This window comes from Polaribacter gangjinensis, from assembly GCF_038024125.1.
Classification (GTDB): Bacteria; Bacteroidota; Bacteroidia; order Flavobacteriales; family Flavobacteriaceae; genus Polaribacter; species Polaribacter gangjinensis.
Genome location: NZ_CP150662.1, coordinates 248,186 through 363,528, shown reverse-complemented (window position 1 = coordinate 363,528; position 115,343 = coordinate 248,186). Strand labels below are relative to the sequence as shown.

The window sequence follows — 115,343 nt, the reverse complement described above, 5'->3', positions numbered from 1 at the left end:
AAAAAAAACAAAAAACTATTCGTATTGTGCCATTTCATCATCATAAAACTGAGAAGCTTGCTCAATTAACGATGGCAATTCGTTGGCAATATCTTCTTCATTTTCTTCTGATAAATCTTCAAACCACTCAATTTCATCATCTTTTAAGTTGATTACGAAACGTGGAAATTCTGTGTGCAACACAAAAATATCTTCTGGAAATTGGCTGTTGTCTGCCAATAAAAATTTAGGTAAGTTCATTTTTCTTTGCGATAAGTTTTAAAGTTAAGGAATTAAATCTGATAAATAATAAAATAGACGCTGTTGTCAATCCTGCTAATAATCCAAGCCAAATGCCAAAACTACCTAAAACAGCCTCTTTTCCTAAAAAATATGAAATTGGAAAACCAACAATCCAATAAGAAATAAATGTTATTAAAGTAGGAATTTTTACATCTTGTAAACCGCGTAAAGCCCCTAAAATCATCACTTGCGCACTGTCTGAAATTTGAAAAATAGCAGCTACCAAGAGTAATTTTGAGGCTATGCTTACTACCTCTAGATTGTCTTGAAAATTTACTGCATCTTTAAAATCAACATATACTTTAGGCAAACTTTGATGAAATATAAAGAAGAAGATTGCAAAAATACTTGCCATAATCAATCCTAAAAATAAAATAGAAAATGTAATTCTTCGCAACTCAACAAAATTTTGCAAACCTTTTTGATTGCCTACACGAATCATGGCAGCTACACTAAATCCAATGGCAACCATAAATGTCATTGATGCTAAATTGAGGGCAATTTGATTGGCTGCTTGCGGATTTTTACCCAACAATCCACTCAACCAAACAGCTGTGGTAAAAATAGCTACTTCAAAAAACATTTGCATCGCTGTTAAAGAACCCAAATTGATGATTTTTTGAAACATGGCACTTTCCACAACAAATATTTTAATGTTTTTCAAATACTTTCTTGAACGATTGTTTTTGCGTAAAATGAACCACAAATACGCTACCATTACAATTCTAGAAATTAATGTACCATAAGCAGCACCAACAATACCCATCTCAGGAAATCCTAATTTTCCAAAAATGAGTACATAATTAAAAAATATGTTTACAATATTTGCCCATAAAGTGGCATACATTGGATATTTTGTCAAAGACAATCCGTCACTAAATTGTTTGATTCCCTGAAAAATAATCAAAGGTATCAATGAAAAAGCCACCAAATCTAAATAAGGAAGTGTCAATGCCACTACTTCTTCAGGTTGTTGCATGTAGTGTAAAATTGGTTTTGAAAAAAACAATACTAAAAAAAGTAAAATTCCTAAAACAGTACACAGAATCAATCCGTGTTTGTAAGATGATTTTACCAAAGTTGTGTTTTCAGCAGCATCTGCTTCAGCCACTAAAGGTGTAATTGCCGTTGAAAAACCAATTCCAATTGACATCGCAACAAACATAAAACTATTGCCCAAAGAAACAGCTGCCAATTCTGCAGTACCTAATTGACCAACCATTATGTTGTCTATAAAACCAACAAAAGTATGACCCAACATCCCTAAAATTACAGGAGCAGCTAAATACCAATTTTTCTTGAATTCGGATGTATATTGCGAAATGTTCACGGTACAAATTTTGAGCTTGCGAAGATACGTAATCTTCATAAATTAAAAAGATGCAGAAGTTATCAACCTTTTCACAAAAATATAGATAAATTTAAGTATTTTTGGAGCTTTAAAAATTTAAAATAGCAATGGCATCAATTACATTAAAAGGAAACCCAATAGAAACCATAGGTAATTTACCAAAAGTAGGCAGTAAAGCTCCAAATTTTTCACTAGTAGCTCCAGATTTATCTCACAAGACTTTAGCTGATTATTCAGGCAAAAAAGTAATTTTAAACATATTTCCAAGTATAGATACAAGTACTTGCGCAACCTCAGTTAGAACCTTTAATAAAAAAGCAGCTGCTTTAGAAAACACTATCGTTATTTGTGTATCCAAAGATTTACCTTTTGCTCAAACTCGTTTTTGTGGAGCTGAAGGCATTGAAAACGTTCAGGTTTTATCAGATTTTGCCACAGGAAGTTTTGGTAAAGATTATGGATTAGAAATTACTACTGGACCTCTTGCACATTTGCATTCAAGAGCCGTAGTTTTAATTGATGAGCAAGGAAATGTAAGTTACACTGAACAAGTTTCGGATATTGTTGATGAGCCAAATTATGAGGCCGCTCTTAAAGCTATTTAAAGAATGATAGATCCTAATGATAGTTTTTTAGTTGGAAGGCTTAAAAGTATAAAGTATGCTTTAAGAGGTACTTGGATTTTAATTACTACAGAAGATAGTGTAAAAGTTCAATTGTCTTTTGGAGTTTTAGTTACCATTTTAGGTTTTTACTTCGGGATTTCATCCACAGAATGGATGATGCAAACCTTGGTGATTGGAATGGTTTTAGTTGCTGAATCCGCCAATACTGCTATTGAAAAAATAGCTGACTTTGTAAATCCTGAATACCATAAGCAAATAGAAGTTATTAAAGACGTTGCTGCTGGCGCACCAAGTTTTGCTGCTTTTGCAGCAATTGTTATTTGTGGAATTATTTACGTTCCTAGAGTTATCGCTTTATTTTAAGGAACTAGTTATCTTATTTATTAGATTAACTTTCAATGGCTAAAGAAAAAACGAATACACAAAAAACAGTAGCAAATACTGAAAAAAAATCAGTATTTGCATTTTTAAAATCAAGGCAAACAACTACCATGCTTGCTATTTTTTTTATCTTATTTGCTGTTTTTTTAATTTCTTCATTTATTTCTTTCTTTTTTAATTGGCAAGAAGACCAAAGTACTTTACAACAATTTTTCAATAGAGAAGTTATTGCCAAAAACCTGTTAGGAAAGGTTGGCGCAAACCTGAGCCATTTTTTTATTTACAAAGGTTTTGGAATTGCTGCGTTTATCATCACCTATAAATTATTGTACACAGGATATGCAATTCTGTTAAAAAAACCATTTTCTAAAGTGATTATTTCTTGGAATTGGGGATTGATTTCCATGATTTGGATTTCAGTTACTTTGGGTTTTTTACCAGATGATTTTGCCATTTTATCTGGAGTTGTAGGAGTTGAAATCAATGAATATTTACAAACGTTTATTGGAAAAACAGGTTTAATTATCGCCCTTATTTTCTTATTTATCAGCTATTTAATTGTACGATATAAAGTTACATTTGATGATTATATAGAAAATTTAAAAATAAAACGCGAAGAGCGCAGACTTCAAAAAGAGGCTGCACTTGAAAAGCAAGCTTTTGAAGCGTCTTTGCAAGAGCCAATCAAAGAAGAAGCTCCTGTTTCCAATACCATTATTTTTGATAACAAAGAGAAATCCACTTTTGAAAGACCTTTAGAAAATCTAAAACCAACTATTTCTAGTTTTTCAGATTTCTCAAAAAAGCATGTTGCTGATATTCCTGTAACTTTAGATGAAGATGAAACTGAAGATGATGTAAACATTGAACCTTCCTTAATTTCCAATGATGTTGCAATTGATATAGAAAAAGTTGAAGAAGAAGAACATGAAGTTGAAAATTTATCAGACAAACTTTTAAAAGACTTTGGTGAATTTGATCCAACATTAGAATTGTCAAACTTTCGTTTTCCAACCTTCAATTTACTCAGACAATACAACGAAAGTATTTCAATTGATCCTGATGAATTGGAAGCCAACAAGAATAACATTGTTGAAACGCTTAAAAATTACGGAATTGGAATTTCCGAAATTAAAGCAACAGTTGGGCCAACCATTACCCTATATGAAATTGTACCTGATGCAGGAATCCGAATTTCAAAAATTAAAAATTTAGAAGATGATATTGCCCTTTCATTAGCTGCTTTAGGCATTCGTATCATTGCGCCAATTCCAGGAAAAGGAACTATTGGTATTGAAGTTCCTAATAAAAGACCAACAGTAGTTTCTATGCATTCTGCGATTTCATCCAAAAAATTCCAAGAATCTCAGATGGAATTGCCAATTGCCTTAGGAAAAACAATTTCTAATGAAACTTTTGTAGTTGATTTGGCAAAAATGCCTCACTTGTTGATGGCAGGTGCTACTGGACAAGGAAAATCAGTTGGATTGAATGCTGTATTGACATCGCTTTTGTATAAAAAACATCCTGCAGAAGTAAAATTTGTTTTGGTTGATCCTAAAAAAGTAGAACTTACTTTATTCAATAAAATTGAGCGTCATTATTTGGCAAAATTACCAGACACTGAAGAAGCAATTATTACGGATACTCACAAGGTTATCAATACGTTAAATTCATTGTGTATTGAGATGGACAATCGTTATGATTTGTTGAAAGCTGCCATGGTGCGCAACATCAAAGAATACAATGAAAAGTTTAAAAAACGTAAATTGAATCCGAATGAAGGTCATCAATTTTTACCTTATATAGTATTGGTAATTGATGAGTTTGCTGATTTGATCATGACTGCAGGAAAAGAGGTTGAAACGCCCATTGCACGTTTGGCTCAATTAGCTAGAGCTATCGGAATTCATTTAATTGTTGCTACGCAAAGACCCTCTGTAAACGTAATTACAGGGATCATCAAAGCCAACTTTCCATCGAGAATTGCGTTTAGAGTTACCTCTAAAATTGATTCAAGAACCATTTTAGATGCACCAGGTGCTGATCAGTTAATTGGACGTGGAGACATGTTGTATTCTGCTGGAAATGAATTGATTCGAATTCAGTGTGCTTTTGTTGACACACCCGAAGTTGAAAAGATAACAGATTATATTGGGTCACAAAAAGCGTATGCGCAAGCCTATCAACTGCCAGAATTTATTGGTGAAGAAGGTGGCACAACTCTTGATAATAATATCGAAGACAGAGATAAATTATTTAGAGAAGCAGCAGAAATTATCATTACTGCTCAACAAGGCTCAGCCTCACTTTTACAAAGAAAATTAAAATTAGGATACAATAGAGCTGGAAGATTAATAGATCAATTAGAAGCTGCTGGTATTGTGGGTCCTTTTGAAGGTAGCAAAGCCAGACAAGTATTGATCTCTGACTTTACAAGCTTAGAACAATTATTAGAAAATGAAAGAAATGAATAGTATGATTAAAATGGGGATGCTTTGCGTCTTTTTATTGACAGGTAATGTTGTATTTTCTCAAAATTCAAAAGAAGCAAAAGCATTGTTAGATGAGGTTTCAACGAAAATGTCAGCCTACAAAAACATGTTTATCGATTTTAGCCAAACGTTGGTAAATGAAGATGCAGGTATAAAATATGGTGATGAACCACCAATTAGAGGAGAAATTGTAATATCTGGAGAAAAATATCAATTAGAATACTTGGGAAACACTTTTTTATATGATGGTAAAAAACTACATGTAATCAATCACGATGAAAAAGAAATCGCCATCACCAAAGGAGATTTAGATGCTGATGACGGATTCATTTATCCCTCAAAATTATTTACATTTTACAAAGAAGGTTACCAATTTAAAATGGGTAAATTGCAAAATATCAATGGAAGAAACATTCAATTTGTTAGTCTTTTTCCAATTGATAGCTCATCAGAAATTGTAAAAGTTGAATTGGGTATTGACGCGAAAACGAAGCATATTTACAATCTTATCCAAACAGGTTCAAATGGATCTAAAACAACCTTTACCATCACTAAATTTAAAAGTAATGAAGTATTGAGCGATTCATTTTTTACCTTTGACAAACAAAAATACTTAGCTAAAAAATATACTATTGATTAGTTGTTTTCAATTAACAGTTAATTAATAGCATTCTACCAAGAAAGAAACTATTTTTGTGCTCGATGAAAATTTTAGACAGATACATCCTTAAAAGTTTCTTAGTTCCTTTTATAGCGACATTTCTCATCGTGCTTTTTGTTTTGGTTATGCAATTGCTGTGGCAAGCTTTTGAAAACATTGCAGGTAAAGGCGTTAGTATTGGCTTTATCCTAAAGTTTTTATACTACACAACTTTAATGATTATTCCTCAAGCTTTGCCAATTGGAGTGCTTCTCTCTTCGATCATGGCAATGGGGAATTTGGGAGAAAACTATGAATTTGCTGCTGCAAAATCGGCTGGAGTTTCATTACAACGTTTGGTAAGACCTATAGCAATTTTGGCTATTTTATTAAGCATTGCCAATTTCTTTTTTTTGAACAACGTATTTCCGTATGCAAAGTTAAAACAAGCAAATTTATACCTTAACATCAAAATGAAAAAACCTGCCATGTCTTTAATTCCTGGTAGTTTTAATGCAGATATTCCTGGATATCAAATAAAATTCGATGAAAAATATGGAGCAGAAGAAAATTTGTTAAAAAACGTTTTGATTTATGACTTAAGAGGTGGCAGAGGAAATCAAAAAGTAATTACAGCCGAAAAAGGAAAAGTGCTTTCTAAAGAAGGTAGCAGATACATAACGTTGGTTTTAAACAATGGAAACTTTTACGAAGAGCATGTAAAATCTGCAAGAACTCCTGCCAAAAGAAGTAAAATGGCTGCTTCAAGCGCCACTTTTAAAGAGTATGAATTTAATATTGATGTGGGTGATATTTTAGATGATGGAAAGTTAGATTCTATCAACAACACTGGAAGTCCTATGATGTTTCGTTTAGAAGAATTGAAAGATACCGTTCCTAAATTAAAATATACCTATGATGAAGATATGCAACTAAGAGCGAATAATATTTTTGCCTCTACAGATGCTAAAGAATTGATACAAATCCCTGATTCTCTTCAAAATAACAAATTAGCGAAACAAACTTTAGACAATTTTGAATTGACCGAAAAAATTGTGATTTTGAATGCCGCTGTTGCCAAAACAAATAGATTGTTGAGTACAATTACCAACAATACAGAGATTTTAAAATTCAAAAGAAAAGTTTTAAATCTATACGAAACTGAATATTATAACAGAGTCGCTTTGTCTTTATCTTGTGTGATTTTGTTTTTTATAGGTGCTCCTTTAGGGTCAATTGTACGAAAAGGAGGTTTTGGAATGCCTATGATTCTAGCCATAGCTGTTTATGTAACCTATCACTTTTCAAATACTTTCGGAAAAGGATTGGCAGAAAACAGTTCGATTACCGCATTTTTAGGATCGTGGATTTCTGCAATCATCATGATTCCGATTGCAATTTTACTTACAAACAGAGCTACCAAAGACAAAGGTATTTTTAATATTGACACTTTTTTACAACCCATTACAGGATTTTTTAAAAAATATATCCCTTCAAAAAAGCAATAATGACACCAAAATATAGCACAAAAACGAGCCAATTACACAGCATTGAAGAAGCAATCAATGACATCAGAGATGGAAAAGTAATTATTGTGGTTGATGATGAAAATCGTGAAAATGAAGGAGACTTTTTAGCCGCTGCAGAAAAAGTAACTCCAGAAATGATCAACTTTATGGCGACTTATGGTAGAGGATTGATTTGTGCTCCTTTAACTGAAAATCGTTGCAAAGAATTGGAATTGGGCATGATGGTAAGCAACAATACAGATCCAATGGAAACTGCATTTACCATTTCTGTTGATTTGCGTGGAAAAGGAGTTACTACCGGAATTTCTGCATCTGACAGAGCGTTGACAATTAAAGCGTTGATAGATAAAGATACCAAACCTTTTGATTTGGCAAGACCTGGACATATTTTTCCATTACGAGCCAAAGAAGGTGGGGTTTTAAGAAGAACCGGTCATACAGAAGCTGCAATTGATTTTGCACGTTTGGCAGGCTTGCAACCAGCAGGAGTTATCGTAGAAATCATGAATGAAGATGGTACAATGGCACGATTACCACAGTTGCTTGAAGTGGCTAAAAAGTTCGACATCAAAATTGTTTCAATTGAAGATTTGGTTGCTTACAGAATGGAACATGATTCTTTGATAGAAAAGAAAGAAGATTTTGAATTTAAAACTCGTTTTGGCACTTTTCGTTTGAGAGCTTACGAACAAACCACTAACCAACAAGTTCATTTGGCACTGACCAAAGGTTCTTGGAAATCTGATGAAGCTGTTTTGACGAGAATCAATTCAACCCTAGTAAATAATGATATTTTAGGGACACTTACCAATGATGCTGATAAAAAACTAGACAAAATGTTTCAGGTTATCAATGATGCTGAAAAAGGCGCTATTTTATTTATCAATCAACAAAACCAATCATCAAACTTATTAAAAAGATTGGGAATCGTTAAAGAAAATCAAGCGAAAGGCGAACTAAAAGCACCTGCAATTGCTATGGATCAAAGAGATTTTGGAATTGGTGCACAAATATTACACGATTTAAACATCAGCAAACTAAAATTAATTTCCAATTCTCCACAAACCAAAAGAGTGGGTATGATTGGCTATGGTCTAGAAATTGTTGAGTATGTAGGATTTGAATAATTTTTTTAAAAACCTACCTCTCTCCTACTTTAAAACATATAAAACAGAAACGCCTGTTACAAGATTGTAACAGACGTTTCACCCAACCAAAACTAATCAAACAATGATTATTTTTTATATGTTAAAATTGATAAACTACAGATAGTTTTGCAAAAAATGGTGTTCCTGGTGTAAAATGAATTTCTTCTACTGAGTTGACTTCGTTTTGTAATCTTGATTCTGTAGCAAACTGTGTTTCGTTCCAAGCTACATTGAAAAGATTTTCTATGGCAAAGCCAAAAGTGGTATTTTTTACATGGTAATTAATGTTGATATCACTTACAAAATAGCCTTTTGCTACAATGCTATTGTCTTCATTTGCTGGTCTATCACCCAAATAACGGTAATTGAAACTTCCTGAAAAATTTCCCATTTTTGTCATAGAAAGTCCACCAGCCAACGTAAAATTAGGTGCTAACGGAATAAAGTCTTCTCCTGAAATGGCTTCTAAACTTCTAGCTCTAGTTACAGTTGCATCTGAAGTGAAAAATAAATTGTCTGTCAATTGATAACGCAAACCTAAATCCAATCCAAAACGTTCTGATTTTCCTGAGGGTTCTACAATTCCTGCATCACCAACATATACAAATTCTTCTTCTGAAAATAAATACCAAGCTGCAGTATTGATGACCAAATTTTTTGTTGGTTTCCATATATTTCCGAAATCTAAACCATAAGCTCTTGGTAAAATTTTATCCGCATCTTGTTGTAAAACGACTCTCGCATCATTGGAGTGAAAACCAATTCCTGATTTTAAAAACCACTGAATATTATCATTTGGTGTATAAAAAAAGTTCAATTTTGGATTTACGATTGATTTTGTATTTGACAAGGTTTCGTAATTCGAACTCAATGCATCATTGTATAAAAACTTAAAATAATCAAAACGCAAAGCGGGTGCAATTTTAAATTTTCCTAACTCAAAAGTGGCATTGTAAAATACATAGGCGTTGGTTTGTTGAATATCTCCTAACTGAACGTTTTGCAAGATTTCCGTTCTGTTTTTAGTACTTGCCAATTGATTTGCGTTGCTATTATCAAATCGAAAACCAATTCCTTTATTGATGGTAGTTTCTGTTTTTCCATTGTCTAAAATATCGGTAAACTGCACGTTCATTCCGAAAATGTCACGCTCTTCAAATTGTTTGATTTGATCACCATCCACAGGATTTTCTAGAAAAAATGTAAAGTTGGAAAACAATTCGAAATTGTAATTGCTATAAAAAGCATTTGCTTTCATAAACGAATTGTCAGTCAACGTTTTTTGCAATTGTACATTGATATTTGAACGAGAAGTTGTACCTCCTTCAGTATCATCAATCGCTCCAAATCGCGAAATCATGCCATTATCAACAGCTCTTTGCGGAATTTGTCCTGATGCATCCCATCTGCTTGTAAAATGCGAAGTGGTAAAAGTCAACTTGTCTGAACCATTCAAATAGGTATTGTATTTGGCAAATAAGTTCAATCTATTGAAATTTTGTGGCGACTCAAAAGGGCCATCTGTTTCTATATATTCCACTGCAACATAAGCATCATCTTTGCTGTTGTGATTCAGTAAATTGAACATTCCTAAGGTTCTAAAAGAGTTGAAATCTCCATATCCAAGTGAAACTGTATTTGTTGGAAGGCTATTTTTAGTATCAAAACTTACATATCCAGCAGTATTAAAATCACCTTGATTGGCATAATAAGGTCCTTTACCAAAATCGATTTTTTGAATCGTTTCTGGGATGATAAAATGCAAATCACTATATCCTTGACCATGAGCGTGTGAAACCATATTGATAGGCATTCCGTCTACAGAGAGCGTGATATCTGTTCCATGATCAATATCAAAACCACGCAAAAAAATCTGTTCTGCTTTTCCACCTCCTGCGTGTTGACCGATGAATAATCCAGGAACTTTACGTAAAATTTCTTGAGAATTATTTACAGGATTCAATTGCAAATCAACTCGAGCAATGGTTTTTAAAGCATCTTTTTCTTTTCCGATAATAAATTCATCCAACTGAAAAATATTGGTTTCTAATTTGATGTTGATCCCTTCTTGCAATTGAGTTGCAGTAATAGTAATGACAGCTTTTTTAAAGCCTAAAATGCCAATTTCTAATTGATTTCCAGTAACTGTTTTGTCTAAAATAAAATTTCCATTGCTGTCAGTATGCGTATGTGAATTCGTGTTTGAATTGAAAACATACGCATTTTCAATAGGTTGATTCATCACATCTAAAACACGTCCTTTGAGTTGTTGCGCAATTGCCGAAAATGTGCTTATAAATAAGGCAAAAATTAAAATTCTTTTTTTCATTTTGTTTGATTATAGTTTGGTTAATATTTTAGCAGTATTTGGGCCTAATTCAAAGCTACTTTCTTTTAAATCAGCTACTAATAAATCAGCTTCTTTATTTTTGTTGTTTGCTTTTAAAATTTGTACTGCATGAAATAATAATTCTGGTTCAAAAGTATGGGGAATAACCTGTTTTTCTGTGATACTTAACGCTTTTTTAACATCACCATTTTTAAAATAAGCCCATGCCAGTAAGTCATAAGATTGTGCTGTTGGACGCTCTAATACTTCTTTTTTTGCAATTTCTATAGCTTCTTTTACCTTAGTTTTATCATCTGCTAATAATACAACATTGTATTTTGCATACATGGCACCGTATTTTTCATTATTTACTGCTGTAAAATACTGTTTGATTTGTTGTTCTTTTTCTGCAAAATTCCCCGAATATTCTGCGATTTCCGCTTTTAGTAAATGAAGATCAGGTGCCATGGTTTCTTGTTCTATAGCTGCTAAAATATCCAAGGATTTTGCCGGATTTTTTTCATGTGAAAAAATAATCCAAGCGATTCCTTTTTTTGCATAACTATTGGTTGGATTTATTGCTAAGGCTTTTAAATACGACTGATATGAATCTTGCAATCTACCAGCATGACCATAATAATCGCCCAAATTAGTGTATGTCCATTCTAACAAGTCAGATTTGTTAGAGTTTTCAATCTTTTTCAAGGCTTTTTCTAAATAATTGATGGCACTGTCTAAGTTTCCAATGGCATCACTAAATTTTGAAATTCGGATTAAATATTCGAAACTATTAAAGTCTTTTACGTTGGATAAATATTCTTCTGCTTTTTTGATGTTTCCCAATTCTAAATACACATCAATCAGTTGAAATTCTGTCAATTGACGATTTTCACCATTTTGTTCTGCTTTCAATAATAAGCTTAACGCCTCTTTGAAACGGTGTTGTGAAACATAATTTCTTGCCAAACTGCGCAAATAACCAGCATTGTCATAATTGGTTTTTTCGTTTGCTTGTAAAAGATTATTTTCAGCTTCTTTTAAATACTCAATATTTCCTGTGATGGAAAACAACTGAGTGTTTGCAGCTGCAATTTTTTGTAAATAAGGATATTGATTGGGAGTTGTTGAAAGTTTTGCTGACCAAAATTCTAATTCTTCTTGGGCATTTTTTAGCGAAACATTTTCAGTAACTTTTAAATAATTAGCATAGTCTTTTGGATTGGTAATTTGCTGTTTTGTTTGTTTTGAACAGCTCACTATTATCAAAAATAGTACTATGATATATGAGATTGTTTTCATGAGTTGGGTTGGTTTTGGGTTATTGTTTTTAAAATAACTGGCGTACATGTAGGGGTCTATACGCCAGTTTATAAGGGGTTTTGTACTTTTAGGGGGAACTAGGGGTTTTAAAATTTAGGGGTGAAAATTATTTTTTACCAAGGACTAGCCAAATAAGGGAAAGATGTTAAAAATGGTTTGTCATTTGCATCAACATTATCATTTGACAAAGTTGGGTTTTCAGAAAAATCTTCTCCTCCAAAAATCAACAATAATTCAACAGTAATTACGTCATCTGCCAAAGCTCTTCCTGTTAATACATTTGTTCCGTCAAAAAATGTTGTTGTTCCATCTAAAGAAACGTTTAATACATCTGTAGCTAACAATCCTGTAAAAGATGCTGCATCCAATCCTAAGGCATTTTTGTCACCTGCATTTGCAAAAGCCGGACTCAATCCCATTAAATTTGTTTGAAACATAGATTGGAATGCAGCTCCTTGTTGAGAAGGCACAGTTGTGTTAAAAGTATTTTTACTTGCTGATGACACAAAAACCGTATTGACTGCTGGTCTTCCCATTTGATCTTTTTGCACATAAACTCCTGCAAATTGATTGTCCATTTCAGACATATTATCGTCATTATTGTTGCAACTGATTACGAAAAATGCAAAAGTTGCGATTGCTATGTATTTTAAAATTGGTAATTTCATGATTTTGTTTTTTAAAGTTTTGATTTAATTATTGTTTTGTTTTTGCTTCAACCCAAGTATTGATACTTCCTGAGCCTCCAATACTACTTTTTGGAACTTCCACTACGATTGATAACACATTAGATCCTGCAAATGTATCTGCTCCTGGATTGTTGAAACCTGTTGCATTGCCTGCCAATATTGCTCCATATTGAGCAAAATCCATAAAGAAAGGATCATCTCTAGGTCCTGCAAAAAATTTCATTCCATTTTGGTTTGCAATAATAGCATTTGAACCATAAGGAGTAATTGCTACTTCTGATTTTGTTGCCATTACATTTACAAAACTGTTTAATCCTGGTGAAGCTGGTGCTGAAGGTCCAAAGAAATACATTTTACCATCTCTTGGAATTGCCTGAATTACCAAATCTTCGATTTTATCATCATTGGTATCAATGTTGAATTCAATCATTACATTTTCATCAAATGATGCACTTGCTGTTGCTGTAGGACTTAACAATCCTTGAATGTTAGCAACAAATACTAAATTGTTGGTGTCTTCACCTTGAAAAGCGTAGAAATCTGTAATGTCTGCGCTTGTTCCTTGTGTTGCAGGAGCATCAATGTGATCTGCTGCAATTGCTACTAAACCAATAATCGCCGTGAAAATGGTTACTGCTAAAATTTTTGTTTTTTTCATTGTGTGAGTTTTTAATGTTTGTTTTAATTTGTTTCTCACACATACTTACGAGAGAATTAAAGTTACGGTTTTAAAAAAGTTGATTTTTTTTATTTTTTTTTTTACAAACCCTTATAAATAAAGAGAAAATCAATAGAAAAAAATTCAGTCTCACAAAATATTTGTAGTATTGCAATACCAATTTGAATGCATTTTGAAAGAAACTGAGCCAAAAAAAGACTGGAAAACGAGACTTCATGGAATAATTTATGAAGCAGAAACCAAAGAAGGAAAACTTTTTGATGTTATCCTACTCATCTTTATTCTTGCAAGTGTATTATTGGTGATGTTAGAAAGTGTAAAATCTATCAATGAAAAATATTATACCATTTTAAATATCTCAGAATGGATTATTACCATTTTATTTACCATCGAATATATTTTGCGTGTCATTTCTATTAAAAAACCACTCTCCTATATATTCAGCTTTTATGGAATTATTGATTTGCTTTCTACAATTCCAAAATACCTGTCTTTTATCATTGTAGGCTCACATAATTTGATTGCATTGAGAGCTTTGCGTTTATTACGAGTCTTTAGGATTTTAAAATTAACACGTTATGTTGGTGCATCAAACAGACTGATTATTGCACTAAAAGCAAGCAAAACAAAAATTGCTGTATTTTTATTTTTTGTCATTATACTTTGTACCATTTTAGGAACTATCATGTATATCATTGAAGGTCAAGAAAATGGCTTTACCAATATTCCAAAAAGTATTTATTGGGCAATTGTAACGTTAACTACTGTTGGTTTTGGTGATATTACTCCACAAACTCCTTTTGGACAATTCATAGCAAGTATTATTATGATTTTAGGATATGCCATCATTGCAATTCCAACTGGAATTGTAAGTTCAGAAATGACAAAAAACAATCAAGAAATTGAAAATAATACCGAAGTTTGTCCAAATTGTGCCATTGAACATCACAAAGAAAACGCTAAACATTGCTATAATTGCGGCAGTAAATTACATTCATGAATTCTCAACAAACAAAAACACTTATCACTATTGTTGGCCCAACAGCCATTGGTAAAACTGCCTTGAGTATTGAATTGGCAAATCATTTCAATTGTGATATTATCTCTTGTGATTCGCGCCAATTTTACAAAGAAATGACCATTGGCACAGCAGTTCCTGAACCTGAAGAGTTGACTGCTGCAACACATCATTTCATCCAAAATATATCCATTTTTGAGGATTACAATGTAGGTCAATTTGAAAGAGATAGTTTAAAAACGTTGGAGTTCCTTTTTTCAAAAAATCCGATTCAAATAATGGTTGGTGGCAGTGGATTGTATGTGAATGCTGTGTTAAATGGTTTGGATGATTTTCCAGAGGTTGATGCGTCAATTCGTGAAAAACTCAAACAAGAGCTCCAAGAAAAAGGCATTGCCTATTTGCAATCACAACTCAAAACGCTTGATATAGAAAGCTTTGAAACCATTGCAATAGACAATCCTCACAGAATTATGAGAGCTTTAGAAATTTGTTTGGGCACTCAAAAACCATATTCTTCATTTAAAAACAAACAAAAACAAGCAAGAGATTTCAATACAATTCTGATTGGTTTAACTGCAGAAAGAAGTGAAATTTACAGCAGAATAAATCAACGAGTTGATCATATGATGCAAAAAGGATTGCTAGAAGAAGCTAAAAAATTATATCCTTACAAAAATCTAAACGCACTACAAACAGTTGGTTACAGAGAGTTGTTTGATTATTTTGATGGAAAAATTACCTTAGATTTTGCCATTGAAGAAATAAAAAAAAATACGCGCAGATTTGCGAAACGACAATTAACGTGGTTTCGAAAAGATGACCGAATTTTGTGGTTTGATTATAAAACGAATTCCCAGCTAATTATAAAGGCAATTTCTGAAAGATTGGCTACTTTTTAACGAAGAACGCTTTTGTAGTTCACTCACTTTTATATCTTTGCGAATCAAAATAACAATCATGAAATCAAAATTAGTTTTATTAGGAGCTCTTTTAATGGCAAGTGTCGCTTTTGCTCAAACCAAATTAGGTACTATTGATAATGAATATATCATTAATTTAATGCCTGAAGCCAAAATTGTGGTAAAAATGGCACAAGAATATGGTCAAAAATTAGACTCGTCTTTTTCTATAAAAATGCAAGAATATCAAGCAAAAGTGGATGATTACAAAAAAAATGAAAAAGAATATGGCGAATTGATGAAAAAAACATTGATTACAGAAATCCAAACCATGGAGCAAGACATTCAAAAATACCAAGAAAATGGCTCAAAATTGATGCAATTAAAACAAAACGAATTGATGCGTCCTTTGTATAAAAAACTGAATGATGCCATAGATTTGGTTGCTAAAGAAAATGGATATACTCAAATCTTAACAGTGCAAGGAAATCAATTTGCCTATATGGATGAAAAATTTGACATTACTAAATTAGTAATGAAAAAATTGGGCTTAAAAGAACCTGAAGTAAAAGAATAATATCTTCTAATAAAAAAAAACCTCACGATTTGTGAGGTTTTTTTTTATTAGAATTTTTCTTTTTCCTTTAACAATTCCGGAAATTTCTTTTTAAAACGATTCAATCTCGGTATGGAAACTGCTTTCACATAAGGTTGATTCGGATTGCGTTTTTCAAAATCTTGATGGTATTCTTCAGCTTTGTAAAACTTGTTAAATTTTTGAACCTCGGTAGCTACTTTTCCATTATAAACCTCTTTATTCAAGGTTGCAATCATATTATTGATAATCGCTTTTTCTTGTTCATTGGTATAAAATGCAATAGAACGATATTGGCTCCCATAATCAGGATGTTGCCCATTTACAGTGGTTGGATCATGAGATCCATAATACACTTTTACCAAGGTTTCAAACGATACCAATTTCGGATTGTAGTACACAGCCACTGTTTCTGCATGACCTGTATCTCCTCTTCCTGTTGATTCGTAGGTAGGATTTTTAGTATGACCCCCTGCATATCCAGAAACTGCCTCCTCTACTCCTTTTACACTCTCGAAAATGGCTTCTACACACCAAAAACAACCACTTGCAAAATAAGCAACTTTAGTTTCTTGTGATGGTTTGTACATTTCTTTTGACCGATTTTGCTCGTTTTTAGCAACTCCTAAACAAGACATTAATAGGAATACTGTCGTTGTAAATAAAATTTTCATTATGTGTTATTTTTATTTTAGATAATATAATCTCTGGAACTTTGAAACTTTGCAGCTCTGCAACTCTAGCTAAGTCGTATCAAAATTAAACTATTTACAATTTGTTTACAACTTTCATAATTTGTTAAGAATCCATCTTGTAAAACACAGCTTAGATATGTATTTTTGTTGACCAATTAAAAAATATGGAGCCTTTTATTGTTTCTGCGCGCAAATATCGCCCTCAAAATTTTGAGGATGTTGTTGGGCAACAAGCAATTACGAATACGCTAGAAAACGCTATTAAAAGCAATCACTTAGCACAAGCCCTACTTTTTACAGGACCAAGAGGAGTTGGAAAAACTTCTTGTGCTCGAATTTTAGCTAAAAAAATCAACCTGCAAGGAACATCAATTTCTGAAGACGAGGATTTTGCTTTCAATATTTTTGAATTGGATGCTGCATCCAACAACTCTGTTGATGACATTCGCAGTTTAACCGATCAAGTTCGCATTCCGCCACAAACAGGAAAATACAAAGTATATATTATTGATGAGGTGCACATGCTCTCACAATCGGCTTTCAATGCTTTTTTAAAAACCTTAGAAGAGCCACCTGCACACGCCATTTTTATTTTAGCAACTACCGAAAAACATAAAATCATTCCTACGATTTTATCTCGTTGTCAAATTTTTGATTTTAAAAGAATTAGTGTTTTAGATGCCAAAAACTACTTGAAAACCATTTGTGAAAACGAAGGAATTACTGCTGATGATGATGCGTTACACATAATTGCTCAAAAAGCAGATGGCGCTATGCGTGATGCTTTGTCTATTTTTGATAGAGTTGTCAGTTTTTCAGGAAAAAATTTAACACGTGAAGCAGTTGCTGAAAACTTAAATGTACTGGATTACGATACGTATTTCTCAATGACAGATTTGTTGTTAGCAAACAACATTCCTGAAGTGTTGAATGCTTTTAATATTATTTTATCAAAAGGATTTGAAGGACATCATTTTATCAATGGTTTGGCAAGTCATTTTAGAGATTTATTAGTTGCTAAAGATAAAATTACCATTGATTTGTTGGAAGTTGGTGATACTGCCAAACAAAAATATTTGGCACAAGCCACCAAAGCAAGCATTTCATTTTTGATGGAAGCTATCGACAAAGCCAATAATTGCGATTTGAATTACAAAACGAGTAAAAATCAACGATTGCTGGTGGAATTGACCTTAATGCAAATTGCCTCTATCACTTTTGATGGAGAAAAAAAAAAACCAGCTAACTTCATAATTCCAGCTACTTTTTTTCAAGCATTGATGCCTGCTAAAAAAGAAGTTGTTAGAGAAACTCCCAAAAAGCCACTTGAAAGTCCTGTAATTGTTGAAAAAACAATCACAGAAACTGTTGTTGAAACTAAAAAACCCCTTTTAGAAAAGTTTCAAAAAAGAGAATCTTCGCTATCTTTAAAAAGTGTATTTCAACCCAAAGAAGTTGAAAAATCAGTAGTTGAAGAAAATTATGATGACTATCCTAAAACAGTTTTTACACTAAAACAATTAGAATTGTATTGGAAAGAATATGCAATGCTTTTAGAGAAAAAGGGCGAACAAAGCATGGCTGCTATTCTAAACTTAGGAAAGCCAACTTTGGGGGAAAATTTTCAAATTTCATGCACTGTTTCCAATTCGTTGATGCAAGATCAATTTTTAAAAGGAAGACCTAATTTATTGCACTTTTTGAGAGAAAAACTCAATAATTACGGCATTGATATTACTGTAATTTTAGATGAAACGATTTCAAAAAAGTTTGCTTACACACCTCAAGAAAAGTTCAATAAAATGAAAGAAAAAAATCCTTTGATTGAGAAATTGCGCGAAACTTTTGAATTGGATTTATAAGATTTAAACGATTTTTTTACCTAGGTATGACAAAATCAATTCTTTTTTAGGCATTTGATCTCTCTCATATTCCGTAATTAAATACAATCCTGTTCCTTTTTCAATAAACAACGGAATAGATTTTTCTTCATTATATAACATATTCAATACCTCTTTGTATTGTTTTTCATCAGCAATTTTTACTTGATGAATTACTGGATTTTCTCTGTAAGCTTCACTTAAATTGATATAATCGTCTTTTGGTGTAAAAAAATGGAGTTTTTCTTCGGCAGAAGCTTCATTAATTTCAGTTGATGAGGCAATTTTAAAGGAACCATGTTCACCAAAAATTTCAGAAAAGTTTTCTAAAGCTTGTTTGTTTACAGTATCATTTGCAGTTAATGCAATTAAATATCCCACATCATTCAACTCGATATTATCTGTCAATTCATCATCATAAATATTTACATTCAATGCTTCTAAATTGTCTTCCAAAGCTTGCTCAATAAATTGTTTGTTAGCGTCAATAATAACAATTCTTTTTCCTTTATCTCGCAAATAACTTGCTATCAATCTTGCAGGATTTGAAGCGCCAACAATTAAAATTCCATCTGATTTTTTTAGAAAAACGCCCACAATTCTCGCAAAAAAACGAGCAGTTGTTGCATTTAAAAGTACGGTTCCAAGAACAATCATAAAAACCAAAGGTGTAATGTATTCTGCACCTTCTACACCTTGTTTCAACAATTTACTTCCGAATAAAGAGGCAATTCCTGCTGCCACAATTCCTCTTGGTCCTACCCAACTTATAAAGATTTTTTCATTGAATTTTAACTTTGAATTGATGGTACTTGCAAAAACAGCCAAAGGACGAATTACAAAAACAACAATTGCAAATAAAGCCAATGTTTTCCATGAATATAAAAGCATTAACTCTTCAATATTCATATTTGCCGCTAGTAAAATGAATAAAATTGATATCAATAAAACACTCAAAGATTCTTTGAAATAGAGCAATTCTTTGATGTTTTTCAATTTGCCATTTCCTAAAACCATTCCCATTACAACCACAGCCAATAAACCAGATTCGTGTGCAAAAAGTTCTGATTCTACAAACACTAAAAGTACTGTTGACAACGAGGCAACATTCAATAAATAATGAGGAATCATTTTTTTATTGATTACATACGCCAACGCATGTGCAAACGTAAAACCAAAAGTTGTTCCGAATAACAAAATTTTTCCAAACTCAATAAATGCTGTCTTCGTAAAACCACTTTCACCACCCACAGTGATAAATTCAAAAACTAAAACCGCTACTAAAGCTCCAATTGGATCTATCAAAATTCCCTCCCATTTTAAAACAGTTGAAATATCTTTTTTTAACGGAATATTTCTTAAAATTGGTGTAATTACTGTAGGACCTGTAACAATAATCAATCCTGAAAATAAAAATGAAAGTTCCCAACTTAAGTTAAAAATTTTATGCGCTACAATTCCAGCACCAAAAAAAGTAATTGCAGCGCCTAAAGTGATTAATTTACTGATGACAGGTCCAACGTTTTTAATTTCATCTCTTTTCAATGTCAAACCTCCTTCAAATAAAATAATACTGATGGCTAATGACACAAAATTGTATAAATAATCTCCAGGAAATAAACCTTTTTCACCATTCCAAATGGGCTCAATCCATTTAGAACCATCCTCAGTAATATACGCTGCAGCTATGGGTCCAACTAATAATCCAATTAAAATTAATGGAAGAATTGCTGGGATTTTAAATTTCCATGCAACCCATTGCGCCAATATTCCTAAAATGATGATTCCTGCTAATTCTAACATATATCTGTAAAACGGTAAAAATAAGAATGTTTGTGACTGATAAAAATTAAAAGATGATATTTTTTTCAAAAATTCAATGAAAATCAATCAAAATTTTTAGAATCAACCTAAATTTGCAGCATTTATGTAAAAATACTCATTATGTTAGGTTTGCAATTCGAAACTACCACTTCTTGGGCAGATATTGCCAAAGATAATTTAGAACAAATACTTACAGATCATGCTTTTTTAGAACAAAAAGCAGCATCCAATGCCGTTTCTATCATCATTAATTATTCCGAAGAAACTGAACTTGTGAAAGAAATGAGCAATATTGCTATTGAAGAAATGCAACATTTTAAAATGGTGCATTTATTAATGGTGAAAAGAGGCATGGTTTTGGGCAGAGAACAAAAGAATGATTATGCTGTACAGTTGCAAAAATTTTTTCCAAAAACAAAAGATAGAACAGATGCTTTGATTCAGCGTTTATTGGTTGCTGCATTGATTGAAGCTCGCAGTTGCGAACGTTTCAAAGTTTTTTCTGAAAACATGGAAGATGATGAATTGAAAAAGTTTTATAAAAACCTAATGATTTCAGAAGCAAATCATTACACTACTTTTTTACAATTTGCACGCGAATACCAAGATCGCGAAATTGTTGATAAAAAATGGCATGCTTTACTAAAGTATGAAGCTGAAATGATGAAAGTTAGAGGAACAACTGCTAAAATTCACGGTTAATTTTGTATCTTTGCTAATAAAGATTTGTTTTGATAACAATTATTAACATATCGCTCATTTTTTTAATTACAATCATTTGGAATCATTTTATATTGATACGATTTGTAAATATGTTTATTCATTCAAACATAAATGAAGAAAATGAACTTATGTCAATGAGTTTTTTACAAGAAAATAAAAAAGAAATCTTAAAATTTACCCATTACTTCTACTACATTTTAGCAATTATTGTTTCAATTTTGATTTCTTTAGCTTGATATAAATGTTTTCAAAGGAAGAAGCAGCACTTTTACGAAAGGAATTTTGGACAAGTTTTGGAAAATCTTTTCCCAGAAAATGGTTGTTATACAATACAAAAATTAAAGGAGTTGCCCTCAAATTTGTAGCTGATAAAAAACAAGCTATGATTTGTTTGGATTTAGAACATACTGATGAATTGATGAATCTGCTGTATTATGATCAATTGCTCTCTTTAAAAACATTGCTAGAAACTGAACTACCTGAAGTAATTTATGATCATGCTTACGAATTGGAAAACGGCAAAATCATCCATCGAATTTATGTGCCGTTTGAAGAAAAATTCAACATTCATAACAAAAATACCTGGAGAGCTTGTTATGAATTCTTTGTAGAAAAAATGGCTATTCTTGAAGCTTTCTTTTACGAATACGAAGAGGTTATTAAAAATGTATAGTTTTTTATTCTTAAAATCCATTTTAAAATCTAGTAATCCAATAACCTAACAATCTAAAAAATCTTTCCTTATTTTTGCAACATGATTCAAAATGACACCATTATTGCTTTGGCAACACCATCAGGAATTGGTGCAATAGCTGTAATTCGACTTTCGGGAGAAAAAGCAATTGATATTGCAGACCAATTTTTTACTTCCGTTCGAAAAAACAAATCACTTAAAAATCAAAAGTCACATAGCATTCACTTAGGATATATTACTGATAAAGAACATGTTATAGACGAAGTTTTGGTGTCCATTTTTAAGAATCCAAATTCATATACTGGTGAAAATGTAGTGGAAATTTCATGTCATGGTTCCACTTTTATACAGCAAGAAATTATTCAATTATTTCTAAAAAATGGGTGCAGATTGGCTGATGCTGGTGAATTTACCTTACGTGCATTTTTAAACGGTAAAATGGATTTGTCGCAAGCAGAAGCTGTTGCCGATGTTATTGCCTCTAATTCTGCTGCAAGTCATCAAATGGCGATGCAACAAATGCGTGGTGGAATCACCAATGAGTTGAAAGATTTACGTACCAAATTGCTCGATTTTGCAGCATTGATTGAACTAGAACTCGATTTTTCTGGAGAAGATGTAGAATTTGCAGATCGCACAAAATTCAAAGAATTGGTTGCTAAAATTACGCTGGTTTTAAAGCGTTTGATTGATTCATTTTCAGTAGGAAATGCCTTAAAAAACGGCATTCCTGTGGCCATTATTGGTGAACCCAATGTTGGAAAATCGACCTTATTAAATACCCTTTTGAATGAGGAAAAAGCCATAGTTTCTGAAATTGCAGGAACTACAAGGGATGCTATAGAAGATGAAATCATCATTGATGGTGTGGCTTTTCGATTTATTGACACCGCAGGAATTCGTGAAACTACCGATTTTGTTGAAAGTATTGGAATTAAAAAAGCCTACGAAAAAGCGGAGAATGCGCAACTGATTATATCTCTTATAAACTCTGAAAAGTTTAAGGTTCAAGATTCAAAATTTAAAGTTGAAATTGAGGCTATCAAAAATCGTTTTCAACATAAAAAAGTGTTGTTTATTGCCAATAAAATAGACACCCTAACTAATGAAGAAATTGCTTTACTACAATCAGAAATTGAAGGTGTGATGTTAATTTCTGCAAAAAACAACACAGGAATTGAAGCTTTGAAAAAAGAATTGACCTCCTTAGTAAATTTGGGTGCGTTGAGTAATAACGAAACTATTGTAACGAATTCTCGCCATTTTGAAGCCTTAAACAATGCGTTACAAGCCATCATTTCTGTTCAAATCGGAATAGATATGGAAATTTCTACTGATTTATTTTCGATTGATATTCGTGAATGTTTGCGTCATTTAGGCACTATTACAGGAGAATATGACGTTGATAAAGATATTTTAGGTCATATTTTCTCGAATTTTTGTATTGGCAAATAATCGAACGAATTCTATGTATTTACTAGTTTCCTATTCCTCTTTCTTGAAAATAGCCCCAATATTTTTCTTTATTTTCTGAATTTTTTCAATCCCAATATTGAGGGAAGCTGTATTGATATCTTCATAATGATCACTTCCGACATTTTGGTAAAATTGTTGTGGGTAAACAAGCAATACACTGTTGTCTGAAAAATGTTTTTCGAGTTTTGTTGGCAGATTCTCTAAACTAGGTAGGTATGAAGTAGCACCTTTTCGTGCAGAAACCAACACAAAAAAATCATTTTCTTTGATGTTTCTTGACAATATCAAAAAATCATCCCAATCATCAAAATGAATAAACGTTATTGCCGCTGATAATTTCGATTTTTTAAAAACTTTTTGAACCGAAATTTTGGTTTCATCAACACAATACAATACGATTGGAATACTTAATTCTTGGGCTAATTTTGCCATTTTTGTAAGCCAATGCTCAAAACCATTTTCAAATTCTGTTAAAGGTGGTGCTGCAATGATAATTCTTTTGTGCAATACCAATGGCTTTTCTAAATGACAAATAAATGTTGTTTTATCGGTATTATTTAAAATAGTATCCACCTTTTCACCAATAATTTTATCAATAAATCCTGCACTTTTAGGCCATCCTAACACAATAATATTCGCCATAATTTCTCTAGAAATTCTCGCAATTCCACTTGCAGGATTGTGATCAATCGTAGTAATTACAGATACTCTCGTTTCAGAAGCTGAACCCTGTTTTACGAATTCTTCGAGCTTGTTTCTAGCTTTAATAATATTTACCTCTGCTTCATCATTATTGCTAACAACTGAAAGAATTGATACTGGATTTGGGGATTTTTTATTCTTTATAAAAATTGAAAACTCTACTAATTTTTCAATACTATCCACATTAGCAATGGGCAATAAAATATGTTCGTTGTTATAATAATTGGTTTTCAACAATTCTGTTTGATCGTCATCAGATTCAATAATGACTTTTTTAGCTGCTTTTTCTGTGGCAAAAGTAGCTACAATACAGGTAATTAAAATCAAAACTATGGTTCCGTTTAAAATATTTTCATCCAATATTTCGGCTTTGTAACCCACTAAAATAACGGCTAAAGTAGCTGCTGCGTGTGCACTACTCAACCCAAAAATCAATTGTCTTTGTGCACTTGAATATTTAAAAACCAATTGTGAAAAAAAAGCGGCAAACCATTTTCCAAACAATGCCACTAATGAGAGTGTGCCTGCTACAATCAAGGCAGTTGGGCCACTAAGAATGACCCTAATATCTACCAACATTCCAACACTAATCAGAAAAAAAGGAATGAACAAAGAATTCCCAATAAATTCAATTCGATTCATCAATGCTGAAGAATGCGGAATCAGTTTATTCAATGCTAAACCTGCCACAAACGCACCAATGATAGGTTCTACTCCTGCAACCTCAGCCAAAAACGCGGCTAAAAAAACGATTGATAAAACAAAAATATAATGAGAATGCTTTTCACTTTCTAGTTTTTGAAAAAACCATTTTGCAATTCTTGGGATGATCAAAAACATAATTGCTGAAAAAATAGATAATGAAATGATCAATCGAATCCAAAAATCAGCAGAAATATTTCCTTGACTATTTCCTACAATTACTGCTAAAATAATCAATACAGCTGTATCTGTTAAAATGGTTCCTCCTACTGTAATGGCAACTGCTTCATTTTTCGAAATTCCTAATTTACTCACAATTGGATAGGCAACAAGTGTGTGAGTAGCAAACATACTTGCTGTCAATAAACTTGCGTTAAAATCTAACTTTAAAAAGTAATAACACACTGGAAATCCAATAGATAATGGAAAAAAGAAGGTGAAAAATCCGAATAATAAACTTTTGTTTTTATTGGATTTAAACTGATTCATGTCTAACTCCAAACCCGCAATAAACATGATGTACAACAATCCAATGGTTGAAAATAACTCAATTGCTGCGTTTTTTTCAAGGATATTCAATCCAAAAGGACCTATTACCACTCCCGAAATAATCAAGCCAATAATTCCAGGAATATTCAGCTTTCTTAATAAAATTGGCGATAATAAAATGATAAAAAGTATCAATGAAAAAACTAGCACCGGATTTTTCAATGGCAAATCAAATTCGTGCATTAAATGTTGAAAGAAATCTGTCATTATTGTATCCTTTAAGGGCTAAATATGCGTATAAATGTACATTATTTTTTGATTTAGAAAAATATTTAAATTGATAAGCGTAGTATATTTTTTGATAATATAGCAACTTTTGGTAAAGCTTAAAAAATCATTTTTTAATACAAGGCTTTAGTAGCAAGTTTGTTTACGAATTATAAAATAGATATTCAATTCTCAGTAATTTCTTTCAATTTCTGTAATGCTTTTGGCCATGTTTCTGAAATATAGTCAACGTAATTTTCGTCTGCATCAACTTTAACTTTTAGAGAGGTAACTCCATCAATTTCTTCGAAAAAGTAATTTTCTAAACCTCCACTCCAACTTTCAACTTGTACTCCTGATGTAATTTCAGTTTCACCATCAAGTATACCATTGTGCCTTATTGAAACAACTGTAAAAGGAATGTTTTCAGCTATTTCTGATACCATTCCACCACGTTTTCCATTTTCATCTGTTCCTACAAAGCAAATTTTATCTCCTTTATTCCAAGAGCCCTCATATGTTGACGTAGGATTGAATTCCGCAGTCCAATTTTCATAAGTAGTTTTATGGACTAAACCCAACATGGTTTCATACACTTTTTTTGAAGAGGCGTTTATTTGTACTTTGAATTCTAATTTTTTCATGGGCTTACTATTTTTCTAAATGATTAAAATTTACATTCAGTGCTACTTTGGAAATTCGTTTTGAAAGTTTTTTGAGATTTGAATTGAAAGGTTGAAAGTGCGGATTGGAAATCCACGAAATCAGGGTTTGCGTTTTCAAATATTAATATTAGAAGATTAATTCATTTTCATATTCAATTTTTGGTTCTTCAAAAAGAAATAATTCAAGTTCTTTTTTGTCGTTAAAGCCACCAATTTTTTGTCTGTAAATAGCTGCTGTCTTTGGATTTTCAATTTCAAGTTTTCTGTTTTTGCTAATTGTCAAAAATTCTTCTTCTTGGTCAATTCCTAAAAATCGCCTGTTTGCTAAATTTGCTGCAATTCCTGTTGTTGAGCTACCTGTAAATGGATCTAAAATCCAAGCGTTTGGTTTAGTAGAAGCTAAAATCAAACGAGTTAGAACTGACAATGGTTTTTGAGTTGGATGTTTTGTACAGCTTTTTTCCCAAGGCGCAATTGCTGGTAATTTCCAAACATCTTTCATTTGCTTATCTCCATTGAGTTGTTTCATTAACTCATAATTATAATAATGAGGTACTTTAACTTTTTTTCTTGCCCATATTATTATCTCAGAAGAGTGTGTAAAATATCTACAAGAAAGATTGGGAGGAGGATTTGTTTTTTCCCAAGTAATCACATTCAAAATTTTAAAATCAAGTTCTTGTAAAATCTGACCAATGCTAAAAATATTATGATAAGTGCCACTAATCCAAATGGTAGCATCATCTTTCATTTTATCTCTAGTAAGAGATAACCATTTACGATTAAAATTATTAACAAAATCAAAACCTTCCGATTTATCCCACTTTCCTTTGTTTACACTTACTATTTTTCCGTTTTGAATAGAAATCCCATTGTTGGATAAAAAATATGGTGGGTCAGCAAAAACCATATCGAACTTGTGTTCAAATTGAGGTAAAAGAGCCATAGTATCTCCTTTTAAGAGATAGAAGTTTTTATCGTCAGATTTGAAGTAAGGTTTAAGCATCAACTTTCTTTTCTAAATGCTTTAAAACAAGATCAAGAGCTTCTTTATTTCCTTGAGCTCCTTGAAATTTTCTTAACTCCTCATTTTTATCATCTACAATTGAAATTAATTCAACCGTTTTTAACTTGATTACTTCTTCAAGTTTTTCTTTTTCAGATTCTTCATAATCTATAATTTCTGCTAGATAATTAAAGGTTAATTCAATTCCTCTGTTAGAAAAAAAATAATCTTTTTGTTTAGAAGATTTATTTATTTCAACAAGTGATGTTTGAATAAAACTTGCAGGTGTTTTTGTGTCATTTTGGTTGGCTTCAATTTGGAAAAGACCTCCACTATAATCGATAAACTTGTTTTTAATCATTGAATTTACTATCGAAAGAAGTGTAATCTTCTCTTTTTTTGTATCTCCAACAATCCCTCTATAAATATTTCCTTTTAATGGATTTTTCTTTTCTAATTCTTTAACAACTCTCACAGCTGTTTTTATCAGACTGTTTTTCGATGTATTTTCCCAGTTTAGTTTTGAGATTAATTCATATTCTAAATTTGTATCAACACTTTTAGCATTGTTATTAATATCCAAAAACATTTTTATTTCATCACTAATTGACATATTATCAATTAAAACTATTGGCAGACTAAATTTTGTTTGGGTGATATTATCTAATAGAGAAAAAGATAATATTCTATGTTGCCCATCAACAATGCGACAAGATGAATAATGATTTGGTATTGAAATTTTCACTTGCTTAGGACATTGACTCTTTGTGTATGGTTCTGGGTTCAATTTTATAGTACTATTTAAAAGAACTGAATTTGGAAATCCTTCGATTTTACCCTCTTCTAGATTTGTTTTAATTTCTTTAACTCTTTTAATATCTACCATTCTCTGGTAACCTTCATCTTGATCTCTTCTTCTAGAAACATAGGAATATTTTAAAATTTTATCAGGTCTATCCGCAAAGATGTAAGCAGGGGTGTTTCCAATATAAATTTGCGTGGCATCAATCTCAATCCTTTGTTGAGGAGGGAAAACATCAATTAAATTGTATAGGTCGTTTTTTGTCCATTTACCAATGTTTTCAGATAAATGCAAAAAGTATTCAAAGTCATCCTTGTGTAAAATTGAGGTATTAGATTTTAATAAATATTCTATTGATGAAAGATCTGTTTCGTCTCTGTTTTGAACTTTATTAATGTATAAAATATGAATTGGATAAAATGCCAGGTTTGGGAGTGTTTCAAAAATTTTAGCTTCATTATTTTGATTTGACCATTTGGTAAAAAACTTTGTTATTTTATCATTTGATTTTTTTTGCTGTTTGCTTTCATCATAGATTAGAATAACTTCGTTTTCTTCATCAAGAAAAATACCATCAATTTCGCCAGTTACATTATTCTTGCTATCATAGATTTTAAATCCTAAATCAACACATTTAAGCCCAAGTCTATCAAAAAAAAGAGCTGTTTCTTTTTCACTCTCAGTTGTGCATTTGTTTATTAATTCATCTTTTATCATAACTTATCCTAATATTGTATATAGCAAACCTTCTTTCAACATCTCCAAATTCAACAAGTAATCAGCCTTGTCAAAATACTCTCTTAAAGGTTTTAATGTTGATTTCCAACCTGCACCATCAGTAATCCAAATAAATTCAATACCTTGTTTATTCCAATAACGGTTCATTTCTATGTACTCAGTTGCGGTCGATTTTAATTTTGATCCTCCGCCTCCATAAAAATTACATTCAATAAAAAATAGTTTACCGTTTTTATTAATGGCAAAATCAATTTGTCTTGAAGATTTATCAACTACTACTTCAATATTCCATTGTTCCTTTATTTTCTTAGATGTAGCTTGGGGCATATATTGAATTCCTAAGTTTTGACAAGTATCAGAAACAAATTCTTCAACTAAACTTTCCATTAGCGACCCACCTCTGTTTTTTCTACCATTGCTATCTAAACCAACTTCAACACCTGTTGCGTAATCAACCAAGCTTTTTACTTTCTTGTCTTTTAATATTGCTCCAATGCCCGAATTAACTACAAAATTTGCCAATTCTTTACATTCATTATCGGTCAGTTTGCCTTTATTGAATGAATAGTTTTTGTAAATGAAATTTTTGGTGTCAATCAAAATATCAATTGACTTTTCTCTAACAGCTATGAGAGTGGGAAAGGCTTTAATTACTTGAGGGTATTGTTTTATAAGATTGTATGCTTCTGTTTCAACATCCTCTTTACCAATCAGGAAGTTTAAAAGATTTAATTCCTTTTCAATTGGATCAATATTTCCGAATACTTTAGTCCAATTAATGAAGTAATCCCATTTAGTGATTTTCTCTTTAAAGCTCTGCATTATTTTATCAAATAGCAAATCTTCGTTTTTCAATTTAAGCAGGTTGCAAAGCTTGTTCATTGGCATAATTTGTAATTAATAGTTCATTTAACTCTCCTCTTTTCTCAGGATTTGCATTTATACTTCTTTTAGCCTTAACTCTTGCAATAGAGAAATCTGAATAAATATCATCAAAAAAATTATCATTGGTATTTTTTCCTTTTACATCAGAATTACTAAGCATCCATTTGTGTCCTAACTTTTCTAGCTTCGAGCAAAAATTTCTCAATCTTATTTGCTCCTCATCATTAAATTCATCTTTAGCGTAAGAATTGAAACTTGAAGTATTGCTCAATGGTTTGTATGGAGGATCAAAGTAGAAAAATGAATTTGAAGTCGCCTCATTTAAAGTCTTTTCGTAATCTCCACAAAGAATTTCAACTTTCTGTAAAGCGTTGCTTACAGCTATAATATTCTTATCATCACAAATGGTTGGTTTCTTATAACTGCCCATTGGCACGTTATAACCATTGTTTTTATTAACACGATACAAGCCGTTAAAACAAGTACGATTTAGAAAAATAAACAAGGCGGCTTGCCCGCTTTGTTCTTCTTTTCTTGTATTGTACAGATCTCTTTTTTTATAATAATATTCTTTCTTTTCTTCGGGTTTGGTATCTAAAGAATGGAATTCGTTTTGTAATTGTTGAAGAATTGAAATCAACTCTTTTGGTTTTGAAGCAATTACTTTGTATGTGTTTATCAAGTCTGAATTGATATCATTAATAACTGCTTTTTCCAATTTTGGAAAATTATTTAGCATCCAAAATAAAACTGCACCACTTCCAACAAATGGTTCAATGTATGTGAATTTGTTTCTCGAAATGCCTTTTGGCAAAGCCTTTTCTATGTCGTTAATGAGCTGGGTTTTACCTCCTGCCCACTTCAAAAACGGTTTTGCTAATTTGTCTGTCATTATGCTTTTTTTATTAAAATATTAAGTAAACAAAGTTACGGTTTGATATACCAAACTTTATGTAATTTTTTTATAAAAAAAAGCAGTTATATCGTCCAACAAAATACAAATAAAACCAACACTAAAAAATACCCTATCAAAAATATCCTATTTCTCTTTTAGCACAGGAACCCCATTTTTTAACAAGCGTTTTATTTTTTTGGTGGGTTGGTAATTGATATGAAACTTTTTAATGCTTTGTGGCGATTTTAGTTGGCTTGGGTCTGTGGCTGACTCGCATTGAAAGCTCATTTTAAAAGTCCCAATAGCGTCTAACTCCACGATTTTGCCTTGTTGTAAATAAAATTGCATTTTTTTTCCCAACGAAAGCAACACCGCTTTTATGTCTGCCTCTGTCAAACTCGATTCTCCACTAATCACTTCCGCTAATTCGTCAGCATCTATTTTGCCTGTGTGCACGGCTTGCATAATGTAAATGTCACTCTTTTCGCGAATGTTGTTAGCTCGTTTGGTAATGCGGTATTGTAATGCCATAATGATGTGTTTAAATAATAAATACTTGTTTCTTTGCCATTGCCTACTTGCGCAGTTGCAATTGCGCACGTGCCCAACTGCCATTGCGCACGTAGAGAGCTACACAAATATAGTACTAATTTTATAGTATTTAAAGTACTATTTATTACTATAGATAGTACTACATATAACTAGATATTCTACTATATTATATAATAAAATAATGAAATATTAAGTAAATATATCTACAATACATAGCTAAAACATACTACAATAAATTGCAGTTGTGTACTAAGGCAATTGCAACAACTCACTAGGGCAATTGCAAGTGTGTACGTAGTCAATTGCATCTAAGCACTATTTCCCTGAAAAAGGTAAAAGAAGCATAAAAATACACATATAAAGACATCAATCAACCAAAGGATTTACGAAATGGTACGATTTTATGGTAAAATAAAAAAACCTCCACTGAAAAAATCAATGAAGGTTTTACAAAGAAAAAGTTGGTTAATTAATCCAAATCCAAACGAATTCCCATAGAAATATTGCGTGTGTTGGTATCTTGAAACAACGGATTCAAATCGTATTTCACATACAAACTGGTTGATTTATAGCCTATGTACGAACTGATTCCGTAGTTGACTGTATTCATGTTGAAGTTGTTTTTTTGCAACTCAGTGATGGCAACTCCGTTATTGTCTTGGTATTCCAAATACTGTCTTGTGCCCAATTTAAAGCCTACAAAACCTCCCAAACCAATTCTAAAAGATTCGTTTCTTCTGTCTAAAACTTTGCCTTCTTTGTTGGTTTTGTTTTTAGACAAATCCCACTCTACATGCATTGGAAAGTTCATTTGTACATGACGCAATCTGCTCTCTGACAATTGATTTGGATATGTTACAATGTTTGTGATATCGCCATTTTTTTCATGAACTTGATTGTCTTCTAAGCGCAAATTGTTCCATAAAAAAGAAACTCCGTATTTGAAATACAATTGCGATGGCTCTTTTGAAAAGCGTGTTTTCCAGGTCCAACCCAATTCATAAAAACGCGAACGCCATAATTCGTATTCTGAATCGTTCAATGAATTGAATTGATTATTTTCAAGTACATTGTTGATTCCCATAGCAAACACAAATTGAGTAGATGTTCTTCTGCTGCTTGGGTTTTTATAGCGCCATTTTTTTTCTTTCCTACTTATTTTATCATCATCATTATCAGAAACATTGAAACGAAAAGTTGTATTTCCAATAGTAAACGTATTGTAATCTTCGTTTTCACCAAAAAAATCATCAGCACTTGCAATTTTTCCATTGGTTTTGTCTTGCACCAACAATTGCAATAAACGCTCTTGCTCACTTACCAATAGTTCAATTTTTTTGGCATGATAATCAGCCGCTTCTTTTTTAAGGATGGATGCATTTTCATCCGTAATTTCGCCATTTTCCAATTGTTTGTCAATGGCAACGACTTTGGTTTTTAAAGAATCTTTTTGTTGTTTGGTAATCATTTCGATTCTTTTCGAGATTTTCGCCACTTCTTTTTCGAAGGTTTTTTCTTGAGATTGGGCAATAGTTGTGTATAACAACACTAGTGTTAGTAGTATTCTTTTCATGGTTTTGGTTTTTTTAAAGGTTTGTTTTTAGTGAATGTAATTATGAATTTTAGTCATTTCTGGTGGCAATTGCACTGGCAATATCTACCACTCTTTTTTTGAGAAATTGCATAAAATTATTTTTAAAATCGTCTTCATCAATAGTTCGTTCAACTTCTGCTAAAATGGTTTCAGGATTGAGTTTGATGTTCGATTGTTTGAGTTCTTTTTTGATGATGCGCATCACATCTTCCCTATCTACTTGGTATTTTGCATAATAGGTTTGCACTTCTTTTGGTGTGTGTGTTACTGCAAATAACAAGTCTTCGCTGTTGATTTTGATGGATGTTACTGCTTCATTTATAATAGCCTTTTCCTTATTTTCTGTTGGATGTTGAACCGTTTCAACTCCGTTTTTTAGCGAATCAAAAACAAGATTTTCTGCCAAAAGATGTTCAACAATTTCATCTTTTTGAACCTCTTTTGCATAGGTATTTTTAGGAGTAGTCTTTTTGATTTCCGTTTGCTGAACTAACAATGTTTTGGGTTTGTTATCTTCAATTTTTATAGCTTTGTTTTTAGTTGTATCAGTAGTATCAATTGGTTGATTTACCATTTTTTGAGTTGGTTGTATATCCTCATTTTTTGATAAAATAAAGCTCAATCCAACAGAAACCAATAGTAAAATTCCGGCTGCAATACTGCCATAAAACAACCAGGGTTTTGTTGCTTTTTTAGGTTGCTCATCCAATTGCACCGCCAAACGTTCCCAAGCTGAAGCGGAGGGTTGCAAGGTTCTGTTTTGCAACTTTTCGCGAATTGTGTTGTCAATATTATTTGGTTTCATAAGCTGCTGTATTCATTTTATAATAATTTTCTTGCAATAGTTTTCGTGCTTTGAACAATTGCGATTTTGAGGTATTTTCTGTGATGCCTAATTTTTCAGCAATTTCCGAATGTTTAAAACCTTCAATGGCATACAAATTAAAAACTACTTTATAACCATCAGGCAACAAATCAATCAATTTTTGAAGATCTTCTACAGTGGTATTTTCAAGGTTTTCTGTGGTTTCTGATTGAAAACTATCTGCGTCTTCATAAAAATCCAACTCGTTCTTTTTTCGTAAAAAAGTAATGCAGGTATTCACCATGATTTTACGAATCCAACCTTCAAAACTTCCTTTGTGTTCAAAATTTTTTAGATTGGTAAACACCTTTAAAAATCCTTGCAACATTAAATCTTCTGCATGGAAAATGTCTTTTACATATTGCCTGCAAACGCCCAACATTTTCGGAGAAAAACGCTCAAAGATTTCTTTTTGCGCTTCTCTGTTGTTGTCCATTGCTTTTTTAATGAGCAATTTTTCTTGGGTATGCAACGTAATTATTTTCAATCTTTTTGCTTTTTATGATGCCTTACATTTGTAAAGACGACACAAGTTGCAAAAAGGTTGCCTGATAAAAAAAGTTTTTTGAAAAATTATTGATTGTGGTGTAGGTTTGAATTTTTGATTTGGAGCTTACAGACACTAATTACACCAATTTCGCTAATAAATATACTCTTTATATTTCACGAAATTATACTTATTGTTGGTTGTTTATTAGACACGAATTGCAATAATTTGCACGGATTTTTAATAAAAGCTTTGTGGATTTTGTGACTTCTTTGTGGGTTTAGTGTCATAGCTATATCACAAAGGTTCTCAAAGAAAAACACAAAGGTTCACAAAATAGATGTATCAATTTTAATATCAATACATTTTAAAAAGATACTGCAAAATTCATGTTCAATTGCATCCGTGAAATTTGTGAAATTAGTGTCTATTCAATTTTTAATGATTAGTGACTAATCATTTCTAATGACAACTTTTTACAGCCTCAACAGTAGAAGTTAAAATAGGTTCTGGAGGAGAAATAAACGGAATTCCCAATCCTAAACCTCTTAAAATGAATAAAGCGCCCATAAAAACCACCACAACAGGAATGGCTTTTTGGATAAACGTTCTGAAGTTTCCTTTAGCAAAACTTCCAAAATACACCACAGCTGTCATTAAAGGAATGGTTCCCAAACCAAATAAAAACATATAAAAGGCTCCAGAAATTGGAGTTGACATGGTTAATGCGCCTAAAATTGCCATGTACACCAAACCACAAGGCAACAACCCGTTTAAAAAACCCAACACAAAAAAAGTATCGTTGTTTTTCTTTTTCAACTCCTTACCAAGAGCACTTTTAATTTTAAAAACAAATCTATTGATGATTTTTGATGCAGGAATTTTAGCCGTTATTTTTGGAAAAACAACTAGTAAAATCATCAAAACCCCTGTAATTATGGCAATTTGTTGTTGAAATCCGAATAAGAAAAATCCTTTTCCTAAATAGCCAAAAAGAATTCCCATCAAACTGTAGGTAAACAATCTGCCCAAATGATAACTCAGAATTTGAAAGAATTTTTTTACGGGATTTTCGCGTTCAACAGGCAACATAAATGCGATTGGGCCACACATGCCTATGCAGTGAAAACTGCCCACCAAGCCAAATATGAGTGCTGAAATAAACATTAAAAATTAAGTGCTTCTTCGGTTAAATATTTCTTATTTTCGTATTCCCATTCTACAGCGATGTTCCAACGACCATCTACTAAACGATTCTCAGGCACGAGCAAATAGTTTTTAGAAATTGAAATTGGCACTTCAAAATCTAGTTGTTTATTAGATGGTCTGTATAGGAACACTTTACCTTTAATTTTTTTATAGTCTAAATTTTCTGGGAAAAACACAAATAATCCTTCATCATATTTGATGACTTTCAATTCATCCTCAAAATCTTTTGAATTTTCAGTAGCATTAATTCGGTCTTGAAACTCCAATTCTTTTTGATAATAACCTTCAGTGACCAAATCGTGACTGTATTCTTTATCAATGCTCATGGTGATTACGAAGTATAGGATAAATCCAATAAAAGCTACAAAAGCAATTACGATTCCTGTTCCCCAATTAAATTTCATTTCTTTTAGTTTTATCGATAACTTCTTGGTCCTAAGAAGTTGGTTGTTGTTGTTTCAATTAAATCTGCACCACTATATACGCCAATTTTCAAATCGATATTGTCTTTTTCCAATTGTGCATTGTTTAGCTCTATAAATAAGGTTCCCTCTGCCAAACCTTGCTCAGGAACTATAAATTTTCTGTTTGATACGAGTTTGATTTCTCCTTTATGCGAAAGTATTTTAAAGCTGATATCCTCAATTTTTTTGGTTGTTTTATTGATGATTTTGTAGGTGTACACATTGCTGATGATATTGTTTTCTTTGTGCTGATACAACTGTCCTGGCAATCGTAAAATGGTTGCCTCTACATCATTTCGTAAAAACAATAATCCAATTAAAACGCCTACTAAAATGAATAACACTGCTGAATATCCTTTCATTCTTGGTGTGAATTTGAAAGGTTCTTTTTTGGCAATATTGTCTTCACTTGCATAGCGAATCAATCCTTTTGGAAGTTTGATGCTTTCCATGATATGATCACATTCATCAATACAAGCGGTACAATTTACACACTCTAATTGCGTTCCGTTTCTGATGTCAATGCCAGTTGGACAAACTACCACACATTGATTGCAATCAATACAATCGCCTTTTCCTACCGCGTTTCTGTCTTCTCCTTTTCTAAAAATTGACCTTCCTTTTTCGCCTTCACCACGTTTGTAATCATAAGCAACATTGATGGTTTTGTTGTCTAACAACACCCCTTGCAGCCTACCATAAGGACAAGCTATAATACAAACTTGCTCACGAAACCAAGCGAAAATAAAATAGAAAACACCTGTAAAAATGAGCAATGAAATGAGTGTTTTGATGTTTTCTAAAGGATTGCCAGTGATGTAACTTATCAAGGTATCTCCACCAATCAAATAGGCTAAAAATATATTGGCTATCAAAAATGAAATGATAAAGAAAATCACCCATTTTAGCAAACGCTTTCTGATTTTTTCAGCATTCCAAGGTTGTCTGTCTAAGCGCATTTGCTTGCCACGATCGCCCTCAATCCAATATTCAATTTTTCGGAAAACCATTTCCATAAAAATGGTTTGGGGGCAAATCCATCCACAGAAAATACGTCCGAAAACTACCGTAAATAATATAATAAAAACAACTCCTGTAATCATAGAGATGACAAACAGGTAAAAATCTTGAGGCCAAAAAGGAAATCCGAAAATATTGAACTTACGCTCTAATACATTGAATAATAAAAACTGATTTCCATTAATTTTGATAAATGGTGCGCTGAATAAAAAAGCTAGTAAAAAATAACTAACATAACTGCGGTATTTGTAAAAGCGCCCACTAGGTTTTTTTGGAAATACCCAAGAACGCTTTCCTTCTTTGTTTACAGTTGCAATACTGTCTCTAAATTGTTCGTTATTGGGTAAATCCATGGTTGATAATTTAAATACTTTTATTCTGCAATATATTTTTCACCTTCAGCAGGTTTTGCAACTGCTGGTGTAGTGCCTTGTAATGAAATTACGTAACTTGCTACTTTGGCAATATCTTCGGGTTTTAAGGTTTTGCTCCAAGCAATCATACCTTTTCCATCTCTACCACCATTATAAATGGTATTGAAAACATTTTTAATTCCTCCGCCTAAAATCCAATATTCATCTGTTAAATTCGGCCCAATTTGTCCACCACCATCAGCCAAATGACAAGAAGCACAGTTCAAGTTAAAAACCGCTTTTCCTCTTTTTAAGTCAGCCTCAGCAGTTAATAAAGTTACATTTTCAATATCAAATAAATTAGGTGCTGTTGCTTTGTATTTTTCAACTTCTGCCCTAGCCTCAGCAACTGCTTTGTCATATTCAACAGCTTGCGAATCACCATCTAATATGTGAAAACGAATCAAATACACCACTCCAAAAATGATGGTTGCATAAAACATATATACCCACCATGGAGGCAATGAATTGTCTAATTCTTTGATTCCATCGTAATTGTGATCTAATACAATTTCGTCTTCTTGTTCGATGTCTTTTGCATTTGTCCAAGATTTTAAAATACCTGCATACCAAGCAGGAGTTTCCTCTGGCACCACACCATCTTTTTCATTTTGAAGTTCTTTTGCTTTATTTATAGCCATTACATTGACTATTTCTTTCAAAACAATGACCATTACAAAACCTATCAATGCCAACCAAACTAATGGATTTTCATAGAGATCAAAAGGATTTTTATAGACCATAAACGATTTTGCAAGAGCTAAAAAAGTAACTATTACAAAAATTACATAGACTGTTGATTGAATATATCTTTTCATTTTTACGCTTTTATTAGTTATCTAATGGCAAGTTACTTACCGTTTTTATATACTCTTTTTTTGCCGTGAATACCCACCAAAATAGCAGTACAAAAAAAGTGAAGAATATGAGCAATGAAATCATCGGATATATTTCAATACCTGTGATGCTTTCCATATGGTTTTTTACAAATTTTAACATGTGCTTAGTTTTTAGAGATTTTTTGATCGTCTTTTACTTTGATATCTGTTCCTAAACGTTGGATGTATGCAATGATGGCAACAATTTCACGATCTTTCATTTCGATAAATTCCAATCCGTTTTCTTTGGCATACTTTTTATCAGCCTCATAATTTTTTACAAAATCAGGATCTTGATACAAGCTCTCTTCAATCATTTTTCCTTGTTGATTCATAGACGCTTGTGCATAGGTAATTTCTTCATCAGTATAAGGAACACCCAAAGTAACCATAGCTCTCATTTTATCTTCGGTAGCAGATTTATCCAATCTATTACGAATCAACCATTTATAAGATGGCATGATAGAACCTGGAGAGGTACTTTGCGGATCATACATATGATTCAAATGCCAGTTGTCATTGTATTTTTGTCCAACTCTATGCAAATCAGGTCCTGTTCTTTTTGATCCCCATAAAAATGGATGGTCATATACATATTCACCTGCTTTTGAATATTCGCCATAACGTTCTACTTCACTTCTAAAAGGACGAATCATCTGTGAATGGCAACCCACACAACCTTCTCTGATGTATAAATCACGCCCTTCTAACTCTAAAGGAGTATAAGGTTTTACACTACTGATGGTTGGGATATTTGATTTAACCAATAACGTTGGAATGATTTGCACAATTCCACCAATCAAAATAGCGATGGTTGCATAAATGGTTAATTTAACTGGTTTACGCTCTAACCAAGTATGATATCCTTCGCCTTTTGTTCTGTGAGATGGCACTTTAGTCAAAGCCACAGCTTCTGCTAATTCATCCGTAACATCACTACCCGCTTTTACTGTTCTTATAATGTTGTACAACATGATGATGGCTCCTAAAATATACATGCTACCACCAATGGCACGCATCCAATACATAGGAATAATTTCATTTACAGTTTCTAAAAAGTTACCATAGGTTAAGGTCCCATCAGGATTGAATTGTTTCCACATAGAAGCTTGAACAAAACCTGCCACATACATAGGCAATGCATATAAAATGATCCCTAAGGTACCTACCCAAAAGTGTACGTTTGCTAAGGCAAAAGAATACAAGTTTGTTTTAAATAATCTTGGAACCAACCAATATATCATCCCAAAAGCTAAAAATCCATTCCAAGCTAAAGCACCTACGTGAACGTGTGCAATAATCCAATCAGAGAAATGCGCAATTGCATTCACATTTTTTAAAGACAACATAGGTCCTTCAAAAGTTGCCATTCCATATCCTGTAATCGCAACTACCATAAATTTCAATACAGGATCAACTCGCACTTTATCCCAAGCACCTCTTAAAGTTAATAATCCATTGATCATACCTCCCCAAGAAGGAGCAATTAACATTACTGAAAAGGCTACTCCTAAATTTTGCGCCCAATCTGGCAAAGCAGAATACAATAAATGGTGAGGTCCTGCCCAAATGTAAATGAAGATTAAAGACCAAAAGTGTACAATTGATAATCTATAAGAATATACAGGTCTGTTTGCCGCTTTTGGTACAAAATAATACATCAATCCTAAAAATGGGGTGGTTAAGAAAAATGCCACAGCATTGTGTCCATACCACCATTGAACTAAGGCATCTTGCACACCTGCATACACAGAGTATGATTTTAAGAAACTTACAGGAAGCTCTAAACTATTAAAAATATGCAATACAGCAACTGTTACAAATGTTGCTAAATAAAACCAAATAGCCACATATAAATGACGCTGTCTACGTTGCAAAATTGTCCAAATCATATTGACTCCGAATGCCACCCAAACCAAGGCAATTGCAATGTCTATAGGCCATTCTAACTCAGCATATTCTTTGGAGGTAGTAATTCCTAATGGTAAGGTAATTGCTGCAGCTACAATGATCAATTGCCAACCCCAAAAATTAAAATTACTTAAAAAATTACTCGCCATTCTTGCTTTTAACAAACGTTGCAAAGAATAATAAACCCCTGCAAAAATAGCATTACCCACAAATGCAAAAATTACAGCATTGGTGTGTAAAGGCCTTAAACGCCCAAAACTTAGCCACGAAATTCCGTCAGTTAGATTTGGGAACAAGAACATAAAGGCTAAAAGTAAACCCACACTAAAACCCACTACTCCCCATAGCAAAGTTGCATAGATAAACTTTTTAACGATCTTATTGTTATAATAAAATTGTTGCATTTCCATAAATTTAAAATTTGTTTTTGGTTATTTTTTTGTTAGATTTTACTAGTTCATCATCAAACAATATTCTTACAGAAGGCGTATACGTATCATCATATTGTCCTTTTCTCACCGAATAAATAAATACAATTAAGAAAATTAATGCCACTAAAATACTTAGTGAAAGAAGTAAGTAAATTACGCTCATATCTTGCCTGATAATTTTGATGTTTCAAAAGTACAGTTGATAAATTTCTCAAAATATGACAAATGTCATATTGATGATATTTTTTTAAAATTTATCAATTTATACTAAATGGTCTTTGAAAAAAGATGTTCTTTTTTGGCTATTTGATGCAGTTTTTTGTCAAAAGCCATGCAGATGTTGCGAACAAAAGGTCTCGCATGATCAGGAATTTCAAGCGAATTTTCGTTGATAATCACCAATCCATCTTCTTCTAATTCTTTTAATAAATTTAAATGAAAATCTAAATTATCAATTTTTAAAGCAGCATCTTCCCAAGAAGTTTCAAAATTGCACATCATTTGTAAGATGTGTTTTCTAATAATCGCATCTTCTTTTGATAAAATATGTCCTCTAAAAACTGGAATTTCACCCTCAAAAACCAATTGTTGGTATTCTTTTACTGATTTTGCATTTTGAGCAAATGCGCCCCAAGAATCGGAAATTGCTGACATTCCTAAACCAATCATCAACTGAGTTTTATGAGCTGTATATCCCATAAAATTTCGATGTAAGGTGTTGTTTTTGGTAGCATTGTATAAATCATCTGTTTTCAATGCAAAGTGATCCATGCCAATTTCCTCATATCCTAAATCCGAAAAAAGTTCTTTACCTATTTCATACAAAACTCTTTTTTCATCATCTTTTGGCAAATCTTGCTCGTCAAAACCACGCTGACCAACACCTTTTATCCAAGGAACGTGCGCATAACTGTAAAAGGAAATTCGGTCTGGTTGTAAAGTGGTTGTTTTGGTAATGGTATCAATCACATTTTCTTTGGTTTGAAAAGGCAAACCAAAAATTAAATCGTGACTTACAGAAGTATACCCTATTTTCCGAGCCAAATGAGTTACTTTTTCCACATTTTCAAAAGGTTGTATTCTGTGAATGGCTTTTTGCACTTTTTCATCATAATCTTGTACGCCAAAACTTACTCTTCTAAAACCCAAATCGAACAAGGTTTGCAAATGCTCTTCTGTGGTATTGTTTGGATGACCTTCAAAACTAAATGCCGCATTTTCGTGCTTTAGCGCATTTTTAAAAATTCCGTTGAGTAAAAAATGAAGGTTTTCAGCGGAGAAAAAAGTGGGTGTTCCTCCTCCTAAATGCAATTCTTTGATGATGGGTTTTTCATCCAGCAAATTCAAATACAATTCCCATTCTTTTAAGACCGATTTTATATAGATTTCCTCTACATCATGACGTTTGGTAATGTGTTTGTGACAGGCGCAAAAGGTGCACAAACTCTCACAAAATGGCAAATGGATATACATACTAATGCCTTCAGTTTGATTCGTTTCTTTGAATGATTTTTGAAAAGAGGCTATCCATTTTTCTTTTGAAAAAGTTGTAGCATCCCAAAAAGGAACTGTTGGATAACTGGTATATCTTGGTCCTGGAACGTTGTATTTTTGAATAAGTGATGCCATTTCGTAAGTTTAAAGTGCTAATTCTAAAGCAATTTCAATCATTTCTCTAAAAGTTTGTTCGCGTTCATCAGCAGTAGTGCGTTCTTTGGTAACCAAATTATCAGAAATGGTTAAAATTGATAATGCATTCACCTGATGTTTTGCAGCAATGGTGTACAATCCAGAAGTTTCCATTTCTACGCACAACACTCCATAATCTGCCCATTTTTGATAGGAATCAAAATCATCCGCATAAAATTCATCAGAACTTAAAATTCCACCCGCCTTTACTGGAATATTCTTTTGTTTGGCAATTTCAATCGCTTTTTGAAACAACTCAAAACTTGCAGTGGGCGCAAAATCTGCTCCATTAAAACGAATGGTGTTCAACCCAGAATTGGTAGATGCAGCCATGGCAATTACAATATCTCTGATGTGCACCTCTTTTTGATAAGACCCTGCAGAACCTACTCTGATTAAGTTTTTTACACCATACTCCGTTATCAATTCGTGACAATAAATCAAGGTTGATGGAATGCCCATTCCTGTACCTTGTACTGAAATTCTTTTTCCTTTGTAAGTGCCCGTAAAACCCAACATTCCACGAACATCATTGTAAAGAAAAGCATCTTTTAAAAATGTATCTGCAATCCATTTTGCTCTCATTGGATCTCCAGGTAATAAAATCGTTTCGGCTATTTGATCCTTTTTTGCTTCGATATGAACACTCATAATTTTTAGATTTTTTTTCCTACCAAATTGGTAGCAATGGTTGTGAAAATAACAATACTGATTGAACTTATTGGCATTAAAATAGCTGCAATAACAGGCATTAACTGACCAGTAACTGCAAAATACAATCCAATAACATTGTAACAAAAAGACAGTAAAAAACTGTATTTTATAATAGATACTGCTTTTTTAGATGCCCACAAATACTTATCTATTTTTTCAAATTGGCTGGCATCTAAAATGGCATCACAAGCTGGCGAAAACACGTTGATATTTTCTGATAAGGCAATGCCAACATCACTTTTGGCTAATGCGCCTGCATCATTCAAGCCATCACCAATCATCGCTACTTTTTTGTGTTTTGATTGATAATCAGCTACAATTTGTAATTTATCTTCAGGTTTTTTATTGAAAAGTAAGGTAGTGTTTTTGGGTAAGTTTTCGGATAAAAAATCCTTTTCTCCACTATTATCTCCTGAAACCACAGCCAAATTAAAATTATTTTTTAAGGAATCAAAAAGTGAATGTAAACCTTTTCTGTAGGTGTTTTTTAGTGTAAACTTTCCTTTGTAAATTCCATCAAAACTGATGTGTACAGCAGTGTCTAAATGGATATTTTCTGTACTATTTTTTACAAAATCAGCAGCGCCTATTTTTAAAAAAGTATTTTTATGACGAACCTCAATTCCTTTTCCTGTTATTTCTTTAAAATCATCAATTGCAATGGATTTTATGTTTTGAAAAGAGTTGTAAATGGTTCTGCTTAAAGGATGATTAGAAGCGCGTAATGAACTTTTTAATAACTGAATTTCATTAGAATGTAACTCAATTCCGTCATAAGAAACAGCACTTTCTTTGGCGGTTGTTAAGGTACCTGTTTTGTCAAAAATAACAGTATCTATAGTAGCCAATTGCTCAATGACAGTCGCATTTTTTAAGTAAAACTTTTTCTTTCCAAAAATACGCAATAAGTTTCCTAAGGTAAAAGGAGCTGCCAAAGCAATGGCACAAGGACAGGCAATAATAAGCACTGCAGTAAACACATTTAAGGCTTTTGAAACATCAAAAAATAGCCAAAATAAGGTTGAAACAGTTGCTATTGTCAACACAAAAATGGTAAAGTTTTTACTAATGGTATCTGTGATATTTTTAAAATTCGAAGTTTTATCAGTTTTAAAAACGTCATTACTCCACAATTGGGTTAAATAACTTTGTGAAACTGACGCTAATACTTCCATTTCAAGAATTCCTGCCAATTGTTTTCCTCCTGCAAATAATTTATCTCCTGATTTTTTTGAAACGGCAACAGCTTCACCAGTCACAAAACTGTAATCTATTTGAGCATTTCCGTTGATTAAAATTCCGTCAACAGGAATCAATTCTTGATTGCGAATCAATAATCTGTCGCCTTTTTTTACCTCATAAATTTGAATATTCTCTTCTTTTCCATCAGCCAATATTTTGGTGACTGCTATTGGAAAATACGATTTAAAATCACGCTCAAAAGACAAAAAATTATAGGTTTTTTGTTGAAAAAACTTTCCTAGTAATAAGAAAAAGACCAATCCTGTAAGGCTATCAAAAAAACCTGTACCCAAATCAAATAAAATTTCAACAAAACTTCGGATAAACAATACTGCAATTCCTAAGGCAATTGGTACATCAATGTTTAAAATTTTTGATTTCAACCCTTTGTAAGCAGCTATAAAATAGCCATTTCCTGAATAAAAAACGACAGGTAGTGAAAACAAAAACATCAACCAACGAAAGGTATTTTTGTAATGATCAAGCCAATATTCTGAAACTTCAAAATATTCTGGAAATGATAAAAACATCACATTTCCAAAAGCAAACCCTGCAATTCCGAGTTTGTATATCAAGCTTCTATCTACAGCTTTTTTTCCTGATTCATAATCTTCTAAACTGATGTAAGGTTCATAACCAATAGAACTTAAAAGCAATACCAATTCTTTTAGTGAAATATCTTCAGAGTGAAAAGTGATTCGTACTGTCTTTTTGGGAAAATCAACTTGAGATGAATTGATTTTAGGGTTCAGTTTGTGCAGATTTTCTAATACCCAAATGCAAGAACTACAATGAATATGAGGAATGAAAAAAGTGATAATTTGTGTGGTTCCATTGTCAAATTCCAATAACTTTTCAGCAATACTTTTCGTATCTAAAAAATCATATTTTCCTTTGATATCAGCAGGAATTGCACCTGGATTTTCTTGAAAATCGTAATAACAAGTCAGTTCATTTTCAGAAAAAATTTCGTACACAGTTTTGCAACCATTGCAACAGAAAATTTTATCATCTTTCTGAATTTCAGTATCATTACAAGTTTCTCCACAATGATAACAATGTGTAGTATTCATATTTGCTCTTTTGCCTGATGCAAATTTCTAATAAGTATAATAATAATTATATGATTTTTGTCAGTTTTTCTGTACCTTTGGGAAGGCACAAAAAATCTAAATGTCATGAGCAAATGTGAACAATGTATTGTACGTCAGTTCAATTCTTTGAAACATCTTTCTAAAGACGATCTTGTTAGAATGTCTAATTGTAAAACCTCTAAAATCATTAAAAAAGGAGAACCTATTTTTGAAGAAGGAGATTATTTGAATGGGGTATATTGTATTAAAGATGGGGTTTGTAAAGTTTCTAAAATGAGTGAAAACGGAAAAAATCAAATCGTAAATTTAATTACAAGAGGCGATTTATTAGGGGAAAGAAGTTTGATTTCAGAGGAAGTTTCTAATTTAAATGCTATTGCTTTGGAAGACATGGAAGTGTGTTTTATCCCTAAAGAAGAGATTATTAGAGATTTGGAAAAGAACCCTAATTTTACGATGGATGTTTTAAAAAACATGGCAATTTCTTTAAAAAATTCTGATAATTTAGTTGTTGATATGGCTCAAAAAAGCGTGAAACAACGATTGGCAGAAACACTTATAAAACTTCAAACAAAGTTTGGTGTGAATGATTTAGGTGCTATTGATTTGCAACTTTCTAGAGAAGATATTGCGAATATAATTGGTACTGCCACTGAATCTTGCATTCGATTGTTGTCAGAATTTAAGAAAAGTAAATTCATAGATTTTCAAGGGAAAAACATCATTATTACGAATAAAAACGAATTAGAAAAAATTGCAAACGGATTTTAAAATCCGAGTTTTTCTAAGTTTTTTTTGCGTTGAATTTTACCAGAAGTTGTTTCTGTAAAAGAATTTATAAAATAAATTTCTTTCGGAATTTCGAATTTTGAAAGAGTTTTTAAAGATTTTATCTTTGAAAATAGTTCCATTTTTGTTAAAGTTTCATTTTCTATTTTTACTAATGATTCTATCACCAAGATGAGTTTTTCTCCCAATTGATCATCGTGAATTCCAGCCACAAAAAAACGATTTTCAATTACTTTTGCTAATTTTTCTTCAATCGTTTCAGGATGCAATTTGATGCCTCCAGAATTGATTACATTGTCAAAACGACCTAACCAATCAAACTTTTTATGTGAAATTAATTGTACAACATCATTGGTAAACAATACTTTTTCAGCAACATTTTTAGCCTCAATTACCAAACAATTTCGTTGGTCTTTATAAATAGTAACATTAGGTAAAACCTCATAAAAATTGGGATACTTATGAACATGATTCAACTTTTTAACGGCAATATGCGTAATGGTTTCTGTCATTCCGTATGTTGCAAAAACATGACAATCAATCTTTTGTAACTTTTGTTGCAATTGATTCGAAACTACTCCTCCACCCACAATTAGTTTTTTAATACCATCTATTTTATCTAAAGAATTTTCCAATTGTAAAGGCACCATAGCTGAAAAATCATAGCTTTTCGTCACATTTTTTAATGGATGTAAAGTTGCTTCTACAATATCTAAATGCCAACCTATATTGATGGCACGAATCAACATCATTTTACCTGCAATATAAGTTATTGGCAAACAGAGTAAGGCTGTTGTTTTTGCAGGTAAATCAAAATAATGAGCTGTAGCAAAAGCAGAATTTATCATGTGCTTTTTTTGGAGTTCAATACTTTTTGGTGTGCCAGTTGAACCCGAAGTTTGAACAGTAATTGTTAGTCTATTTGAAAACCAATCTTGTAAAAAAGTGTGAATTTCAGTAGAAATATTTGATGTGAATTCTAAAATTTCATTAACCGTATCAAAGGATTTTCCATTGAATTGAAAGTGTTTATGAAATTTATTTTCCATCAAAATTAAAATCAATAAAACTTATTGTTCGTTTGAAATGACTGGTTCTTCAATTTTTCCAGTGAGTTTTTCTTTCCAATTTGACCAACCATATTTCTTTGAAAAAATTAACCCTAAAACAGGAAAAACAACAAATACAGGAAGGTACACATCAGCACCTAATTTTGGCATGGAAACATCAATCAAAACAGAATTTGTTTGAAAAGCAGTCCAATTGGCTGTTACCAATAAAGCTGTAATCAAATTATTTGCAGCATGAAAACCCAAAGCTAGTTCCAAACCTTCATCCATCAAAGTTACAATTCCTAAAAAAAATCCAGTACCTATATAATACACTAAAATTCCGTATCCTAATTTTTCTACTTCAGGATTGGCAATGTGCAATAATCCGAAAACAAGTGACGTAACTATCAAAGGAAACCATCTATTTTTAGTAGCTACGCCTAATCCTTGCATTAAATATCCTCTAAAAAAATATTCTTCGAAACTGGTTTGTAAAGGAATCAAAAAAACAGCAATCAACATCAAATATAAAAAAGGCTCTAGCTGAAAATTAACTCTATAATCTTCTGGAGAAAATTGATAATCAATAAAAATAAATAAGGCTGTAATTGTTCCCCAAAGTGAAAAAGCAAAGAAAACACGTTTCCAATCAACCTTTTTTCTGGAAGTTGTTAAGGTTCTAATTCTTTGATTGTGAACATATTTTACCCAAAAAAATACAGCCCCTAAACCAATTGCAAAAGGAACTAAGTTTTCAAATAATACCTGATTAGAGCCTTTCAAAGCAATTTGATCTTTCATGATTTGATCCACATCAAAATCTAATAAAAAGATGGCTAACAAATTCAATCCCATGAACCCGAAGAAAAAAACAGAAACAACTAAGTATTTCCACATGCCCAATTTTCCGGTAAAAGCTTGCTGTATGTAATTCATTTTTAAAGTGTAAAGTTCCAGTTTTTAGTGTTGTTGTATTGTAATTTTCCGTGGTTGATTTCTAACGGACTTTCAAAATTATTGGTAAATAAACTTCCAGTACCTAAACCTTGTGGCAAAGGATTTTTCAAATGATAGGTAAATTGCGCAATGGCATTTAACCCAACATTGCTCTCTAAAGCTGACGTAATCCACCAACCACAATTGTTTTGTTCAGCTAAAGTAATCCATTCCAAACTATTGGCAAAACCACCTAATAAACTTGGTTTTAAAATAATGTATTGAGGTTGAATTGTCGATAACAATTTTTGCCTTTCTTCGGATGAAAAAACCCCAATCAATTCCTCATCCAACGCAATAGGAACTGGGGTTTTAGTACATAAATCGGCCATTGCTTCCATTTGTCCTTGTTTGATTGGTTGCTCAATAGAATGTATATCAAATTTTGACAATTGTTCTAATTTTTGCAAAGCTTCATTGGGTAAAAAAGCTCCATTTGCATCTACTCTTAAGACAATTTCATTGGCAGAAAATTCTTTTCTGATGGATGCTAGTAACGATAATTCAGTCTCAAAATCAATGGCACCTATTTTCATTTTGATACAAGAAAAGCCAGTTGCTAACTTTTCTTTGATTTGCGTTTTCATAAAATCTTTATCACCCATCCAAATCAATCCATTGATATTGATTGCCTCTTTTCCTTGCGTGAATTTTGTTGGAAATAACTCAAAAGGTGTTTGACTTTTTAGAGATAAAAAAGCTTGTTCCAACCCAAATTGAATGGATGGAAACTTTATCAATTCTTGCAATAATACTTCCAAACCCAAATGAATATTTTCACAAACCCAGTGTAATTTTTCTTCGTAATTAGGAACATCATCACAACTCAAACCTCTAAAAAGACCAGTTTCACCAATGCCAATTTTATCATTTTGTTGTAAAATGATGAACCAAGTTTCTTTAGTTTTTAAAATGCCACGTGAAGTACCACTTGGATTTTTAAAATTGAGAATGTATTTTTTATAACTTGCTGTAATTGTCATCAAAAAATTATTGTTCAAGAAAAGCTTTAAAATTGGTTAAATATGACAAATCTTGATTTTTAAAAGTACCCTTGAAATAAGGAAATAAACACGACATCAAATAAGAATCACTGCTACAAGTTGCTTGTAATGTAATGTTTGTCAAACCATTAGATTCTGAAAACACATAATCATTGGTTTTCAACATATTTTCGGCATTGTGAAAAAGCGTTACTTTTTTATTGGGAACATAAGCCATAATTTTTTCAGAAATCAACATTTTTTGATCTTGATTTTGAATCATTAATTGATATTCACTTCCCGTTTTTCCAATATTTTCATTGACAACTTCAACCGATTTTAGTTCTGGAATCCATTGTTTTTTATTCTCAATAGTTGTAAAAGCATCAAAAACTTGTGCAATTGGCTTATTAATTTGAATTTGAACAGTATAATTTGTCTCTTTGATAAAAGAGCCAGTGGCAAAAAACACTAGCACAATTACAGAGATAATTCCTAAAATAATTTTAATTCTTTTCATTTTTTAAGTTTTCTATGACGCCATTTTTTGATTAAAAAATAACTAATTGGAATAATCATAACGAATGGCCAAACCGTTACAATAAATAGCAAAAATGATTTGAAATTATCAAATCCATTTGTAAAGCTCTCTCCTATTTTTCCAAAAAAGGAAGTTTCATTGGATACTTTTTTATAGAATGAAACAGACAATGTTGAAAAAGAAACTTGGTTGGAAAGGTAATTCAATCTTCCTTCAGTTGCTTCGATTTCTTCACGTAATTTTCCTAATTCGCGTTCAACATTCAAAATATCTTCTACACTTTTAGATTGTTGTAGAATTTCTAAATAGCGTTTTTCGAGTTCTTTTTTGTTTTTTAAACGAGATTCAATGTCTAGGAATTCTTCAGTAACATCAGAAATGGTAATTTCTTTAGAATCGAATTTTGAAATTTGATTGGAAATTCCTTTTAAAATTGAATCAAAGTATTGTGCTGGAATTCTGATGTTGAGATAATAATTTATCTTATTATCATATTCATTTTTAGAATCTGATGAGATATATCCATCAAATTTTTGCACTAAATGTTCAATATTCGCTTTTGTTTTTTCCAAATCAGAGGTTTCAAAAACGACATTTCCATTTTTGATTAATTTTCTGGAAATAGGTTCTTTTAAAACTGTGTTTGATGTTTCATTCACTGAAAATGATTTCTTGGTTTGCATTGAATTTGTCAAATTCATTTTAGAATCTGACAAATTTGTAAATTCTACAGTATTTGCATCTGAATTTTTACAAGTGATAAAAAGCAATCCAATCAAAAAAAATAACGCACTATTTTTCATAATTTAAGTTATAAAGAGTTTACAATTCCAAAAATAATTGCAAACAAAAAAGTACTTAACGCCACTTTTTTAAGTTCACTATCCAACTCAGAAAGCTGATTATTATTGGCTACTGTAACCAAATTTTTCATCAAAGGAATGAATGCTATCAAAAACAAAAATTGCACGATTGATGAGAAATTTAAAATTACGAAAATAGAACTTGCAAACAATGCGCCAAAAATTAAAAAGTAATGATATTTTTTTGCGTTACTAATGCCTAACTTTACAACTAAGGTATTTTTTTGATTGATTTTGTCTTGTTCAAAATCACGTAAATTATTCAAATTTAATACTGCTGTACTTAAAAATCCGACTGCTATTGCAGGTAAAAAAATCAGAAAATTAAGCTGTTTTGTATATAAAAAATAGCTCCCAACAACGCTGAGCAATCCGAAAAATAGAAATACAAAAACATCTCCAAAACCACTATAACCATAAGCAGATTTACCTACAGTATATTTAATAGCGGCAATAATTGAGGCGATTCCCAAGAAAAAAAACAAAACTGCATAGCCAAAATTTTCTTTTCCAAAAGCGATAAAAATTAATAAAATAGCCACTAATAAGGTGATAATTGTTGTCACAATCATGGCATTTTTCATTTGTTTTGGAGTAATTGCCCCAGAAGCGACCATTCTTGCTTCACCAGTTCTATTTTTATCTGAACCTTTAATTCCATCTCCATAATCATTCGCGAAATTGGACAATACCTGAAAGCCGATTGTTGTAACAATCGCTAACCAAAAAATAGCAGAATTTAAAATTGAGGTGTCATTTCCTAGAGAACTTCCCACAATAATTCCTGAAACAGAAAGTGGTAAGGTTCTCAAACGAGCTGCTTTTATAAAACTTTTTACATCCATGAGTGTTGACTAGTTTCAATTTTAAAAATGGTGTAATCGTATAATTTTTTTGCTAAATGCATTTGTAAACAGGGTATTTTAACTTTGCCAGATGCTGTTTGAAAAACCAAATCAGCCACATTTTTTCTCTCTTGAAAAAAGGTTTGTTTCAATTTAATATTTTGCACTTTATAAAAAGGTAATAAAATAGTGTGTGTTTCAATCATTCCTGTTGTTATTTCCAATAAATCTTTTGAAAACACATAGGTTCTCTTTGTAAATTTTAGGTGAATCAAAAAAAATACTATAGGAATTAGCAAAATATTGATTAAAAAAACACTCTTATTGTCAAAAATATAGTAACAAAAGCTATTTATCACTAATAAAAAGAAAATAGCTCTCAAATACAGTCTGTTTTTATAAAATTCATCAGATTTATTTTGATGAAAAGCTGCTGTATTTTCGTCCTCAAAAAGCAATTGTTTGATTGCTGAAATATGAGTCTTTTTACACCCGATGATTTTGATAATTTTATTTTTTTTACCCTCCTCTTTTCCACTTGTAGCTTGAGAAAATCTTACAAAATACGAATTTAACCACTTTTTAAGTGGATTTGAAGAAACTGTGATAAATTGAATTTTATTTTTTTTTAATACCACCGATTTTTTTGTTGTCAATCCTTGCGAAATTTCAAGAGTTTCTTTTTTTATAAAAACTGATTGATCAAAATGCGCTATCAAAACTCTAACAAACGAACTTATTAAGGCTACAAAAACAATCAAAATAAAAAAGGTTAGTATTAAAATAATACTAGTTTGAATTGCAGAAGTATTCTCAGAAACAAAATTGTCAAACAATTCTTGATTTTTAAAATTTTTAAAAACGTCTCTTACTTGTTGGTAAATTCCGATTGCAAATGCTACCGTTAAAAATAAACTTTGGAAATGGTTTTCTGTCAAACTCTCCTTTATCAACTGAGAAAAGTTCACTTTTAGAAAAGGGATATTTAAAATTTCAGATTGAATGTCATTTGTAGATTTTGAAAAATTAGTTAATGCCGTTTTAAGCAAATTTGCATGCGATAATGACATTGCTTTGATGGAAATTTCAGCTTTTGCAGAACCCGCAGTTTCAATTTCAACTTCATATGTATTGATGATTTGCTGCACAATATTTTGTTTGAAGTTGATGTTTTGAATTCTGTCAAATGGAATTGAAATAAGTGATTTTTTGAATATCCCTTTTTTTAAAACAAAATGATTATTTTCAATTTTGAACTGAAAATTTTTAAAAATTAAAAGGCTATAACTGATTAAAATTACAATTGCGATGAAAAAAGAAAGATATACATACCCTAAAGCAGGGTCTGAAAATTTTGAAAATTTCTGAATAAAAACAATTAATAAAATCCAAGTTGCTTTAAAAACCTGCATCAATTGATGCATAAAAATTACCAATATGCCTTTTTTGGATTGTGTTTGAAATTGATTAAAATCAGCAAAGTTATTCATCGATTTTTTGGCTAATGAATTCTTTTATTTTTTCGGCATCTACCAATGAAATCCCAGCTATTTTTAAATCGTCACTACTATCACCTGCTGTAAAAACACTTAACGAAGCCAACTGAAAAAGTTTTGAAAAAGGTCCTTGATCTATTTCTAAATGCTGAATTCTATTGAAAGGTACAGTAGTTAATTTTTTAAAAAACAATCCACTTCTGTAAGAAATATCCTTGTCACGAACCAAATACATGCGGGTTTTAAATCCTAAAAAATAAACGATGGTTACACCTCCAAAAAAAACTAAAAGAACTGTATATATCCAAAAAATAAAGTTTTTTAGGTTCCATAAATTTGTGAAATCAACTATAATTGTTGCAATTAAGAATACTGTAAAAATTAGAGTAATATTCAATAAAATTACCTGTAAATACTTTTTTTGGACAGGAATAAAATCATCTTTTTGAATTTCAGGAAATTGAATTACCGTCAAATTATCAAATGAATTTATCATAAATACAAGTATAAAACTACAGAATCTAGATTGTAAATATTTTATAAATTATTTGCTTCTGCAATCAATTCAGCAATATCTTTCACCACAATTTCAGTCTCATTTTCCTTAAATTTTACACCATCAGCCATCATTGTTTTGCAATAAGGACAGCCTGTTGCAATGATTTGAGGATTGGTTTCTAAAGCATCTTCTGTTCGTAACACATTCACTTCTTTATCCCCTTTTTCAGCATCTTTAAACATTTGAGCACCTCCTGCTCCACAGCACAATGCAGTTGATTTATGACGTTTCATTTCCGTCAGGTTTACGCCTAGTTTTCTGATAATTTCGCGAGGAGATTCATACTCATCATTGGCTCTTCCTAAATAACAAGGGTCATGAAATGTAAGTCTTTTTCCTTTTAAAGTTGCGTCATTTATTTGAAGACGATTTTCTGAAAGTAATTTTTGAATGAATTGTGTGTGATGATATACTTGATAATTTCCACCCAAACTTGGATATTCATTTTTAAGTGTATTGAATGAATGCGGATCGCAAGTAACAATGGTTTTTACTTCATATCCATTCAAAATTTCGATATTCATCAAGGCTTGCATTTGAAATAAAAATTCATTTCCCGCTCTTTTTGCAGCATCTCCAGTAGAAGATTCTTCAGTTCCTAAAACTGCAAAATCTACTTTTGCTTGATGTAAAATTTTAACAAAAGCTCTTGATATTTTTTTGGCTTTGTCATCATAACTTCCTGCAGCACCTACCCAAAACAACACTTCGGGTTGCTTGCCTTGTGCCATCATTTCTGCCATTGTTGGAACTATCATTTGTTTAGTTTTTAGTTATTAGTTTTAAGTTGTTAGTACTTTAGCTTAAAACTAAAAATTCGTCATTAAAAATTATTATTCCTCATTTACCCAATTCAATCTGTCTTGTTGATTGTATTGCCAAGGAGCACCATTATTTTCGATATTTGTCATCATCATATTTAGTGATTGTGGCGCAGCACTCTGCTCCATCACTAAATACCTTCTCATATCTACAATTATTGATAATGGATCAATATTTACAGGACATTCTTCAACACAAGCATTGCAACTGGTACATGCCCACAACTCTTCTGGAGTGATATAATCGTTTAATAATTGTTTTCCATCATCTTTAAAAACTCCTCCATTTGCATCGATATTTTTTCCAACTTCTTCTAAACGATCTCTAGTATCCATCATGATTTTTCTGGGAGATAATTTTTTACCTGTCAAATTTGCAGGACAAGAGGATGTACATCTTCCACATTCTGTACAAGTATAGGCATTAAGCAATTGCACCCAACTTAAATCGGTAACATCTGAGGCTCCAAATTTTTCAGGAACTTGATTATCAGCAATTTCAGTTGGATTTGCATAAGGATCTGCTGATGGATCCATCATTAATTTTACTTCTTTAGTTACAGCTTCTAAATTGGTAAATTGTCCTTTCGGATTCAAATTGGCAAAATATGTATTTGGAAAAGCGAGTAAAATGTGTAAATGTTTTGAATAGTATAAATAATTTAAGAACACCAAAATACCTAGAATATGCAACCACCAAGCGGTCCTTTCGATTGTATGTAGTGCTTCTGCTGAAAATCCATCAAAAATTGGAGCAATGAACTGACTGATTACATTGCCAACTCCAGCTTCTTGAAAAGGTACATCAGTGGCATTCATGGTTAAGAATAAAGTCATTAAAACCACTTCAAAATACAGGATGAAATTACCATCATTTTTTGGCCAACCTGTCATTTCAGCACTTAAAAAGCGTTTAATTTTCACAACATTTCTTCGCATCCAAAAAACAAAAACAGCTACTAAAACCAACACTGCTAAAACCTCAAAAGTTCCGATTAAAAACCCATAAAAATTAGCACCTAAAACACCCTGAAAAAGTCTGTGAGTACCAAATAAGCCATCAATTACGATTTCTAAAACTTCTATATTGATGATGATAAATCCGATGTAAACTACCAAATGTAACAAACCTGAAATGGGTCTTCTAACCATTTTTGATTGTCCAAAAGCAATTTTAAGCATGTTTTTTAGGCGAGCAGATTTGTTATCTGTTCTGTTAATATCTTTTCCTAAACGAATGTTTCTGAACAAATTGCGAACATTCGTCACAAAAAAACCGAAACCAACTGCTAATGCGAGTGCAAATAAAATATTTGGTAAGTAATGCATTTGATTGTTTTTATACTTTTAACTTATTGTTTAATTTCTTCTTTCTTAACTTCTGGTTTATAAGGACTTGGCTTTTTACCGAATAATGAAAAATGTACAAATCGCTTTGGATTTAATTTCATATCTCGTAATAATTCTTCCAATTCTTGAGACATTTCAGTAAGATTTGTGTACAAAGCATCGTCGTTCATTAATTTACCTGCTGTTCCTTTTCCATTTTGAATTCCGTCTAATAATGAATTTACTGAGGTTAAAGTAAGTTCTGCTTTTCTCATGATTTCACCCAAATTCGAATTTACTAACGTATCTGTAACTTTCGATAAATTTTGAGTAATTTGATTCGTATTTTTCAACGTTTCTTTTAAGTTTGATGAATTTGAATCAACAATAGAATTTACAGAAGCTATGGTTGTTCTTAAATCGATGATGGCAAATTCAATTTCTTCAAAAGAATTTTGAATGCTTGTGGTAGTTTTTTTATCCAGCAAATTGTTAAACTTTTTGAATGATAAATCTGCACTTTCTAAAACGCGCTCCAATTTTATTTGAATAGGATCTAATCTTGCACCAATTGCTGAAAATAATCCTTCTTCAACTTCGCCTTGTAAATAATCCCCATCTTTCGCTTCTTCACCTTCATAACTCGGAATCAACACTAAATTTGAACCTGACAAAGGATTGGGAGAATAGATTTTTACAATACTTTTTTTGGTAAAAATAAATCCGTTTTCTAATGAAAATTTCACCAACATTTGTCCTTTTTTAGCAGGATCTGGATTAAAATCGATGTTATCTACTCCACCTACTTTAAGTCCATTTACAAAAACCGAACTCGCTTCAGTGAGGCCTCCAACATTATTATATTCAACAAGAAATTGTCTTTTGCTGGGTTGAAATATATTTTGACCATTCAAAAAATTGAAACCCCAAATAAAAATTATGATGATTAGAATTGCAATAATCCCTGTTTTTAATTCTCTAGACATATGAAAAAATTTACAACAATATTACTAATAATTTTTGGTTGATGAGACCTGAAATTAATTCAATTTCAATGCTTCTGAAACAGATATTTTCTCATCACCTTTAAATGCGACCATAAATGCTGATGAAAATCCTGCTTTTTGCACAGTTAGTAAACTTTCTTTTGCTTCTTTATAGTTGGATGTTGATCCGTAATAGTATTTGAAAAAATCTCCTGTTTGCACTATTTCAACATCTTTTAATCCACTAAAATTTGATGGTTTTAATTCGATTTTATTTTTTCCAGAGGCGATTTGAATTTTGAATAAAACTTCATTACTCGTTTTTTCTGAAACAATTTTTGGATTTTTCACCTCTTTTACAGTATTCATTCTCAAATGATCAATATAATCTTGAATCGCATCTGCAATTGCTTTTGCCATTTGAGATTGTCCTTTTTCTGAATTTAAATATGCGCCTTCACTTTTGTTCGTTAAAAAACCTAATTCAATTAATATACTAGGCATGATAGTTTCCCTAAGCACTTGAAAATTATCTTGTTTAACTTTTCGGTCTAAACGATTTAATTTTTGCGTAAAATTTTGCTGAACTAAAGAAGCAATTTCAAGACTTTTATCTAAATTTTCTTCTTGCAAAAGAGACAATCCAATAACAGATTCAGCTGAATTTGGGTCAAAACCTTGGTATCTTTCTTGATAATTGTCTTCTAAAAGCACTACAGCATTTTCTCTTTTCGCGATTTCAAAATTCTTTTTATTTCCTTTTAATCCTAAAACAAAAGTTCCTGCTCCGTAAGCATTTGAAGTATGAGAATCGCAATGAATAGATACAAATAATGTAGCTTTTGCATCATTTGCAATGGCTCCTCTTTTCCATAAATCAATAAAAACATCCTCTTGTCGGGTGTAAATTACTTTGATATAATCTATTTTAGACAATTGTCTTCCAACTTCTAAAGCCGTTTTCAATGCAATATCTTTTTCCTGAAAACCGTTACCTAAATTCCCAGGATCTTTACCTCCATGACCAGCATCTAAAACAATTGTGTATGTTTTTTGTGAAAATAATGGGGCTGAAAAGAGTGAGAAAAAAACCGTTAAAAGTGTTAAAAAAAACAAGTTTTGTGGTTTCAACATAAATTTGTGATTTTGCAAAAAGTTCATCAATAAAATTTAACTAATTTTGGCGTCATAAATTTGGTAATCCAAAAAGTGAGCCGTTTTTAATTTTATACAAAAATAGTATTTAAAGCATTGCAATCAAACCTATCCTACATACTTTTATTTTGTGTCTTCTTTTTTACAAAGATTGGCTTTGCGCAAGATATAAAATCAACGAATAAAACTGTAATTCCGGCCGTAAAAAAGGATTCAGTAAGACCATCCAAAGAGCTATCAAAAGTTACTGTAAAGAAAGATTCTCTCTTGTTAAAAAAAACAGATACGATTGCAAAAGACTCTTTAAAACCAAAGGAAACTATTGAAGATATCATTACACATACTGCAAAAGATTACACGATTCAAGATGCTAAAAAAAGAAAAGTAACTTTATATAATGAAGCAAATATTCAATATACTGATATTGATTTAAAAGCGGGAATCATTATTGTTGATTATAAAGAAAATAGTCTTTTTGCAAAAGGAATTATTGATAGCACAGGCTATGTTCAAAAACCTATTTTTAAGCAAGGAAGTCAAGAGTCTGTTCAAGATTCTATCATTTACAATTTTAAAAGCAAACGCGCCATAATTTACGGTTTAAAAACCCAACAAGGAGAAATGTACACGTATGGATTGAAAACAAAAAGAGAAAATGACTCTACAGTTTTCATCAGAAAAATACGTTTCACTACTTCCGATAAAGAAATTCCGGATTATTATATTGCCACCAATAAAGCCAAATTAGTCCCTGGAAAAAAAATAATTGTTGGCGCTAGTAATTTGGTTTTGGCTGATGTTCCTACACCTGTTTTTTTACCATTTGCTTATTTTCCAATGACTGAGACAAGCATGTCTGGATTTTTAGTTCCTGCTTTTGATACAGGAAGCAGTCAACGTGGCATTGGTTTTCAAAATGGCGGATATTATTTTGCCATCAGTGATTATATGGATTTGACGGTTTTGGGTGATGCCTATTCAAACGGAAGTTGGGGAACAAGAATTTCATCAAACTACAATAAACGCTATAAATACAATGGAATTTTTAGTTTGAATTTTGAAAATATCGTGAATGGAATTCGTGGTTTTGATGATTTTTCGAAATCGAATAATTTCAACATTCGTTGGAATCATAATCAAGATTCAAAAGCGAGTCCAAATTCTCGATTTTCTGCTTCTGTAAACTTAGGAAGTAGTCGTTTTTTTAGAGAATCTTTGAATCAATTCAATGTTGCTCAAACTCAAAATAATACGTTTAATTCCTCCATCAATTATAGCAAAACTTTTGTTGGAACGCCTTTTAATATGGCTGTTACAGCGTCACATCAGCAAAATACAAATACGGAAAGTATTACCATGACTTTGCCAAATTTAACGCTGAATATGGATCGTATATATCCTTTTGCAGGAAAAAATGGTGTAAAGAAAAATCCAATACAAAAAATGGGTTTTAACTACAATATGCAAGGTCAGTATTTAATCAATACTACTGATGCTGATTTTTTTACAAGCAAAATGTTTGAAACTGCAAGAGCAGGAATTCAACACAGAACTTCTACAAATACCAATATCAAAGTTTTTAAATATTTTACGCTTTCACCAACTGCAAATTATGAAGAAGTTTGGCAATTTGACTATATAGAAAAAGAGTATGATCCTACAAAAAATGTTGTTGTAACAGATACTTTACGCGGATTTAAAAGCTACAGAGAATACAATTTGGGTGTGGGTTTATCAACCAATATTTATGGAACTTTTAACTTTAAAAAAGGGCGCTTAAAAGCAATTAGACATACCATAAGACCCACCATTTCTTATAGTTATAGACCAGATTTTAGAGACAATTACCTAAAACAAGTACAACAAAGTGCAAATCCATTGGATGTGATTGATTACACTGTTTTTGATCAGGGAATTTATGGGGGGCCTTCAGGAGGATTGAGCAATTCAATCGGAATTGCTTTAAACAACGTTTTAGAGGCAAAAGTTGCCCCAAAAGACCCTGAAAGTGATGAAGAAGATGAAAAAATCATGATTTTAAACAACTTGAATTTCAATACTTCTTATAACATTGCCGCAGATAGTTTGCGATGGTCAAACGTTACTTTTAGTGCAGGTACAAGATTATTTAAAGACAAATTAGCCTTGAATTTTAATGGCTCATTAGATCCTTATCAAGTAAATGATGAAGGTCAAAGAATCAATAAATTCAATCCTGGCATTTTTAGATTGACAAATGCAAATATGACCATGAATTATTCTATTTCGAGCACTGATTTTGATAAGAGCAAAAAGAAAGACGAAGCCGAAAATAAAAATGGAAATGGTGCAAATAATCCTCCAGATACCATGGGAGCAAATATTGATCCTACCAATAGATTCGGAAGGCAAAATATCCCCAATGAATCTAAAGAGCCTACAAAAACCGAACTTTATAGAGCCAAAATTCCTTGGACTTTAAATTTGGTATATTCTGCAAATTATGCAAATAATGGTATTCAACCTGGTAGAATTGGCATTCACACTGTTGGATTTAGTGGAAATATTGAATTGACACCTAAATGGAAAATTGGATATTCATCAGGATATGATATCAAAAATGGTGCGTTTTCGTTTTCAAGATTTAATTTTTCAAGAGATTTAGACAGTTGGCAATTCAATTTTAATTGGGTTCCTTTTGGCGCAAATTCTTCTTATACCTTTTTTATTGGTGTAAAATCAACAATGCTTGCAGACTTGAAATGGGATAAAAATAAACCACCAGATAGAAGGTTGTTTTAGACTGTAGACAGTTGTCAGTAGTCATAGACAGCTTTAAAACTTTGAATCTCTGAAACTTTGCATCTTTGCACCTTTGAAACTTAGAAACTAAAAAAAATGAAAAAAATCATCAAAACGGATAAGGCTCCTGCTCCAATAGGACCTTATAATCAAGCCATTTTAAGCGGCAATACCTTATATACTTCAGGACAAATTGCTATCAATCCTGCAACTGGAGAATTGGTTTTAGATAATATTTCTGATGAAACCAAACAAGTGATGGAAAACCTAAAAGCTGTTTTAGCTGCTGCAGAAATGACTTTTGAAAACGTGGTAAAAACATCGATTTTTATCTCTGATATGCATAATTTTGGGGCAATTAACGCTGTTTATGCAACTTATTTTGATGAAGAAACTGCACCTGCAAGAGAAACTGTAGAAGTAGCAAATCTTCCAAAATTTGTGAATGTTGAAATCAGTATGATTGCTGTAAAATAGATTTTTGGCTTTTGTAAAAAATAAAAAAACCTGATATTACTATCAGGTTTTTTTTATTTATCAACTTAGTTTTTTAAGAAACTGAAGCAGCATATTCAATTAAATCAACGATTTTTGTTGAATATCCCATTTCGTTATCATACCAAGAAACTACTTTTACAAAGTTGTCATTTAAAGCAATACCTGCTTCTGCATCAAAAATTGATGTTCTAGTATCCCCAACAAAATCTTGAGAAACCAATGCTTCTTCAGTATACCCTAAGATTCCTTTCATTTCATTTTCTGAAGCTGCTTTCATTGCTGCACAAATTTGAGCATATGTTGCAGGTTTTTCTAATCTAACAGTTAAATCAACTACAGAAACATCCATTGTTGGAACTCTGAAAGCCATTCCTGTTAATTTTCCATTCAAGGCTGGAATTACCTTACCTACTGCTTTTGCAGCTCCTGTTGAAGACGGAATGATGTTGTGCAATGCAGCTCTTCCACCTCTCCAATCTTTTGATGAAGGACCATCAACCGTTTTTTGAGTAGCAGTTGTAGCATGAACAGTCGTCATTAAACCTTCTACGATTCCGAAATTGTCATGCAACACTTTTGAAATTGGCGCCAAACAGTTTGTGGTACAAGAAGCGTTTGAAAATATTTTAATATCCGAAGTTAACTCAGTGTGGTTTACACCCATTACAAACATTGGAGTATGGTCTTTAGATGGAGCAGATAAAACAACTCTTTTTGCGCCAGCTTCAATGTGCTTCATTGCAGTGTCTTCTGTTAAGAAAAATCCTGTAGATTCGATTACATAATCAGCACCAACTTCTCCCCATTTCAAGTTTGCAGGGTCTCTTTCAGCAGTAATTCTGATTTCATTTCCGTTAACAACTAATTTTCCATCTTTTACAGAAACATCTCCTTTGAATTCTCCGTGAACAGAATCATATTTTAACATGTATGCTAAATAATCTACTTCAAGTAAATCATTGATCGCTACTACTTGTACATTTTTTCTTAATACTGATGATCTAAAAGCTAGTCTTCCTATTCTTCCAAATCCATTAATTCCTATTTTAATCATAATTTTATATATTTATTTATACAGACATGATGTCTGACACTCTTATTAATTCTTTATCTATTTTTGATTGTCCTTTGATTGCTTGCTCTAATGGAGTTAGCGTAATTTGATCGTTAAGCAAACCTACCATATAATTGGATTTTCCATCTAACAAAGTTTCAACTGCTTTTACTCCCATTCTACTTGCTAAAACTCTGTCAAAACATGAAGGACTTCCTCCTCTTTGTAAATGTCCTAAAACGGAAACACGAACGTCGTATTCTGGCATGTTTTTTTCAACGTAGTCTTTCAACTCAAAAACATTTTTTCCAGATTTATCTCCTTCAGCCACAATAACAATACTAGATGCTTTTCCTGATTGTTTACTTCTATTTAAAGACTCTAGCAAACGCTCTAAACCTAAGTTTTCTTCGGGAATTAAAATTTCTTCAGCACCTGCACCAACGCCAGCATTTAAGGCAATATGACCTGCATCTCTACCCATTACTTCTATAAAAAACAAACGGTCATGAGAACTTGCAGTATCTCTAATTTTATCTATTGCATCAACAACTGTGTTTAAAGCAGTATCATATCCTAAAGTATGAGAAGTACCTGCAATGTCATTATCAATAGTACCTGGAATTCCGATTACAGGAAAGCCAAATTCTTTGTTAAAAACAATAGCACCAGTAAAAGTTCCGTCTCCACCAATGGTAACCAAAGCATCAATATTGGCAGCTTTCAAATTATTGTAGGCTTTTTGTCTTCCTTCTTTGGTCATGAACTCTTTTGACCTTGCAGATTTCAAAAAAGTTCCCCCTTTGTTGATGATTCCTTTTACGCTTCGTGCATTTAAATCGATAAAATCACCAGAAATCATACCTTGATATCCGTGATAAATTCCGATACATTCAATTTCGTGATACGAACACGTTCTTACTACAGCTCTTATAGCGGCGTTCATCCCTGGGGAATCTCCTCCAGATGTCATGACGCCAATTTTTTTTATTTTCTCCATAATATAATAGTGTAAAATTAAGGCTTTTTAATGACTTCAACTAAAAAAACTACGAAAACGTTATAGAGCAAAATCCCTTTGTTTACAAGAGAAAATCATTTTAAATTGCGTTAAATATTGGATTTAATTAGTTGATTTCATTTGCTTTATTAGTCTCCAGAATTGTTTTCTTTTTCGGCTTCTTTTTTAACAGTTTCAGTCTTACTGGGTTCTTTTTTAAGTTTTATTTTTCTTCGAATTCTGGTTAATAATTCCGAAAAGTTGTTAAAGTTTACTTGATATGTCAAACCAATTCCTTGAGTATATCCGATTTCTTCAGTGGTGTATTGAATTTCATTTTGTCTATTAAAAATAACTCCTCTAAAATTGCCTTCTTTATTGAGTAAAAATTCCACTTTTACCTCACCAATAACACTTGCTTGTGTTTGTGAACCAACAGGAACTCCGAGTTCACCATTGATAATTACTCTATCACTTAATTGGGTGCTAAAAGAAACATCCACTTGATCATTAATGATTAAGTTATTGATATTGTTATTTCCTTGTTGATAATCAAAACCAAGCTGAAATTTACTATCTGGACTATTTAAGAGACTCGAAAAGGCTGCTGCAATTGCACTTGAGGCAGTTCCTGTGATGCTATTATTGATATCAAAAGAAACACGATCTGGGTTTCTAAATGTTCCGAAAGCGAGTAAAGAGATGAATTGCGTTGTTTTTTCGTTGATGTTATTATCGTTTAAAATAAACTCTAACTCATTGGCAATTGTAGGATCAACATTGGTAAGTTTGATATCTAACTCTTGTTTAGAACTAAACAAACCTCCTGAAATTCGGGTTACCAAATCAATATTTTCTTTTCTAGTTGAGTTGTAATTTTCTAATAAAACTCCCGGATTTGCTTTGGCTTTATAAATTGCAGTAACATCTAAATTGGCTTCATACGGATTTCCATTCCAAGAGACTGTCCCGCCTTTTTGAATTATAAAAGGTTTGTTGATAATGCCTCCATATTTAAAATCATACACTCCACTATCAATTGTAAAATCGCCAAACATATTGAACATTCCACGTGTATTGATGCGAATTTGTAAATCTCCAGAACCTCTTCCTGTTAATTTACTACCATAAACTTCATCAATAACCACTTGTGCTTCAGCATCTTTTGTAACTTCAATATCTATATTTAAAGTCAACCCTTTAATGGCTTCTTCTGCGGCCTCTCTTTGTCTTTGTTCAATTTTTAAAGCATCAGATTTAAAGTGAATCAATCCAAAACTATCAACCGTTTCTATATCTTTCAAAGGCACAACAAAAACAGTTTTGGGGTTTGTTTTGCCATTAATTTCAATAGATAATTGATCTGTTAAACCCGAAATTGTGGCTGAGCCATCCATAAATGCTGTTCCGTAAAAAAGCGCATCTTCTGTGTTTTCTGTATCTAAAACCAATAAGTTTTTAGTATCGATTTTTAAATCTAAAAACCATTGTTCAAAATTTCTATGAGAAATATTTCCACTTAAAATTCCTCGTGTTTTGTGTTTGGTATCAAAAATTTTTAAATCTTCTAAAATAAAAGATTGTTCTAATAGAGAAATGGTTGATTCGCCTTCAAAATCATAATCAACATTTAAATATGGAAATTTTAAACCCGCATTTTTAAGTCGTAAATACCCTTCCATTTCTGGATTTCCAAGAAAACCAATCAAGGTAAAATTACCTGAAACGTTACCTCTTAACGAAGAAATTACATCTTGGCCCAAAGGACTAAATGCTTCTAAAGTATAATCTTCTAAAAAAACTTCTAAGTCAATGAGTGGTTTTTTATCAGAAAAATCAATGCTACCAATTGCTGCAATACTTCGTGCTTTTTCGTTATTGATAGACATATCAACACTATACTTTTGGTACGAATTATCACCTTTGATATTGATTGCCAATTCACCTTGTTTGAACTTATTAATTTCAAAATCTTTGATTACCAAAATGGCTTCAGGATTATATACATTGTCTTTTTTTATAAAATCTAAATGTCCTGTTACTTTTCCTTTGAGGGATAAACTATCGATTTTGGGTAAAAAACTCTCTAGATTGACTTTATTGAAATCTGCCAAAAGAAATATCTCATTAGACCCTCTTAAACTTCCTGTAAATTCAATTTTTTGCTCTCCTGAAACAATTTTAAATTGACTAAATGAAAATTCATCATTCTTTAAATCGAACGTAATTTTATCTGAATTTTTTTCATCAGGATTTATTTTCCAAGCAGTATTTTTAAACACAAAAGTAGATTCTTCAAAACCGAGCACTGATTTTTTCTCTTTATTGATGGTGTAATAGAAATCTAGGTTAAAATCTTCGTTATTATTGGCTCCTCCTTTAAACTCTGATTTGAAAAACAGGGTATCATTTTCTGTTCTATTCAATAAATTTAACTTTGAAACATTGTAATATTTTGTGTTTACTTCGGAGGCTGTTAAATGCGAATTATACAACGGATTTTGATTGTCTGTTCGCAACAAAACATCTTTCAATTCGTTGCCATAAGCATCAATTTTAGGAGATGAAATAGTAAGTTTTAATTGATTTTTATTAGACTGTATTTTGCCTTTTATTTTTGTGTTATTATCAATAGAAACTTCTGGAAAAAAGACGGAAACTATTTGATTGTAAATGGTGAAATTAAAATCTAAATATTGATTTGGAGCTACTTTATAAGGTTCGTAATTGTTATAAATGCTACCAAGTGCGTTTTGAGAAACTTGTACAATTTCATCAAAAGAAAATTTTCCGGTTAAATAACCATCAGCAATATCTTCAGATTTTACTTCAATCGTTTTGATTGAATCTTTAATAGATGATGTAAATTTAAATTCTTTAAAGCTAAATTCTTGTTTTTCGTTTGTGTAAAAAATGTCTTTAAAAGTGGCATTTCCAACAATATCATCAAAGGTATTTCCTTCAACATCAATTTCGATAGTTCCTTTTAATTTTGATATGGAATCTCTCGAAAAAAGATTGGTGTTTTTTAAATTCAAGTAAGTTATCTCTGATTTAAAATCAAATCTGTTGACTTTTGCTGACAAATCAGCCAAACCATTGAATTTCATTTTAAAATTGGCATCATCAATGGCTAAAACTCCATCAAACTTATTGTTTTGATATTGTCCGTTTGCGGTAATATTTTTGTAGTTATAATCATTATAAACCATTTGAGAAATTGCTCCGTTGAATTTTGTATTGATATTGTCCAATCGAAATCCACTTCCTTTTACAGTTCCTTTTAAAGAAACTTTTCCAAACGTTGGATCATTAAATATGGCACCTATTCTAAAACTTTCAAGTGAAACATTTCCGCTATAAGTAGCAAAATCGATGTTATCAACATTACCAATTTCTAAATCAGCAATTGCTTTTCCAATGCTTGAATTTAAAGTTACGTCTGCAATTACTTGAGTAGGTGTTGCAAAAACATTACCTTGAATATTGAATTGACCTAATTTATCAAATGAAGAAGGCAAAGTTTTTCCTAACAAATTGGGCAAAATACTTTTCAATTCTTTTTGAGTTGCTATCAAATTTTTAAAATCTCCCTGAAAAACAAACCCATTTTCAGTATTTACGGCATTTACAAAACTCAAATCTCCTTCAATTTTGATACCTCCATTTGTGGTCAATTTGAACTTTTCTAAGCCAAAGTTATTCAATGTTCCGTTTAAATTTCCACGAAAATCAATATTGTGCTCACCAGACAATTCCCCATAAAATTTTTGTAAATCTTTAATTGCCAAACTACTTTCAGAAAACTTGGCTTTGATATTCACTTTGTTATTAAAATCAACTAAATCTTCGCGTTTATAACTGAGTTTAATATCGCCATTGATTGATGAAAATTGAGTTTGCAGAGTGGTATTTTTAAAGTTCATCCCTGATAAGGTATACTTAAAATCAGTGGATAAGTTTGTTACCTGTAAATTATAAGAGTCTGTGAAGTACAAACCTCTGATTTTAGTAGAAAAATCAGGTCCTACAACCGAAAAATCTTGCAAATTTCCACCTGCTTTGAAAATTTGATAACTAATAGAATCTATATTATTAGCATCAACAACTCTAAAATTTAGGTTATTGATGTAAATATTTGAGGATTTTAAAATAAAAGGCGGAGTTAAAGAATCTCTGGGTTTACCATCATCAAAAAGTTCAATAAAAATACTCAAATTATCATTGGTTTCGCCTTTATACGTTTTCAAATGAAAGTCAACACCATCCAAAGAAATGTTTTTTAAATTGACTTGATTGTCTAAAATTCGTTTAAAATTGACTAAGGAAGTTCTTAATTTTGAGACATAAATCAAGGTATCTTGATGGTGATCTTTTATTTTTACGCCTTTTAAATTAACGGATCCAATAAAAGAGAAATCGACTTTTTCTATGACAATATTCGTTTTGAAGTCCTCATTAATTATCTTGGTAAAATACGTTCCGATTTTCGTTTGAACGAAAGGAATAGAAAATATAATGCTCACAAAAAGCAAAAAGAGGACTAAATACCCCAGCCATTTTCCTAATTTTTGGAACAATTTTTTGATAGTCGATAGATTTTAAGTGTTCGTAACAATAACAAGATTGAATCAAATATATTGCCACTTTCAACAAATTTCGTACAAATGTAGCAAACAATAAAATTCTGTAATTAAAAATTATATGCTTCCTTAAAAATATACTTAATTTTGTAGCGCATTTTTTTAAAAAATATGGAAAAATCCATTTACATATTGGGTATTGAATCTTCTTGTGATGACACGAGTGCTGCAGTAATTTGCAATGGAAAAGTTTTAAGTAATGTTATTGCCAATCAAGAAGTGCATGCGCAATATGGAGGAGTTGTTCCTGAATTGGCTTCAAGAGCGCATCAACAAAATATTGTTCCTGTTGTGCAACAAGCTTTACATCAAGCAAATATTACCAAAAATGATTTGTCAGCAATTGCCTTCACAAAAGGTCCTGGATTAATGGGTTCATTATTGGTTGGAACTTCGTTTGCAAAATCACTAGCTTTAGGATTGCAAATTCCGTTGATTGATGTCAATCACATGCAAGCGCATATTTTAGCGCATTTTATTGACAACGAAACTCCAAAACCTCCCTTTCCATTTATTTGTTTGACAATTAGTGGTGGACACACACAAATTGTAAAAATAACGGACTATTTTTCAATGGAAATTTTAGGGGAAACTATTGATGATGCTGTTGGAGAAGCTTTTGACAAATCAGCTAAAATTTTAGGATTGCCTTATCCTGGAGGACCTTTGATTGACAAATATGCACAATTAGGAAATCCGAAAGCGTTTCCATTTTCAAAACCTCAAGTTGCCGATTTGAATTTTAGTTTCAGCGGATTAAAAACAGCCATTTTATATTTTTTACAAAAAGAACAGCAAAAAAATCAGAATTTTATTTCAGAAAATTTGAATGATATTTGTGCATCAATTCAATTTACAATTATAGAAATTTTGATGGACAAACTTAAAAAAGCAGTTAAACAAACAGGAATCAAACACATTGCAATTGCAGGTGGCGTTTCAGCCAATTCTGAAATCAGAAAAAGTTTGCAAAATGCTGAAAAACATTTGGGCTGGAAAACCTACATTCCAAAATTTGAATATACTACAGATAATGCTGCAATGATTGCCATCACTGGATATTTAAAATTTTTGAACAACAATTATGCTGATATTTCAACTGCTGTAAAAGCGCGATTAAAAGTCACTGAATAACGTATGAAAAACTTTACAAAAAGTATTATTTTCTTACTTTCGTACACCTTCTTTTGGATTGGATATTTTGTATTTGCACGTATATTTTTCTTGATTTATTATCTAGAAAAATCTAAAGAAATCGGATTTTTAGAGAGTCTTAAAACCTTCTTTTATGGTTTTCAACTCGATCTTTCATTTGCGTCTTATTTGAGCATTATTCCTTTTTTACTCATTGCTTTTTCAAAAATAATTGCGACTAAAAAAATCATTCCGATCATCAATTTCTTTACGTATTTCTGCATCATTTTTATCAGTTTACTACTTTTTATTGATGCAGGTTTGTATCAGGCTTGGGGAATTCGTTTAGATACTTCTTTGCTACCCTATTTAAATACGCCTGAATTGATGATTTCATCCGCATCAAAATCACAATTAATTTCAGGAGTAATTGGTTGGATTGCAGTGTCAGTTTCTTTTAGTTTACTTTATAAATTCATTGTCATTCCAAAATTAGCAACAATCATTTATAAAAGTTGGAGAGAATTTCCTGCGTTTTTATTGATTTTTGGAGCATTAGTAATCCCAATTCGTGGAGGATTTCAAACAATTCCTGTAAATCAAAGCAATGTGTATTTTTCTGAAAATATGTTTGCAAATCATGCTTCGTTAAATTTTACTTGGAATTTTTTCAATACCATTGCTCACAAAACGGATGGAAAAAATCCGTATGTAGCTTTTCCAACTGTAATTGCAAATACCATCATTGAAAACTCAAGAAAACCTTTATTAAAGGCTCCAAAAACGGATATTTTAACTACGTCAAAACCCAATATTATTTTGATTCTTTGGGAAAGTTTATCGGCAAAAGTGGTTGGTTCATTGGGTGGTGAACTTGATGTAACTCCGAATTTAGATTGCCTTTCTGAAGAAGGAATGTTATTCACGAATTTTTATTCAAATGGAGATAGAACAGACAAAGGAATTCCTGCGATTTTAAGTGGCTATTATCCACAACCTGTTGAGCGAATTATGCGAATGCCAAACAAAACAAGAAGCTTGACAATGTTACCCAAAAAGATGTATGAATTGGGTTATGAAACTTCCTATTATTATGGAGGTGATTTGAATTTTGGCAATATGAATACCTATTTGAGAAATGCTGGAATTTCAAAAATTGTTGATGGAAATGATTTTGACGAAGAAGATTGGAATTCAAAATGGGGTGCTCATGATGATGTTTTTATGCAACGTTTTTCAGATGATTTATCAACTGAACAAAAGGAACCCTTTTTTAAAATCGCATTGACTTTATCAAGCCACGAACCATACGAAATTAAAGGGGAATATAAATTTGGAAAAGACACTGAAGATAATTTATACAGAAGTGCACATCATTATACAGACAGTATTATAGGGAAATTTGTGGATTTTGCAAAAACGCAAACTTGGTATAAAAATACCTTGATTGTCATTATGGCTGATCATGGTCATACCTCACCAGCTCATGAAGGTCCTTATTTTTCGCCAAAAAAATTCCATATTCCAATGCTTTGGTTGGGTGGTGCTATAAAAAAGCCAGGCACAAAAATAGATGCTGTTTCTAGTCAAGTTGATTTTTCTTACACCTTATTACAATTGTTGAATGGAGATGTAACTGGATTTGATTTTGGTAAAAATATGTTTCAAGTTCATAATGGACAATATGCACATTACACTTTTAATAAAGGATTTGGAACATTGACAAAAGAGGGCGTTTTTGTATTTGACTTCGTGAGTAACATCCCAATTTTATCTGAAGGAAAAAACGCAAAAAAATTAGATTCTTTAGGTAAAGCCATCACACAAATGTCTTATCAAGATTTTTTAGACAGAAAATAAGTCCAACAATTTCTTGTTGGACTTATTGATAATTTGATATTTCAACTAAGTTTTATAAGACTTTAATAGTACAACCAATTGCTCTAGTTTCGGTTTTTTCTATCTTTTTTCCAGCCAATAAAGCATCTACAGCATTTTCAACATATTTTTCAGTAACTGCATCCGGATTTTTTGAACTATTGTCAATGGCGCCAATATATTCTACTTTCATTCCTTTTTTATTTACAATAAAAACATGTGGCGTTTTGGATGCTCCAAACTTTGGATACACTTTTTGTCCTTCATCAAACAAATATGGAAAAGAAAAAGATTTCTCTTTAGCACGTACAATCATATCTTCAAAACCATCTCCTTTTGAAGCTTTTGGATCATTTGGATTGATCGCAATTACAGGAAATCCTTTTGATTTGTACTTGGCATCCAACGCATTGATTCTGTCTTCATTTGCTACAGAATACGGACACATATTGCAGGTAAAAATGATGATAAAACCTTTGGCTTTTTTGTAATCTGACAAAGAAACCATTTTGCCATCTACATTTTTAAGTGAAAAATCTTCAATGGTATCTCCTACTTTGTACCCGTTTTCAGTACTTTTTGTAAATGCAGTTGCTATTAAAAAAACAACAAAGCACAATACTATTTTTTGGAATGTTTTCATAAATTATGGATTTAAAAATTGAATTAGTTCGTTTTCAAGTATTTGATAATCAAAAGTTTGTTCGTAAAATTTTCGTTTATTTTTATGGTAAATTAATGTTGCAGGTATTGCTCCACTCCAAGTTTTATCAATGGCTTGAATCCAAATATCTTCATTGACATCATCTAGTAAAACAACTTCTGACTGAATTTTATTTTCATTGATAAACGGAATCAACTTCTTTTCAACTTGTTTTGGGAAATCTAAACTAACCAATAAAACTTTTACCTTTTTATCTGAATAAGCAGCTCCTAGTTTTTCGAAATAGGGCAATTCTTTTACACAAGGAGCACACCAAGTTGCCCAGAAATTAACCACATAAATAGTATCATTCTGTTTTTCTAACAAAGGTTTTAACTGATTATAATTTACTGATTTAATTTCAGTTACAGGAAATTTTTCTTTTGCAACAGCTTTTGGTTTCTCTTTATAACAAGAAACAAACACAGTTACAAAAAGGATGATTAAAAATAGTTTTTCTTTCATTTTATAAAAGTAGTTTTTTTTAAAATACGTAAAAAATAATTAACTGATTCTTAACGAAATTGAATCGAAAATAGAAATTTAAAACCTCTAAAAAAATCAATAAATACCACTCAAAATAAGTAATAAAATTAGTAGAAATTCATATTTGTTTGATAATTTTGCAAAATATATAAACAAATGAAATCAACTTCAAAAGCGATTGTTATTGGCTCAGGAATTGCAGGAATTGCTACTTCTATAAGATTGGCTGTAAAAGGCTATCAAGTATTGGTTCTGGAAAAAAATAACTATCCTGGAGGAAAGCTTTCTGAAATTACTCTCGGAAATTATAGATTTGATGCAGGTCCATCATTGTTTACCATGCCACATTTTGTGGAAGAATTGTTTGCGTTAGCTTCAAAAAAAACAAACGATTTTTTTGAATATGATGCTCATGATACATGTTGTCATTATTTTTGGGAAGATGGCACTTTTTTAAAAGCACATAGCAATCATCAAGAGATAGAAAATGAAGTTGAAAATGTGTTTCCTACAAACGGAAAATTGTTTACAAAGAAACTGAAAAAAGCAGCATTTATAAACGAACAAGTGGGTGACTTGTTTTTAAAAAATAGTTTACATGATGTTCGTAATTTCCTAAATTTCAAAACATTAAAGGCACTTAGTAATAGTTGGAAATTAGATTTGCAAACGACCTATCATGCTTCAAATAAAAAGGATTTAAAAAATTCAAAACTTGTGCAACTTTTCGATCGTTTTGCAACTTACAATGGTTCAAATCCATATAAAACTCCAGGAATTATGAGTATTATTCCACATTTTGAACACAATGTGGGTACTTTTTTCCCAAAAAAAGGCATGGTTAGTATTACCAATAGTTTAGTACAATTGGCTGAATCTTTAGGAGTACAATTTCAATACAACACAATTGTTGAAGAAATTTTAGTTGAAAATGAGGCTGTTATCGGAGTAAAAACTGCAAATAAAATCGAAAATTCAGCAATTGTTGTTAGCAATATGGATGTTTATTTTACCTATCAAAAATTGTTGCCTAATCAAAAAGCTCCTAAAAAAATTCTTTGTCAAGAACGTTCGAGCTCTGCCATTATTTTTTATTGGGGAATCAAAAGTGAGTTTCCAAATTTAGATTTGCATAACATCTTTTTTTCGAAAGATTACAAAACCGAATTTGAAACCATTTTTGATAAAAAAACCATTTTTGATGACCCAACTGTATATGTGCATATTTCATCAAAATGCTTATCCAATGATGCTCCAAAAGGTGCTGAAAACTGGTTTGTAATGATCAATGCTCCTAGTAATTCAGGACAAAATTGGGATGAACTCATTGCAAAAGCTAGAAAAGTAATTATTCAAAAAATCAATAAAATTTTACAAATTGATATTGAAAAATTGATTGAAGAAGAAAGTATTTTAGACCCAAGAAGTATCGAAATGAAAACAGCATCCTATCAAGGTTCGTTATATGGTACAAGTAGCAACTCAAAATTTGCTGCATTTTTACGTCATCCAAATTTTAAAAAAGGATTGAAAAATTTATATTTTGTTGGAGGAAGTGTACATCCTGGAGGTGGAATTCCTTTGTGTTTGTTGAGTGCAAAAATTGCCGATCAGTATATTCCAACGGTTTCAAAATCATGAAATTAAAAACTGCAATTATCATTTTAGGCTTGTTTCATCTTTCTGGAGCTATCGCAATTCTGGCAACTCCTTTTAGAGATTTATTTTTGTCTTTAACGCCTTTAAACTTATTAATTAGCGCAAGTTTGTTGTTTATTTTTCATACAAAACTTACTAAAATTCAGATAATCAGTTTTGCGCTTATTGCCATTCTTGGATATTTTGTTGAGGTTGTAGGAGTAAATACTGGAAAAATATTTGGAGTGTATGCTTATGGTCCTGTTTTGGGATGGAAACTTTTTGAAACTCCCTTAATGATTGGAATTAATTGGATTATGTTAGCTTACAGCATCACATACAGTTGGTCAAATTTTATTGAAAATAAATGGCTTTTGGCAATTTTGAGTGCGGTAAGTTTGGTTTTATTAGATGCAATTATAGAACCTGTTGCCGTTATTTATAATTTTTGGAGATGGGAAAATGATATCATACCAACTCAAAATTTTGTTGCATGGGGCATTGTTTCATTGCTGTTTTGTTTGATTTTAGCAAATTTTAAAAAGCAATCAACCAACAAACTTGCGCCTTATTTATTCATAACACAAATCCTATTTTTCAGTGTTTTGTTGCTATTTTCTTGAAAGAAAATCAATAATCACACATAAATTTTAAAAAATGAGTCAAATTACCACATGCACTTTTTTCAAAATTAACAGTTTTTCCAACAAATGGTGGGCATTCAAACAAATGCAATTAGGTCATTTTCCGATGAAAAAAGTGTCAGGATTGTCATTTTTTAAAATTATGGGTTCAGGAGCTAAAAATGGATTTAGTGCAATTCCTAATTTTGGAAGCTATGTGCTTTTATGTGTTTGGGAATCTGAAAATTACGCAAAAGATTTTTTTGATAATAACGAGTTTTATCAGACATATTCTAAAAGAAGTTCCGAAAAATTGACTGTTTATTTGAATGCAGCAGAATCTCATGGTTTGTGGGAAAAAACAAAACCTTTCATTAAAAATGCCAAACTACAATCAGACAAACCTGTTTTAGTGTTGACGAGAGCCAAAATTAGGTTTCGTAAACTGTTTAGTTTTTGGAGTAAAGTAGGAAGTGTAAGTCACACATTAACCAATTATGACGGACTTGTTTTATCAATCGGAATTGGAGAATGGCCATTGATTCAGCAAGCTACTCTTTCGCTTTGGAAAACCCAATCAGAAATGATGGATTATGCTTACAAAAATGAAAAGCACAAAGAAGTGGTTTTACTGACTAGAAAATTAAATTGGTATTCAGAAGAATTGTTTGCACGTTTTGTTCCTTATAAATTTGAAGGAACTTGGAACGGAAAATCAATTCAACTGTAAAAAATTATCCAAAAATATCATTTAATACTTTTGCCAAACGAATGCCTCCTTTTTGCAATTGCGTTCTCACAGTTTCTAAGTATAAATACGAATATCTATAGCTCAATTTATCACCTGATTTTACAGAACCATAAACATCATTCGTAATTTTGTGCACTTCATTTACCCAATCAATTACAGTTCCTTTTTGCAAAGATGCTATTTGTGCGTTTGATAATTGATCTGCATTTTCAGCCAATTCCAAATAACTCATATTAAAATCTTCGATAATTTTTGTATCCCAAACTGAATGTAAATTGGTGCCTTGTCCAAACCATTGTACCTGAACATCATTTCCTCCTTTATCTTCTCTCCTACCAATATGCATAGGTTGATGCAAATCACCAATCAAATGAATGATCATTTTTAAATGAAACACTTTGTCTTCTTCAGAACTTTGTTCATTTTTCAATACTTTTATACACGTATCAATTCCAACAACCAAATCACCTTCAGGATTTTTTTCAGAAGCTTCATACGATTCTTCTAAACCCATATTTACATAATGCCAAACTGAATAACTATTGTACTTTCTGTCCGATTTTATTTCATCAGCATAGGTTGATACAAAAGCCAAACTTTTTCCTTTTAAAAGTTTATCTATGTTTTTCTTTGCTTTTTTAGTCAAATGGTTTTCAGCAATTTTTCCTGTAACTCTATGTCCGTTTTGACCCCAAAAAAACACTACCTCATCTGTTGATTTTGTAAATAAGAAAAAAGGAATCAGTAAAATCAGTTTTAAATTCATGGATGTACGATTTGTTAATTTTTGGCTAAATTACAGAAATAATTGAAGAAATATTTTAAAATATAAAAATTTATGCTTTATATTTGTGATATCATTTTAATATCATTTCAATTCATATTCATCTAAAACTTAAACCCATGAAAGCAGAAAAAATTATCAAACCCGCAAATGGTTATTTGATGCTATTTGTAACATTACTATTTTTTGCAGGAAGTATTGCTCTTGCCATTCAACAAAGAAACCCTTTATATTTACTAATCACGGCTATTAGTTTTATTGGTTTTTTTGGATTCATATTGGTAAATCCAAATACTTCACAAGTAATTTTATTATTTGGAAAATACGTTGGAACCATAAAAGATAATGGTTTGTATTGGGCAAATCCATTTTTCACAAAAAAGAAAATCTCTTTACGAGCAAGTAATTTTGATAGTGAGCGTTTGAAAGTGAATGACAAATTAGGAAATCCGATCATGATTTCAACCATTTTAGTTTGGCGAGTTACAGACACTTATAAAGCTGCTTTTGATGTTGATAATTATGAGAATTTTGTGAGAGTTCAAACAGATGCTGCTGTCAGAAAATTGGCAAGTATGTATCCTTATGACAATTTTGCCGACGAAGGTCATGATGAAGATATTACGTTACGATCGAGTGTGAATGAAGTTTCGGAAGCTTTGGAAAAAGAAATTGAAGAACGTTTGGCAATTGCGGGCATTGAAGTTTTAGAAGCACGAATTGGTTATTTAGCATACGCACAAGAAATAGCCAGTGCCATGTTAAAAAGACAACAAGCAACAGCCATTGTAGCTGCACGTCACAAAATTGTAGAAGGTGCTGTAAGCATGGTAGAAATGGCTTTGACTGAATTGAGTAAAAAGAATATTGTGGATTTAGATGACGAACGCAAAGCAGCCATGGTTAGCAATTTGATGGTGATTTTATGTGGTGATAAAGAAGCTACACCCGTTGTAAATGCTGGAACGTTGAATCATTAGAAGTTAGATATTAGAAGTTAGATATTAAATATTAGAAGTAGAAAGTATAATTATTTAAACTACTAAATCAATAGAAACTTTTAAACAACAGAAACTCTTAAACAATAAAAAAATATGAAAGAATACAAAGTAGTAACTTGGAAAATGGGTATGACTAAAAACGATATTCGTTTAGAAGATACCTTGAATCAATATGCAAGAGAAGGTTGGGTTGTTACTCATATCTCTGAACATTCAACCAGAATTGTTTTTGAAAGAGACAAAAATCGATAATCATGAAAGTTTTTAAAGAAGAACAGCGTTTTACACAACTTTGGCTGATTATTCTCATTATTTTCAGCTCATTAGTTCCAATTGGCGTTGTGATTAGTGAATATCAAAAAGACGAAAATGCGTTTTCTGTTGAGATGCTTTTAGTGATAATTTTATTAATTTTAGTACCATTAGCCATTATTTTTCTTTTCAAACTTAGCACCAGAATTGACGAACAAGGCATTCATTATCAATTTTTTCCGTTTCATTTTTCTGATAGAAAAATTAGCTGGAATGAAATTTCAAAAGCCTATGTAAGAACTTATGATCCTATAGGAGAATTTGGAGGTTGGGGTTTAAAAGGTGGAAATATTTTTAACAAATCGAAAGGAAAAGCCATCAATGTTTCTGGTGATATTGGCATTCAATTAGAACTCAAAAATGGAAAAAAACTATTGATTGGTACTCAAAAAGAAGCTGAAGCAAAAAGTGTATTACAAACCTATCAAAACAATAACTCATGATTCGAATAATTTGTTATGTAACGATTTTTATTTTATCTGTTGTAACCTCATTCGCACAGCTAAAAACTGAAGAGGTAAATTTAAATAATGGTGTTATTCAATTGCCAGGAACTTTGAGTTATACTGTTGAAAAAAGTCCTTTACTGATTTGGGTTCATGGTTCAGGAGGTGTTGACAGAGATGGAAATCCTGCAAAATACATTCAACAATTTAGAGAAGCTGTAAACAAACAAAACTTGGCCTTTTTTAGTTATGACAAACGAACTGCCAATCCAAAAAATGCCGCTTTTTTAAATGATGTGTTGATTGATGATTTTGTGAGTGATATTGAAGTTGTTATCTCACATTTCAAAAATGATGTACGCTTTTCAAGCATCATTTTAGTTGGACACAGTCAAGGTTCTTTATTAGCAATGATGGCTTCAAAAAATGTAGATAAATACATTTCTGTGGCTGGTGCAGGAGAAACTATTGATAAAACTATCATCAGACAAATTACCAATCAAAATGCAGCTTTTGGAGAAATGACAGCGCAACATTTCAAAGAATTGAAAGAAACTGGAAGTATTAAAGAAGTAAATCCGAATTTTGTATCACTTTTTGCTCCTCAAAATTTACTATTCATAAGTTCATGGATGGCATTAAATCCTGTGGATGAAATCAAAAAAGTTAGCATTCCAACTTTGATTATTCAGGGTGATAAAGACATTCAAGTGTTGATATCTGATGCTGAAAACTTATCAAAGGCAAAACCTGATGCACAGTTTGCGTTTGTAAAAAACATGAATCACGTGCTAAAAACCATCGAAAAAGACGAAGATAATTTAGCATCCTATATGTCTGATAACTTCTCTATTTCTAAAGAATTCATCAAAGTAATTACTAATTTTGTTTTACAAAAATAAGACACAATTTCAACACCAATGTCTAAAAAGAAAGCATTTGCACTAAGAATTAATGAAGACATGCTCAATATGATTGAGAAGTGGGCTGCAGATGAATTTCGTTCTACAAACGGACAAATAGAATGGATGCTGCAACAATCTTTAAAAGATGCCAAAAGAGAGCCTAAAAAAAAGCAAGAAGAGTAATATTTTAATTATTTTTTATTTACCCAGCAAACTCACTTTCACTCTCAATTTCGATGGGAGTTTTATTTGGCACAAACCATCTTGCAGTTAAATTTCCTTTCAACGTAATTGAATTTCCTTTTACTTTTAACCAACTTCCTTCACGCAAACCCATTACAGGGGTGCTATTAAACACATGAAATTCTTTGATGCGTGTTTCGCGAGTTTCTCCCATATGTGTTGAATTTTGAGCAGCATCTATAAAATGTGCATTCAAATTGAATGGCAAACAACCTAAAGTTTCAAAACTTGGTGGATACACAATGGGCATATCATTGGTTGTCATCATTGATACTCCACAAATATTGCCTCCTGCACTTGTACCTAGATATGGAGTTCCGTTTTCGAGTACTTTTTTCAATACAGAAAGTATATCATTCTTATACAACTGATTAACCAATTCAAAGGTGTTTCCTCCACCTGTAAAGATAGCTTTTGCGTTTTCTAATGCTTCTTTCGGATTGTCAAATTGATGAATGCCAACTACTTTTTTAGAAATTTTTGCAAAAGCATTTTTTACAATTCGAGTATATTCATCATACGAAATGCCACTTGGTCTTGCATATGGAATAAACAACACAGTATCAGCATCTTTAAATAAAATGCTTATTTCTGGTAACAAATAAGCTAAATAATCACTTCCATAAACTGTAGAAGTACTTGCGATAATCATATTTTTCATACTTCAAAAATAAAATAAATTCGGAATTATCAATGGTATTTGTTAAAAATTTGAGTTACTCAAAGTTGTTTACGAATTGTACGAATTGTTTACTGTTTATTAGTCAAAAAAAAAGCTGTTATTTGAGGCTACACAATCTTTAACAAAAGTTTACATCGAACAAATTACCTATTTTTAAAAAAAACAATAAGTTTGATACAAGTTAAAAGCGTATGATTTTAAAAAGACTTTTTTTTAGTTGTTTTATTTTGATGAACTTGACTTTTTTCGCTCAAAAAAAGAATATTATTTTAAGCGGAAAAGTGATAGATTCTCTCGGAATTGTTAAAAATGCTAACATCATCAATCTCAATACGAGTCTTGGAACATTTTCTAATGACGAAGGTTTGTTTCGAATATTTGTTTCTGAAGGCGATAGCATACAATTTTCTTCAATTCAACACTACACTAAAAAAATTGAAATCAATAAAGATCTTTTGGCTAAGAAATATATTGAAATTACGTTGACTGCTTCTACCTATATTTTAGATGAATTTGAACTTAGAAAACACAATCTTACTGGAAGGTTAGGTATTGACACCAAAAATGTTCCTTTAGACAAAAGAGATTCTATCCTTAAAATTGTCATGGATTTTTCTAAAGTGAACATGAAAATTGTAGAAGGTGATGATCATATTGATGCTAAAGTTCGCCCTCCTATTGCAAATACTGACCCAACTGCTAGGTTTGCTGGAGCTGGAGCAACTGCAAATATTGCCTTTAAATATTCTGAAAAAATGTGGGCTTTGCGCAAAGAATTGGAACGTAAAAAAGCATTTCCTTTTAAATTATTGTCAGAATTGGGAGACAAATTTTTCTTTGACGATTTAAAAATCCCGTTAGATAATTATTTTCATTTCTTAGAATATTGCAATCCTTTAGGTATTGAAAAATTACACAAAGAAGGAAAACTTTTAGAAGTCATAAAAATTTTAAAAACAGAAAGTGTCACTTACCTTAAAATCATAAAAAATGAGTAAATTGGCGACTTTATTTAGTGTAAGTATTTCATGAACATCCAAAAAACATTTCTCTTACTTTTTATCATCCCTTTATTTTCTTTTTCGGTACACAAATATTATTTGAGTCTAACACAAATCAAATTCAAACCTGAAGCAAAATCTGTTCAAATTATCATCAATGTATTTATGGATGATATTGAATTGGCACTAAACAAAGATTATAATATTGATTTACAACTTACTACCAAAAAAGAATTGCCCAATAACGATGTCTATTTTGAAAAATACTTAAGAGAAAAACTACAATTTACTCTTGATGGAACTCCCAAAAAATTCAATTATATTGGCAAAGAATATGAAAATGATTTGGTTTATTTTTATTTAGAAATAGAAAATATAGCCTCCGTAAAAAATATTCAAATAACTAATAAAATTCTTACAAAACACTTTCCTAATCAACAGAATTTGGTGAAAACCAAAGTAGGAAAAGTAAATAAAAGTATATTGCTTAATAAAGATGAAACCTCAGGAATTCTAGAACATTAATTAATTCAAACCTCAATACACATGAAAAAAATCGGATTTTTAATTCTTTCAATTGTTTTTTTGACCAATTCGTATGGTCAAATTACCAAGAAAGGACACACCAATGAAAACAAATTCAAACAAATGTATGATTTGTTGGCAACTCCAAACGAGCAGCACAATGCCTCTGGAGCGCCAGGAAAAGGCTACACACAACAAAAAGTAGATTACAAAATCGACATTACTTTAGATGACGAAAAACAAAAAATTTCAGGAGAAGAAACCATTACCTATCACAACAATTCTGCTGATAAATTGGAGTTTTTATGGGTGCAATTAGACCAAAATATGCGTGCTAAAGATTCTAAAACACCAGATATCAATCCAACTAAAATACCTGAAAAATTACGTAAAGACCGTTTTGAGAAATCTTATGTTCAAGAACCTTTTGATGGTGGATTCAATATTATGAGTGTTACAAATATTGATGGCTCTCCCCTTTCTTATACCATCAACCAAACCATGATGCGTATCAATTTGGTAAAACCTTTGGCTTCTGGCGAAAAGTTTAAATTCAACATCAAATGGTGGTACAATATCAACAATCACAGAGAAGATGGAGGAAGATCAGGTTACGAACATTTTCCTGAAGATGGCAATAACAACTATGTGATTGCGCAATTTTATCCAAGATTGTGTGTGTATGATAATGTAGAAGGTTGGCAAAATGACCAATTTTGGGGACGAAGTGAATTCGCTTTAGAATTTGGTGATTTTACGGTAAACATTACAGTTCCTGAAGATCATATGTTGGGTGCAACAGGTGTTTTATTGAACGAAAAAGAAGTTTTATCAAAAACAGAATTGCAACGATTGGCGTTGGCAAAGAAAAGTTTCGATAATCCTGTGGTTATTAGAACCCAAGAAGAAGCTACAAAAATTGAAAAATCGCGTGCTAAAAAAACCAAAACTTGGAAATTTTTTGCTGAAAACGTAAGAGATTATGCCTTTGCAACATCTAGAAAATTTATTTGGGATGGAATGGCTGTTGACATTAATGGAAAAACCGTAATGGCTTATTCTTTATACTCTAAAGAAGCAAATCCTTTGTACGGAGATCATTCTACAAGAGCAGTTGCCCAAACTTTAAAAACTTATTCTCAATATACATTTGACTATCCTTATCACAAAGCAATTTCTGTTGATGGACAAATGGGAATGGAATATCCACAAATTTGTTTCAATCCAGGAAGACCAAACCCAGATGGAACGTATTCTGACAGAGTAAAATACACCATGATTAAAGTTACCATTCACGAAGTTGGACACAACTTTTTTCCAATGATTGTAAATTCGGACGAAAGACAATGGACTTGGATGGATGAAGGTTTGAACTCGTATTTAGAAATGTTGGCAGAATTGGCTTACGATCCAAACTTCCCAATGTCAAGAGGATTGCCTAAAAATATTGTGAATTATATGAGTGGTGATCAATCGAAAATTGCGCCTATCATGTCTAAAGGAGACAATGTGTATAGTTTTGGAAACAATGCTTATGGCAAACCTGCAACTGGATTGTGGATGTTGCGCGAAACGATTATGGGCAAAGAATTGTTTGACCACGCATTTAAAACCTACGCACAAAGATGGATGTTTAAACACCCAACTCCTGAAGACTTTTTTAGAACAATGGAAGATGCATCAGGTGTAGATTTGGATTGGTTTTGGAGAGGATGGTTTTTCACTACTGATGTTACAGATATTGGTGTAAAAGGAGTGAAAAAATTCTATTCTTCTTCAAATTCAGATGATACTGTGAGTTTTATTGAAGATACAACTGATGGATTGGGATATGCAACAAACCATTCAAAATATCACTATGAAATTACCTACGAAAAACCAGGAGGTTTGGTAATGCCAATTATTGTAGAATTTACGTATAAAGATGGTACAAAAGAACGCAAAACTTATCCTGCACAAATTTGGAGGTACACTGATGACGAAGTAACCAAAGTGTTTTCTAGCTCAAAACAAATAGAAAGTATTGTTGTTGATCCGGATTTAGAAACTGCAGATGTTGATACTTCAAACAATAGTTTTCCAAGAGAAAAAAGCGATAAATTCGATAAATTCAAAAAAGATATTAAAGGATAATTTAATATTCCCAAAGTTTAAAATTTAAAGTTCAATATTTTAAAAAGCCCATGATTTGTTTCATGGGCTTTTTTTGGTAAAGGTTTGTTAAAATTTGGTATTATTTTACATTTTTTAAAGTGAATTGTTACCTTAGACGATTATTTTCAAATTAAATCAAATCAATACAAATGAAAAAAATTTCTTTACTGTTTTTTTCGTTTTTCTTCATCACAAGTGCATTTGTGGCGCAAGAAACTAACGTAAAAAAAGGAACACAAAAGGGTCATACTGACGAAAATAAGTTTCGTCAAATGAAAGATTTGTTGGCAACACCCAATGACCAACATACAGCTTCTGGAGCTCCAGGACATCAATATACACAACAGAAAGTAGATTATGTGATGGACATTCGTTTAGAAGAAAGTACCAACAAAATCTTTGGTGATGAAAAAATTACGTATCATAACAATTCCAAAGATGTGTTGGATTATTTATGGGTTCAGTTAGATCAAAACATGAGAGCTGACGACTCTAAAACTCCATTAGCACAATCGAATGCTGCTTCTGCTTTTCTTACTCCTGAAGATTTTAAAAAGGATTTTATGAAAGAAGGCAAAGGTTTTGGTTTCAATATCGAAAAAGTAACCACTGCTGACGGAAAACCTTTATCGTATTTAATCAATTGGACAATGATGCGCATCAATTTGCCAAAACCATTGAATCCTGGAGAGAAATTTGTATTCAACATTAAGTGGAATTACAAAATCAACAACTCTGTAAAAGATGGAGGACGTTCTGGTTTTGAAGATTTTCCTGACGGAAATAATAATTACACCATTGCTCAATTTTTTCCAAGATTGTGTGTGTACAATAATGTAGAAGGATGGCAAAATATGCAGTTTTGGGGGCGTAGTGAATTTGCCTTAGAATTTGGAGATTACGAAGTAAAAATCACAGTTCCATCTGATCATATTATGGAAGCAACTGGTGATTTGCAAAACGAAAAAGATGTTTTGACAAAAGAACAACGTGCTCGCTTCGAAAAAGCAAGAAAATCGTTCAAAGATCCTGTTATGATTGTTACCCAAGCTGAAGCTGAAGTTACTGAAAAAGGACGTGCAACAACCACTAAAACTTGGCATTACAAAGCCAATATGGTGCGTGATTTTGCGTTTGCAACTTCAAGAAAATATATTTGGGATGCTATGGCTGTGAATATTAATGGAAGAACTGTAATGGCTACTTCATTATATCCAAAAGAAGGAAATCCATTATGGGAAAAACATTCTACAAGAGTAGTTGCAAATACCTTAGAAGAATATTCAAAATTGACATTTGATTATCCATATTCAAAAGCAGTTTCTGTTCATGCAGATAGACAAGGAATGGAATATCCAATGATTTGTTTCAATTATGGTCGTCCAAATCCAGATGGAACTTATTCTGACAGAGTTAGAGACGGAATGATAGGTGTAATTACGCACGAAGTTGGTCACAATTTCTTTCCAATGATTGTAAATTCGGATGAAAGACAATGGACTTGGATGGATGAAGGATTGAATTCATTTGTTGAAATTTTAGCAGAATTGGATTACGATCCAAACTTTAATACAGGAAACTTACCAAAAGATATTGTACGTTATATGGGTGGTGATCAAAGTAATATTTCACCAATCATGTCTCAAGGAGATTATGTAAAACAATTTGGTCCTAACGCATATACAAAACCAGCTGCAGGATTATATATGTTGCGTAAAACCATTATGGGTCCTGAATTATTTGACCATGCTTTTAGAACTTATGCACAAAGATGGATGTTTAAACACCCAACTCCAGAAGACTTTTTTAGAACTATGGAAGATGCTTCTGCTATGGATTTAGATTGGTTTTGGAGAGGTTGGTTTTACACTACTGATGTAACCGATATCGGAATTAAAGATGTAAAACCTTTGTATTTGACAGACAAACCAAGTGAGCGTGTACAAAAACTAAAAGCACAATACAAAGATTACTTTGATAGTTTAGGTGATTTGGTATATATTACTGACATTAAGGAAGATGCGAATCCGAATGCTATGGCAAAATATGTAAATGGTAAAGAAGTACCTTCGTATATTTACTCTGTTGAATTTGACAAACCAGGAGGTTTGGTAATGCCAATTATTGTAGAATTAACCTACAAAGATGGCACAAAAGAAAGACAAACTTTCCCAGCACAAATTTGGATGAAAGATGACAATTCAGTGAAAAGAGTATTTGCTTCTTCACAAGAAATCATTAGCATTACTGTTGATCCAGATTTAGAAACTGCAGATGTTGATACTTCTAACAATAGCTGGCCTAAGAAAGAATCTGACAAATTTGATCAGTTTAAAAACAAAGTACAAAATTAATTGAGTACTGTTGATTCATAAGAAAAGCCCCAAAATTGGGGCTTTTTTATTTGTAATAATTTGTTGTTTTTGATTAAAATTTCACATCAAATTCAAAAATTATATCAGTGTCTATAATCAATAAAAATAAAAAATAAGCAATTCTTAAGAATTCCAGAAAGTACGCTGTTTGTTCAATTCTTCTTCTTCTGCAAAATATTCTTCAACTTCTTTTGGAGATAACACTTTTAAAAACGACGGATGTTGCTCAATAGCAAATTCAATTTTCGTTACAATTTCAGCAATTTCTTCGTTCTCATAATCAATTTGTAAAGGCTCTTTTATCACCATAGATTGTAGCACATTTCGCTTTTTAATATTCAATCCTTTTTTATCAAAAGAACGTCTAAAACCATCAATAACAATAGGTACTACCACTGGTTTAAACGTTTTTATAATATGTGCAGTTCCTCTTCTAATGGGTTTAAAAGGCGTTGTAGTTCCTTGAGGAAAGGTAATTACCCAACCATCTTTCAAGGCTTTTCCAATGTTCGAAATGTCTGAATTTTTTACCTGTCTATTGACATCTTTTCCATCAGCTCTCCATGTTCTATCAATAGAAACGGATCCTGCATAAGCAAATATTTTAGGTAACAATCCTGCACGCATGGTTTCACCTGCAGCTACAAAATAGATATTCAATTTTGGATTCCAGATATACCCAATGTTTTTAATATTGTCTTCACGACCTTTTAAAGCAGCGTTGAATACATGAAACATGGCAGCGACATCTGCAAAATAGGTTTGATGATTGGAAATGAATAACACATTTTTATCAGGTAAATTTCTTAAAACCTCTGAACCTTCAATTTGCAGATTATTGAATTTTCGATATCTCCCATGAGATATCACTCCGAAAACACGAATCAACCATTTTTTTAGAAATAAATAATGTCCAAAAGGATTCCTTTTTAATAAAGGCATTTTAGTATTGTTTTAATGAATTTCAACTACCAAAAATACAAAACAATTTAAGATTTTACTATTTTAAAAGTTCTTTAATTTCTGATAACATCATGGCTGTTGCTCCCCAAATGATAAAATCTTGAATTTTAAAACAAGGAACCTCTCCGTTTTTCATGTATGAAGTGTCTAAAATAGCTGAAGTTATGTTTTTTTCATCCAACAAATCACTCACTAAAACTTCAATGGTTTTGGCAACTTCATGATTTACACTAAAATTTGGTTTGCTGTGTGTATACGCCAAAAACGGAGTAGCTAAAAAATTACTTGGCGGAATATACACGGCTGTTAATTCTCTTATAATTTTGATGTTCTCGGGATGAATTCCCACTTCTTCATGGGTTTCACGTAAGGCAGTTTCTTGTAAATTGATATCATTTTTATCTAGTTTCCCACCAGGAAAACTTATTTGTGCAGAATGTGTACCATTATAACTCGCTCTTTGAGTTAATAAAAAAGTAGTTTCTTGTTGTTCATTTGGATAAAAAAGTGCTAAAACTCCGGCTTTTCTCGGATTATTTGCTGCAATTTTTTGCGCATCGTATTGCAATCGAAGTTTGGGAGCTAACAAAAATTGGGCATCCAAACCTCCTAAGTTTGCTACTTTTAAGTAATTAATTTTTGAGGTGAATTCTGTAAAATTCATTTTGAATACTTACTTTTAACAAGTTGTTACTTTAGGAAACCAAAGTACAAAAACTATGGATAAAAAATATCAAAAATTATTGTTGAGTATTGGGTTGGATTTGGTTGGATTGATTCCTATACCTTTTATTGATGTTGTTTGGGCACCTTTATCAGCCTTTATCCTGACAAGAATGTATGCAGGAGCCAAAGGTAAAATTGCTGGATTGATTAGTTTTATCGAAGAAATTATCCCTTTTTCTGATGTCATTCCGACATTTACAATGCTATGGATTTATACGAATTATATTGAAAAAACCGGTGATGAAGTTTCAAAGTTTCAAAGTTTCAAAGATTCAAAGTAAATTTCACTTTTTTAATTCTTTCTAAACAAAAAACCAAAACCCAATCTGCTTAAAAACTTTTTTTCAAAAGCCCAAAAGAATTGAAACTGCCCAAAAAGCCAACCAACTATAGGAAGTGTGATTTGATAAATAGGAAAAACTAACAAAATTCTTAGTGTCCAATACAACCAAGGATACATGTTTTGTGGAGAAATTCCTAAAAAATTAGTTACTGGTTTTGCTACCCAAGCTGCAAACGAACCATTGATGGCAAAAACTATTAAAATTGCTACAATTGACCAATTGCTAGAAATTTCCCAGCGTTCTTTTAATTTTTCTAACAAAATTAGGCTGTCTTTTTGAATGTTCTAATCATCAACCAAAGACCTATCAAAATCAAAGGAATACTCAATACTTGCCCTGTATTTAACAAATTGAAAAAACCATCTTCTCTTCCTTCTACTTGCTCTTCTTTTAAGAATTCAATTAAGAAACGCATCGACCATAAAACAGTCATGAAAAGTCCGAAAAGAAATCCTGTTTTTTCTTTGATGTTGGTTTTCCAATACAAATACCACATTACAAAAAACAAGGTTAGATAACTGATGGCTTCGTAAATTTGGGTTGGATGACGCGCAAAATCTTCGCCATTTGCTTTGAAAATCACTCCGAAATCAGAGCCAGTTGCTTTTCCAACAATTTCTGAATTGAAAAAATTTCCCATTCGTATGAACAATCCTGATAAGGCTACCATGATTGCCAATCTGTCTAAAATAAATAACCAGGGTTTTTGCAAATGCTTTTTGGCATAAAAATACATCGCTAAAATGATAGAAATGGCTGCTCCATGACTTGCAAAACCTGTAAAACCTGTAAATTTCCAAGTGCCATTTACTTGTTTAAACGGAATGATAATTTCTAATAAATGATCTTGATAATAATCCCAACTGTAAAAAAATACATCTCCCAAACGCATTCCAATCAACATAGAAATGAAGGTATACATGAACAAGGTATCTAACTTTTCAACAGGAATGCCGTCTTTGATGTAGATTTTTTTCATCAAATGCAAGCCTAGCAAAAAAGCGGCTACAAACATCAAACTGTACCAACGAATGGTAAAAAAACCAAGATTGATGCCTAAAGAGGGATCCCAAGTGATTGCTAAATAGTTCATGGTATTGTTATTTTTATGTATGCAAACTTAGTGAAGCTAATTGTATCTTCAAATAAGAAAGTGTGTTAATTCAATGTTTGTGTGATTTCTTTTCAGGAACGGGGTCATAACCACTTCCTCCCCAAGGATGACAGCTAAAAATTCGTTTGATTGCCAACCATCCACCAGAAAAAAGTCCGTGTTTTTGCAAAGCTTCCAACGTATAATGTGAACAAGTTGGACTGTATCTGCAGGTTGCAGGAGTTAAAGGCGAAATTGCCACTTGATAAAACCGAACTAAAAATACAAACGGAAAAATAAGTGCTTTTTGTAAAAAAATAATTACTAGGTTTTTGCTCAATTTTAGTTTTTTAGATTTATTATTTGGTAAGTTTTTTCATTTCCTTTGGATTTCTTTTATTATTCCAAAAGTAAATTATATCAATTTTGTTCAAATCTTCGTAAACCTTATAAATAATTGTTGTTTGTTTTGAAATTACAAAAACTCTGATGGCTCTTTTATTTGATTTTTTACCTAAATATGGATTTTTAGAGAGATTAATAATAAAATCGTCAACTAGATTTATAAACTTCTCAACTTCATCTAAATTCCATTTTCTAAAAATAAAATCAATTTCATCTTCAAAGGAAATATTTGCTGAAGTCGTAAAATTAATTTCCATTAAGAAATGTTGTATTTTTTCTTGACTTTGGAAATTACATCTTTATGCGAAACTACCTTACCTTCTTCACTTTCCTTCAAACTATAATCAACTATTTCTTGAACTGTATTTGGCATTTCATCCCAAACATCTTGATCATTAGAAATTTCTTTTTTAAAAAACTGTTCTAATTTTTCAATTTTTTCTGGGCTTACAATCTTCATAAATTGTTCTAAGAGTATTAATTTTCTAGTTGCAAAATCCATAATAATTCAAATTAAATTTAATATTCCAATTCTTAAAATCAATTAACTCATTGTAAACGTTGTGCCTTCTCTCCCATCTTTTAACTGAATTCCTAAGGCTAATAACTCGTCTCTAATTTGGTCTGACAATGCCCAATCTTTATTTTCACGCGCTTCTTTTCTCAGTTTGATGAGCAATTCAATAACTTCGTTGATTTTGTTTGAATTTTCTTGCGAAGTTTCATTCAATAAGCCTAAAACATCAAATACAAATGCATGCAATGTTTCTTTTAACTCTTGCAAATCTTGTGCTGTTACACTGGCTTTTTGTTCTTTGATTTGATTGATGACCTTTACAGCTTCAAACAAATTCGCAATAAGAATTGGTGTATTGAAGTCATCATTCATGGCATCATAACAACTTGATTTCCATTCTTGAACATCAAAAGTTGATGCATTTCCAGCTTCAATTTTATCTAAAAAAGAAATGGCTTCCATCAATTTTGCATGTCCTTTTTCAGCAGCTTCTAAGGCCTCTCCCGAAAAATCTAAAATGCTTCTGTAATTGGCTTGCATGTTGAAAAAACGCACTACACTTGCCGAAAATGGTTTGGGTAAAATGGTATTTTCTCCTGTTAAAATTTCGTTTGGCAGAATAAAATTCCCAGTTGATTTTGCCATTTTTTGACTATTTAGCAACAACATGTTGGTGTGCATCCAATAATTGACAGGTTTTACCCCACTGCAGGTTTGTGATTGGGCAATTTCGCATTCGTGGTGTGGAAATTTCAAATCCATTCCTCCTCCATGAATGTCAAATTGTTCGCCCAAATATTTGGTACTCATTACAGAACACTCTAAATGCCAACCCGGAAAACCATCACTCCAAGGAGATGGCCAACGCATAATGTGACGCTCGTCTGCTTTTTTCCAAAGCGCAAAATCTTGCGGATTTTTCTTATCAGATTGTCCGTCTAAAGCACGTGTATTGTGAATTAAATCCTCAATTTTTCTTCCTGAAAGAATTCCGTATTTTCCTTTTTTGTTGTATTCCAACACATCAAAATATACAGAGCCATTTACTTCATACGCAAAACCTTTGGTTAAGATATCTTTGATCATTTCTATTTGTTCTACAATATGACCAGTAGCTGTTGGCTCAATGCTTGGTGGTAAAAAGTTGTAATTTTTCAGAACGTTATGAAAATCAACTGTGTACATTTGTACCACTTCCATAGGCTCAATTTGCTCTAAACGTGCTTTTTTAGCAATACGATCTTCGCCTTCATCAGCATCATTTTCTAAGTGACCAGCATCAGTAATGTTACGCACATAACGCACTTTATAACCCAAATGCAACAGATATCTGAACACTACGTCAAAAAACATAAACGTTCGTACGTTTCCTAAATGTGCATTGCTATACACTGTAGGTCCGCAAACATACATGCCAACATAGCCTTCTGTAATAGGTTTGAAAACTTCTTTTTGCTTGGTAAGCGAATTGTAAATTTTAAGCTGTTGTTCTTTGTAACGTTCCATTTAAAAAAGTGGCTATTTTTGGTGGCTAAAGATAGGCACTTTCAGCAGAATATAGAAATGGAAAACTGTTAGAAGTTTGATAAAAAAAAGTGTCTTATTTTAGATAATACACTATTGATTTACAGCAATTTGACTGTATTTCCCGTTGATAAAAAAAGTAGAATCCTTTGTTTTAATTGTAAAATTTCCGTTGATTTTTTTTGATTTTTCATTTAGAACATTCAATTTCATAGAAGGATTTGCGGTTGAATTTGTCATTGATTTTATTTCAAAAAGTAGGTTTTTATCTAAATTCTGAAGATTTACAATTGCATTTGTATAATTGAGATACAGTAATAATTTAGCGTAATCCGCATGAATTTTTTGAATGTTTAAATCCCCAAACTTTGTTGAAAGTTCCACATTTTTATGAATATTCTGAATAGTTACATTGGAATAATTCGTATTGATTTTTGTATTGGTAACTGATGCAATTTTTGCATCAGTTACGTTGTTTAAAAATAAATTACTGGTACTTATATCATTGATATTTACTGGCGAATAATTGATGGTTAACTTGCTATTATTCAAATTAATGGCATCAAATGAACCGTATTTTACATTCCCGAAAGCGACAGTGTTGGGTAATTTTACTTTGCAATGACGCGTATTTAAATCGAAAGTGGCACCTTTTGGAGCTTTGATTTCAATTTTTTTTGTAATTTTTACTTTCTTACCATCAATCATAACATTGTCTGATTCTGTAGCAAAATGCATTTTCACTTTTGCCAATTCTTGTCTTGCTTTTTCCAATTGCTGTCGCATTTTTTCTTTGTCAATTTTTTGGATATAGATTTTGTTTTTTTCTATTTCGTTCTTCATTTTTTCACGAGAGGCCTCAAACTCTTTGCGCATTTTTTCTCGGTCTTTTTCCATTTTATCTTTCCATTTTTTGTAATCCTTTGACTTTTTAAATTTTTCCCAATCTTCCTTGGATTCAATTTTAATGTCATTTTCACCATCTTTCCAGTGAAAAGAATATTTGCCATTTTTTCCTACAAGATTGTCTATTGATGAGGCATCCCAAAACACAAAATCATTATTGAAATTAAAATCAAAATCTACTTTTGGCATGACAATTTTTTCCATAAACGTTGAATCCAATTCAAAAACATTTGGGAAATTGAAATTTGAGTTGTCTAAAAAAACAACCTCGTTATTGAATGGAAAACGATTGTTGGTTTGTGTGGTAATCTTCACTTTACTTTTGTTGCCTAAGGCCTCAAAATTCCAGTTTTTAAAATACTTTTCAGCAGCTTCTTTAGAAACTCCTTCAATTTCGATAAATGCTGTAATTTCTACTTCATTTTTATCCCAATTGGAAACAGAAATTTCTGTATTGGAGGCATTAATGGCAATTTCTACGTCTTTGTCAACATTGAATTTTTCATTGTATTTTCGGTCATATTTCTGAGCGAAAATGCTTGTTGTTGCAAACATAACAACAAACGGAATGACTGTTTTATAAAATTTGTAATTCATCCTTTTTTTTGTTTAGATTTTTAAATTGTGATAACTGTTTTTTTAACTGCTGCAGCAGTTCTAATCGCAATTGCAGGTTGCGAATCAATGCATCAATGGTGGCATTATTAACCCCTTTTGTATTGAGCTCTTTGGTTAATAATGTGTATTCGTTCATCAATTCTGCTATTTTTACTAAATAGCCATCAATGAGTTCTTTGTTGGTATTGTCAATTTCTATTTCACTGATTTCCAGATTGATACTATTTATATAATAGGTTTCAATTGTATTGAATTCTGGGGAAATAGTACCCAATGTAATTTCTTTTGCAGGTGGATTTATTGGGGTTGCATCTTTTTCATTTGTAAGAAATAACCAACTACAAATACATACCAAAACTGCTACTGAAGCCGCAATTGAAATCCATTTTATAAAGCCTTTTTTAGGTTGCTTTTGATGCAATTCAGCCACTAATAATTTCTCGAAATTTGCTTCGTGATTTGCAGGTAAAGGTGTTTCTTCTTTCCTGATTTGCTTTGCTAATTTTCTAATATCTTGTGTCATAATCTACATTTTAATGCTTCTTTAAGCGCATTTTTTCCACGTAATAATTGTGTTCTAGAGGTATTTTCTGTGATGTTTAAAATCTCTGCTATTTCTTGATGGTCATAACCTTCAATTAAATAAAGTGTTAGAATAATTCTGTATTTATCCTTTAATTGTTGCATTGCTTTTTTAACATCCTCCATTGTAATTTCATGTTCAATTTGCCAATTCTCCTCTTCTTCTGAAATTGTCATGATCTCTTTAGAAATCGGAATGATGTCTGTATTTTTTTTCTTCAACTCATCCATGCTTTGGTTGATGACAATTCTCTTTAACCAAGCTCCAAAAGCCACTTCATTTTTGTACGTATCTATTTTTTTAAACGCTTTGATGAAGGCTTTTTGCATTACCTCTTCTGCTACAAACGTATCATTCACCATTCGTAACGCTACAGAAAACATAGCTTTACAGTACAATCCATACAACTGCATTTGTGCTTTTGCATTGTTTTGTTTGCATTGATCAATAATATGTTGATGTAGCTGTTTGGTTGGCTTCATTAATACAATCGTTACTTAAAAGACGACAGATTTTTTGTTCTGTTGCAAAATGAGTGAATTTTTATTTCTAAATTTACTTTTATTTTATAAAAATGGCTAAAAAACCATCTGCACTTCATGAAATACCGGGCGTTTCTCAACCAGAAACGACGAGTGCTTTGAGTGCAGCTAAAATCAAGCAATTCCGTGCTAAGAAAAATTCGGTGGATGAATTTGTACAAGCTATTTTACAGGGAGACATTCCGTTTTTAAGCAAAGCCATTACTTTGGTTGAAAGTACGAATTCCAAGCACCAAGAGCAAGCCAATGAAATCATTGAAAAATGCTTGCCTTTTGCGAACAATTCCATCAGAATTGGTATTACAGGCGTTCCAGGTGTTGGAAAAAGTACGTTTATTGAAGCCTTTGGAAAACACCTTACTAGTCAAGGAAAAAAAGTAGCTGTATTGGCTGTTGACCCCAGTAGCTCTGTGAATAAAGGCAGTATTTTGGGTGATAAAACACGTATGGAGCAATTGGTCACAGACCCCAATGCTTTTATCAGACCTTCTCCTGCAGGAAGTTCGTTGGGTGGTGTTGCTCAAAAAACAAGAGAAAGTATTATTTTGTGTGAAGCAGCTGGATTTGACACCATCATTATTGAAACAGTTGGAGTTGGGCAATCTGAAACGATGGTACACTCTATGGTTGATTTCTTTTTATTACTGAATTTGGCGGGTGCAGGAGATGAATTGCAAGGCATTAAACGCGGTATTATAGAAATGGCTGATGCTATTGTGATTAATAAAGCAGATGGTGAGAATGAAAAGAATGCTACAATTGCACAAGTCGAATTCAATAAAGCCTTGCATTTGTATCCTTTAAAAGAAAGCAATTGGCAACCAAAAGTACTTGTAGCAAGCGCTTTGAAGCATATAGGAATTGATTTGATTGCTGCTATGATTCAAGAATATATAACACTCACCAAACAAAATGGCTACTTTGCTCAACATAGAAATGCACAAAATAGGTTTTGGTTACTCTCTACTATTGAGCAACAATTGAAAGCTACTTTTTACAAAAATCCTCAAATACAGAAATTGCTTTCTGATGAAATTCAACAATTGGAAGCAGGAAAAACAACGCCCTTTTTGGCTGCAAAACGATTGTTAGAAAGAAAGTGTTGAGTGTTGAGTGTTGCGTTTTAGGCATTTCACTTTCAATAATTAAATTGGTAGAAAGTATATTTTTTTTAGTGTATTAGAAAAAAAGAGCCTCTTATTTTGATAACAATAAAAAGTTACTCCTAAAAATTGATTGTTTTCACAAATATTGTCTGTCAAAAAAACATATCCAAAAGTTCATTTGGTCAACTCATTAGATTACAATAATTTTGCATGCGATGAGAAATAAACTTTACATACACTTCTTTATACTTCTAGCAACTTTGTCTAGTGTAATAAATAGTTATGCAACTACACCTCATCTGTTTTCTAGTTTTTCTTACTTCACCGCTTTTCAGGAAAACACCTCTACCACTAATCAAATTGATGAGGCTGTAAAAGTTGAAGCTTTTAAACCATCTATCAATATTGCCAATGAATTGTTTATTATTGAGGAAATTCCGGTTGAAGATGTTGAAGAGCAAGAAGAATCCCTTTCACACAAACTTAAAAAATCAGTTGTAAGTTTTTATTCATCGGCATTACTTTACAGAGTATTGTTTGAGAATGCATCGTTAAAAACGAAAGAAAACTCTCATTATCAAAATACTTTTGCAACTCATGTTGCTGTAAACTTGTATCAAAAGTTCGAAGTTTATCGAATTTGATTCCCAAATAACAGGATTTCATTCTGCATCCTGTTACATTCTATTCCATTTTAGTTAGCATCAATTAGTTCTTTCAAAGAAAGCTAATTGTTATTTATCCATTTTCATTTAAATTTTTAATATCAAATCCTATGAGAAAAATTTTCATTGGTCTTCTCATTGTAACTTTATATGCAAGTTGCAACAATCACCATGAAGCGGCACATGAAGCTTCTAAATATCCTATTACAAACCCTATCCAAAAAGATACTGTTATTACCAAAGAATATGTGAGTCAGATACATTCTATCAGACACATAGAAATTAGAGCCATCGAAAAAGGCTACTTAAAACAAATTTTTGTAGATGAAGGGCAGAGTCTTAAAAAAGGACAAATGATGTTTAACATCATGCCAAACATTTACAAAGCCGATTTTTTAAAAGCAAAAGCCGAAGAAAAAGTGACAGAAATAGAATATCAGAATACCAAATTATTGGCAGATGAGAATATCGTTTCTAAAAACGAACTTGCCATGGCAAAAGCAAAATATGACATTGCAAAAGCCGAAGTTTTATTGGCACAAACCCATTTGGATTTTACGGATATCAAAGCGCCTTTTGATGGCATCATGGATCACTTGCACGTAAGAGAAGGCAGTTTGCTTGATGAAGGCGAGTTACTTACCACGCTTTCTGACAACAGTAAAATGTGGGTGTATTTCAATGTTCCAGAAGCTGAATACTTAGATTATATCACTAGTGCTAAGAAAAACGAAAAACAACAAGTAACGCTTTTAATGGCAAACAACAAACCATTTCCTGAGAAAGGAATTGTAGAAACCATTGAAGGTGAGTTTAATAACGAAACAGGAAATATTGCTTTTAGAGCAACATTCTCAAATCCTGATGGCATTTTACGACATGGTGAAACAGGAAATATTGTACTTACAATTCCCATGAAAAATGCTGTTATCATTCCGCAAAAAGCCACTTTTGAAATTATGGATAAAAGATATGTGTATGTTGTGGATGCCAATAACGTCATTAAACAACGTGAAATACAAGTAAGTGCCGAGCTTGAAAATATTTTTATCATTGGCAAAGGACTATCAAAAAATGACAAAATTTTGTTGGATGGCATTCGTAAAGTAAAAAACAATGAAAAGATTGAGAGCGAGTATTTAAACCCAAAAACCGTCTTTTCTAATCTTAAATTATTTGCTGAATAAGCAGTACTAAAACTACAAAAACATGTTTAGTAAATTTATAAAAAGACCCGTTTTAGCCATTGTAATTTCTGTAATGATAGTATTTACAGGATTGCTTGCTATCAAACAATTACCCATATCACAGTTTCCTGAAATTGCGCCAACAACCGTCAATATTTTTATTGCGTATCCAGGATCAAGTGCCGATGTTTTGGTAAACTCAACCTTGATTCCTTTAGAAACAGCCATTAATGGTGTGGAAGGAATGCGTTATGTTGCTTCGGATGCTACTAGTGCAGGTGAAGGAACCTTGCGTGTAATTTTTGAACCAGGCACTGACCCAAATCAGGCAGTAGTAAGGGTTAAAACAAGAGTAGATCAAGTAATGCCTTTGTTGCCTGAATTGGTGCAAAGAGAGGGTGTTATCATTACCCCAGTGCAACCCAGTATGTTGATGTACGTAAACCTTTATGGCAAAGAAAAAAGTATTGATGAAAAGTTTTTATACAACTATTCTTATACTAAAATCATTCCTGAGATTCAACGTATCAATGGAATTGCGAGTGCACAAATTTTAGGAAGTAGAAAATATGCTATGAGAGTTTGGTTAAAACCAGACAGAATGCGTGCCTATAACATTTCTGCAGAAGAAGTGTTGGAAGCCATGCAAGACCAAAGTATTTTGGCAAGACCCGGAAGATTGGGACGAAGTGATGGAGGAAAAACCTCGCAAGCTTTAGAATATGTATTGACGTATGAAAACCGTTTTAACAAACCAGAGCAATACAAAGAAATCATTATTAGAGCCAATGAAGAAGGACAATTGATCAAATTAGCAGACATTGCTGATGTAGAATTGGGCAGTGAGTTTTTTGATATTTACTCTAATTTAGACGGAAATCCTTCTGCATCTATCGTTTTAAAACAAACCTTAGGAAGTAATGGTAGTGAGGTAATTCATCAAGTAAAAGAAAAACTAAAAGAATTGGAAGCTGAACTTCCTCCAGGGATTGAGTTTCAAATCAGTTATGATGTATCTAACTTTTTAAATGCTTCTATAGACCAAGTATTGCACACTTTACGAGATGCATTTATTCTTGTTGCTATTGTAGTTTTCTTATTTTTAGGTGATTGGCGTTCTACCTTAATCCCCATTATTGCAGTGCCTGTTTCTTTGATTGGTGCCTTTTTTGTGATGCAACTTTTTGGGTTATCCATCAACTTGATTACGCTTTTTGCCTTGGTTTTGGCCATTGGAATTGTGGTGGACAATGCCATTGTTGTGGTTGAAGCTGTCCATGTAAAAATGGAAGAAAAGAATGTAACTCCATATCAAGCATCGTACGAAGTTTTAGGAGAAATTGGTGGAGCCATTATTGCCATTACTTTGGTAATGGTGTCTGTATTTATTCCGATTTCATTTATGACAGGACCTGTAGGAGTTTTCTATCGTCAGTTTTCCATTACCATGGCAGGTTCTATTGTGATTTCGGCAATTGTAGCTTTGACGTTGACGCCTGTTTTGTGTGCGATGCTATTGCAAAACAATCATGGAAAACCCAAAAAGAAATCGCCTATTGATAAATTTATTTATTGGTTCAACAACGGATTTGAAAAAATAACAGGCAAATACGTAACAATTTTGAATAAAATTGTTGCAAGAAGAATCATCACCTTTGGCATTTTAGCTGCCTTTTGTGTGGGAATCTTTTTTACAAGTAAGGTATTGCCTGCAGGATTTATTCCCAATGAAGATCAAGGGATGATTTATGCCATCATTCAAACTCCTCCAGGAGCCACTTTAGAGAGAACCAATGATGTGGCTAAAAAATTACAAGCCATTTGCGAAGAAACTGAAGGAGTTGAATCGGTTTCGTCTTTAGCCGGTTATGAAATTATGACAGAAGGAAGAGGCTCAAACGCAGGAACTTGTTTGATCAATTTAAAACCATGGTCTGAACGAGCACATACCGTTCATGAAATTATGGAAGAATTGGAAGAAAAAACCAAAGATTTAGGAGCCATTATTGAGTACTTTGAACCTCCTGCAGTTCCTGGATTTGGTTCTTCTGGCGGATTTTCTATGCGTTTGTTAGACAAAACCAACGGAACTGATTATCATGAGTTTGAGAGAATCAATAATGAGTTTATGGCTGCTTTGGCGAAACGCAAAGAAATTACAGGATTGTTTACTTTTTATTCTGCCAATTATCCACAATATAAATTGAAAATAGACAATAAAAAAGCAATGCAAAAAGGCGTAACTATTGGAAACGCCATGGAAAACTTGAATATTTTAATTGGTAGTACTTACGAACAAGGATTTATTCGTTTTGGTCGATTTTTTAAAGTTTATACACAAGCTGCTCCTGAATACAGAAGGCTTCCCACAGATTTGGAAAAGCTGTTTGTAAAAAATGAAGCGGGCGAAATGGTTCCGTATTCGTCTTTTATGAGCATCACCAAACAACTTGGCCCTAACGAAATTACGCGATACAATTTATACAATTCGGCATCTATTAGAGGATTACCTGCTAAAGGATATACCAGTGGTGATGCCATTGCAGCAATCAAAGAAGTTGCTGCCAAAGAATTGCCTAGAGGATATGATGTTGGCTGGGAAGATTTAACATTTGATGAAGCACGAAGAGGTAATGAATCACTCTATATATTTATCATTGTGATCATTTTTGTGTACTTCGTTTTGGCGGCACAATATGAAAGTTTTTTATTGCCTTTTGCGGTTATTTTATCACTTCCTGTGGGTGTTTTTGGTTCGCTGATTGTGCTGAAAGGCATGGGACTTGCCAATGACGTGTATGCACAAATTGGGATTATCATGTTGGTTGGTTTGCTGGGAAAAAATGCGGTATTGATTGTAGAGTTTGCTGTGCAAAAACGCAGGCAAGGTGCTACCATTTTAGCAGCAGCTATTGAAGGTTCTAAAGCCAGATTCCGTCCTATTTTAATGACCTCTTTTGCCTTTGTTGCAGGATTGATTCCTTTGGTAATTGCCTCTGGAGCTGGTGCTATTGGTAACAGAACTATTGGGGGCTCTGCTTTGGGTGGAATGTTGATTGGAACTGTATTCGGAGTTCTTATCATCCCTGGATTGTATTACATTTTTGCCACTATATCAGATGGAAAAAATTTGATTAAAGATGAAAAGAGTGAGCCACTATCAGAAGAAATTATGAAAAGTAGTGAAGACAATACCAAGGGTAAATTGAAACTCAAATTGAAAGAGTTGAAACTAGTAATCAAAAAATTAACCAAACGAAAAGAAGATGAATAATTTACATCACTATAAATCGCTGTTTTTTGTGGGTATTTTGGCATTGGTACTGCATGCTTGTGTGCCTGTGAAAGACATCCGAAAAGCACAAACAAATGTTCCTGAAAATTATGGAACAACACCCATTGATTCTTTAAATACTGCCAAAACTTCTTGGAAACAATTCTTTGCAGACCCTTATCTTATTGCATTGATTGATACTGCTTTGGTTCGCAATCAAGAACTGAATATCATGACACAATCTGTTGCCTTGTTTGAAAATCAGATTCAGGCTAAAAAAGGAGAATATCTTCCTTTTGTAAATATCAAAGGAAGTGCAGATGTTGAGAAAGTTGGTAAACATACCAGAAATGGCGCTGTTGAAGAAAGTTTGCACATAGATGGCGAGGAATTTCCTGAGCCTTTGCGCAATTATTCTGTTGGATTGGTTGCTTCTTGGGAATTGGATATTTGGAAACAATTGCGCAATGAAAAGAAAGCTGCCGTTTTAGAGTATTTATCTTCAGTAGAAGGTAAAAACTTTATGATTACCAACTTAGTAGCAGAAATTGCAGATGCGTATTATGAATTGATGGCACTTGACAATCAATTGGATATTTTACATCAGAATTTACAGTTGCAACAAAATGCGTTGAAGATTGTAAAACTTCAAAAAGAAGCTGCTAAAACTACTGAATTGGCTGTGAGAAGGTTTACTGCAGAGGTACAAAAAACTCAAAGTGAAACCTTTGAAATTGCGCAGAAGATTACAGAAACAGAGAATAAAATCAGTTTTTTACTTGGAAAATCTCCTAGTAAAATCAGTAGAAATTCTGCTAGCTTTTTAAACATTCCTATTGATTCGGTTTATGCAGGAATTCCTTCGCAATTGTTGGAAAATAGAACGGATATCAAAAAAGCCTCTTTAGAATTGGAAGCCTCTAAATTGAATACCAAAGTTGCCAAAGCTAATTTTTATCCTTCTTTAGGTATATCTGCTGGTGTTGGTTTGAATGCTTTTAAAACCGGACTTTTAACCAAAACTCCAGAATCATTAGTGTATAGTTTTGCAGGAGATATTGTGGGGCCTATCATCAATAGAAATGCTATAAAAGCTATTTATAAAAATGCCAATAGCAAACAAATTCAGGCGATATTTGAATATGAGAAAACGATTTTAAATGCTTACATAGAAGTGGCTACTGAACTCTCTAATATTCAGAATTTGAAGAATGTATATGCTTTTAAAGAAGGTCAAGTAACTACACTAACTGAATCTATTACGCTATCAACCAGATTATTTACCTCAGCAAGGGCAGATTATTTGGAAGTTTTGCTTACCCAACGCGAAGCTTTGGAAGCCAAAATTGCTTTGGTTGATACTAAGAAAGATCAATTGATGGCAAACATCCACCTGTATAAATTTCTGGGTGGTGGTTGGCAATAACTGTATTTGAATTTTGTCTTTTGAAAAGAGTTTGTCATTGGTTTGGCAAGCTCTTTTCTTTTTATGGCTTTTGCCACACATTAGGAAATTCTACTCCACACTTTTGCAGTCTTTGTCATTTCGTTGAATGCCTTTTTGATTCGTTCGTTTGATTCTTGCTGCATATTTGGGTCTTGCTCTAGCAATTTGATGGCTGTTTTTCTTGCTAGGTGCAAGATTTCGCCATCTTTAATTAGGTCTGCAATTTTAAGATTTAACACGCCACTTTGTTGTGTACCCATGAGATTTCCAGGACCTCGTAATTTTAAATCTACCTCTGCTATTTTAAATCCGTCAGTGGTTTCGACCATGGTTTTTACCCTTGTTTTTGCCTCATCTGACAGCTTTGCGCTGGTCATTAAAATGCAATAGCTTTGCTCAGCACCTCTCCCTACTCTGCCTCGTAATTGGTGCAATTGACTGAGTCCAAAACGTTCGGCACTTTCTACAATCATTACACTGGCATTGGGTACATTTACGCCTACTTCAATTACAGTGGTTGCTACCATAATATGCGTTTCGCCTTTTACAAAACGCTGCATTTCGAATTCTTTCTTTTCGGCAGTCATTTTTCCATGTACAATGCTTATTTGGTATTTTGGCATGGGAAACTCTCTTGAAATGCTTTCAAAACCATCCATCAAATCTTTGTAATCCAATACTTCTGATTCTTCAATGAGTGGATATACCACATAAATTTGTCTTCCTTTGGCGATTTCATCCCTCATAAATTTTAAGACGGATAATCGTTGACTGTCAAAACGATGTACTGTTTTGATTTCTTTTCTTCCTGGAGGCAACTCGTCAATCACTGATATGTCTAAATCACCATACAAAGACATGGCTAATGTTCTTGGAATTGGAGTGGCTGTCATTACTAGGATGTGGGGAGGTGGAGCCCACCCCTTCCCTCCCAAAGGGAGGGTGTTTTCCAATTGTGCTTCCCCTCCTCCCGAAGTTTCGGGACTCCCCAAGGGGAGGCTTTTTAATTTAGTTGTAGAATTTATAATATTATTATTTTCTGTACTAACTCCCTTCCCTTTGGGAAGGGTTGGGGATGGGCTTTTCATCCAAAGTTTAGCGCGTTGTGCGACTCCAAATCGATGTTGTTCGTCAACAATTGCCAATCCTAGATTGTAGAATTGTACTTTTTCTTCTAATAAGGCATGTGTGCCTATTAAAATGTGCAAAGAGCCGTTTTCTAGTGCTTCGTGAATGGTTCTTCTTTTCTTGGTTTTTGTTGATCCTGTTAGCAAATCGACTGTAATCGGCATGTCTTTTAACATTGTTGCTATGGCATTGAAATGTTGGGTTGCTAAAATTTCTGTAGGTGCCATTAATGCTGCTTGAAAACCATTGTCTATTGCCAATAACATGCTTAGCAGGGCTACTATTGTTTTTCCTGAGCCTACATCTCCTTGCAATAAACGGTTCATGTGAATGCCCGAAGCCACATCTTTTCGGATTTCTTTGAGAACTCTTTTTTGTGCACCTGTAAGTTGAAAGGGCAAATGGTATTTGTAAAAATTATTGAAGTTATCGCCCACACTTTTAAAAACAATCCCTTTTATTCTAGTTTTATGAAGTAGGTTTTTCCTTACCAATTGCAATTGAATGAAAAACAATTCTTCGAACTTTAAGCGATATTGTCCTTTTGCCAATGCTTCTTGACTTTTAGGAAAATGTACATTGAGTAAGGCTTCTTTTTTGGAAATGAGCTGTTGCTCTTTTAGTATCTCGTGCGAAAGCGTTTCTTCAATTCCGTCATAAAATTGCTTGAAAAGACTCTCTATATAGGTTCTGATTAGTTTATTGCTGATGCCTGCACTTGCCAATTTTTCTGTGGAGGCATAGACTGGTTGCATGGCTGATTGCAGCTTTTTTTGATATTCTGTTACCAATTGCATTTCAGGATGCGGCATGCTGAAACTGCCGTTAAAATGATTCAGTTTGCCATAAATCACATAGGGCTCATTGATTTTTAGGGCATTTGCAATCCATTTTTGACCTTTGAACCACACCAATTCCATAGTACCTGTGGCGTCTTGAAAGGTTGCCACTAGCCTACTTCCTTTTTGTTGAGCTACTGATTTGATGTGTGTGATTTTTCCTACAATTTGCACCTCGGCATTGGAAGGTTGTAATTGATTGATTTGGTAAAATTGAGTTTTGTCAATATATCTGAAAGGAAAAAAGTGCAGTAAATCTCTACAGGTTTTGATGCCCAACTCTGTGTACAACAAAGTAGCTCTTTGCACGCTAATGCCGTTGATGTACGTAATGGGATTGTTGAGATTATGCATGTTTTCTATTCAAGGTTCAGGGTTTATGGTTCAAGGTTTAAAGCTGGGTTGAAATTTTATATTTTGAATGGCATTTTATTTGTAAAAGCAAATATCAAACATAAAGAGGAGCATTGCAAATTTAGTTGTGTTGAATGATGGGTTGCTTTGTTGTATTTATTGTATGACACTATAAGTAACTATGAGTTCTACTTGGGTAAGGTACGTTATAACCTATAGTAGAGTACGCTATAACTACGCTATAACTATGCTATAACCTGCTTTGATCCTATACTTTGACCCGTCCTAAAATAACTATACAGGTTATTAAATAAATCCTATTATAGTTATACAAATATAAATTTTAATCCTAAACGAACTATACATCTGTTTTTTCATGATTAAAATTTTTATAATATTTTTTCCATCGTTTGTTTAATTTCTCTGATTGCAAATGTGCTTGATTCGGAGTTAAATAATCACAACTTGCATGAGGTCTTAATTCATTATAAGACTTTATACTTTTGTTAACTTGAGACCCTGTTTGTTCAAAACCTAAGGAACTAGCGTAAAGATTAAACTCTGTTTTAATGATTCCATTTACTCTTTCTGCCAATGCATTTTCATATGGATCTCCATTTTCGGTCATGCTAATACTGATGTTGTTTTTTAGTAATAAATCAACATAGTTATGGGAACAATACTGTGAGCCTCTATCTGAATGATGTATGATTGATTTATCATATAATCTGTTACTGAGAGCCATTTTTAATGCATTAATACACCCTTCTGCTGCTAAGTCCTGACGAAAACTATAGCCCATTATTTTTCTAGAATAAGCATCTGTTATCAAACTTAAATAGCCCCATTGGTTGGGTAATCGAATATAAGTAATATCACTAACCCAAACTTGCTCTGGTCTTGTTATATCAACCTCTTTTATTAGATTACTATACTTTCTCATCCAATGCCTAGAATCAGTTGTTATCGCTTTTCTTTTTCTTTGGCGGATTAACAGTTTATGTTCTGACAATAAATCAAATAAATAATCCCTACCAAAGCTTATTTGATGTGACATCAAATTGTTTTGCAATACATAATGTAATTTTCTTGTTCCTAGCCTTGGTAAGTGTTTCCTAATGTTAAGCACTTCCTGAAGGATGATATCTTCTTTGACTAAACTACTTTCTTTTCGCCATAAACAATCGTAATAGGCATGCCTTGTTTTGCCAAACAATCGACATAAAACAGCTATTCCTAACTTAGGAAAGTCTTGTTTCATTCTTAAGACTGTTTGGCACCAGACTTTTTTCTAATCTCAATTTTGAGTTGTTCTTCAGCCACATCAATGAGCGTGTTCAGGGCTTTAATTTTAAGCTCTGCTTCTTGTAAAGCTTTTTGCAGAGCTTCTTTCTCTATTTCATTTGAAGATGATCTATCTTGAGTCATTGCAGAAGTATTTGCAGTACAAATCTCGACTTTTTCTGATTTAAACTGTAGAATCCAGCCACGAATTATTTTTTCTGTCTTTATATTATAGGCAGTTTTAGCCTCTTTTAAAGTGAATCTGCCTTGTTCTATAGCATTTACAATGGTACGCTTTTGAAGCTTTGTATAGCTTCTTCGTTTGATAGTTTCTTGATATGTGGAAGAGCCATACTCGCGCATCCAGGAACTTATTGAATTCTTTCCTAAATCATAAATCCGGTTAGCCTCTTTTCTAGGCAATCCATTTTCAACTTCTTGTACAATCTTTAAAATTAAACGCTTGTCATAACGACTTTGTTTGTTCTCGCGATTTGAATAAATCTCTTGTTCTTCGTGTTTCATATACACTGGTTTTGTGTATAGCTATTTTAGGACAAGACACTTTGCATGCTGTTTACATGGGCTTTGAATTGACTTTTAGTAAACTTTAGAATTTTTGTTGTATTTTGCTGTAAAATTGTAATTTAACTATGGCAAGGCAAAAAGGTATTATAGCGCTAAAAGGCACTATTGGTGGGTTGAATTTTTATCAACTGAATGGTACGCCTGTGGTGCGCAAAGCAGGTGGTGGTTTTAACGGAAAAACGATTAAAACGAGTCCAACTATGCAACGTGTTCGTGAAAATGGTAGTGAATTTGGGCATAGCTCAAGCGCAAACCGTGTTTTTCGGAATGCGATTCTTTCGTTAACCGATGGAAGTCCTTTTGCGAATTTTCATCGGCATTTGATGCCCTTGTTTGCACAACTAAAATCTTTGGATACTTTGAATATTAGAGGTCAACGAAAAGTAAGTGAAGGTTTGGCTCGTGTTGAAGGCAAACAGTTATTTAAAAAATTTGCTTTTACACCCGATTGTGCTTTTGCGAACCAAAAGCCTTTTGATTTTAGCATTGATGCAGCAACGTATGGATTGCATTTGCGACAGTTATCATTATCCTCTGTAAAAGCGCCAAAGGGAGCTACCCATATTTCTTTGCAGTATGGAGTGTTGGCTATTGATTTTGATGGATTTGCAACACAATTATCTCAAGCAGCTGCTTTGGTTTTGCCTTTGTCTACGGATACTGGTTCATTTGATGTACCTCTTGAAACCCCAATAGCCTCTACCCTGCCTTTTCATATTTGTTTGTTGGGTGTGCGTTATTATCAGCAACAGGAGTCATCATTCTACTTATTGAATGCTAAAGAAAGTATTGGGTTGCTGGTTATGGAGGTGTGTTCATAAATAAAAATAATAACTATCACAAAAAAAAGCTATTTGATAGAATCTTTATTACATTTGCGTTTTAACAAATTATTAACTATTTAAAAATTAAATCCCTCTCCAATAATTTTTAATGTATGAATTCGTATTTTATTAGAAAAGGATTGCTTACTACAGCATGAAGTTTAAAAAGAAACTCAGAAAAGTTATCACAAAAAAAACACAAATTTTAACTTTTCTAGCGGTAAGTGTTATTTTACTTAACGCTTATGGAATTGTAAGGCTTACCACACTTTTAAATCATTTTTACAGTTTAAGCGCTACAATTAAAGCAGAAAAAAGTGAGGTTTGCATCAATGAAAGCACCTTAATTACTTTTGAAGCAATTGATGGGATACCTCCCTACACTTTTACTTATCAAATTAATGGAGGGGCAGAAACTGATATTCTTACTATTGGTGAAGCAAAAACAGTATCTTTAAATTTTGATGCAAAAAATACTGCTGGTGTTTTTGTTTACAAGTTGATAAAAATTACTGATAATAGTGGTGATGCACCAGTTGTTTTAGATGAACAAACCACCATAAACGTAAATGCCCCACCAGATGCTACTTTTACTATTACCAATGATAATTCTTGCAGTGGGGAAACTGTTGAATTTAATTCGAATGTATTAGAAAGTGACACTTTATCTTATTTATGGGATTTTGGTGATGGAAAGACATCAACACTTAAAAACCCAACAACTATTTATAATGACTTACTAGGCTGTGGTACTCGAAATTTCACTGTAAAATTAACTGTAACTGACGCTAATGGATGTATAAATACTACTTCACAAGTTGTTAGAGTGTTAGAAAGACCTGATATTAAGTTTAGAGACGAACTAACTAGAAGTGATATTTTTAGTAATTGCGATAATGCATCAGCATCAAGTTCAACTTATGAAATATCTGTAGAAAATATCTCTACAAGTAGCTGTTTAGATTCCTTTTTTATTGATTGGGGAGATGGAAACACAACAATATCAGCTAGTTTTCCGGCTAAACATACCTATTTAAACATAGGCGTTTATAAATTGAAAATTAAAGGATTAGGTTCTAATGGATGTGAAAATGAAGTTACTTATGAAGTAAAAAACGTAAGTAATCCTGCAGGTGGTTTGGCAAGTCCTGGAAATACGAGTAATTTATGTTTGGTAAATTCAGAACTAACCTTTCCAATTACAAATTATGAGTTAAATTCATTTGATACAACTTATACAATTGATTTTGGAGATGGAACACCAAAAGAGACATATACACAAGATGAAATACAAAATAATAATAAAATTACACACAAGTATTTAAAAGGAAGTTGTAATGAAGTAAATGGTGAATTTATAGCTACATTAGCAGTACAAAACGCTTGCGATACTACGACTTTTACAGTTGATAATATTGTTATTTTAGAATCATCTAAAGCTGAATTTTCTTCTATTGAAAAAACTTGTGTCAATACTAATATTATATTTCAAAATAATTCAATTTTAGGAGAAGAATCCGGATGTATTAAAAATGCTGATGTCACCTGGAATTTTGGAGATGGCACTATTAAAAAATTTTTTTCTGTAAATACAATTAATAACATACAACATTTATATACGGTTCCGGGTACGTATGATGTTACCTTATCTATCAATACTAAATGTGGTATTAGTTCTTTTACAAAAGAAATCTGTATAGAACCCGAAATTACTCCAAGTTTTGATGTAAACGCTCTTGAAGGATGTATTCCATTTCAATTAAACACTACCAATACTACAGATTTATCACAATTATGCAGTGCTCCGACTTATGACTGGACAATAAGTTATCAAGCAGCAAATTGTGAAACAGCTTCTGATTGGGAATTTATTGATAGTTCGGATAAAACCTCTGAAAACCCTAAATTCTTATTTAAAAAAGCAGGAATATATACCATAACAAGAAAAATTTCAACAGAATGTGGTGATAAATTTACCAGTAAAGTTATTACTGTAAAGAAACCTCCTATTACAACTATTAATCCAATTAGTGATTTTTGTGAAAATTCTAAAATAAATCCGACTGCAGTTATTGAGAATTGCACTCAAAACCCTGATGGAGTTATTTATAAATGGACTTTTCCTGGTGGAATACCTGCTAGCTCAACATCATTAAATCCTGGAGAGATTGTGTTTAACACTCCTGGAATTTATACTATTAGTCTAGAGGTTACTAATGAGTGTGGAGTTTCAAATACAGCAACTCAAACATTTGAAGTTTTTGAAACACCTACAATCAATAATACTGATTTAATTCAAGAAATTTGTTCAGGAGAAAATACAAACGAAATTATTTTCAACTCAAATAATCCTGAAACTGTTTATAGTTGGGTTGCAATTACTAATGGAAATATAGTTGGTTTTATACCAAATGGGAATACAAACTCAATACCATCACAAACCCTTATAAACGATGACAATGGAAATAATAAAGAGACAATAACCTATAGAGTAACACCTACTTTAAATTCATGCGTCGGTGATCCTGTAGATTTTGTTATAACTGTTTATCCAAATCCTATTATCTCTAAGCAACCACAATCATCTGAAGTCTGCTTAAATGGTATTGCCACTACTCTAGAAATAGATTACACTCGAAGAGCAGGAACGCCTGCTTATCAATGGTTTGTGAATACCACTAATGTTGCCTCTGGAGGAACAAGTATTGATGGTGCTACTGCTAGTAGCTATGACCCTCCAACAGATACTGTAGGAACTAACTATTATTATGTTGAGATTTCTTTTACCTCTGGGGGATGTGATAAAATAGTTTCTGATGTTGCTACTGTTACTGTTACTCCTCAATTAACTATCGATTCTGTTGCTACAAATCAATCTATTTGTGTAGGGGGAACTGCCGCTGAATTTGAAGTTACTTTTACAGGGGGAACTGGAACACCTTCGTATCAATGGTTTTCGAATACTATTAACTCAAATTCTGGCGGAACTGCCATTGCTGGGGCTACCAATGCTAAATATACTCCTGCCCCTTTCAACACAGATGGTAGTTTTTTCTATTATGCTACTGTTTCTTTAAGTGGTAATGGATGTACTAGTGCTAATAGCAATGTTTATCAAGTAAACGTCATCCCTGACGCAATCATTGATGCACAACCTTTGGCTTCGCAAGAATTGTGTCAAAATGCAATTCCTACTGATTTAAGTGTCGTTGCTAGTGGCGGAACTGCTTCTAATAAAACCTATCAATGGTATCGAAATAACACCAATTCAACCATTGGAGGTACTGCTATTGTGGGTGCAACCAATAGCTCATACACTCCCTCTTCTACAACCATTGGAACTCAATATTATTATGTGATTATTTCTCAATCGGATTCGGGTTGTAGTGTAACAAGTAGTGTTGCTACAGTGAAAATTAACGAAGCGCCCATTGTAACAACCCAACCTCAATCTTCGGAGGTTTGTTTGGATGGTGATGCTACTCTTTTGGAGGTGGTTTATGAAAAAGGCACAGGAACTCCTGCTTATCAATGGTTTGTTAATACTACTAATGTTGCCTCTGGAGGAACAAGTATTGATGGTGCTACTGCAAGTAGCTATGACCCTCCAACTGATACTGTGGGAACTAACTATTATTATGTTGAGATTTCTTTCGACTCTGGGGGATGTGATAAAATTGTTTCTGATGTTGCTACTGTTACTGTTACTCCTCAATTAACTATCGATTCTGTTGCTACAAATCAATCTATTTGTATAGGCGGAACTGCCGCTGAATTTGAAGTTACTTTTACAGGGGGAACTGGAACACCTTCATATCAATGGTTTTCGAATACTATTAACTCAAATTCTGGTGGAACTGCCATTGCTGGGGCTACCAATGCTAAATATACTCCTGCCCCTTTCAACACAGATGGTAGTTTTTTCTATTATGCTACTGTTTCTTTAAGTGGTAATGGATGTAATAGTGCTAATAGCAATGTTTATCAAGTAAACGTCATCCCTGACCCAATCATTGATGCACAACCTTTGGCTTCGCAAGAATTGTGTCAAAATGCAATTCCTGCTGATTTAAGTGTCGTTGCTAGTGGTGGAACTGCTTCTAATAAAACCTATCAATGGTATCGAAATAACACCAATTCAACCATTGGAGGTACTGCTATTGTGGGTGCAACCAATAGCTCATACACTCCCTCTTCTACAACCATTGGAACTCAATATTATTATGTGATTATTTCTCAATCGGATTCGGGTTGTAGTGTAACAAGTAGTGTTGCTACAGTGAAAATTAACGAAGCGCCCATTGTAACAACCCAACCTCAATCTTCGGAGGTTTGTTTGGATGGTGATGCTACTCTTTTGGAGGTGGTTTATGAAAAAGGCACAGGAACTCCTGCTTATCAATGGTTTGTTAATACTACTAATGTTGCCTCTGGAGGAACAAGTATTGATGGTGCTACTGCAAGTAGCTATGACCCTCCAACTGATACTGTGGGAACTAACTATTATTATGTTGAGATTTCTTTCGACTCTGGGGGATGTGATAAAATTGTTTCTGATGTTGCTACTGTTACTGTTACTCCTCAATTAACTATCGATTCTGTTGCTACAAATCAATCTATTTGTATAGGCGGAACTGCCGCTGAATTTGAAGTTACTTTTACAGGGGGAACTGGAACACCTTCATATCAATGGTTTTCGAATACTATTAACTCAAATTCTGGTGGAACTGCCATTGCTGGGGCTACCAATGCTAAATATACTCCTGCCCCTTTCAACACAGATGGTAGTTTTTTCTATTATGCTACTGTTTCTTTAAGTGGTAATGGATGTAATAGTGCTAATAGCAATGTTTATCAAGTAAACGTCATCCCTGACCCAATCATTGATGCACAACCTTTGGCTTCGCAAGAATTGTGTCAAAATGCAATTCCTGCTGATTTAAGTGTCGTTGCTAGTGGTGGAACTGCTTCTAATAAAACCTATCAATGGTATCGAAATAACACCAATTCAACCATTGGAGGTACTGCTATTGTGGGTGCAACCAATAGCTCATACACTCCCTCTTCTACAACCATTGGAACTCAATATTATTATGTGATTATTTCTCAATCGGATTCGGGTTGTAGTGTAACAAGTAGTGTTGCTACAGTGAAAATTAACGAAGCGCCCATTGTAACAACCCAACCTCAATCTTCGGAGGTTTGTTTGGATGGTGATGCTACTCTTTTGGAGGTGGTTTATGAAAAAGGCACAGGAACTCCTGCTTATCAATGGTTTGTTAATACTACTAATGTTGCCTCTGGAGGAACAAGTATTGATGGTGCTACTGCAAGTAGCTATGACCCTCCAACTGATACTGTGGGAACTAACTATTATTATGTTGAGATTTCTTTCGACTCTGGGGGATGTGATAAAATTGTTTCTGATGTTGCTACTGTTACTGTTACTCCTCAATTAACTATCGATTCTGTTGCTACAAATCAATCTATTTGTATAGGCGGAACTGCCGCTGAATTTGAAGTTACTTTTACAGGGGGAACTGGAACACCTTCATATCAATGGTTTTCGAATACTATTAACTCAAATTCTGGTGGAACTGCCATTGCTGGGGCTACCAATGCTAAATATACTCCTGCCCCTTTCAACACAGATGGTAGTTTTTTCTATTATGCTACTGTTTCTTTAAGTGGTAATGGATGTAATAGTGCTAATAGCAATGTTTATCAAGTAAACGTCATCCCTGACCCAATCATTGATGCACAACCTTTGGCTTCGCAAGAATTGTGTCAAAATGCAATTCCTGCTGATTTAAGTGTCGTTGCTAGTGGTGGAACTGCTTCTAATAAAACCTATCAATGGTATCGAAATAACACCAATTCAACCATTGGAGGTACTGCTATTGTGGGTGCAACCAATAGCTCATACACTCCCTCTTCTACAACCATTGGAACTCAATATTATTATGTGATTATTTCTCAATCGGATTCGGGTTGTAGTGTAACAAGTAGTGTTGCTACAGTGAAAATTAACGAAGCGCCCATTGTAACAACCCAACCTCAATCTTCGGAGGTTTGTTTGGGTGATAACGCTACAACACTTGAAGTTGCTTACCAAAACGGTGTTGGTATTGCAACTCATCAATGGTTCTTAAATTCAGTTAATTCTAACACTGGAGGAACTGCTATTATAGGAGCAACCAATACCTCATATATACCTCCAACAAATGCAATCGGAACAATCTACTATTATGTTGAAATCAATTTTACAGACGGTGGTTGCTCAAAAATAGTTTCTGATGTTGCTGCTGTAATTGTAAATCAAATTCCTGTGATTGCTAATGATAGTATAACTATTTACAGTAGTGAAACTTTTACTTATAATCCTTCAATACTCAATGGAAATATAGTTCCAAACAATACACAATATACTTGGATTGTAAGTTCTATAAATCCAGCAGGAAGTATTATTGGAAGTTCTAATGCAATTTCTGGCCAAAATATCATCAGTCAGACTTTAGAGAATACAGGCACAACTCCTGCAAGGGTAACTTATACTATTTCACCATTTACAGATAAGTGTAAAGGATCTGATTTTACACTTGAAGTAGTAGTAAATCCAACAATAACCCCTAATGAAGTGATAACAAATAATAGTTGCTTTAACTCTAATGATGCTTCTATCACTACCAATATTACAGGAGGAATTCCCTTTGAAACTGGGAAACCTTACCTGATTAATTGGACTGGACCTAATGGATTTTTATCAACAGACTCTAGTATATTTAATTTAGTGGCAGGAAGTTATACTTTACGAATTGAAGATAAGGAAGGTTATTTTATCACTCGAAATTTCACTATTACTCAACCAGATAATCTTATTATCAATACAGATTCCACCAAAAACATATCTTGTTTTCAAGGAAATGATGGATCAATTAAGGTTACTGTAACAGGCGGAACTACTCCATACACCTACAATTGGACTACTTTGAATGGTAGTGGTTTGGTACAAAATACAAATTCTCAAAATGGACTTACAGCTGGAAATTATACTTTAGAAGTTATTGATAAAAATAATTGCAGTACCACTTTAGATTTTGTCTTAACAGAACCTGATGGTCTTGAAATCAGTGCTCAAAATATTGAAAATGTGTTATGTTTTGGAGAAGCAACAGGAAGTATCTCTATCAATGTCATTGGAGGAACTCCTTTTGAAATTTCTACTGGTATTTTTGATTATCAATATGCTTGGACGGGTCCAAATGGATTTACAAGTTTTAATAAAAATATTGCAAATCTTATTGCAGGAAATTATTTAGTTAAAGTTACAGACCAACAAGGATGTGTTACCAATGCTACTTTTAGTGTAACTGAGGCTACTAAAATTGAACCAATAGTCACCAAAAATGATGTTTCTTGTTATGGAGAAACTGATGGAAGTATTGCCATTTCGGTTACAGGAGGCGTAGCTCCATATCAAATACAATGGAGCAACCTAGCCAATGGATTTTCTTTGAATAACCTTTCTGCAGGTACTTATATTGCAACTATTACAGATGCAAATAATTGCGAAAGTAAAGTGACTATTGATATTAATCAGCCCATATTTTTTATAGATCCTATTGTAACGCCTATTTCTTGTAATGGAGAAAAAGATGGAAGTATAAAATTAAATCTAACTGGTGGAATTGCTCCATTTACAGTATTGTGGGATGATGACCCATCTGCAGGAATTGAAAGAAATAATTTAGGCGCAGGAATCTATCGAGTTTTAATTAAAGATAGCGACCCAAAACAGTGCCCAATTGAACAAACTTTTATTTTTACAGAACCACCTGCTTTAGTTGTTTCAAGCACAGTTGTGGATGCTACTGAATGTGACGTTATAGATAGTGGTAGTATTGACTTAATAGTAGCTGGAGGAACAGCTCCTTATTTTTATAAATGGAGCAATGGACAAACGACAGCCAATGTTAGTAATTTAGCTGCGGGAAATTATGCTGTTGAAATCACAGACTCAAATGGTTGTAAAACTACAAGACAATTTTCTATTTTTAGACAAGAACCTTTGCAAATTGAATTTGAAACAATTCTTTTAACTAATTGCGAAACAAAAATAGTTAGTCAGCAAACGAAAGCTAAAGTTACCGGTGGTTTTTTACCATATACTTATACTTGGTCAGATGGCACTGTCTCTACTACTGATAATAGCATTATGACAACATCGCAAAATGGTTCTTATACACTTTTGATAACAGATAATCAAGGATGCACAATTCAAAAATCATTTGCAGTATCTGTGCCTAGTATAGGAACACCAGATTTTCAATTTAGTGCTTTTTCACAAAACACTTATAATTTTTTATCGGTTGAAGATCCTATTCAGTTTACAAATACATCAACAGGAAATTTTACCAAAGTTATTTGGGATTTTGGTGATGGAAAGCCAACGTCAAACGAAGAGAATCCAATTTATACTTATGATAATACGGGCGAATTTACGGTGAGATTGACTGTTGAATATGAAGCAGGATGTACTTATTTTATTGAAAGGATTTTGAAAATTACCCTTGGATATACATTAATTAATCCGAATGCATTTACACCAAATGGAGATGGTTTTAATGAAACCATACGTCCTTCATTTTTAGGATTTTCATCCATTGAGATGAGTATTTTTGATATTTGGGGAACACTTGTTTATACAGAAAAAGGAACGACCACTCTTAATGGTTGGGACGGAAATGTAAAAGGCAAACCCGCAGAAAATGGAAACTATGTTATGATTGTAAAAGGAACAACCTTTTATGGAAAAGAAATCTCAGCGAATACTTCAATCACCTTAATTAAATAAAAATGAAAAAAATTATTATAGTCTTTTTATTTACTGTAGGTGTTACAAATGCGCAAGATGTTATTTTTTCACAAAATTTTCTTGTACCAGAAACCTTGAGCTCTTCATTTACAGGCGCAACAAAATCATCTAAAGTAGGAACATTACATAGATCGCAATGGCGCAATTATGGATTGAAAATCAACTCAAATTATGTATATTTTGATACGTGGTTCGAAGGTTATAGGTCTGGGTTAGGTTTTTCTTTTATCAATCATGAAGAAAGTGGATCAAATTATAATTTCAATAAAATAAATTTGAACTATTCCGTGGCATTTCAAATTAGCGATTCGTGGTTTTTTAGACCTAGCATTTCTGCAGGTTTCGGAATGAAAAGTTATGGATTTCAAAATATTCTTTTAGAGGATCAAATTAACGCAAATAGTAACATCATCAACACATCAAGTATTGATCCTGTTTTGCTTCAAAACCGAAGAAGTTTTTTTGATTTTAGTTCCTCTATTCTATTCAATAATGATGATTCTTGGATTGGTATTACTTTAAGACACCT

100 protein-coding genes (1 of these 100 cut by a window edge) are annotated in these 115,343 nt (G+C 32.4%); 39 read left to right on the top strand and 61 right to left on the bottom strand.

Annotated features, from left to right (window positions below):
* Positions 1–15: 15 nt before the first annotated feature.
* Positions 16–240, bottom strand: a complete 225-nt coding sequence (locus tag WHA43_RS01535; RefSeq protein WP_105045411.1) for a hypothetical protein — start codon at positions 238–240, stop codon at positions 16–18.
* Entirely contained in the window at positions 227–1,612 is a 1,386-nt protein-coding gene (locus WHA43_RS01530) for an MATE family efflux transporter (RefSeq protein ID WP_211290294.1), read from the bottom strand. The genes WHA43_RS01535 and WHA43_RS01530 overlap by 14 nt, the downstream gene beginning before the upstream one ends.
* A gap of 128 nt (positions 1,613–1,740) precedes the next feature.
* On the opposite strand from WHA43_RS01530, the gene tpx reads away from it, so the two are divergent.
* The 6 genes from tpx to ribB all read left to right on the top strand — a co-directional run bounded on the left by tpx (position 1,741) and on the right by ribB (position 8,431).
* Positions 1,741–2,238: a thiol peroxidase gene (tpx, locus tag WHA43_RS01525; protein ID WP_105045409.1), complete on the top strand. Its 498-nt coding sequence runs from the start codon at positions 1,741–1,743 to the stop codon at positions 2,236–2,238.
* 3 nt (positions 2,239–2,241) lie between these two features.
* Positions 2,242–2,622, top strand: a complete 381-nt coding sequence (locus WHA43_RS01520; RefSeq protein ID WP_105045408.1) for a diacylglycerol kinase family protein — start codon at positions 2,242–2,244, stop codon at positions 2,620–2,622.
* Between the two features lie 35 nt (positions 2,623–2,657).
* Positions 2,658–5,117: an FtsK/SpoIIIE family DNA translocase gene (locus tag WHA43_RS01515; protein WP_105045407.1), complete on the top strand. Its 2,460-nt coding sequence runs from the start codon at positions 2,658–2,660 to the stop codon at positions 5,115–5,117.
* Positions 5,110–5,775, top strand: coding sequence for a LolA family protein (locus tag WHA43_RS01510; protein WP_105047246.1), 666 nt, complete (start codon positions 5,110–5,112; stop codon positions 5,773–5,775). The genes WHA43_RS01515 and WHA43_RS01510 overlap by 8 nt, the downstream gene beginning before the upstream one ends.
* A gap of 62 nt (positions 5,776–5,837) precedes the next feature.
* On the top strand, positions 5,838–7,283 hold the full coding sequence (locus WHA43_RS01505; protein WP_105045406.1) for an LptF/LptG family permease: 1,446 nt from the start codon (positions 5,838–5,840) through the stop codon (positions 7,281–7,283).
* Positions 7,283–8,431: a 3,4-dihydroxy-2-butanone-4-phosphate synthase gene (ribB, locus tag WHA43_RS01500; RefSeq protein WP_105045405.1), complete on the top strand. Its 1,149-nt coding sequence runs from the start codon at positions 7,283–7,285 to the stop codon at positions 8,429–8,431. Before WHA43_RS01505 ends, ribB begins: the two co-directional genes overlap by 1 nt.
* A gap of 121 nt (positions 8,432–8,552) precedes the next feature.
* On the opposite strand, the gene WHA43_RS01495 is transcribed toward ribB, so the two are convergent.
* The 4 genes from WHA43_RS01495 to WHA43_RS01480 all read right to left on the bottom strand — a co-directional run bounded on the left by WHA43_RS01495 (position 8,553) and on the right by WHA43_RS01480 (position 13,448).
* Positions 8,553–10,781 (bottom strand): TonB-dependent receptor, encoded by a 2,229-nt coding sequence (locus WHA43_RS01495; RefSeq protein ID WP_105045404.1) that lies wholly within the window; start codon positions 10,779–10,781, stop codon positions 8,553–8,555.
* A gap of 9 nt (positions 10,782–10,790) precedes the next feature.
* Positions 10,791–12,080 (bottom strand): tetratricopeptide repeat protein, encoded by a 1,290-nt coding sequence (locus WHA43_RS01490; RefSeq protein ID WP_105047245.1) that lies wholly within the window; start codon positions 12,078–12,080, stop codon positions 10,791–10,793.
* 134 nt (positions 12,081–12,214) lie between these two features.
* Entirely contained in the window at positions 12,215–12,769 is a 555-nt protein-coding gene (locus tag WHA43_RS01485; RefSeq protein ID WP_105045403.1) for a DUF4331 family protein, read from the bottom strand.
* A 28-nt stretch (positions 12,770–12,797) separates the two neighbouring features.
* Positions 12,798–13,448, bottom strand: coding sequence for a DUF4331 family protein (locus WHA43_RS01480; RefSeq protein WP_105047244.1), 651 nt, complete (start codon positions 13,446–13,448; stop codon positions 12,798–12,800).
* A 193-nt stretch (positions 13,449–13,641) separates the two neighbouring features.
* Here WHA43_RS01480 and WHA43_RS01475 point away from each other — a divergent pair, with 193 nt between their 5' ends.
* The 3 genes from WHA43_RS01475 to WHA43_RS01465 are packed head-to-tail and all read left to right on the top strand — an operon-like array spanning position 13,642 to position 15,966.
* Entirely contained in the window at positions 13,642–14,469 is an 828-nt protein-coding gene (locus tag WHA43_RS01475) for an ion transporter (RefSeq protein WP_105047243.1), read from the top strand.
* A complete protein-coding gene (miaA, locus tag WHA43_RS01470; protein WP_105045402.1) occupies positions 14,466–15,389 on the top strand; it encodes a tRNA (adenosine(37)-N6)-dimethylallyltransferase MiaA in 924 nt (307 codons plus the stop codon). Before WHA43_RS01475 ends, miaA begins: the two co-directional genes overlap by 4 nt.
* Before the next feature lie 58 nt (positions 15,390–15,447).
* Positions 15,448–15,966 (top strand): OmpH family outer membrane protein, encoded by a 519-nt coding sequence (locus tag WHA43_RS01465; protein ID WP_211290293.1) that lies wholly within the window; start codon positions 15,448–15,450, stop codon positions 15,964–15,966.
* Positions 15,967–16,013: 47 nt separating this feature from the next.
* On the opposite strand, the gene msrA is transcribed toward WHA43_RS01465, so the two are convergent.
* Positions 16,014–16,658: a peptide-methionine (S)-S-oxide reductase MsrA gene (gene msrA, locus WHA43_RS01460; RefSeq protein ID WP_105045401.1), complete on the bottom strand. Its 645-nt coding sequence runs from the start codon at positions 16,656–16,658 to the stop codon at positions 16,014–16,016.
* A gap of 185 nt (positions 16,659–16,843) precedes the next feature.
* Between msrA and dnaX the strand changes: the two genes are divergently transcribed.
* The gene (dnaX, locus tag WHA43_RS01455; protein WP_105045400.1) at positions 16,844–18,541 is read left to right on the top strand and encodes a DNA polymerase III subunit gamma/tau; all 1,698 of its coding nucleotides are present in this window, start codon (positions 16,844–16,846) and stop codon (positions 18,539–18,541) included.
* A gap of 3 nt (positions 18,542–18,544) precedes the next feature.
* Here the strand turns inward: dnaX and WHA43_RS01450 are convergent, their stop codons facing one another.
* Positions 18,545–20,362 carry a cation:proton antiporter gene (locus WHA43_RS01450; RefSeq protein WP_105045399.1) on the bottom strand — a complete coding sequence of 606 codons (1,818 nt, stop codon included), beginning with the start codon at positions 20,360–20,362 and terminating at the stop codon, positions 18,545–18,547.
* 141 nt (positions 20,363–20,503) lie between these two features.
* Here WHA43_RS01450 and WHA43_RS01445 point away from each other — a divergent pair, with 141 nt between their 5' ends.
* The 3 genes from WHA43_RS01445 (at position 20,504) to mnmE (ending at position 23,255) form a co-directional block, all read left to right on the top strand.
* A complete protein-coding gene (locus WHA43_RS01445) occupies positions 20,504–21,085 on the top strand; it encodes a tRNA-(ms[2]io[6]A)-hydroxylase (RefSeq protein WP_105045398.1) in 582 nt (193 codons plus the stop codon).
* A 262-nt stretch (positions 21,086–21,347) separates the two neighbouring features.
* On the top strand, positions 21,348–21,779 hold the full coding sequence (locus WHA43_RS01440; RefSeq protein ID WP_105045397.1) for a DUF4268 domain-containing protein: 432 nt from the start codon (positions 21,348–21,350) through the stop codon (positions 21,777–21,779).
* 81 nt (positions 21,780–21,860) lie between these two features.
* Positions 21,861–23,255 carry a tRNA uridine-5-carboxymethylaminomethyl(34) synthesis GTPase MnmE gene (gene mnmE, locus WHA43_RS01435; RefSeq protein ID WP_105045396.1) on the top strand — a complete coding sequence of 465 codons (1,395 nt, stop codon included), beginning with the start codon at positions 21,861–21,863 and terminating at the stop codon, positions 23,253–23,255.
* Between the two features lie 30 nt (positions 23,256–23,285).
* Here mnmE and WHA43_RS01430 read toward each other — a convergent pair whose 3' ends face one another.
* The 20 genes from WHA43_RS01430 to WHA43_RS01335 form a co-directional block, all read right to left on the bottom strand.
* On the bottom strand, positions 23,286–25,436 hold the full coding sequence (locus WHA43_RS01430; RefSeq protein WP_105045395.1) for a cation:proton antiporter: 2,151 nt from the start codon (positions 25,434–25,436) through the stop codon (positions 23,286–23,288).
* A 185-nt stretch (positions 25,437–25,621) separates the two neighbouring features.
* Complete coding sequence (locus WHA43_RS01425; protein ID WP_105045394.1) at positions 25,622–26,080, bottom strand: tungsten formylmethanofuran dehydrogenase; 459 nt, start codon at positions 26,078–26,080, stop codon at positions 25,622–25,624.
* A 148-nt stretch (positions 26,081–26,228) separates the two neighbouring features.
* The gene (locus WHA43_RS01420; RefSeq protein WP_105045393.1) at positions 26,229–27,107 is read right to left on the bottom strand and encodes a DNA-methyltransferase; all 879 of its coding nucleotides are present in this window, start codon (positions 27,105–27,107) and stop codon (positions 26,229–26,231) included.
* Positions 27,100–28,626 carry a DGQHR domain-containing protein gene (locus WHA43_RS01415; RefSeq protein WP_105045392.1) on the bottom strand — a complete coding sequence of 509 codons (1,527 nt, stop codon included), beginning with the start codon at positions 28,624–28,626 and terminating at the stop codon, positions 27,100–27,102. Before WHA43_RS01415 ends, WHA43_RS01420 begins: the two co-directional genes overlap by 8 nt.
* A gap of 3 nt (positions 28,627–28,629) precedes the next feature.
* Positions 28,630–29,502: a type II restriction endonuclease gene (locus WHA43_RS01410; protein WP_226742921.1), complete on the bottom strand. Its 873-nt coding sequence runs from the start codon at positions 29,500–29,502 to the stop codon at positions 28,630–28,632.
* Position 29,503: 1 nt separating this feature from the next.
* The gene (locus WHA43_RS01405) at positions 29,504–30,424 is read right to left on the bottom strand and encodes a DNA adenine methylase (protein ID WP_105045390.1); all 921 of its coding nucleotides are present in this window, start codon (positions 30,422–30,424) and stop codon (positions 29,504–29,506) included.
* 147 nt (positions 30,425–30,571) lie between these two features.
* Entirely contained in the window at positions 30,572–30,958 is a 387-nt protein-coding gene (locus WHA43_RS01400) for an HU family DNA-binding protein (RefSeq protein WP_105047241.1), read from the bottom strand.
* A 490-nt stretch (positions 30,959–31,448) separates the two neighbouring features.
* Complete coding sequence (locus tag WHA43_RS01395) at positions 31,449–32,552, bottom strand: hypothetical protein (RefSeq protein WP_105045389.1); 1,104 nt, start codon at positions 32,550–32,552, stop codon at positions 31,449–31,451.
* 49 nt (positions 32,553–32,601) lie between these two features.
* Positions 32,602–33,378 (bottom strand): hypothetical protein, encoded by a 777-nt coding sequence (locus WHA43_RS01390; RefSeq protein ID WP_105045388.1) that lies wholly within the window; start codon positions 33,376–33,378, stop codon positions 32,602–32,604.
* The gene (locus WHA43_RS01385) at positions 33,365–33,925 is read right to left on the bottom strand and encodes an RNA polymerase sigma factor (RefSeq protein ID WP_105045387.1); all 561 of its coding nucleotides are present in this window, start codon (positions 33,923–33,925) and stop codon (positions 33,365–33,367) included. Before WHA43_RS01385 ends, WHA43_RS01390 begins: the two co-directional genes overlap by 14 nt.
* Before the next feature lie 462 nt (positions 33,926–34,387).
* On the bottom strand, positions 34,388–35,092 hold the full coding sequence (locus WHA43_RS01380; RefSeq protein ID WP_105045386.1) for a sulfite exporter TauE/SafE family protein: 705 nt from the start codon (positions 35,090–35,092) through the stop codon (positions 34,388–34,390).
* Positions 35,092–35,538 carry a FixH family protein gene (locus WHA43_RS01375; protein WP_105045385.1) on the bottom strand — a complete coding sequence of 149 codons (447 nt, stop codon included), beginning with the start codon at positions 35,536–35,538 and terminating at the stop codon, positions 35,092–35,094. Before WHA43_RS01375 ends, WHA43_RS01380 begins: the two co-directional genes overlap by 1 nt.
* An 11-nt stretch (positions 35,539–35,549) precedes the next feature.
* Complete coding sequence (gene ccoG, locus WHA43_RS01370) at positions 35,550–36,971, bottom strand: cytochrome c oxidase accessory protein CcoG (RefSeq protein ID WP_105045384.1); 1,422 nt, start codon at positions 36,969–36,971, stop codon at positions 35,550–35,552.
* A gap of 20 nt (positions 36,972–36,991) precedes the next feature.
* Positions 36,992–37,849: a cbb3-type cytochrome c oxidase N-terminal domain-containing protein gene (locus WHA43_RS01365; RefSeq protein ID WP_105045383.1), complete on the bottom strand. Its 858-nt coding sequence runs from the start codon at positions 37,847–37,849 to the stop codon at positions 36,992–36,994.
* Between the two features lie 13 nt (positions 37,850–37,862).
* Entirely contained in the window at positions 37,863–38,030 is a 168-nt protein-coding gene (locus tag WHA43_RS01360; protein WP_105045382.1) for a CcoQ/FixQ family Cbb3-type cytochrome c oxidase assembly chaperone, read from the bottom strand.
* A 4-nt stretch (positions 38,031–38,034) separates the two neighbouring features.
* A complete protein-coding gene (gene ccoN, locus WHA43_RS01355) occupies positions 38,035–40,230 on the bottom strand; it encodes a cytochrome-c oxidase, cbb3-type subunit I (RefSeq protein WP_105045381.1) in 2,196 nt (731 codons plus the stop codon).
* 4 nt (positions 40,231–40,234) lie between these two features.
* Complete coding sequence (ccoS, locus tag WHA43_RS01350; protein ID WP_105045380.1) at positions 40,235–40,414, bottom strand: cbb3-type cytochrome oxidase assembly protein CcoS; 180 nt, start codon at positions 40,412–40,414, stop codon at positions 40,235–40,237.
* Between the two features lie 104 nt (positions 40,415–40,518).
* On the bottom strand, positions 40,519–41,880 hold the full coding sequence (gene hemN, locus WHA43_RS01345) for an oxygen-independent coproporphyrinogen III oxidase (RefSeq protein WP_105045379.1): 1,362 nt from the start codon (positions 41,878–41,880) through the stop codon (positions 40,519–40,521).
* Positions 41,881–41,889: 9 nt separating this feature from the next.
* On the bottom strand, positions 41,890–42,591 hold the full coding sequence (deoD, locus tag WHA43_RS01340; RefSeq protein WP_105045378.1) for a purine-nucleoside phosphorylase: 702 nt from the start codon (positions 42,589–42,591) through the stop codon (positions 41,890–41,892).
* A 5-nt stretch (positions 42,592–42,596) separates the two neighbouring features.
* On the bottom strand, positions 42,597–44,969 hold the full coding sequence (locus WHA43_RS01335) for a heavy metal translocating P-type ATPase (RefSeq protein WP_105045377.1): 2,373 nt from the start codon (positions 44,967–44,969) through the stop codon (positions 42,597–42,599).
* 105 nt (positions 44,970–45,074) lie between these two features.
* On the opposite strand from WHA43_RS01335, the gene WHA43_RS01330 reads away from it, so the two are divergent.
* Complete coding sequence (locus WHA43_RS01330) at positions 45,075–45,761, top strand: Crp/Fnr family transcriptional regulator (protein WP_105045376.1); 687 nt, start codon at positions 45,075–45,077, stop codon at positions 45,759–45,761.
* On the opposite strand, the gene WHA43_RS01325 is transcribed toward WHA43_RS01330, so the two are convergent.
* The 12 genes from WHA43_RS01325 to WHA43_RS01270 form a co-directional block, all read right to left on the bottom strand.
* Complete coding sequence (locus WHA43_RS01325; RefSeq protein WP_105045375.1) at positions 45,758–46,828, bottom strand: AMP-binding protein; 1,071 nt, start codon at positions 46,826–46,828, stop codon at positions 45,758–45,760. The two genes, WHA43_RS01330 and WHA43_RS01325, sit on opposite strands and share 4 nt — an antisense overlap.
* Before the next feature lie 21 nt (positions 46,829–46,849).
* Positions 46,850–47,767: a CPBP family intramembrane glutamic endopeptidase gene (locus WHA43_RS01320; RefSeq protein ID WP_105045374.1), complete on the bottom strand. Its 918-nt coding sequence runs from the start codon at positions 47,765–47,767 to the stop codon at positions 46,850–46,852.
* A 2-nt stretch (positions 47,768–47,769) separates the two neighbouring features.
* Positions 47,770–48,810 carry an o-succinylbenzoate synthase gene (locus WHA43_RS01315; RefSeq protein ID WP_105047240.1) on the bottom strand — a complete coding sequence of 347 codons (1,041 nt, stop codon included), beginning with the start codon at positions 48,808–48,810 and terminating at the stop codon, positions 47,770–47,772.
* A 7-nt stretch (positions 48,811–48,817) separates the two neighbouring features.
* Positions 48,818–49,330: an SRPBCC family protein gene (locus WHA43_RS01310; protein WP_105045373.1), complete on the bottom strand. Its 513-nt coding sequence runs from the start codon at positions 49,328–49,330 to the stop codon at positions 48,818–48,820.
* Entirely contained in the window at positions 49,327–50,154 is an 828-nt protein-coding gene (locus WHA43_RS01305) for a DUF4349 domain-containing protein (protein ID WP_105045372.1), read from the bottom strand. The genes WHA43_RS01310 and WHA43_RS01305 overlap by 4 nt, the downstream gene beginning before the upstream one ends.
* A gap of 8 nt (positions 50,155–50,162) precedes the next feature.
* Positions 50,163–51,059: a 1,4-dihydroxy-2-naphthoate octaprenyltransferase gene (gene menA / locus WHA43_RS01300; RefSeq protein ID WP_105045371.1), complete on the bottom strand. Its 897-nt coding sequence runs from the start codon at positions 51,057–51,059 to the stop codon at positions 50,163–50,165.
* Entirely contained in the window at positions 51,050–52,549 is a 1,500-nt protein-coding gene (locus tag WHA43_RS01295) for a PH domain-containing protein (protein WP_105045370.1), read from the bottom strand. Before WHA43_RS01295 ends, menA begins: the two co-directional genes overlap by 10 nt.
* A complete protein-coding gene (locus WHA43_RS01290) occupies positions 52,542–53,051 on the bottom strand; it encodes a PH domain-containing protein (RefSeq protein WP_105045369.1) in 510 nt (169 codons plus the stop codon). The genes WHA43_RS01295 and WHA43_RS01290 overlap by 8 nt, the downstream gene beginning before the upstream one ends.
* Positions 53,052–53,092: 41 nt before the next feature.
* Positions 53,093–53,872: a (Fe-S)-binding protein gene (locus WHA43_RS01285; protein ID WP_105045368.1), complete on the bottom strand. Its 780-nt coding sequence runs from the start codon at positions 53,870–53,872 to the stop codon at positions 53,093–53,095.
* A gap of 75 nt (positions 53,873–53,947) precedes the next feature.
* On the bottom strand, positions 53,948–55,264 hold the full coding sequence (locus WHA43_RS01280) for a (Fe-S)-binding protein (protein WP_105045367.1): 1,317 nt from the start codon (positions 55,262–55,264) through the stop codon (positions 53,948–53,950).
* A gap of 23 nt (positions 55,265–55,287) precedes the next feature.
* Positions 55,288–56,250 carry an MlaD family protein gene (locus WHA43_RS01275; RefSeq protein ID WP_105045366.1) on the bottom strand — a complete coding sequence of 321 codons (963 nt, stop codon included), beginning with the start codon at positions 56,248–56,250 and terminating at the stop codon, positions 55,288–55,290.
* 54 nt (positions 56,251–56,304) lie between these two features.
* Positions 56,305–57,384, bottom strand: coding sequence for an N-acetylmuramoyl-L-alanine amidase family protein (locus tag WHA43_RS01270; protein WP_226742922.1), 1,080 nt, complete (start codon positions 57,382–57,384; stop codon positions 56,305–56,307).
* A 117-nt stretch (positions 57,385–57,501) separates the two neighbouring features.
* On the opposite strand from WHA43_RS01270, the gene WHA43_RS01265 reads away from it, so the two are divergent.
* Positions 57,502–60,186: a putative LPS assembly protein LptD gene (locus WHA43_RS01265; protein WP_211290292.1), complete on the top strand. Its 2,685-nt coding sequence runs from the start codon at positions 57,502–57,504 to the stop codon at positions 60,184–60,186.
* Positions 60,187–60,282: 96 nt separating this feature from the next.
* Positions 60,283–60,663: a RidA family protein gene (locus WHA43_RS01260; protein ID WP_105045364.1), complete on the top strand. Its 381-nt coding sequence runs from the start codon at positions 60,283–60,285 to the stop codon at positions 60,661–60,663.
* Positions 60,664–60,736: 73 nt separating this feature from the next.
* On the opposite strand, the gene gap is transcribed toward WHA43_RS01260, so the two are convergent.
* From gap to WHA43_RS01245, 3 genes are all read right to left on the bottom strand, one after another.
* Positions 60,737–61,738 carry a type I glyceraldehyde-3-phosphate dehydrogenase gene (gene gap / locus WHA43_RS01255; RefSeq protein WP_105045363.1) on the bottom strand — a complete coding sequence of 334 codons (1,002 nt, stop codon included), beginning with the start codon at positions 61,736–61,738 and terminating at the stop codon, positions 60,737–60,739.
* A 16-nt stretch (positions 61,739–61,754) separates the two neighbouring features.
* The gene (gene pfkA / locus WHA43_RS01250) at positions 61,755–62,741 is read right to left on the bottom strand and encodes a 6-phosphofructokinase (RefSeq protein ID WP_105045362.1); all 987 of its coding nucleotides are present in this window, start codon (positions 62,739–62,741) and stop codon (positions 61,755–61,757) included.
* Between the two features lie 146 nt (positions 62,742–62,887).
* Entirely contained in the window at positions 62,888–67,318 is a 4,431-nt protein-coding gene (locus WHA43_RS01245; protein ID WP_105045361.1) for a translocation/assembly module TamB domain-containing protein, read from the bottom strand.
* A gap of 174 nt (positions 67,319–67,492) precedes the next feature.
* On the opposite strand from WHA43_RS01245, the gene tsaD reads away from it, so the two are divergent.
* Positions 67,493–68,515: a tRNA (adenosine(37)-N6)-threonylcarbamoyltransferase complex transferase subunit TsaD gene (gene tsaD, locus WHA43_RS01240; RefSeq protein WP_105045360.1), complete on the top strand. Its 1,023-nt coding sequence runs from the start codon at positions 67,493–67,495 to the stop codon at positions 68,513–68,515.
* Between the two features lie 3 nt (positions 68,516–68,518).
* Positions 68,519–70,375, top strand: a complete 1,857-nt coding sequence (locus WHA43_RS01235; RefSeq protein ID WP_105045359.1) for an LTA synthase family protein — start codon at positions 68,519–68,521, stop codon at positions 70,373–70,375.
* Positions 70,376–70,427: 52 nt separating this feature from the next.
* Here WHA43_RS01235 and WHA43_RS01230 read toward each other — a convergent pair whose 3' ends face one another.
* Complete coding sequence (locus WHA43_RS01230) at positions 70,428–71,036, bottom strand: thioredoxin family protein (RefSeq protein ID WP_105045358.1); 609 nt, start codon at positions 71,034–71,036, stop codon at positions 70,428–70,430.
* Between the two features lie 3 nt (positions 71,037–71,039).
* Entirely contained in the window at positions 71,040–71,561 is a 522-nt protein-coding gene (locus WHA43_RS01225) for a TlpA family protein disulfide reductase (protein ID WP_105045357.1), read from the bottom strand.
* A 177-nt stretch (positions 71,562–71,738) separates the two neighbouring features.
* On the opposite strand from WHA43_RS01225, the gene crtD reads away from it, so the two are divergent.
* The 3 genes from crtD to WHA43_RS01210 are packed head-to-tail and all read left to right on the top strand — an operon-like array spanning position 71,739 to position 74,573.
* Positions 71,739–73,223 (top strand): 1-hydroxycarotenoid 3,4-desaturase CrtD, encoded by a 1,485-nt coding sequence (crtD, locus tag WHA43_RS01220; protein WP_105045356.1) that lies wholly within the window; start codon positions 71,739–71,741, stop codon positions 73,221–73,223.
* A complete protein-coding gene (locus WHA43_RS01215; protein ID WP_105045355.1) occupies positions 73,220–73,843 on the top strand; it encodes a carotenoid biosynthesis protein in 624 nt (207 codons plus the stop codon). Before crtD ends, WHA43_RS01215 begins: the two co-directional genes overlap by 4 nt.
* 34 nt (positions 73,844–73,877) lie before the next feature.
* Entirely contained in the window at positions 73,878–74,573 is a 696-nt protein-coding gene (locus WHA43_RS01210; RefSeq protein ID WP_105045354.1) for a DUF3291 domain-containing protein, read from the top strand.
* A 4-nt stretch (positions 74,574–74,577) separates the two neighbouring features.
* Here the strand turns inward: WHA43_RS01210 and WHA43_RS01205 are convergent, their stop codons facing one another.
* Positions 74,578–75,360, bottom strand: a complete 783-nt coding sequence (locus tag WHA43_RS01205; RefSeq protein ID WP_105045353.1) for a S1/P1 nuclease — start codon at positions 75,358–75,360, stop codon at positions 74,578–74,580.
* Between the two features lie 137 nt (positions 75,361–75,497).
* Between WHA43_RS01205 and WHA43_RS01200 the strand changes: the two genes are divergently transcribed.
* The 5 genes from WHA43_RS01200 to WHA43_RS01180 all read left to right on the top strand — a co-directional run bounded on the left by WHA43_RS01200 (position 75,498) and on the right by WHA43_RS01180 (position 78,225).
* Positions 75,498–76,358 carry an SPFH domain-containing protein gene (locus tag WHA43_RS01200; protein WP_105045352.1) on the top strand — a complete coding sequence of 287 codons (861 nt, stop codon included), beginning with the start codon at positions 75,498–75,500 and terminating at the stop codon, positions 76,356–76,358.
* A gap of 114 nt (positions 76,359–76,472) precedes the next feature.
* The gene (locus WHA43_RS01195; RefSeq protein WP_146104882.1) at positions 76,473–76,631 is read left to right on the top strand and encodes a DUF4177 domain-containing protein; all 159 of its coding nucleotides are present in this window, start codon (positions 76,473–76,475) and stop codon (positions 76,629–76,631) included.
* Between the two features lie 2 nt (positions 76,632–76,633).
* On the top strand, positions 76,634–77,134 hold the full coding sequence (locus tag WHA43_RS01190; protein WP_211290291.1) for a hypothetical protein: 501 nt from the start codon (positions 76,634–76,636) through the stop codon (positions 77,132–77,134).
* Positions 77,131–78,039, top strand: coding sequence for an alpha/beta hydrolase family protein (locus tag WHA43_RS01185; RefSeq protein WP_105045351.1), 909 nt, complete (start codon positions 77,131–77,133; stop codon positions 78,037–78,039). Before WHA43_RS01190 ends, WHA43_RS01185 begins: the two co-directional genes overlap by 4 nt.
* Positions 78,040–78,057: 18 nt before the next feature.
* Positions 78,058–78,225, top strand: a complete 168-nt coding sequence (locus WHA43_RS01180; protein ID WP_105045350.1) for an Arc family DNA-binding protein — start codon at positions 78,058–78,060, stop codon at positions 78,223–78,225.
* A 19-nt stretch (positions 78,226–78,244) separates the two neighbouring features.
* On the opposite strand, the gene pepE is transcribed toward WHA43_RS01180, so the two are convergent.
* Positions 78,245–78,946, bottom strand: a complete 702-nt coding sequence (pepE, locus tag WHA43_RS01175; RefSeq protein ID WP_105045349.1) for a dipeptidase PepE — start codon at positions 78,944–78,946, stop codon at positions 78,245–78,247.
* A 302-nt stretch (positions 78,947–79,248) separates the two neighbouring features.
* On the opposite strand from pepE, the gene WHA43_RS01170 reads away from it, so the two are divergent.
* From WHA43_RS01170 to WHA43_RS01155, 4 genes are all read left to right on the top strand, one after another.
* The gene (locus WHA43_RS01170) at positions 79,249–79,965 is read left to right on the top strand and encodes a hypothetical protein (protein WP_226742923.1); all 717 of its coding nucleotides are present in this window, start codon (positions 79,249–79,251) and stop codon (positions 79,963–79,965) included.
* Positions 79,966–79,995: 30 nt separating this feature from the next.
* Entirely contained in the window at positions 79,996–80,493 is a 498-nt protein-coding gene (locus WHA43_RS01165; RefSeq protein ID WP_105045347.1) for a DUF6702 family protein, read from the top strand.
* Positions 80,494–80,514: 21 nt separating this feature from the next.
* On the top strand, positions 80,515–82,626 hold the full coding sequence (locus WHA43_RS01160; protein ID WP_105045346.1) for a M1 family metallopeptidase: 2,112 nt from the start codon (positions 80,515–80,517) through the stop codon (positions 82,624–82,626).
* A 170-nt stretch (positions 82,627–82,796) separates the two neighbouring features.
* Positions 82,797–85,001, top strand: coding sequence for a M1 family metallopeptidase (locus WHA43_RS01155; RefSeq protein ID WP_105045345.1), 2,205 nt, complete (start codon positions 82,797–82,799; stop codon positions 84,999–85,001).
* 144 nt (positions 85,002–85,145) lie between these two features.
* Here the strand turns inward: WHA43_RS01155 and WHA43_RS01150 are convergent, their stop codons facing one another.
* Together WHA43_RS01150 and WHA43_RS01145 are read right to left on the bottom strand one after the other, a co-directional pair.
* A complete protein-coding gene (locus tag WHA43_RS01150; protein WP_105045344.1) occupies positions 85,146–85,964 on the bottom strand; it encodes a lysophospholipid acyltransferase family protein in 819 nt (272 codons plus the stop codon).
* A gap of 58 nt (positions 85,965–86,022) precedes the next feature.
* Positions 86,023–86,649, bottom strand: coding sequence for an NUDIX hydrolase (locus tag WHA43_RS01145; RefSeq protein ID WP_105045343.1), 627 nt, complete (start codon positions 86,647–86,649; stop codon positions 86,023–86,025).
* A gap of 55 nt (positions 86,650–86,704) precedes the next feature.
* On the opposite strand from WHA43_RS01145, the gene WHA43_RS01140 reads away from it, so the two are divergent.
* Entirely contained in the window at positions 86,705–86,992 is a 288-nt protein-coding gene (locus tag WHA43_RS01140) for a hypothetical protein (RefSeq protein WP_105045342.1), read from the top strand.
* 11 nt (positions 86,993–87,003) lie between these two features.
* On the opposite strand, the gene WHA43_RS01135 is transcribed toward WHA43_RS01140, so the two are convergent.
* The 9 genes from WHA43_RS01135 to WHA43_RS01095 form a co-directional block, all read right to left on the bottom strand.
* The gene (locus WHA43_RS01135; protein WP_105045341.1) at positions 87,004–87,315 is read right to left on the bottom strand and encodes a DUF6787 family protein; all 312 of its coding nucleotides are present in this window, start codon (positions 87,313–87,315) and stop codon (positions 87,004–87,006) included.
* Between the two features lie 2 nt (positions 87,316–87,317).
* Entirely contained in the window at positions 87,318–88,148 is an 831-nt protein-coding gene (gene lgt, locus WHA43_RS01130; RefSeq protein WP_105045340.1) for a prolipoprotein diacylglyceryl transferase, read from the bottom strand.
* Between the two features lie 70 nt (positions 88,149–88,218).
* Positions 88,219–88,488 carry a membrane protein insertion efficiency factor YidD gene (gene yidD, locus WHA43_RS01125; RefSeq protein ID WP_226742925.1) on the bottom strand — a complete coding sequence of 90 codons (270 nt, stop codon included), beginning with the start codon at positions 88,486–88,488 and terminating at the stop codon, positions 88,219–88,221.
* Positions 88,489–88,507: 19 nt separating this feature from the next.
* Positions 88,508–88,810 (bottom strand): type II toxin-antitoxin system RelE/ParE family toxin, encoded by a 303-nt coding sequence (locus tag WHA43_RS01120; RefSeq protein WP_105045339.1) that lies wholly within the window; start codon positions 88,808–88,810, stop codon positions 88,508–88,510.
* Positions 88,810–89,055 (bottom strand): hypothetical protein, encoded by a 246-nt coding sequence (locus WHA43_RS01115; protein WP_146104881.1) that lies wholly within the window; start codon positions 89,053–89,055, stop codon positions 88,810–88,812. Before WHA43_RS01115 ends, WHA43_RS01120 begins: the two co-directional genes overlap by 1 nt.
* 42 nt (positions 89,056–89,097) lie before the next feature.
* Positions 89,098–90,576, bottom strand: coding sequence for a cysteine--tRNA ligase (gene cysS / locus WHA43_RS01110; RefSeq protein WP_105045337.1), 1,479 nt, complete (start codon positions 90,574–90,576; stop codon positions 89,098–89,100).
* A gap of 111 nt (positions 90,577–90,687) precedes the next feature.
* A complete protein-coding gene (locus WHA43_RS01105) occupies positions 90,688–92,097 on the bottom strand; it encodes a hypothetical protein (protein WP_105045336.1) in 1,410 nt (469 codons plus the stop codon).
* Positions 92,078–92,641, bottom strand: coding sequence for a hypothetical protein (locus tag WHA43_RS01100; protein ID WP_105045335.1), 564 nt, complete (start codon positions 92,639–92,641; stop codon positions 92,078–92,080). The genes WHA43_RS01105 and WHA43_RS01100 overlap by 20 nt, the downstream gene beginning before the upstream one ends.
* On the bottom strand, positions 92,638–93,183 hold the full coding sequence (locus WHA43_RS01095) for an RNA polymerase sigma factor (protein ID WP_105045334.1): 546 nt from the start codon (positions 93,181–93,183) through the stop codon (positions 92,638–92,640). Before WHA43_RS01095 ends, WHA43_RS01100 begins: the two co-directional genes overlap by 4 nt.
* A 92-nt stretch (positions 93,184–93,275) precedes the next feature.
* Here WHA43_RS01095 and meaB point away from each other — a divergent pair, with 92 nt between their 5' ends.
* The 5 genes from meaB (at position 93,276) to WHA43_RS01070 (ending at position 100,901) form a co-directional block, all read left to right on the top strand.
* Complete coding sequence (gene meaB / locus WHA43_RS01090) at positions 93,276–94,349, top strand: methylmalonyl Co-A mutase-associated GTPase MeaB (protein WP_105045333.1); 1,074 nt, start codon at positions 93,276–93,278, stop codon at positions 94,347–94,349.
* Positions 94,350–94,564: 215 nt separating this feature from the next.
* On the top strand, positions 94,565–94,993 hold the full coding sequence (locus WHA43_RS01085) for a hypothetical protein (RefSeq protein WP_146104880.1): 429 nt from the start codon (positions 94,565–94,567) through the stop codon (positions 94,991–94,993).
* 131 nt (positions 94,994–95,124) lie between these two features.
* Positions 95,125–96,201, top strand: coding sequence for an efflux RND transporter periplasmic adaptor subunit (locus WHA43_RS01080; RefSeq protein WP_105045331.1), 1,077 nt, complete (start codon positions 95,125–95,127; stop codon positions 96,199–96,201).
* Between the two features lie 22 nt (positions 96,202–96,223).
* The gene (locus WHA43_RS01075; RefSeq protein WP_105045330.1) at positions 96,224–99,475 is read left to right on the top strand and encodes an efflux RND transporter permease subunit; all 3,252 of its coding nucleotides are present in this window, start codon (positions 96,224–96,226) and stop codon (positions 99,473–99,475) included.
* Entirely contained in the window at positions 99,468–100,901 is a 1,434-nt protein-coding gene (locus WHA43_RS01070) for a TolC family protein (protein ID WP_105045329.1), read from the top strand. The genes WHA43_RS01075 and WHA43_RS01070 overlap by 8 nt, the downstream gene beginning before the upstream one ends.
* Before the next feature lie 80 nt (positions 100,902–100,981).
* On the opposite strand, the gene recG is transcribed toward WHA43_RS01070, so the two are convergent.
* From recG to WHA43_RS01055, 3 genes are all read right to left on the bottom strand, one after another.
* Positions 100,982–103,243, bottom strand: coding sequence for an ATP-dependent DNA helicase RecG (gene recG / locus WHA43_RS01065; RefSeq protein WP_105045328.1), 2,262 nt, complete (start codon positions 103,241–103,243; stop codon positions 100,982–100,984).
* Between the two features lie 358 nt (positions 103,244–103,601).
* Entirely contained in the window at positions 103,602–104,504 is a 903-nt protein-coding gene (locus WHA43_RS01060; protein ID WP_340828373.1) for an IS3 family transposase, read from the bottom strand.
* Between the two features lie 2 nt (positions 104,505–104,506).
* Positions 104,507–105,052 (bottom strand): hypothetical protein, encoded by a 546-nt coding sequence (locus tag WHA43_RS01055; protein WP_340828371.1) that lies wholly within the window; start codon positions 105,050–105,052, stop codon positions 104,507–104,509.
* Between the two features lie 128 nt (positions 105,053–105,180).
* Between WHA43_RS01055 and WHA43_RS01050 the strand changes: the two genes are divergently transcribed.
* The 3 genes from WHA43_RS01050 to WHA43_RS01040 form a co-directional block, all read left to right on the top strand.
* The gene (locus WHA43_RS01050) at positions 105,181–105,936 is read left to right on the top strand and encodes a hypothetical protein (protein WP_105045327.1); all 756 of its coding nucleotides are present in this window, start codon (positions 105,181–105,183) and stop codon (positions 105,934–105,936) included.
* 157 nt (positions 105,937–106,093) lie between these two features.
* Positions 106,094–114,793: a PKD domain-containing protein gene (locus WHA43_RS01045; protein ID WP_340828369.1), complete on the top strand. Its 8,700-nt coding sequence runs from the start codon at positions 106,094–106,096 to the stop codon at positions 114,791–114,793.
* A 2-nt stretch (positions 114,794–114,795) separates the two neighbouring features.
* On the top strand, positions 114,796–115,343 hold the 5' portion of the coding sequence (locus WHA43_RS01040) for a PorP/SprF family type IX secretion system membrane protein (protein ID WP_105045325.1). The gene runs 448 nt beyond the window's last position; 548 of the gene's 996 nt are visible here — the first part of the coding sequence; the start codon lies at positions 114,796–114,798; its stop codon lies beyond the right edge, outside the window.

Coding starts and splice junctions, on each gene's coding strand:
- WHA43_RS01535 (WP_105045411.1), bottom strand. CDS start 240: ATGAACTTACCTAAATTTTTATTGGCAGACAACAGCCAATTTCCAGAA.
- tpx (WP_105045409.1), top strand. CDS start 1,741: ATGGCATCAATTACATTAAAAGGAAACCCAATAGAAACCATAGGTAAT.
- WHA43_RS01520 (WP_105045408.1), top strand. CDS start 2,242: ATGATAGATCCTAATGATAGTTTTTTAGTTGGAAGGCTTAAAAGTATA.
- WHA43_RS01515 (WP_105045407.1), top strand. CDS start 2,658: ATGGCTAAAGAAAAAACGAATACACAAAAAACAGTAGCAAATACTGAA.
- WHA43_RS01510 (WP_105047246.1), top strand. CDS start 5,110: ATGAATAGTATGATTAAAATGGGGATGCTTTGCGTCTTTTTATTGACA.
- WHA43_RS01505 (WP_105045406.1), top strand. CDS start 5,838: ATGAAAATTTTAGACAGATACATCCTTAAAAGTTTCTTAGTTCCTTTT.
- ribB (WP_105045405.1), top strand. CDS start 7,283: ATGACACCAAAATATAGCACAAAAACGAGCCAATTACACAGCATTGAA.
- WHA43_RS01495 (WP_105045404.1), bottom strand. CDS start 10,781: ATGAAAAAAAGAATTTTAATTTTTGCCTTATTTATAAGCACATTTTCG.
- WHA43_RS01490 (WP_105047245.1), bottom strand. CDS start 12,080: ATGAAAACAATCTCATATATCATAGTACTATTTTTGATAATAGTGAGC.
- WHA43_RS01485 (WP_105045403.1), bottom strand. CDS start 12,769: ATGAAATTACCAATTTTAAAATACATAGCAATCGCAACTTTTGCATTT.
- WHA43_RS01480 (WP_105047244.1), bottom strand. CDS start 13,448: ATGAAAAAAACAAAAATTTTAGCAGTAACCATTTTCACGGCGATTATT.
- miaA (WP_105045402.1), top strand. CDS start 14,466: ATGAATTCTCAACAAACAAAAACACTTATCACTATTGTTGGCCCAACA.
- WHA43_RS01465 (WP_211290293.1), top strand. CDS start 15,448: ATGAAATCAAAATTAGTTTTATTAGGAGCTCTTTTAATGGCAAGTGTC.
- msrA (WP_105045401.1), bottom strand. CDS start 16,658: ATGAAAATTTTATTTACAACGACAGTATTCCTATTAATGTCTTGTTTA.
- dnaX (WP_105045400.1), top strand. CDS start 16,844: ATGGAGCCTTTTATTGTTTCTGCGCGCAAATATCGCCCTCAAAATTTT.
- WHA43_RS01450 (WP_105045399.1), bottom strand. CDS start 20,362: ATGTTAGAATTAGCAGGAATCATCATTTTAGGAATATTGGCGCAATGG.
- WHA43_RS01445 (WP_105045398.1), top strand. CDS start 20,504: ATGTTAGGTTTGCAATTCGAAACTACCACTTCTTGGGCAGATATTGCC.
- WHA43_RS01440 (WP_105045397.1), top strand. CDS start 21,348: ATGTTTTCAAAGGAAGAAGCAGCACTTTTACGAAAGGAATTTTGGACA.
- mnmE (WP_105045396.1), top strand. CDS start 21,861: ATGATTCAAAATGACACCATTATTGCTTTGGCAACACCATCAGGAATT.
- WHA43_RS01430 (WP_105045395.1), bottom strand. CDS start 25,436: ATGACAGATTTCTTTCAACATTTAATGCACGAATTTGATTTGCCATTG.
- WHA43_RS01425 (WP_105045394.1), bottom strand. CDS start 26,080: ATGAAAAAATTAGAATTCAAAGTACAAATAAACGCCTCTTCAAAAAAA.
- WHA43_RS01420 (WP_105045393.1), bottom strand. CDS start 27,107: ATGCTTAAACCTTACTTCAAATCTGACGATAAAAACTTCTATCTCTTA.
- WHA43_RS01415 (WP_105045392.1), bottom strand. CDS start 28,626: ATGATAAAAGATGAATTAATAAACAAATGCACAACTGAGAGTGAAAAA.
- WHA43_RS01405 (WP_105045390.1), bottom strand. CDS start 30,424: ATGACAGACAAATTAGCAAAACCGTTTTTGAAGTGGGCAGGAGGTAAA.
- WHA43_RS01400 (WP_105047241.1), bottom strand. CDS start 30,958: ATGGCATTACAATACCGCATTACCAAACGAGCTAACAACATTCGCGAA.
- WHA43_RS01395 (WP_105045389.1), bottom strand. CDS start 32,552: ATGAAAAGAATACTACTAACACTAGTGTTGTTATACACAACTATTGCC.
- WHA43_RS01390 (WP_105045388.1), bottom strand. CDS start 33,378: ATGAAACCAAATAATATTGACAACACAATTCGCGAAAAGTTGCAAAAC.
- WHA43_RS01380 (WP_105045386.1), bottom strand. CDS start 35,092: ATGTTTATTTCAGCACTCATATTTGGCTTGGTGGGCAGTTTTCACTGC.
- WHA43_RS01375 (WP_105045385.1), bottom strand. CDS start 35,538: ATGAAATTTAATTGGGGAACAGGAATCGTAATTGCTTTTGTAGCTTTT.
- ccoG (WP_105045384.1), bottom strand. CDS start 36,971: ATGGATTTACCCAATAACGAACAATTTAGAGACAGTATTGCAACTGTA.
- WHA43_RS01365 (WP_105045383.1), bottom strand. CDS start 37,849: ATGAAAAGATATATTCAATCAACAGTCTATGTAATTTTTGTAATAGTT.
- WHA43_RS01360 (WP_105045382.1), bottom strand. CDS start 38,030: ATGTTAAAATTTGTAAAAAACCATATGGAAAGCATCACAGGTATTGAA.
- ccoN (WP_105045381.1), bottom strand. CDS start 40,230: ATGGAAATGCAACAATTTTATTATAACAATAAGATCGTTAAAAAGTTT.
- ccoS (WP_105045380.1), bottom strand. CDS start 40,414: ATGAGCGTAATTTACTTACTTCTTTCACTAAGTATTTTAGTGGCATTA.
- hemN (WP_105045379.1), bottom strand. CDS start 41,880: ATGGCATCACTTATTCAAAAATACAACGTTCCAGGACCAAGATATACC.
- deoD (WP_105045378.1), bottom strand. CDS start 42,591: ATGAGTGTTCATATCGAAGCAAAAAAGGATCAAATAGCCGAAACGATT.
- WHA43_RS01335 (WP_105045377.1), bottom strand. CDS start 44,969: ATGAATACTACACATTGTTATCATTGTGGAGAAACTTGTAATGATACT.
- WHA43_RS01330 (WP_105045376.1), top strand. CDS start 45,075: ATGAGCAAATGTGAACAATGTATTGTACGTCAGTTCAATTCTTTGAAA.
- WHA43_RS01325 (WP_105045375.1), bottom strand. CDS start 46,828: ATGGAAAATAAATTTCATAAACACTTTCAATTCAATGGAAAATCCTTT.
- WHA43_RS01320 (WP_105045374.1), bottom strand. CDS start 47,767: ATGAATTACATACAGCAAGCTTTTACCGGAAAATTGGGCATGTGGAAA.
- WHA43_RS01315 (WP_105047240.1), bottom strand. CDS start 48,810: ATGACAATTACAGCAAGTTATAAAAAATACATTCTCAATTTTAAAAAT.
- WHA43_RS01310 (WP_105045373.1), bottom strand. CDS start 49,330: ATGAAAAGAATTAAAATTATTTTAGGAATTATCTCTGTAATTGTGCTA.
- WHA43_RS01305 (WP_105045372.1), bottom strand. CDS start 50,154: ATGAAAAATAGTGCGTTATTTTTTTTGATTGGATTGCTTTTTATCACT.
- menA (WP_105045371.1), bottom strand. CDS start 51,059: ATGGATGTAAAAAGTTTTATAAAAGCAGCTCGTTTGAGAACCTTACCA.
- WHA43_RS01295 (WP_105045370.1), bottom strand. CDS start 52,549: ATGAATAACTTTGCTGATTTTAATCAATTTCAAACACAATCCAAAAAA.
- WHA43_RS01290 (WP_105045369.1), bottom strand. CDS start 53,051: ATGATAAATTCATTTGATAATTTGACGGTAATTCAATTTCCTGAAATT.
- WHA43_RS01285 (WP_105045368.1), bottom strand. CDS start 53,872: ATGATAGTTCCAACAATGGCAGAAATGATGGCACAAGGCAAGCAACCC.
- WHA43_RS01280 (WP_105045367.1), bottom strand. CDS start 55,264: ATGCATTACTTACCAAATATTTTATTTGCACTCGCATTAGCAGTTGGT.
- WHA43_RS01275 (WP_105045366.1), bottom strand. CDS start 56,250: ATGTCTAGAGAATTAAAAACAGGGATTATTGCAATTCTAATCATCATA.
- WHA43_RS01270 (WP_226742922.1), bottom strand. CDS start 57,384: ATGTTGAAACCACAAAACTTGTTTTTTTTAACACTTTTAACGGTTTTT.
- WHA43_RS01260 (WP_105045364.1), top strand. CDS start 60,283: ATGAAAAAAATCATCAAAACGGATAAGGCTCCTGCTCCAATAGGACCT.
- gap (WP_105045363.1), bottom strand. CDS start 61,738: ATGATTAAAATAGGAATTAATGGATTTGGAAGAATAGGAAGACTAGCT.
- tsaD (WP_105045360.1), top strand. CDS start 67,493: ATGGAAAAATCCATTTACATATTGGGTATTGAATCTTCTTGTGATGAC.
- WHA43_RS01235 (WP_105045359.1), top strand. CDS start 68,519: ATGAAAAACTTTACAAAAAGTATTATTTTCTTACTTTCGTACACCTTC.
- WHA43_RS01230 (WP_105045358.1), bottom strand. CDS start 71,036: ATGAAAACATTCCAAAAAATAGTATTGTGCTTTGTTGTTTTTTTAATA.
- WHA43_RS01225 (WP_105045357.1), bottom strand. CDS start 71,561: ATGAAAGAAAAACTATTTTTAATCATCCTTTTTGTAACTGTGTTTGTT.
- crtD (WP_105045356.1), top strand. CDS start 71,739: ATGAAATCAACTTCAAAAGCGATTGTTATTGGCTCAGGAATTGCAGGA.
- WHA43_RS01215 (WP_105045355.1), top strand. CDS start 73,220: ATGAAATTAAAAACTGCAATTATCATTTTAGGCTTGTTTCATCTTTCT.
- WHA43_RS01210 (WP_105045354.1), top strand. CDS start 73,878: ATGAGTCAAATTACCACATGCACTTTTTTCAAAATTAACAGTTTTTCC.
- WHA43_RS01205 (WP_105045353.1), bottom strand. CDS start 75,360: ATGAATTTAAAACTGATTTTACTGATTCCTTTTTTCTTATTTACAAAA.
- WHA43_RS01200 (WP_105045352.1), top strand. CDS start 75,498: ATGAAAGCAGAAAAAATTATCAAACCCGCAAATGGTTATTTGATGCTA.
- WHA43_RS01195 (WP_146104882.1), top strand. CDS start 76,473: ATGAAAGAATACAAAGTAGTAACTTGGAAAATGGGTATGACTAAAAAC.
- WHA43_RS01190 (WP_211290291.1), top strand. CDS start 76,634: ATGAAAGTTTTTAAAGAAGAACAGCGTTTTACACAACTTTGGCTGATT.
- WHA43_RS01185 (WP_105045351.1), top strand. CDS start 77,131: ATGATTCGAATAATTTGTTATGTAACGATTTTTATTTTATCTGTTGTA.
- WHA43_RS01180 (WP_105045350.1), top strand. CDS start 78,058: ATGTCTAAAAAGAAAGCATTTGCACTAAGAATTAATGAAGACATGCTC.
- pepE (WP_105045349.1), bottom strand. CDS start 78,946: ATGAAAAATATGATTATCGCAAGTACTTCTACAGTTTATGGAAGTGAT.
- WHA43_RS01165 (WP_105045347.1), top strand. CDS start 79,996: ATGAACATCCAAAAAACATTTCTCTTACTTTTTATCATCCCTTTATTT.
- WHA43_RS01160 (WP_105045346.1), top strand. CDS start 80,515: ATGAAAAAAATCGGATTTTTAATTCTTTCAATTGTTTTTTTGACCAAT.
- WHA43_RS01155 (WP_105045345.1), top strand. CDS start 82,797: ATGAAAAAAATTTCTTTACTGTTTTTTTCGTTTTTCTTCATCACAAGT.
- WHA43_RS01150 (WP_105045344.1), bottom strand. CDS start 85,964: ATGCCTTTATTAAAAAGGAATCCTTTTGGACATTATTTATTTCTAAAA.
- WHA43_RS01145 (WP_105045343.1), bottom strand. CDS start 86,649: ATGAATTTTACAGAATTCACCTCAAAAATTAATTACTTAAAAGTAGCA.
- WHA43_RS01140 (WP_105045342.1), top strand. CDS start 86,705: ATGGATAAAAAATATCAAAAATTATTGTTGAGTATTGGGTTGGATTTG.
- lgt (WP_105045340.1), bottom strand. CDS start 88,148: ATGAACTATTTAGCAATCACTTGGGATCCCTCTTTAGGCATCAATCTT.
- WHA43_RS01120 (WP_105045339.1), bottom strand. CDS start 88,810: ATGGAAATTAATTTTACGACTTCAGCAAATATTTCCTTTGAAGATGAA.
- WHA43_RS01115 (WP_146104881.1), bottom strand. CDS start 89,055: ATGGATTTTGCAACTAGAAAATTAATACTCTTAGAACAATTTATGAAG.
- cysS (WP_105045337.1), bottom strand. CDS start 90,576: ATGGAACGTTACAAAGAACAACAGCTTAAAATTTACAATTCGCTTACC.
- WHA43_RS01105 (WP_105045336.1), bottom strand. CDS start 92,097: ATGAATTACAAATTTTATAAAACAGTCATTCCGTTTGTTGTTATGTTT.
- WHA43_RS01100 (WP_105045335.1), bottom strand. CDS start 92,641: ATGACACAAGATATTAGAAAATTAGCAAAGCAAATCAGGAAAGAAGAA.
- WHA43_RS01095 (WP_105045334.1), bottom strand. CDS start 93,183: ATGAAGCCAACCAAACAGCTACATCAACATATTATTGATCAATGCAAA.
- meaB (WP_105045333.1), top strand. CDS start 93,276: ATGGCTAAAAAACCATCTGCACTTCATGAAATACCGGGCGTTTCTCAA.
- WHA43_RS01085 (WP_146104880.1), top strand. CDS start 94,565: ATGAGAAATAAACTTTACATACACTTCTTTATACTTCTAGCAACTTTG.
- WHA43_RS01080 (WP_105045331.1), top strand. CDS start 95,125: ATGAGAAAAATTTTCATTGGTCTTCTCATTGTAACTTTATATGCAAGT.
- WHA43_RS01075 (WP_105045330.1), top strand. CDS start 96,224: ATGTTTAGTAAATTTATAAAAAGACCCGTTTTAGCCATTGTAATTTCT.
- WHA43_RS01070 (WP_105045329.1), top strand. CDS start 99,468: ATGAATAATTTACATCACTATAAATCGCTGTTTTTTGTGGGTATTTTG.
- recG (WP_105045328.1), bottom strand. CDS start 103,243: ATGCATAATCTCAACAATCCCATTACGTACATCAACGGCATTAGCGTG.
- WHA43_RS01060 (WP_340828373.1), bottom strand. CDS start 104,504: ATGAAACAAGACTTTCCTAAGTTAGGAATAGCTGTTTTATGTCGATTG.
- WHA43_RS01055 (WP_340828371.1), bottom strand. CDS start 105,052: ATGAAACACGAAGAACAAGAGATTTATTCAAATCGCGAGAACAAACAA.
- WHA43_RS01050 (WP_105045327.1), top strand. CDS start 105,181: ATGGCAAGGCAAAAAGGTATTATAGCGCTAAAAGGCACTATTGGTGGG.
- WHA43_RS01045 (WP_340828369.1), top strand. CDS start 106,094: ATGAAGTTTAAAAAGAAACTCAGAAAAGTTATCACAAAAAAAACACAA.